The sequence below is a fragment of the Natronococcus sp. A-GB1 genome, from assembly GCF_029688845.1.
Taxonomy (GTDB): domain Archaea; phylum Halobacteriota; class Halobacteria; order Halobacteriales; family Natrialbaceae; genus Natronococcus.
In genome coordinates this window covers 1-112,085 of record NZ_JARUKW010000010.1, presented here as the reverse complement: position 1 = coordinate 112,085, position 112,085 = coordinate 1, and the positions used below count along the sequence as shown (strand labels likewise).

Here is a 112,085-nt window from a genome sequence, read left to right as displayed (position 1 = left end):
GCCGGAGTTATGCATCTCGCGAACGTCGTCGAACGTCTCGACCTCGCCCTCGTACTCCTCGTTGACGATCAGACACCACGTCGAGCGGCCGATGTTCGCGATTCCCTCCAGTTCGCGCTGGTCGAAGCCGGGGTCGTCTAGCATCTGTGGCGGCACCTCGAGCGGGGTTGCGCTCCCCGCGATCGTGTGTCCGTCGGGCTCGGAGCCGTACAGTTCACCGAACCCGTTCAGACCGCCGCCGCCGGGAACGTTGTCGACCTGGATGTCCTGATCCATCGCGTCGGTGAGCGATTCGACGATCCCGCGAGCGTAGACGTCGGTGCCACCGCCCTCGTCGTACGGCACGATGTATCGGATCGTTTCGGCGGGCTCCCAGTCCTCGTCGTCTCCCGCGTCGGGGTCGTCGTCCTGCAGACAGCCAGCCATCGATACCGCCGCTCCCGCACCAGCGATCCCGAGGAACCCTCGCCTGGTCGTTGCCTCCACCGTCAAACGTCGTTGAGTTGGTTTTTCGGACATATGTATCGACCACAGACCCTGGAATGCATTACACGACTCCGTGAGTCAGGGTCACACTACCATGATCAAACAGTACAGACATAAAGCTTTCTCTTGTGTTGGTGCTTGATCCACATATAGTGAAAAAATGAAGAGAAATGGTGTCGGATTTAATAGTGAATAGGCCGTCCGATCGTGGCTGCGGGCCACTCAGCCCGGCGAGTAACTGATTTATGGGTGGAGGCCGTCGTCGGATCCATGACCGTCGTTGCAGCGATCGATCGTTCCGACAGGGCCGGCGCCATCATCACCGAAGCACACCAACTCGGCGAGGCGTTCGGCGAACCGGTCGAGGTCGTCCACGTGCTCACCCGCGACGAGTTCGTCTCGCTCGAGCGGACGAACGTCAGCGAGACGGGAGAGACGGTACCGGTAGGAGACGTCGTCGAGATCGCCGAAGAGATCGCCGCGGAGGCGATCGAGGACGCCGGCGTCGAGGCGACCCCGGTCGGACTTCTCGGAGATCCGGCGGACGAGGTCGCCAGCTACGCCGACGAGGAGGGAGCGAGCTACCTGGTCGTCGCGGGGCGCAACCGTTCGCCGGTCGGCAAGGCGCTGTTCGGGAGCGTCGCTCAGTCGATCATGCTGGACGCCTCGACGCCGGTCGTCTCGCTTCGGGCCGAGTGAGCCGACGCGATCGACGCCGTAATACAAAATTTTTTGCGAGAGACCCACTAACGGGGAGGTATGGTTAGCTACAGTGCCTACGAAAGCATTACCCTCGACGTCGACGACGGAGTAGCGACGATCGAGTTTCACCGCCCCGAGGTCTACAACGCGCTCAACAACGAGGTCATGCTCGACCTCAGCCGCGCGTTCGACGAGATCCAGCTGAACCGCGACATCGACGTCGTCGTGATCACCGGCGAGGGCGAGGACGCGTTCTCCGCCGGTGCGGACATCTCCCAGTACGCCGGAACCGCCGACGAGCACGATCCGCTCCAGCGGGACCGCCAGGAGCTGTTCTACGAGATGTACCAGAAGCCCTACGACTGCCACGCGCCGGTAATCGCGAAGATCAACGGCTACTGCGTCGGCGGCGGACTGATCTTTGCGATGTACTGTGACCTTCGGATCGCCGTCGACGACGCGAAGTTCGGCGTTCCGACGGCGAACATCGGGCAGATTCCGACTGGAGGATCGACCTGGCGAGCCGTCGAACTCGTGGGCGAGGCGAAGGCGAAGGAACTCGTCTACACCGCGGGAATGATCGACGCCGACGAGGCAGAACGAATCGGACTCGTCAATCACGCCGTCCCGCGCGAGGAGCTAGACGAGACCGTCGACGAGATCGTCGAGGGGGTCCAGAACACCGGACGCGAGGCGGTCAAGAACTCCAAACGCGCGATCAACGGCGCGGTACGTTCGGGTGGCCTCGAGGCGGCACGCGAGCAGGAGGCCGAGATCTGGTGGGAGCAGTTCGCCACCGACGAGCGCCGCGAGCTGGTCGACGAGTTCAACGAGGGCCAATGACCGGGGGACCGCTTTCGGGCGTCTCGGTCGTCGAGATGACCGGTCACCGCGCGGGGCCGTTCTGCGGAGCGCTGCTCGCCGACATGGGCGCCGACGTCGTGAAGATCGAACGGCCGGGCGTCGGCGATCCGGCCCGATCCCAGGGGATCGGTCCCGACGGCAAGTCGGGGTACTTCATGGCGAACAACCGAAACAAGCGCTCGGTCACCCTCGATCTCAAGACCGACGCAGGAACGGAGGCCGCCCGTGAGCTGATCGCCAGTGCCGACGTCTTCGTCGAGAACTTCGGCTACGGCGTCACCGACAAGCTCGGCATCGGCTACGACGAGATCAGCGAACGCAATCCCGGAATCGTCTACGCGAGTATCAAGGGGTACGGCGAGACCGGTCCAAAGCGAGAGCAGCCCGGACTCGACCTCATCCTCCAGGCCGAAGGGGGCATCATGAGCGTCACCGGCCCCGAGGGCGGCGAGCCCGTCAAGGTCGGACAGGCGATCGGCGACCTCACCACGGGGATGTTCGCCGCGATGGGCGTTCTCGCGCGGCTCTACGAGCGCGACCGCACCGAGGAGTCCGGCTCGTTCGTCGGGAAGTTCGACGTCGGCCTGTTCGACTCGATCGTCACCCTGCTCAACGAGTACCTCACGGAGTACTCGATGGACGGCTCCGTTCCCGGCCCCCAGGGCGTGACCCACCAGACGCTCGTTCCCTACCAGCGCTTCGAGACCGCCGACGGCGCCATCGTCACCGGCGTCCCCAGCGACGACCGCTGGGACGACTTCGTCGATCTTGTCGGCGATGAGGAGCTCCGGCAGTACCCGACCAACGACGACCGTCAGGACGACGCCGAGCGCGTGACGGAACTGATCCAGGCGGCCCTCGAGCGGGAGTCCACCGAGCACTGGCTCGAGCAGCTGACGGCCGCGAACTTCCCCTGTGGCCCGATCAACGACGTGGCCGACGTCGTCGCGGACGAGCAGACGACCGCCCGAAACCTCGTCGTCGACCACGACGATCCCGACTGGGGCGAATGCCTGCTGCCGGGCCATCCGATCAACTACCCCGACTACGACACCGTCGTCCAATCGCCGGCGCCGCGACTCGGCGAGCACACCGAGGAGGTGTTCGACGAGGTCGCGAGCGACCAGACGACCCTCGAGCAGTGGAGCGAGGACGGCGCGTTCGGCGACTGACGCGCTCGGCCGTTTTGCCGATTCGGCGGAAGCGTCGGCTCGCGGTACGAAAGCCGAGAGGAGAAGATTTGGCGGTGCCGTTCTACTCGAGGTCCGGCCGCGAGAGCTCGGTCTCCTTCGAAGTGATGATCTCGAGCAGTGCGGGCGTGCCGGACTCGGTCTGTTCGATAGCACGTTCGATGGCCGGGCCGACCTCGTCGGGATCCTCGACGCGTTCGCCGTAGCCGCCAAGCGCCTCGCCGACGTCGGCGAAGTCGCCGGAAAAGGGCGTGTCGTAGGATGCCATCTCGTAGTTGTTCAGGTGGATCGTCAGGATCGGGATGTCCTCGCGGGCGGCCGTCTCGAAGTCCAGTCCGGTCATTCCGATCGCGCCGTCGCCCATGAGATTGATGCAGTGCTTGTCGGGGTGGAGCAGCTTCGCACCCAGCGCGAGTCCGAGCCCATAGCCGAGCTGGGTCGTTTTCCCCCAGCCGATGTACGACAGGGGCTCGGTCGACTCCCAGAACGGTGCCAGGAAGTCCCGCGGGTTGCCGGCGTCGTGGGTGATGATCGTGTCCTCGGCGTCGAGGACCTCCGTGAGCTCGTGGATCACGCGGTAGGGGTTGATCGGCGTCTCCTCCGACGTGAGCTTCGGCCGCCACTCGTCGAGCCACGCCTCGCGTGCGTCCTCGATCTCGCTGACGACGTCGTCGAAACGGTCGCGGGAGTCGCCGACCTGTGCGTCGACGGCGTCGACCAGCGCGTCGAGGGTCAGCTTGGCGTCGCCGACCAGCGAGTAGTCGGACTCGACGTCCTTGTCGATGTCCGTCGAGTCGAGCGTCGAGTGGATGATCGTCGGTCCGTCGGGGACCGTAACGCCGTAGGCGGTCTCGGTGAAGCTACAGCCGACGCCGAAGAGCACGTCGGTCTCTCGCATGAAGTGTGCGAGCTGTCCCGGTTCGCTCTTGCTGGCGGCGCCCAGCGACAGCTGGTGATCCTCCGGGAACGCGCTCTTGCCGTTGAGGCTGGTCGCGACGGGCGCCTCGAGCGTCTCGGCCAGCTCCCGTAGCTCGTCCCACGCCTCGGCGTAGTGGACGCCCTGACCGGCGAAGATGACGGGGTTCTCGGCCTCGAGCAGGACGTCCGCAATCTCGTCGACGCCGTCCGGGTCGGGACCGGACCGGTTCGACGACGTCGGCTGGTACTCGAAGTCCTCGGAGAGGTCGGTGTAGAAGACGTCCTTGGGAACCTCGACGACGGCCGGACGCGGACGACCGTTCCGGGCCGCGCTGAACGCGCGGCGCATCGTCTCGCCGACGGCGTCGGGATTCGTCAGCTGCTCACAGGACTTGCTGACGTGCTGGTAGTTGACCAGCGAGCTGAACTTGGGATCGACGTCGGTCTTGGCCTCGTCGTAGCCGGCGGGGATCGCGACGATCGGCGCCGACTCGCCGTAGGCCTGGGCGACGCCGCCGAAGGAGTTCTCCGTGCCGGGGCCGTGCTGGCACGCGAACGCGCCGACCCGCTCGCCGGAACTCAGTCGCCCGACGGCGTCGGCCATGTGAACGGCGGTCCGTTCCTGCCTGGTGATGATCGTTCGAATCCCTTCCTCTTCGGCCGCACCGGTATCGAAGAGTGGGTTGCTCGGAAACCCGAACAGATACTCTACTCCTTCCTCTTTCAGGGTGCGCGCGATCGCTTGATTGACATCCATAGTGTTTGCTCCGAGTAGGGCTACCTACTCCTACTCCCGAGCACTATCATAAATCCTTCGACGCCTGCGGTCGGTTTCGGCCGAATGCGGAGCTATCGCTCCAAGAACCCGCGGTCTCGCTCGAGACGGGGATCGGCTGCCGGCACGTCTCGCGGCTCGACAGCGCCACCGCTCCTCAATGGGGCCTAAGCCCCCTCATGCGGCCAGCTCAGCCCGACAGCGCTCCCTTCCGGCGAAGCTCTTCGATCTCCGCCTCCGAATACCCAAGCGCCTGGACGATGTCCTCGGTGTCCTCGCCGAGCAGCGGCGGCGCCTCGTCGAACCCGCTCTCGGACTCGGCGTAGTTCAGCGGGTGTTCGAGGATCGGGATCTCGCCGGCGGCGGGGTGAGAGAGGCTGTCGACCGCGCCGCGCGCGTTGACCTGTTCGTTGTCCAGCGCCTCGTCGACACTGTAGACCGGTCCGACCGGCAGACCGGCGTCGTCGGCGAGGCGTTCGACCCACTCGTCGGTCGAGCGCTCGGTGAGCGTCTCGGCGAGTTCCTCCTCGAGGGCGTCCATGTTCGCGACCCTGTCGGCGTTGGACTCGAAGCGGGGATCCGACGCGAGGTCCTCGCGGTCGATCTCCGCGCAGAACTGTTCCCACAGCTTCTGATTTCCGCAGGCGACGTTGAGGTAGCCGTCGGCGGTCGGATAGCTCTGGTAGGGTGCGAGCACCGGATCCTTCGTCCCCATCCTGGTCGGCTCGTCGCCGACGAACGCCTTCCCGGCCTGTTTGGTCAGCCACGGGAGCGCCGCGTCGAGCATCCCGAGTTCGACGCGTTCGCCCTCGCCGGTCCGCTCGCGTCGGTAGAGCGCGTTGACGATCCCGAACGCGGACCACATCGCGGTGATCAGATCGGTCTGCGGAAGCCCGACCTTGACGGGGTCACCACCCTCGGGGCCAGTAACGCTCATCATGCCGCTCATCCCCTGAATCAGTAAATCGTAGCCGGGACGGTCGCTCCAGGGCCCCGAGTCGCCGAACGCGGAGATCGAACAGTAGACGAGTTCGGGGTGGTTCTCGGAAAGCTCATCGTAGCCAAGGCCGAGCCGTTCTGCGGTCCCCGGCCTGAAGTTCTCGACGACGACGTCGGCCTCGTCGATCAGCTCCCGACAGATCTCGTACCCCTCCTCGGATTTGAGGTTGAGTTCGACGCTCTTCTTGTCGTAGTTGACCGTCCAGAAGTACGGTGACTCGCCGTGTTCGGACGCCGCCCGTCCCTCACCTTCGTAGTCGGAGATGTCGACGAACGGCGGCCCCGAGTGTCTGCTGTCGTCGCCGACCTCCGGCCGCTCGATCTTGATGACTTCCGCCCCCTGGTTCGCAAGCATCAGCGTCGCGAATCCGCCGGTCACGAACGTCGTCAGATCGACGACGGTGATGTCGTCGAGAATCCCACGGCTAGCTCTGGCTACCATACACCAAGGATGCGAGAATACCGTATTAAATCTTGTCGTTGGTTACCTGCCCTCACCGTACAACGTGATCAGGGTGATCACGATCCCCGCACCCACGAGCGCGAGTACACCGAGTGTTCCGAGGAGCACGGTCTCGCTCGCGTAGGTGAGCAGTGAGCCGGCGAGTGCGGCACCCGCCGCGCCGAAGCCGAACATCCCGAGGTAGGCGTAGCCGTAGGAGAGGCCGTGGACGTCGGCGGCCGCGTACTCGGCGATAACCACCTGGTAGATCGGCGCCGTCGCGTAGAGGAAAAACCCGAGCGCGGCACAGACGAGTAGGAACGGAGCGAGCCCCCAGCCGACGGAGGGGATGAAAACGAACGCGAGCACGCCGAGAGCGAACAGCGTCGAGAAGAACGCGTACTCCGTCCGAACGTGGTCGGTGACCCGGCCACCGGCGTACTGTCCCAGAATGCCGATCATCAGGATCCCCGTGTAGATATACTGTGCGGGCTCGGCCTCCTGGCCGAAGATTTCGTAGGTGCCGAACTGCGGCAGTCCCCCGATCATGTCGGGCAGGAACGTAAGCAGGCCACGGTAGTAGATTCCGTAGATCATGATCGCGGCGAACGTGAGCAGGAACCCGGTCGTGAGCAGTAGCCTCGAGTCGTCGACGATCGACTGGAGGTCCATCGGCGACCCGTCGTCGTCGGTGTCGTCCGTTCCGCCGTCGGCCGCGGTCGCGGCGTTCTCGTTGAACTCGATCAGCGAGCCGAACGCGACGACGGCCACGGCCGGGACGGTGAGTGCGACGACGACGAGCCGCCAGTCGAAAAAGAGGAGCAACGAGGCGGTCAACAGCGGGCCGAACGCGGTGCCGATGTTGCCGCCGACGCCGTGGTAAGCGAACACCGTGCCGCGATTTTTCGCACCGCGGCTGATCAGCGACAGACCGGCGGGGTGGTAGACGCTCGCGGCGACACCCCATATGACGATGGCTACCATCAACACGTAGACGTTCGGCGCGAGCGCGAGGAGGAAGAAGCCGCCACCCATTCCGACCACCGAGGCGACGATCAGTCGCCTCGATCCGTAGGTATCCGAGAGCAGACCGCTCGGGATCGCACCGACGCCGATGAGGCCGTAGCCGATACTGACGACAACGCCGAGGACGAACGGCGAGACGTCGAAGACGTCCAGCCAGATGACGATGAAGATGGGGATGCTCAGCTCGTAGGTATGAAAGATGCCGTGTGCGAGCATCGTAAACCCCGTAATCGAGCGATCGTTCTCATCCATCGCCGTTCACCACTTCCTTCCAGCGGGAGGACGAACCTGGCATGGCATAACGAAGCGTGTCGAATCTACTTAACCGATTCCCTGTCGCGTTCGCTCTCGAGCGGGGTGTGCTGGCGTAATCTGTCCCAGTTATTCGGATGGGCCTAAATGAGGCTCGGGACAGTTGTACGAGACTCGGAAGGCGGTTATTTTGGTATCAGTCCGCCAATGTAGCATCCGAGAGTCCGGGATGTACGCGAAGAACACCAGAACATGACGAATGAGGCCACATCACACGTCCGACTGCTGGCCCCGTGGATATCATTACGAAGGTACGAATGTAATTTCATGGGACGGCCTCGGTTTTGGATGATAATATATTGGGATTGTTGTCGGAAAACGGCCGAAACAGGAGTCTCTGTCACGGTGCGAAAGTCGCTGATCCCGCTCTGTAGGATCTAGAGGGAGACCGATCTGGAGGCCCGTCTCCGCAAGGAGTGGCATAATTTATAATGCCCGGGTTCCCAGGATCGAGTATGGCAAACAAACCCAAATCGGGGGCACGCACGACCGAGACCTCCATACGAGTCATCGATGCGCTCCGAGAGCTGGGAGAGGCGACGATCCACGAACTATCCGAACATCTCGGACTCGCCCCGAGCACCGTCCATCGTCACCTCGTCACGCTCCGCGAGCACAGCTACGTAGTGTGTACGGACGGGCGCTACCGGATCGGATTTCAGTTTCTCACCGTCGGCGGCCACGCCCAGCGAACGACGACCGCGTACCCGATGATCAAGCAGAAGGTCGACGCGCTGGCGGCGGAGACCGGAGAGCGCGCCCAGTTTATCGTCGAGGAACACGGCGAGCGGGTTTACCTGTACACCGAGGTCGGCCAGAGCGCGGTGCAGACCGGCGCCCACATCGGAAAGCGCGGCCCGCTCCACACGAGCGCCGCGGGAAAGGCGATCCTCGCGAACGTGCCAGCGGACCGTGTCGACGAGATCGTCGCGACCCACGGGTTACAGGGCGTGAGCGAGAACACCATCACGACGCGCGCGGAACTCGAGGAGGAGTGCGAACGAATCCGAGAGCGCGGGTACGCCTTCAACAGGCAGGAAACGACGGAGGGCGTTCACGCGGTCGGCGCGGCGGTAACGAATGCCGACGACGAGGTGATCGGTGCGCTGAGCGTCTCCGGACCCGCCCACCGCGTCAAGGGAGCACAGCTCACCGACGAGCTTCCGGAACGGGTGCTTGGCGCAGTCAACGAACTCGAGCTCCACATCGCTCACTCTATATAATCGTCAGTCACCGGTCTCACTGCTTGCCCGAACTCGTCGGTGTCTCCCGATTCTGCTCGGTCTCGACGGGGACGAGCCATGGCGGCGACTCCGCACCTTCGGTCGGTTCGAGGACGACCAAGTCGCCCGGCTCGAGAGCGGTCTCGAGGCGGGCGATGATACTCGCATCGCCGTCGAAAGAGGCAAGACCGAGCCGGTTCGGGGCGCTGACGCCGTCGGGCGTGACGTGAACCGCCGTCACCGCCTGTACGGTTCCGACGCCCGGATCACGGGTGCGTAGCCCGTCGGCGCCGCAGTCGAGACAGCGGCGTTTCTCGTAGAAGGTTCGTCGACTGCAGTTCGGACACTCGAGGACGCGCGTCATCCGCTCGCCTCCACGATCGTACAGACGCTGTTGTTCCCGAACCCGGCGACGTTGATCGCAAGTCCGTACCGCGGCGAATCGACCGCGCGGTCGTTGGGCACGTCCCCCCGAAGCTGCCAGACGAGTTCGACGAGTTGGGAGATCCCTGTGGCACCCAGCGGATGGCCCCGGGCTTTCAGCCCGCCACCCGGGTTGACCGTCAGGTCCCCGTCACCGTCGATATCGGTCCGCCCCTCACGGGTCAGCTTCCACGCCTCGCCCCGCTCGGCAAGCCCCAGTTCCTCCATCTCGAGCCACTCGAGGATGGTGAAGGCGTCGTGGATGCACGCGACATCGATCTCGTCGGGACCCGTTCCCGCTGCGTCGTACGCGGCTCGCCCGGCGGCCGCAGCGCTCTCGATCCGTAACGGGTCGACCCGATCCGCGACGGCGTGGACGCCGACGGCGCTCTCGCAGGCTGTCACCGACACGTCTGCGTTCGCCGCCGTGACGACCACCGCGGCGGCTCCGTCCGTCGTCGGGCAGCAGTCGTACAGGCGAAGCGGCGTCGCGACCTCCGGCGAGTCGAGGACGTCCGCGACCGTCACGTCGCTCTCGAACTGTGCGTACGGGTTCCGACGGGCGTTCGCGTGGTTCTTCACCGCAACCCGTGCGAGGTCGCGCCGGGTCGCATCGTAGCTCTCGAGGTACCGAGCGGCCGCGAGACCCGCGAACGAGGGAAGGGTGATCCCCTGGTCGTACTCCTGGCTGTGCGTGATCCGGCTGATGATCTCGGTCGCGACCGACGTCTCGGCGACCGACATCTTTTCGCCGCCGACGGCGAGTGCGACCTCGGCCCGCCCCGCTCGAACGGTGTCGACCGCGTCGAGCACCGCGCTCGCTCCGGTCGCGCTGGTGTTTTCGATCCGGCGTGCGGACGCCCGGCTGAGGCCGAGGCTGGCGGTCAACGCGTTCGCCAGTCCGGAGGTGTTGTTGAACGCTTCCGCGGCCATGTTGCCGACGTGGACCGAATCGACGGCGTCCGGTTCGACGTTGGCGTCGTCGAGCGCCCGTTCCGCGGCGGTCTCTAGCAACTCGGCGAGGGATCGATCGTCGGACCCGGTAAACCTCGTCATTCCGACGCCGGGGAGTCCGAAGTGAGCCGGCGATGCCTCTGGCCGACCCGAAATGGAGTGATGACTTACCATCTCACTGCGTGAGGTAACAAACCACACTGACTTATAGATGTCGTTGCAAACGCCCGAAAGCGGGACGAATACCCGCCAGCATCCCGATTCGGTGGCGTCGGCTTCCGGGGGGAGCATCGGCTTTCTCACCTCGTCCCCGGCGAATCCGCCTCGAGATCGAGTGGTTCGAGAGAGGGACGCTCTCTCGGCGTCGAGCGAGAGTAACGGTTTCACGGGCCTTGCGGAACGGATCGAACGATGTCGGCGAGGCGATTCGTCATTACGAGACGGCAAGCCATCTCGAGCGACTCCGGTCCGCTCAGCCATCGAAGACCTCGCCTTCCGTACCACTCCGAGGCGCTCGGCCTGCTCCGCCCGTAGATTACTCGTTCGCCCGGCTTCATCGTTCAGTCGGTCGAGACTGGGCCCGTGACGGGTGGCTCGAGCAGCGTAGCAGCCTCTCGGCAGGCGATCGGACGCGGCCTCATAATCGAATCTGCGCTCGCGGAAACTGTTCGTCTCGGTCGAGAGTCGTTTCCGTCGAGATTGGGGTTCTGCTGGTCCCAGAAAGGGTAGTCTTGCTCTTCTGTCACCTCCATCCGGCAGTAGAATTGTGTTTTTATAGCCATACTGTGGTGTGCAACACTCGAGTCAGTCACAACCGATCGTGACCGGTTGCTCCTTCGTTGGGTCTTTGCTCGAGGTGTTTAGGATCGGGTACCGGTGCTGAAATGGGGACGAGGGCCCGGTATCGGATCTAATTCGGGGCTGTTGTACACGAAGCAACGATCAGTTCTGCTTCGCGTTCCCGGACGAGCCGTCGTGATCGTATTCCGCCTCTTATCCAGTGTACTATAGTTAGTATATCAACTATTTGGGAATCTAACTAGATAGTAGAGTATTATAATAAATATTCCAACGTATTTCGTGTCGCTCTAATCGGTTCGAGCCCGCCAGTCCCTCCGAGGCGACCGAGCCCGCTCGTCGGAACTCCGACGGACCGTCGTCACTCTCCCCCTCGAGTGTCCGACAACTGGCACCGAACGCAGCGGTCGCCGGGAAAGCAAGCGCCGTTCTCGTACGGACAGTCCGATTCGTCGACGTCGACGGAGAGCTCGCGTTTCGCGTCCTCCCACGCAGCTTCCCAAACTTCGATCTCCATCTCCGCGGAGGTGAAGACGACGTTCTCGTCGCGGTCGAGGATCTTCGCGGCCGTCACCGACCGCTGGCGGTCCGTCACTACCTCGATCGCGTCGGCGTACGAGTCACACCGGATCGTCCTCGTTTCGTCGCCGTCGTCCAGCAGGCGAACGATCACGGAGCCGTCGGTCTCCTCCGTCGGTTCCAGTCCTCCGACCATACTGCCGGGGTCGGGTCGCCGACACAAAAGGATGCCCTCGAGTTTCGACGAATCCGACGTTCGTATTGGCGGACAGTATTACCCTCGCCCGAAGTGTGAGCAATCCAAAGAGCCATCCGATACTCCCTCGTCAGAGAGTGGTATGGTCACCGTTAGATCGGTCGCCCAGTGGGGGCTGGGCGTGCTCGTCGCGCTCTTTGCGCTCACCGCGCTCTCCGCGATAGAACTCTCACCGCTGTCGATACTACAGGGAGTACTCGCCGCCCTCCTGTTTCTCGGCGCTGCAGCGCTCATCGTTCCGCGAACGCGGGCCGAGATCGGCGGACGGACCGATCGGTCCCTCTCGTCGGGCGTCCTCGCCGTCCTCGTCGTGGTCGCGGTTCTGACGGGGATGCTCGTCACGCCGCTCGACGCCGACGACGATCCACCGGTCGACGCCGATGCCGAGGACCTCGAGGCCGCCGATACCGACGGCCAGGCGGACGACGGCGGGACGGAGGCCGACGAGACGGACGATCCGGACGACGAGGTGGAGTCCGACGACGGTGCAGCAGACGAAACCGATAGCGAACCGGGATCAGCGCAGGCGGACGCCGATGACGACGGTACCGAAGCGGAAGGCACCGACGACGGCTCGAGCGACGACACGGGAGCAGCTAGCACGGACGGCGACCCGGAGACCGAACGGACGACCGACGTCGAGGGCGAACTTGAGATTCACCACATCGACGTCGGTCAGGCGGACGCGACGCTTCTCGTGACGCCCGACGACGAAACGGTGCTGATCGACACCGGCGACTGGCGCCAGGACGGCTCGGAAGTCATCGCCTATCTCGAGTCCCAGAACGTCGATCGGATCGATCACCTCGTGGCGACCCACGCACACGCAGACCACATCGGCGGCCACGCTGCCGTGATCGAGCACTTCGAAACCGACGGTGACGGCGTCGGAGCCGCCTACGACTCGGGCGTCGCCCACGACTCCGCGACCTACGAGAACTACCTCGACGCGATCGAAGAACACCACGTCGACCTCTTCGAGGTCGAGGAGGGTGACGAACTGCCAATTGACGGGGTCGAGGCGACCGTGCTGAACCCGCCCGCAGGCGAATCCGACGACGACCTCCACTACAACAGCGTCTCGATCGCGTTCGAGTTCGGCGAGTTCGCCTACCTGACGACGGGCGACGCCGAGGCCGACGCCGAGCAGCGGATGGTCGAAGCACACGGCGGCGCGCTCGAGGCCGACGCGTACCAGGCCGGCCACCACGGCTCGTCGACGTCGTCCACCGGGCCGTTCATGAACGCGGTCGATCCGGAGATGGCCGTCATCTCGAGCGACTACGACAGCCAGTACGGTCACCCGCACGAAGAGGTGCTCGAGGAGTACGCCGACCGGGGGATCGAGACCTACTGGACGGGCGTCCACGGCGACGTCGTGGTGACGACCGACGGAACGGACGTGGGTGTCGAGACCGAACGGGAGTTCTCGACGGACGCGGCCGACCTCGTGACATCCTCCTCGCCGTAAACGACGAGGCTTCCCACGACAGTGGGATTCCGGCTATGCCGTAGGTTTCAGTCCAAGTAGGCCGCGAGCGTCATCTGCGAGGATTTCTCGCTCGTCTCGCGGTGGACTGTGGCGCTGTCACTGGCGCTCCCGTTCCGAGGCGAGTCATTGCGTTCCGGTTCCCAAGGAACACTCTCTCCCCACGGATCTACGCGACTTGCGATGTTCGCCGCCGCGTTGATATCTGCTTGGAACTCTGTTATGTGGCAGTCGTCGTGTGGACACACGAACTCCGCTTGCTGACTACGCCGACCGAGGCGGTCGCACGCGTGGCACGTCTGCGAGGTGTACGCCGCGTTGACGTACTCAACCCGAATCCCTGCTTCGGCCGCCTTGTCTTCGATGCGACCCTGAAGACGGGCGAATGCCCACGCGTGAAGCCGCCGATTCATGAACTTGCCGTAGTCGAGTCGTTCGAGGATATACGACAAGTCCTCGAGTACGATCACCGGATCCTCGAAAGACTCGGCGTACTCGACAGCACGCCAGGACACCTTCTCAACGATATCCGTGAGTGCGTTCTGGTAGTGGTCGAAGCGTTCGTCCACGCGCCAGTCGGCGGCGTCACGCTCTTGTAGACGTTTGAGCGTCGTGAACATCTCTTTGCGGAGGTGTCGGGCACGACTGCCACTCTCGAGCATCGGTTTCCGTGGTACATCGCGCTTGAGGGCACAGCCCGTAATCAGCGCGCTCTCGCCAATATCGAAACCGATGTACGTCTCGTCGCCGTCTGTCTCGGCTTCTTCGACCGAGTACGTGACGGTGGCGTGCAACACCCAACTGCTCCGGTTCTGCTGAAGTCGGATCTGCCCGGCCTTTGCATCCTCGCTAAGGATATCGTGCCAGAGAGATTCCTGTTCAGGGTTGATCCGAAGCGGAATCCAGAAGTTCGTTCCACGACCTGGCATGGGAACGTTCCAGCAAATCTCGTGGTGTCTGGATTCATCCCGGTCGAACTTCGCGGCCTGGTTCGTGAGCCGGAGTGGATGTTCGTCGTCAAGTTCGCGGGCGTTGTACGTTTTCCGGAGCTTCGGGACGTAGCTGCACAGTGCAGCCTTCGCCTGATACGGGAGGTCGAACGGTGTTACCACATCGGAGACGCCGTTCATCGTATCGGCACCGGAGTCGAACGCGTCGTGCAACGCCTCGCGGTAGGTGGAGAGAAGGCGACGGAGACGCACCGCTTTCCCCTGTGTCGGTGGGGCAAGCGTCGCCTCGAGCGTTTTCGCCACCTCCTCTGCCATACACACTTATACACATCCGCCACATTTATACATTACGGAGTTGTAGCGTGACGTGATGCAACGGAAGCAGATAACGATTCGAGAGGATCAAGTCGAATGGATCGACGAAAACCACATCAACCTATCCAGCCTCGTGAGAGGCTGCATCGACGAACGTATGGAATCCAGTTCCGCCGAGTAGCGGCGGCTGCAAAATCAAGTGACGCGATTCACGCCCGCCGTAAACGGCGGGATTCTCTCGCTGTTTAAAGATAGAAGAGCGACCGGACGAGCAGGCCAGCGTCGCCACACCACAGGTTGATACGGCTACGGCCGGTGTATCCGGGTAATGACCGCTGACGGCTCGTTCACCTGCGTCGTCGATCGCATCGTCGACGGGACGACGGCCGTCGTGCTCGTAGAGGATGACGGCGACGTCGTCGACCAGCTCGATCTCGACCTCGAGACGCTTCCGGAGGAGTGTCGACACGAAGGGGCGCTGTTCGACGCCGACGTCTCCGACGGGGCGCTCGTCGACCTCGAGTACCGACCCGAGCGCGAGCGAAAGCGACGAGAGCGGCTTCAGGAGAAGTTCGATCGGCTCTCGAAGCGACTCGACGAGCAGTAGTTTCCTCCGGTGTCGCGCGGTTCACGACGGAGTCGCAGGCGGATGAACGGGAAGTTTCGACTCGCTGTGAAGCGTCGAGCCAGTCCGGCCCGAGAGGATTCGCGTCAATGCTCTCGAGAACGGGGCGGTAGTTGACCGCCCGTATGCTCGATTCAGTCCGCGCTGTGGGCCGGAATGGATCCACACTCCGGACAGCCGGCGTGTTTCGTCGTTCTGTAGTCGAGCGCAGCGCTGCACCGGGTGCACTTGTAGTGGGTTTCAGTCATCGAGCGCAGGTAATCCGCTCGAGCGTATATGCCTTGTGTGACGTCTATAACGGTTAATCGGCAGATACGGGGCATCTCACCTCGCAGTCAGCCGGCACGTTCGTCGGCACCGACGTTCTCCCGGCTCTCGAACGAGTCGGGATCGGGCTCGATGTTGGCGAACTGGACCGCTCGCGTTCCGAGCGTCTCGACGCGCTGGCGAACGTCCTCGTCGACCAGTTCTCGGCCCTCGAACCGACTGTGAGCGTTCGGCACCGCTGCCTGGTGAGGTAACACCCAGGCGTCGAGCGCCCGGCAGACGACCCGCAGGTGGTCGAGCGCCCCGATGGGGAAGCTCCCGCCGGAGACCGCGAGCAGTCCAACCGTCTTGTTTTCGAACTCGTCGAACCCGCAGTAGTCGAGCGCGGTCTTCAGCACCGAGGAGTACGACCCATGATACATCGGCGTCCCCAGGAGGATGGCGTCGGCCTCCCGAACGCGCCGGGCGAGTTCCGACGCGTCGCCGGCCTCGTCGTCGTCGGCGTCGAACAGCGGAATCTCGAGTTCCCGGAGGTCGACCAGTTCGGTGCTCGCGCCGGCGGCTTCGGCGGCGTCTAAGGCGTGGCGCAGGGCTGGGCGGGTGTAGCTCTCCTCGCGGAGGCTGCCGGCGATGGCGACGACGCGGACCGTGTTCTCGTCCATAGGCCACGTTCGGAAGGGCGGGTTAAAATCGCTCTCCCGCACGCGGCGGCCCGGTCGGTCCGCTACTCGTTCGTCGCGACGGGGTCGTCGCTCGCGGCCTCGAGCAGGAGGATCGCGCCGCCGAGAAGGGCGACGTTCTTGCAGAAGTTGATCTTGTTCGCCTGGCGCTCCTCGCCCTCCATCGTCCAGAAATCGTGGATCCCCGGCGTCGTCCCGAGGAAGAAGACGATCACCGCGCCGGCGGACGCTCGAGGGAACTTCCAGAGAACGATCCCGAGGTTGGCGACGAACAGCATGCCGGTGACGAACGGAACGAGCAGGTCGGGAACGGGAACGCCCTTCTCGCGGGCGATCCCGACGCGTTTCTCGTTGCTCTGAAACCCATCGACGGCCATGTACATGAGCGTCGCTCCATACAGCAGCCGGCCCAGTCTCGAGGGTGGAGACGAGTCGGCCATCGCTCAGATCGCCTCCATTCGGCTGACGTTCGCACCGAGTCGCCCGACCGTCTCGTACTCCCCGCTTTCGTCGCGTCGCATGATCCGACCCTCGACGTCGTCGCGCTGATCGGGGACGTCGAAGAGTCCGGAGCCACAGAGCACGTCGCCGTCGTGGACCGTCCAGGTTTCGATGACCTCGTGGGGCTCGCCGGGGAACGGCACCCGCTCGAAGTCCCGTCCGAAGTTCGTCGACTCGAACAGTGCGACCTCGTGTTCGTCGTCGACCCAGGCCGGGGGCGCCTCCTCGCCGCCACAGAAGAACAGCCGACCGTCGTGGACGAAGACGCACCTGATGTAGGAGTAGTCGTTCCCGTCGTCGAGCCGGGTCCACGAGTCACCCGCGTCGGTCGTCCGGTACAGTCCGCCGACGCCGACCGCGTGACCCAGACCGAGGTTCTCGAGGTCGTGGTCCAGATACCCGGTCGTCGCGAGCCAGACGTCTTCCGAGATCGGCAGCACCTGGTGGACGTCGTCGATGATCGTCTCTCGACGGTCGAGCCAGGTCTGACCGCCGTCGTTGCTCAGGTGGATCCCACCAGCTTCGACGCCAGCGATAAGTCGTTCCGGGCGACCAGGGACGGCCTCGAGTGCGCGCAGTCGTGCGTAGTGGGGATCGATCGGCGACTCCCAGTGACCTCGGGAGGGAAGTTCGCGAAAGCCCTTCAGTTCCGACCACGTTTCGCCGTCGTCGACCGAGCGGTAGATGTAGGGATCGTTCGTCCCCGCATAGAGCGCCCCGTCGGCCGTCGCGAGGATCGACCACACCTCGCTCTCGCCGGCGTGCCAGAAGCGGTCGCCGAGGGGGACCTCGAGGTCCTCCCAGGTCCGGCCGCCGTCCCTCGAGCGGTACGCCCCCGTCGACGACGCGACGAAGGCGCCGTCGGCATGGTCCCACGATCTGACCGCCGTGACGACCCCGCAGTCGAGCACTTGCTCCGCCTCGTCCCGGTCGAAGGGGACCCCGGCGACCCGGTAGAGGCCGTCGTCCGTCCCGATCAGCAGCGCCATGTGTGTCACGTTACTTCCACACATAATAAAGTTTTACCAGCCTGTAAAACGCTAAGTGCTCGCGCCGACGATAGGGATCCGTCGTGACTACAACGGCCTCGCCCACACCGTTTGCGGTACACCTGACCTGACCCATGCCACCGACACACCCGACGAAGCGGCCGACCGATGCAGCGCATCTCGACGACCACCCGGAGCTGCCGACCGAGCTCCTCAACTTACCCTGGATCGACGTCCACAACCACGCCCACACGCTCTCGTGGGACGATCGCGAGCGGTACGCCCTCTCGGGCTGCGAGTCGATGGTGATGGTCGCCTCGGGCTACCACTGGACGCCGTACAAGCCGGTTAGGGCCGAGGATATCCGGTACCTCTGGGACGACGCGATCAACCGCCGCGCGGCGATCGAGCGGAACCACTTCTTCGAGGCGAACCTCGGACTGGGGATCCACACGGGCGTCCGCATCGAGAACCCCGACGAGGCGCTCGAGGCGATGGCCGACTACTGTGCACTCGAGGAGGTCGTCGCGATCGGGGAAACCGGCGTCACACCTACCCAGCACGTCAGTAGCTGGGACGTAGACGAACAGCGCGCGATCGTCCAGGCCCAGATGGAGCTCGCGGCCGACCACGACCTGCCTGTGCTCCTCCACACGCCGAACACCTCGAGCGATTCGGGCCGGTCCTACCGTTCGGAAATCGGAACGCCGGGCTACGAGAAGAACCCGGGGCTGGGCCAGGAGCCGGTGATCGACGCCGAGAACCCGGCGCTCGAGGCGGCGAAGATCGACGTCGAGGCGGCTCGAGACGCGGGTCTCGACGAGGAACGGGTCGTCGCCTCCCACGCCGACGGGAACAACACCGAGTACCTCATGGCGGAGACCGACTGCTATCTGAGCTACACTATCGGCCACTCGTGGCTGATCGGCGTCACCGCGGCGGACGTCGCCGACGCCATCGACGAGTACGGCCCCGAGCGGATCATGGTCGACACCGACTGTGCGAACGTCCTACGGACGGATCCGTTCGCGCTGAAGCGGGCCATCCTCGAGCTGTATCGCTACGGGATCGACGAGGCGGCGATTCGGCAGGTAGTGCTCGAGAATCCGCGCGACGTATTCGACATCGGGCAGTGATCCTCAAGGAGGGGATCGTCACCTGTTTCGCTTCGGCATCGTCGAGTGGCGCTTGACGGCGTGCATGTCCGACCGTTCGGACGGCGGCGGCGCCATCGTCGAGAGACGGGACGACTCGCTCGATCCGAGTCCGCCGCTCCCGTCGTCGCCCAGCCCGAGGAGCCCGTCGTCGCCTTCGTCGGCCTCCCTGGTGTCGGTTTCTTCCGCCTCGTTCCCGTCGTCCTCGTTGTCCGTGTTGTTCGCCATCACCTCCTCGAGTTGGTCCTGGACGTCGCCGATCTCGTCGCCGAACGTCTCGAGCGGCGAGCTCATCGCCTTCGTGAGGCGATCTCCGAGATCGGCGGCGGCCTCGCTGCTGCCTTCGTCGGCCATCAGCTCCCGATCGGAGGGGGCGTCCCGGTCGGTATCCTCCGGTATCGTCTCGTCCGTCTCCGACTGCGCCCGCTGGATCGCCTCGCGGATTCCGGCAGTGGCGTCCTCGAGCGCGTCCTCGTCCGATCGGTCGCCGAGTTTCGCGAGGCGCAGCAGTCGATGGAGATCCTCGACGCGTTCGGGCTCGCCCTTCGCGATCCCCTCGAAAACGGACTCGGCCTCCGACCCGTCCGGGAGCGTCCCGAGGCCGACGGCCTCGAGCAACGTCGTCGGCTCCGAGGACGCGACGAACTCGTCGGCTTCCCGTGCGACTTCGAGAAGGTCGCGTCCAGCTTCGTCCGCCGTCGCCTCCGGCGCCAGCAACGTTTCACTCTCGGTGCTCGCGTCGTCCAGAATCTCCGCCACTCGAGTGTCGTGTTCGTCGGTCATGGATCGATCCGTGCAGAACGCTCACAATCGGTCTAACCGCACTTCATCGTCCGTAACCGTCTCGACGTTTCGTTCGGCGAGCTCGTAGCTCTCCTCGTCAGAATCGCCCCACCCGAGCTTCGATCTGATGGCGTCCGTAACTCCCGGATCAGGGTTGACGTAAGCGCTCCCGTTTTCGACGGTCTCGATGATGCCGATTTCGTCACCCTCTGCGTTGACGACCCGTTTGCCTTCGTCGTCGTCCGTGAATCGAGCACACATACGGCAGTTCGTCAGCGAGTACCGAGTAAGAGCTGTCACCTCCATGTGCCGGGAACTCAACCCCCGGTCCTCGCCATCTCCGAAATCCGACTCGTCGTTCTGATCCGTACGTTCACCGACCGGTGGACTGGGAGACGCAGCCGGGCGAGAAATCGATCCCCTACGAGGTCGAGTTGTCGGGCTGTTGGGCGTCGTTCGATCTGATGTAGACCTCGAGGATACCGTTTTTGAACCACGCGTTTCGCATTTCCGACGAGGTCCAGGGAAGCTCCACCCGTCCGACGGTAGTGCCCGTCTTCTTGATGACGAGTTCGTTCGTCTCTGGATTGATTCCAGCCGTGAGATCCTCTTTGGTTGCTCCGGGAAGGTCTGCGACGACGACGAACTCCCCGTTGTCGAGACGAGTGTCGATCAAACACTCCGCAGACTCGGATTTCCGTGTCCCTTTCTGTTCCGAACCGTCTCGGTGCTGTTTTCGATTTACCCGGCTTCTCTGAGCCGGTGGGCGTGATCCGGGCGGCCCTCTCGAGGAACGCTTCGCCTCTTCTCCGACCACGTTCTCTAACCCCTCCGATAGCGATCGTAATCCCGCTTGAAGCGAACTCTCGATAGCTCTTGCAAGGGACGGATCGGTTCGTTGTCGATCGCGTCCGGATGCATCTCGGTCACTGTCCTCCCGCTCGTTTTCGTCCTTGTTGCTCATGGGGGGGTCACCTCTGTATCGCGATTATCTCGTACGTTATGTGATAGCCTCTAGCGGGATAAGCCTCCGTACCCGTCAGTTGCTACGTTTTCTTTTAGGCTACCTTCTGAGCGGTGAAGGCAGTGCACTGGCCTCGGAGAGGGCAACTCAGTCCTCGGTTCACATAACCCACACAAATCGATCCTCGAGAGGTGGTTCGCGGGACTGCTCACCACACCCTTCTCACGGCCGCTCGCACCGGTTCATACGGGTAGTGAAACAGGCAGCCACTCGACGACGAAAATCTACGGTACGGAGCCGCTCGTTCTTGGAGGGCGCTCGCGAGTCCCATGCTCGAGCGGCGCCGCAACGGTATCAGCTTTGACCGTACGGGACGGTGGCTCGATCCGAACTGAGACGCATCCCCACCCTTCCACGAATCCCGGGCAAGCACGAACTGCCGAAACCGTGCTGCCCTCTGGCGTTAGCTATCGAACGCGCAGGTGTTCGTCAGTTCGCCGAGCCCTTCGACGCCGATCGTGACCTCGTCGCCGTCCTCGAGCAGTACCGGCGGCTCCCGATAGACGCCGACTCCGGGCGGCGTCCCGGTGAATATCAGGTCGCCCGGCTCGAGCGTGAACGCCTGGCTGCAGAACGACACCAGCTCGTCGATGCCGAAGATGAGGTTCGCAGTGGTCGACTCCTGGAGGCGCTCGCCGTTGACCTCGGCCCGGATCTCGAGGTCGTGGGGGTCGTCGACCTCGTCGGCCGTGACGAGTTCGGGTCCGATCGGGGCGAAGCCGTCGAGGCTCTTGCCGCGAACCCACTGGCCGTCGCCGTGCTGGAGGTCCCGCGCCGAGACGTCGTTGCCCACGAGGTAGCCGGCGACGTGCTCGAGGGCCTCGTCCTCGTCGACGCACCGGGCTTTCTCCCCGATGACGGCGACGAGTTCGGCCTCGTAGTCGACCTTCTCGGTGAGGTCGGGATCCCAGCTGATCGTGCTCTCCGGACCGGTCACGGTCGTCGGGAACTTCGAGAAGAGAACGGGTTCGTCCGGGATCGGGTTGTCGCCCTCCTCCGCGTGATCTCGGTAGTTGAGCCCGACACAGACGACCTTCTGTGGATTTCCTACCGGCGCGTGTCGCACCAGGTTGTCGTGCTCGTAGACGCCGACTCCCGTCTCCGCGGCGTGCTCGACGGCCAGTTCGGCCTTCCGCTGCCACTTCCAGCCGGCCAGCAGGTCGGTACTTCGCTGGGGCAAGTCGATGCCGGCGGCGGCGCCCGCCTCGGCGAGGTTGACGACCGTCTCGTCGTCGATTCTGGCGCCACACCAGGGCTGTTCTCCGTCCGTCGTCGCGTACTGTCCGAGTCGCATTGTGGTGAATCGGTGTGGAGTTACTCGAGGTCGACGCCGGCCTCGTCGAGCAGCCGTTCGCCGGAGGCGACGAAGCGGCCGAACTCCTCCTCGACGAGCGGGTTGTGCAGTTCGCCGTCGCGCTTGACCGGTTCGCCGTCGACGAGCACCGTGTCGATATGAGACGGATCGGACTGGAAGACAACGGTCTGAACCGGGTCATGACACGGAGCAGTCATGAGGTCGTCCGTGCGGATCATGACGATGTCCGCCCGTTTGCCGGGCGTGAGCGAGCCGATCTCGTCCTCCATGCCGAGCGCCCGCGCCCCCTCGATGGTGGCCATCTCGAGGGTGTCTCGGGCCGTGGTCTGTACCTCGGTGACCTCCGAATCGCCCTCGAGGATCGCCTGGTTCTCGAACATCCGCTGGACCTGCAGGCCGATCCGCATCTGCGTCGCCATATCGCCGCTGATGTCCGAGCAGACGTCGACGCCCCACGCCGGCCGACCGCCGGCCTCGAGGACCTTCCCGGTGACGGGGATGCCGTGGCCCATCTGCATCTCGACCTCCGGCGTTGCCGAAAAGGAGACACCCTGCTCGATGGCGTAGTCGATATCCTCCTGGGCGAAGTGGTTCCCGTGGGCGACGTTGACGTCCGGCCCAAGCATATCCTCGATCGCGCCAAAGCCCTGGTAGTCGTCGCCGTAGACAGACGAGGGCCAGCACGCAGCGCCCATGTGAAGCGTGGCGATAACGTCGAGTTCACGGGCCAGCTCCAGGTCGCTGCGAGCGGCCTCGTCGGTACAGAAGTCCGGCCCCCGAAGCCCGAGCGCGAGGTCGAGCAGGTCGTCGTCGCTGATCTTCTCGTCGTGGAACTCGCGGATCTGCTCCTCGGGAAGGGTGACGTCGCTGTCGAACCACCACGTCGCCGCGTCGTCACCCGGCGGCCCGTATGTGTACACCGCGCGCAGTCCGGTGTCCTGCAGCGCGTCGACGGCCCGTTCAGCATGCTCGAGCGAGTTTGGGTACGACCAGTCCAGGGCCGTGGTCGTCCCCGTATAGAGCTTCTCGAAGGCGCCGAAGAGGCCCCCGAGGTACATGTCTTCGGGCTGGTAGAGGCCGGCGATGTTGCCGAGCATGTGATCGAAGTAGTCGCCCATGAGCGACCAGTCCCCGGCGATACCCCGTACCTGAGTCTGTGCGAGGTGGATGTGTGAGTCGACGAACCCCGGCAGGACGATGTGGTCGGAGGCGTCGATCTCCTCGGCGTTCGACGCGCTCAGCCCGCGTCCGATCTCGGCGATCTCGCCGTCCTCGATCAGCACGTCGCCCTCCTCGAGGTCGCCGATCTCGGGATCGAGCGAGACGACGGTGCCGTCCCGGATGAGTGTTTCTGTCATGCTCGGTCTGACAGACTGACCGCGAGAATAAAAGTTTACCGTCTGGTAAACTCCTATCGTCGGAGCAATCGAACTATATATCGTTCGAACGGAGTAATCGTATGAGCGAGTCCGACGGGAGCGCCTCCGGCAAGGAAACCGAGGAGGTGATCATGGAGGCGACGTTCCGTGCGCTACGCGAGCACGGGTACGCGGATCTCAGGATGCGCCACATCGGCGACGAGATGGAGCTGACCCGGCAGGTAATCCACTACCACTTCGAGGGGAAGTACGATCTCCTGTCCTCGTTTCTGGAGTACGTCATCGACCAATACGAGGGAAGTGTCGACGTCGACCGCGACACGGACCCGCGAACGGAGCTCGAGGCGCGGATCGATCAGTGTCTGTTCGGTCCCGAGTTCGAGGAGTTCACCCACTGGGACCGGATGAAGGTGTACCACGAGCTGTACACCTACGCACAGAACGACGAGCAACACCGGGAGATCTTCAACGAGCACTACGAGCGGATCCGCGGCAGCATCGTCGAAGTCGTCGAGGACGGCATCGAGCAGGGCGTCTTCCGCGACGTCGACGCCGAGCGGATGGGCCAGCTCGTCACCGACGCGATCCACGCCGCGCGCGGACGGCGGATCTCACTCGGTCACGACGACGCCCCCGACGAGGCGCGGCGGGCCATCCACGAGTTCGTCCTCGACCCGCTGTGTATCGACGCGGAGGGCAACCGATACTCCTGATCTGTCGCGCGCAGCGCCGACGACGTCGACTTCACGACCGGCGCACCGAGCGTCAGTCTTTCGATACTGTTATTCCGCCGTTGGATAACAAACGCGTATGCGACGACGGACGCTACTCGGGGGTGCCGGGACGACGCTCTCGATCGCGCTGGCCGGCTGTGGCGACGACGAAGCGTCTCCCGATCAGAGCGACAACTCCGGCGCCAACGATTCCGACGGCGACGACTCCGGCACCGACGACTCCGGTAACGAAAGCGACGAACCGACCGACGACGCCGACGACGAGCAGGTGTACGAGGATGACTCCATCGAGGGGGACGTAACTCTCTCCGGAGACGCGGGCGAATCGCTTTCGGCCCGGCGGCACACCTACACGTGGGCGGACGAACCGCCGACGGACTACTGTCACATCCACGTCGAACTCGAGAACGAGGGCGACGAGGAGCCGACCATCGACATGGAGGCGCGGATCTACGACGACGACGGTGGGGAGCTCTCGAGTACGCGCTACGCCGACGAGACGGCCCCCGAACCCGGGGAGGCGGAGGTCTACTCGTTCTCGCTCAGCAACTGCGAGGAAACCGCCGCGTACGAACTCGAGATCGGAGACGTCGAGACGGACGACGAGAGCGACGACGAGAACGGGGCGACGATCGACGACTTCGAGGAGTACGACCAGGGTCGTCTGGTCGGTCCGTGGACCCTCGACGGGGCCGGCGACGCCGACGTCTCCTCGAGCGCGGCCCTCCACGAGGGCTCGAGTCAGGGGCTTCGACAGGACGGCGACTCGAACGTCCGCTCGTTCCCCGGGCAGGGACTCCCGAACTACCCCGAGGACGGCCGCGAGGTCTCGGTGCTCGTGCGCCCCGAGTCGGGTGCCTCCCAACCCTGGATCCTCGTCGGGATGGAGGAGGACGTCTGGTCGACGCAGACACCCGGCTGGCGGCTCATCGTTGATCCAAGCGGCGAGATCCGGCTCGGGCGTGAGACCGGCAACGGCGTCGAAATCCTCGAAGAGGACTCGACGGTTCCGAACCTGGCGGGCGAGACCGTCGACTGTCGGTTCGTTTTCGACAGCTCCGAAGGCATCGAGTTCCGGATTCAGGATCTCGAGGGGGCGACGCTCGGATCGGTACAGACGAGCGAGACGGACGGTATCGACGACGAGATGAGTATCGGGTTCCGTTCGACGAGCGGGGCCGACTGGGACTGGCTGCGGCTCGTCGACGAGTAGCGATAACAGCGGGAGGTCTCTGCGGAGTCCTGGCGACCGCGATCTGCTCCTGCGGGATCGACGCCTCGAGTCGCTTCCGTCGCGCTCGAACCGTTTCCATCGAGACACCCACACGGGGAGCGGTTCTCGATCCGGCGGCGCTCTCGCCACCGTTTCACCGTGCATGACTCCGACGGCGAGGAAGAGCGACGACAGGAAGGAGATCCACGCAGCCGCCTTCCGTTCGCCGCTTCGAGACTGGTGTCGATGAGGAGGGCGAATCAGTCCTCGCGGTCCGCCTCGAGTTCGAACTGCTCGTTCTCGGCGACCTTGTTGAGCACGATGCTGGTGTTCGACTGTTTGATATCCGGGTCCGTAACGAGCGCCTTGATCTGATCGTTCATGTCGTCGGTATCCTTGAACTTCCCGATCGCGACGATGTCGTAGTCCCCGGTGACCTCGTAGACGGACATCATCTGCTGGTGGTCCCGGAGCGTCTCCGTGATCTCCGCGAGCGCGCTCCCCTCGGCTTTGAGCTGCATCACTGCGGTCACGTCGTAGCCGGCGGCGTCGTAGTCGACGATCGGCGTATAGCCCTCGATGACGCCCTCGTCCTCGAGGTCGGAGAGATGGTTCGAGACCGTCGTAACGGAGACGTCGAGCTCTTCGGCGAGGCTCCGGAGGCTGGCGCGGCCGTTCCCGAGCAGTTCGTTCACCAGATCGGTGTCCAGATGTTCGTAGGTCATTGGTTTGGATATTTTTCTCCTTATACTAGGGTGTTACGAAAACTGATTCGGCGAATTCCGGAAAGGATTCAGCCGAGTTTATAAGCTACAATTTGTACTTTCAGGAAAGTACTCGACAACGAGCATCGGCGAGTCGAGATACCTCGAGCGGATCGCGAGGGAAAACCCACAGTATTACGGCTCCAATTCGCCGATACCGGCAACTCGAGTCGTCTGACGAAGCTAACGGCGGTCCTCGAGGCCAGCCAACTAGTCACCTGGGAACGGCCACAGAAAGACTTCCCCGAGGGGAAGACTGGGTGCATGGGTGCAGGGTCGATACCACTGCATGTGTGAGCAAGCGACGGTATAATACAGTTGTTACGGTATTAGTTGAATAATAGCTATTGCTAGTATTATCTACTCATAGCGGTTTCGAGACGCTCGTGACCCGACGACTGTCTCGAGACACTTTCCGCTGCTGGCCGGTCGGGGCCAGCTTCACGGCCGCTTTCCGGGAGTTACAACACGTCCACGGCCGAGCCTCGACACGGAGAATGACCGACGACACCGACACACAGGACGGGACCCCCGAACCGGAACGACGCGTGGTCGCCGGCTGGCACGGCCGCTACTACGAGGACTTCGCGGTCGGCGACGTCTACAAACACCCCTTCGGCCGTACCGTCACCGAGACCGACAACGTCTGGTTCACCAACGTGACGATGAACCTCAACCCGATGCACTTCAACGAGGCGTACGCCGCCGGGACCGAGTTCGACGAGCGGCTCGTCGACGGGACGTTCGTCATCGCTCTCGCCGTCGGGATGAGTGTACTCGACGTCTCGGTGAACGCGACCGCCAATCTCGGGTACGATCGGATCCGTCACCACGCACCCGTCTACCACGGCGATACGATCTTCGCCGAGAGCGAGGTGCTCGAGAAACGCGAGAGCGACTCCCGGGACCACGTCGGGATCGTCACGACCGAGCTTCGGGCGTACAACCAGAACGGAACGAAGGTGCTGTCGCTCGAACGGACGCCGATGGTGCTCAAACGGGGGCACGCCGACCCGTCCGCCGCGCAGCCGCCCGGCTGGCCCGAGGGGATCGGCACCCAACCGGAGGACGCGTGAGCCGAGATCGTTCGTCGGCGGAGCCGAACCGGGACGGAAAGGCAGCGTTCGAGCGGCTGGCTGACGCAACCGCAGCCGCCGGAGCGGACGCCTTCGTCCACGTCGGAGACCGGTTCGATGACAACCTGCGGTACCTGACCCGCTTTGACGGGCCGGATCGGGACTACGCGTTCGTCCACGTCGCCGGGCGCGCCGTGCTGTGTGCGCCCCGGCTGTTCGCCGAACAGGCCGAGCGGGAGTTTCCGGAAACGGTCGCCCCGGCCGGCGAGTCCTCGGCCTCGAGCGCGGCCGGACGGGCGCTCGAGGTGCTCGACGACCGACTGGCATCACCGCTCGAGGACGTGCGCGTGCTCGCCCTCCCCTCGATACCCGCCGGAGCGACGCGGTCTCTCGCTGACGCCGTCGGCGAGGTCGTACTCGAGCCGATCGACCTCGGTCGGGCGCGCAAGACGAGCGCCGAGCGGGACCGACACGCATTCGTCCAGCGGGCGGCTCAGCAGGGGATGGCCAGGGCGGAGGCGGTGCTCGCGGCGGCGACCCCCGAGACCACCGAGGACGACGGGCACGGCGAACTCCGCTGGCGCGGCGATCCCCTTACCACGGAGCGGCTGCGCCGCGAGGTGAACGCGACCCTGGCGAGATCGGGAGTTCGTGACGCGGGAAACACGGTGATCGGTGCCGGGGAAACCTGCGCGGACCTCCATTTCACCGGCGAGGGTCGTATCAGCCCGGACGAGACGGTGCTGCTTGACCTCTCCCCGCGAGGTCCACAGGGGTACTACGCCGATCTCACGCGGACCTTCGTCGTCGGTGACGTCGGCGAGTGGGAGCGACGGGCCTACGAGGCGGTCGGCGAAGCCCAGGACGCGGCGTTCGACGCGCTCCGCGGCGGGGCCGGGATGCGCGCGGCCGACGTCCACGAGGCGGCGACCCGGACGCTCGCCGAGTACGGGTTCGAGTCCGGCGACGTCGACGTCGGCATGTACCACGGCACCGGCCACGGCGTCGGCGTCAGCCTCCACGAGGCGCCGTCGCTCTCGAGCGAGGATCCGCTCGAGGCCGGCCACGTCGTCACCGTCGAACCGGGAGTGTACGACCCGGACCGTGGCGGGGTGCGACTCGAGGACCTCATCGTCGTGACGGCCGACGGCTACGAGAACCTGACTGCCTACCCCTGCGAGATCGAGCCAAATCCGACCCGAACTGAGACGATTTCCGACCTCTCCAACTAAATACAACTCTACTTTCGCTGTTTAGGGCTTGTCTGCGCTTCGGACCGTAATCACAAAGACGTTCCGACACTGAACGTGAGAGTACGCCGATCCAATGAGTGAACAACCCGACGACGACCTCGAGGAACTGGGGATCGACATCTCGATCCGCGGCCCCGACGGGGAGGATCTGGAGTACGACGGCGTCTCGGCCGACGAGGAACTCGAGAGCGGCGTCGCGCCGGCCGGTGCCGACGAGGAGTGCTCGCTCGAGGCGGTGAGCAAACAGTCCACGCGGGACTACCCCGACGACTGGGATCGGCGCCGACAGGAGGTCTACCGGCGCGACGACTACCAGTGTGCCAACTGTCGGCGCCGCGGCGGCCCCCACGGCGACGTCGAACTCCACGCCCACCACATCGTCCCGAAGTCCCGCGGGGGGATCCACGAACTCTCGAATCTGATCACCGTGTGCGAGGCGTGTCACACCGCGGTTCACAACAGGGATGCGGTCGCGCCGACCGCGATCCCGCCCGAGGAGCGGGGGAAAACCGCCGGTGGCGAGCTCGCGGAAGCCGTCGACGAGATCAAGTCGGCGCGACGGCAGTACCGCTCGTGGAAGCGACTGTTCAACAAGTTCTTTTGAACTCTCAGCGGGCGACAAGCAAAGTAGCTCCGGGCGAGACACCCTCGTATGCCACGTGTCCGCGTCCTGAGCACCGGCGGAACAATCGCATCGACTGACGGCGACGGCGGCGCCACGCCCTCGAAGGACGGCGACGACCTCGTCGCGGCCGTCCCCGAACTCGAGGACGTCGCGACCCTCGAGATCGAATCCGTCTGCGACGAACTCAGTTTCCATCTCTCCGCGTCGAACGTCGCGTCGCTGGTCCGCGCGGTCGAACAGGCCGACGAGGACGGCGTCGACGGCGTCGTCGTCACTCACGGCACCGACACGATGGAGGAGTCGTCGTACTACCTCGATCTGGTGAGCGACGCCGACGTCCCAGTCGTCTTCACCGGCGCGCAGCGACCTGCCGATATGGCGGGCGCCGACGGCCCAGCGAACCTCCTGCAGGCGGTCCGCACCGCGGCCGACGAGCGGTTCACCGACGGGGCGTACATCGCGTTCGGCAACCTCGTCCACGCGGCCAGGTGGGTGACGAAGGCACGAGCCGGTCGCCCGGAGGCGTACGCCTCGCCCGACTCGGGACCGGTCGCGGAGCTCACGGCCGACGGAATCTCGCTGCGCCGCGACCCCCGAAGCGAGTCGGTCTCGCTGCCCACGACCGAGCTGACGGATCGAGTCGAGATGATCCCCAGCGGGCTGGCCGTCGACGCCCGCCAGCTCGAGCGCGCCGTCGAGGCTGGCGTCGACGGCCTCGTCCTGGCGGCGAGCGGCATCGGGAACACGACACCCGCGATCGGCGACGCCGTCGAGGATGCTGTCGAGGCGGGCGTCCCAATCGTCGTCGCGACGCGGTGTTTCGACGGCGCGGTGAGCGCTCGGTACGGCGGCCCGGGCGGCAGCCGAACCGTTCGCGAGCACGGGACGATCCCGGCCGGCGACCTACCGCCCTGGAAAGCCCGGATCAAGCTCGGGCTGGCGCTGTCGGCGTTCGACGACCTCGAGGCGGTTCGAGGGGCGTTCGAGGACCAGCTCGGCGTCCCGACGACGGAGTAGCGCTCGCTCGTCCGAACGCGTCACCCGCCGTGTTTTCGGTACCAGACTCGAGCGCCGACCGGCGACTCGCCGTCCTCGAGTTCCAGTCGCTTCTCGACCAGCTTCCCGAGAGCGGACGTGGCGAGGAACTCGACCGAGTCGCCCTCGTCACGTTGCACCTCGACGGCGTTTCCGTCCCGATTGCCGGTTCGCTCGACGGTGCCGACGGTCCATCGATCGACGTCGGTCGTCGGTTTCCGCGCGCGGATTCTGTCGTGACTCATGATCTTAGTAGTCGCCGAGGACGCCGAGCCGTCTCGCTCGACGGGTCGCGTACTGGAACACGACGTACCCCAGAACTAGGTAGCCGACCGCGACCCCGACGAGGAGCCCCACGTCGATCGGCGAGAACTCCCAGAGCCGGATCCCGTCGACCATCGCGCGCTGGAGGAGGGCGCTGCCGTGAGCGAGCGGGAGGAGCCGCATCCAGCCGAGGTCGAACGCGGGTGCGGAGATCAACACGATGAACCCGAACTGGAGGAGGTTGAGCCAGTTGCCGATCTGTTTGTAGAGCACGGTGACCCCACCCGCAGCGAGGCCGAGACCGAGCACCGAGACGATCGTGAGCGTCGCGACGACGACGATCGTCAGGAGGTTCAGCTCGAGCGTCGTTCCAGTGATGACGATCATCACGGCCAGGATCACCGTCGAGGTGAGGAAGGTCCGAACGATCTTCGCGACGCCCTTCAACAGCGCAACGGGCGCGAACCCGAACGGCGTCATCACGTGGCGCTCGAGGGTTCCCCACTGGACCTCGCTTCCGATGTCGTTCGAGATCGAGGAGTAGGCGCCGACCGAGAGCGTCCACAGGAAGTAGCCGACGACGATCCCCTCGATCGAGTCGGTGAGCGCCTGTCCGGCGACCATCTGGCCGCCGTAGAAGAGGACGCCGAAGAAAAACAGCGCGACGACGATCCCCCCGACCGCGTTGGCGGGGTAGCGGACGAAGAGCAGGAACTCCCGGTAGAGGACGGCTCGAGCCAGGTGGCGGTAGCCCGCCTTCCGCGACGTCTCGGCCACAGCGGCTTCCCGGGCCGTCATCGGTCGCCCCCCTCGAGTCCCCGCATGGTCCGCTCCTCACCCTCCGCGCTCGTCAGCTCGACGAACACGTCCTCGAGGTCCGGCTCGACGGTTCGCACCCGCTCGAGGGTCACCCCGGCAGCCCGGAGCCGGGCCATCAGTTCGTACAGCCCGTCGCTGTCCGTCGTGACGTCGATTCGTCCGCCAGTATCGAACGCTTCGACCTCGATCACGGCGAACCGATTTCGCAGCTCCGAGACGATCGAGCCGACGAGATCGGGACTCGAGATCCGAATACGATGACGGTCCGTTCCGCGAAGCAGCGCGTCGACGGTGTCGTCCGCGATGATCCGTCCGTTCGAGACGACGAGGACCCGGTCACAGACCGTCTCGACGACGTCCATGTCGTGGCTGCTGAGGACGACGGTGAGCCCCTCCTCCTCGACGAGACGCCGCAGCTCCCGCTGGAGGGTGCGCGAGCTCTCGACGTCCAGTCCCAGCGTCGGCTCGTCGAGGAAGATCACCTCCGCTCCCCCCGCGAGGACGGTCGCCAGCGACACCTTCTGTTTCATCCCCCGGGAGAGGTCGCGGACGGGGACGTCCGCCTTCTCGGCGAGCCCCAACTGGGCGAGCAGCCGCTCGTGTCGGCCCCGCACCGAGTCCGGATCGACGCCGCTGATCGTGGTGAAATAGCGCAGGTTCTCCCTGACGGTCAGCCGCCAGTAGTCGTTTCGCGCGCCCTCGAGCATCGCGTCGACGAACGCGTACGCCTCGCGAGGACGGTCGTAGACGTCGATCCCGCAGATCCGGACCGTCCCTTCGTCGGGAAACACCATTCCGAGGATCGACTTGATCAGCGTCGTCTTTCCGGCGCCGTTCGGCCCCAGCAGTCCGACGATCGATCCGGTCTCGATCTCGAGCGTGACGTCGTCGACGGCCGTGATCGCCCCCGCTCCCTCGCCGAACCGCTTGCACAGCCCGTCGACGGAGACGGCCGGAGGACGACGCGCCGGTAGCGGTCCGTCGGCGTCGTCGCCGACGCGGTCGATCGGCTCAGCGCTTGAGCCGGACCGTTCGGCCGAGCGTTCAAGAAGGGGTTCAGCGGCCGTCTCGCCAGTTCCCGCGCCTTCGTTCTGCCGACCCGCGAACCGGTCGCCCTCGCGCACTGTCACACGCCGTAGAGGCAGCGAAGCTACAAAAACTCGAGGCCTCCGCCGCGATCCGGGTCGGAGCTCACCCGCAACATCCGTTCGGCCGACCCGGGCGAGTCCGCGTCGCCGATCGAACGATCACGGCGAAGGAGAAAGCGTTTCGGCCCCTCGCCCCGGAGCGGTGAGTAGATGAGCCGAGAACGACGGGACCGGTCGGTCGACGTCATCAACGGAAAGCTGGTGTGGCCGTTGATCGTCCTCTCGGTTCCGATCGTCATCACCAATCTGCTGATGGTCGGCTACAACCTGGCCGACACGTTCTGGGTCGGTCGGCTCGGTCAGGCGGGCGTCTCCGCGCTGTCGTTTTCGTGGGCGATCATCTTTCTGGTGATCAGCTTCGGGATCGGCTTCAACGTCGCGGGGACCGTCCTCGTCGCCCAGAACAAGGGTGCCGGCAACGTCGAGCGGATCGCCAGGGTCGCCGGCCAGACCGTCACGTTCGTCTTCGCCCTCTCGGTGCTGATCGGAATCGTCGGCTTCCTGCTGACGCCGACGATGCTCCGGCTCGTCGGCGCCGAGCCGGGTACCCTCGAGTACGAGTACGCCCGCACCTACACCCGAACGGAGTTCGCCGGAATGCCCTTTATCTTCGCGTTCTTCGTCTTCCAGTCGCTGCTGCAGGGGTGGGGCGATACGCGCACGCCGCTGTACCTCATGACGTTCAGCGTCGCGCTCAACGTCGCCATCGACCCCTTCTTCATTCTGGGCTTTCAGGACAACGTCGTCTTCGCCTGGTTCGGCCTCGAGGCGCTCGAGTCACAGCTGTTCGCGCTTACGGGATTCGACGGCTGGGCCGTCCAGGGAGCGGCGTTCGCAACGATCCTCTCGCGGGGGCTCGCGGCCGCGATCGGCATCTGGCTGTTGCTCACGGGACGGGTCGGGATCGAACTCTCGGCTGGCGACTTCCGACCGGAGCTCGAGACCGTCAAACAGCTCGTGACGATCGGCCTTCCCGCGAGCGTCGAGGTCAGCACCAAGGCGTTCAGCGTGACGATCCTGACCGCGCTGGTCGCGCTGGCCGGCCCGACGGCGGTCGCCGGCTACGGCATCGGCACCCGCGTCACGTCGATGGTCGTGTTGCCGGCGCTCGGGCTCGCTCGAGGCGTCGAAACCGTCGTCGGGCAGAACCTCGGCGCCCAGCAGGTCGACCGCGCCAAGCGCGGGGTGTACGCCGCGGCCGGACTCATCGCCGGCTGTTTCCTCCTGTTCAGCGGGTTCGTCTACCTGCTCGCCGATCCGATCGTCAGCTTCTTCATCACCGGCTCGGGAGCGGCCGAGGTAACGGCCGTCGGCGCCGAGTACCTGCGGATCGTCTCGCTCTCCTTTGTCTTCCTGGGCGTCTTCTACATCGTACAGGGAGCGTTCCGTGGAAGCGGCAGCACCCGGACCGCGATGGGGTTCGCGATCGTCGGCTTCATCGTGCTCCGCCCACTGCTGGCCTACGGCCTCGCCGAACCGCTGGGAATGAGCGCGACCGGCGTCTTCATCGGGGACGCGCTGACGAACGTCGTCATCGTCGTCCTGGCCGGACTGTACCTCCTCCGGGGGACATGGACCGACAGCGTGGTCGAGACGGAGCCGGATCAAGAGCCCGAACCGGGCGCCGAGGAACGGCCGCCGACCGCAAACGGCGGATTCGAGGAGGACGACTGACGAGGCGGACAACGAGCGTTCGGCGGCAAACGACCGCTACCGGAGGAGCAGGCAGCTGAAAGCAGCAGTGTTTACTATCCCACTGAGTATCAGAATATATGTCTATTTTCACGGCAGTAAAAAAGCGTCTCTCGGGGAGCGCTGCCGTGGTCTACGAGTGTCGGAACTGCGGCACGGTGCTCGAGACGAACGAGTGGACCTGTTCGTGCTGTGGCTCCATCGAGATCGCGGAGTACGAGAGCGGGGAGTACGACGTTCCCTGAGCGACTCGAGCGCTACGGGCTCCGACGAGGAAGGGGCAGATCAACTCCCACAGCGGTCGTTCTCGCGAGGAGTCGACGATCAGGACGACGTCGACGGATCGTCCCGAAGCGGGGCCTGAAGCTCCTCGACGTCGACGATCACCACGTTGTTCGTCTCCTCGATAGCCGTGATCTCGCCGACGACGACGAGACTCGAGACCGGAGAGGGACCGACGACGATCGGATCCCCCTCCTCGAGGTCGCGGACCGACTGCTGGAAGTGGAGCTGCGCTCGGCAGAGGTCGGGGTGATGAACGTTCGTGAAATCGATCTCGTCGACCGTCGCGTCGACGCGGTCGTACTCGCTGGCGAGGGTGACGGTTTCGGCGTCGTCCAGCTGCCGGCGACCGAGGATTCGGTAGGCGGCGTCGGTCGGTTCGTATCCGCCCTTCGGCCCGGCGATCCCCTCGGCGAGTCCGATCGAGGTGAGCGTCCGCATCTGATTCCGGACCGTACCCGCGTTCCGACCGGTTTCGTCCGCGAGGGCGCGGGCGTTCACCGGTTCGCCGGTCGCCTGGTACTCGTTGATCAGCGTCGTTATCGTCAGCCGCTGACTGTTGCTCAGATCGATTTCGTCCATACTTGCACAAACGGTCGTTCAGTTATACGGATTGTGGTTATCAGTTCGCTAATACCGACGAAGTGGCTACAGTCGAAGAGCTGTGCTTGGTGAAAGAGAGACTACCGCTAGCAGGCCTTCAAACGGGGTCGACACCGTAATTCACGCTCTCTTTCCGCGAACCGTACTCCGCCGACCGTACGTGACCAGGTAGGCGGTCACTGAGGTGAGCAGCAACAGCGGTAGCGAGTACAGAACGAGCGTGAACGGATCCGGAGGCGAGACGATCGCCGCGATCGAAACCGCAAGCATCGCCAGAAGCAACGCCGTCGACAGGAACCTCGAGAACGTTTTGGAGTGCATACCGGGAACACTGCTGTTATTTCATTATATCCTTTGTGTCGGCGCGGATCCGGTTCGAGCTCCGGAGGGTATCGGGTCGAGTTTCCGCATCCCCTGCGTTCAACTGGCGTCGAGGAGACGGAGTCGCATGGAGGATCGATCACAGCCGTTGCTGACGAGGGACGCCCGCTCGGTCGGAAACTGGATCTCGATCGGCCATCCGACCGTCGCGGAGCTCTGCGCTCGAGGGTTCGATTTCGTCGTTATCGACACCGAACACACGGCTCTCGGCCTCGAGACCGTCGCGAACATGCTCCGGGCGATCGAGGCGCTCGACGAGGCGGTCGCGGCGATCGTTCGCGTTCCGGGGAACGATCGGACCCGAATCAAGCGCGTGCTCGACCTCGGCGTCGACGGACTGATGATACCGAGGATCGAGACGGCCGAAGAGGCCGAACGAGTCGTTGACGCGATGCGATACCCGCCGGAAGGGAGTCGCGGGGCGGCTCCCGCTCGAGCGTCCGACTACGGCCGAGCGTTCGGCGAGTACGTCGAGCGCGCGAACGGGGAGCTGACGACGATCGTCCAGATCGAGACCGAACGCGGCGTCGAGAACGCCACGGAGATCGTCTCGGTCGACGGCGTAGACGCGATTATCGTCGGCCACGGCGACCTCTCTGCGTCGCTGGACGTCTTCGGCCAGTGGGACCACGAACGGTTCCAGTCGGCACTCGAGTCGATCCTGGAGGCTGCCCACGGAGCCGGGAAGCCAGTTGGGATGCTCGCGACCGACGACGAGGAGATGCGGCGCTGGATCGACGCCGGCGTCGACTTCGCGATCGCCGGCGCGGACCTGTGCTACCTCGCGGAGGGGAGCGACGCCGCGCGCGAGACGTTCGAGTCGACGACCGCTGGCGACGGCTCGGACTGAGTCCAGGCAGAGAAACGGCCTCGCGGGAACGAATCCCGAGAGCCGCCGCTCTCGGCCCAACGACTATAGTCACCGCGGATCATGTCCTCCCATGGTCGAGGCACATCTTCGGGAACTCGACGGCGAGCAGATTCGGTACAACGACGACACCTGGGAGTTTACCGGAACGATCGACGTGAAACAGAACGGAAACCGGATCCACGCGGCCGCGAAAAAACCCGAACGGGTCCGCGGAAACACCGGCACCCTCAATTTCACGCTCGACGAACCACCGGCCTCGCTCAACCCAGGGAATCTCGGCGACCTCGGGTGTGAACTCGAGCAGGGAGCGGACGGTCCAGTCCTCGTCGTCGACCGAAACCACACGGTCGATCGCTACACGCTAGATAGTCTGAGCTACGATTGAGCGCGCGGTTTTGACGTCTCCACCGCTCGGGGTCGAACTCAGTCGATTCTGACGACCGGTTCGTCGTCGAACTCGATGCGGATCGTGTGTCCGGCGTACGGGAACTCGACCGTCCCGATCCGCACCGCTTCGCTCTCGGGATCCGCGAATATCGCCTCGAGCGCGTCGGGATCGACCGCGTCGAACAGCGGTGGGAGCGCCACCGGATCGACGTTCTCGAGCGTCGCGACCCCGACGACGATCCGTTCGTGTATCTCGGTACCAGCCTTGGTGAGTGTTTCAGTCATTGTTCTCTGGAACCATATTATTTCGTAAATACTTTCGGTTGATTATTTCTCGGTGTACCGGGAGACCCACTCCAGACGGTCCTCGATCGCCTGCTCTCCGGTCTCGGTGAGTTCGTAGTAGTTCGTCCGGCGATCGAGTTGCCCCTTCTCGACGAGGTCCTTGTTGACGACCGTATCGAGGTTCGGGTACAGCCGGCCGTGGTTGATGTCGGCGCTGTAGTACTGCTCGATCTCCGCTTTGATCTCCTGGCCCGACGGCCGTTCGGCACCCGCGATCACATAGAGGAGGTCTCGCTGGAATCCCGTGAGGTCGTCCATGCTATGAGAACGACTACAGGTGAGTAGTTTGTTATGTGCGTCTTAGAGACTGTTTGGGATAGTAAACGTTGTTTCCTTATGACGGCGGTACTACCGTCGCCCGCGAGCAAACGGGACAGCCCTCGTAACGTACTCACCGCTGTCGGCATCGCGGAGGAATTGCGTCGTTCGGCCCTCGAACGGAGATACTACCCGATCGAAAGGCGGAGCGTATTTCGGCCGTTCAGGGCCCACAGGTATCGGTATTGCCCTCCCTGAACGCCAGGTCTCGACAGCTCCGGTAGCCGGCAGCGTCCCGATAGCGGAGCAGCTAGCGACGACCACTCGACAGTACGGCGTAACTGTCGGCAAGTAGAACTACGAAAACGATCGTTCAAGGACGGCCCGGGGCGCCGCTACGGCTCAGTCACCGTTCTCCCTCGAGTCGTCTTCGGCCGTCCGGCGAGCCGTCTCGGTCAGGCGGTCAGATAGGCGACGAGCCTCCTCGGGGGTCAGCGTCGCGTCGACGTGGCCCGTGCCATGATCGCCCGCCATCGCGTCGACGCTCAGGACGACGTCGTCGCCGGATTGGCGAACCGAGACGTCGGCCCGATCGGGGTAGTCCCGCGGCGGACCGATCTCGAGGTCGTTCTCGCCGCGCGTGACGCCAAACTGGATCGCCTCCGGTCGCTCGAGGTCGAGAGTCTCCGTCTCGTCCGAGTCGGACGTCTCGTCGCGGTTGGAGTCGGTGACCATGCCGGAACGTAGACCGGCCGGCGACTTGGCTGTACTGCCGGTCGGCAACTCGTCGCGGCTCCGCGACCGGTCGTCGGCAATCGATGGGACGGGATCCTGGATGCAGACGCGGCGAACGGGGACGCGCTCGCGTCAGCCGCCACACCCGCATTCTTGAGAGAGATCGAGTGGCTCGTCATCCGACGGGAGGGGACCGCATCCCACAGGACCGTTCAGTCGACGGGGCCGAAATCCGTCTCGGCGACGTCCGCCCGGCAGAAGAGACACCCCCTGCCGAGAAGCTCGGCTTGTACCATCGAATCGACGACGACGTCCTCCCGACAGCTCGGACACACGAACTCGTACCGATCCGGATCGGATCCCATACTCGAAAGAGGGGAGGAGCGCACATATCGGGCGATCCACAGTACGGTGGGTAGTGATCCCACGCGTCGGTCGACCGAGCTTGATCCCCGTCTGGTCACGGACAAAAAAGGTCGCGACAGTCGCTCAGAACATCCCGTACGGGAGGACGTAGAGGACGACCGTCAGGAACGGGAACAGGGCGAGCAACATCACGGCCGCGTACCCGAACATCTCGCGAGCCTTGATGCGAGTGATGGCCAGCAGCGGGATCGCCCAGAACGGGTTCAGCAGGTTCGTGTGTGCCTCGCCGACGGCAAAGGCCATCGTCGCGTGCCCGAACTCGACGCCGAGCTGGTCGGCAGCCTCGAGGATCGAGGGACCCATAACGATCCACTGGCCCCCGCCGGAAGGGACGAACAGGTTGAGGACCGCCGCCGCCAGCCACGCGAAGATCGGGAACGTCTCGGGGGTCGAGAGCCCGATGATGAGTTCGGCGAGCGCACCGGCGAGACCCGAATCCGCCATCATTCCCTGGATCCCGGCGAAGAAGGGAAACAGCAAGATGATACCGGCGGCTGCCGACGACGCCTCGCCGAACTTGTCACGGTACGTGGAGGGATTCGTCCAGACCAGTATCCCGGCCATCAGGAACGCGAAGTTGATCGTGTTGAGGTCCCACAGTTCGATCCCCTCAGTGACGAGTACCCAGACGACGTACGCGACTCCGGTGAGCGCGAAGAGTCCGCCGAGAACGCGGCTGTTGTTGATGCGCTCGGCCGGGACCATCTCGTCGGACTGCGCAGACTCCACGACGTCTTCACCGCCGTCGCTCGCCGTCTCGTACAGTTCTTCTTCCGGAATGTACTCGGTGATACCTCGTGCTCGCTCTCCGGACGGCGTGATGAGGTAGAGGACGGTAACCGCAAAGAGGATCGAGAGCACCGTCAGCGTGATCGTGTAGGGATGAAGAATCGTCTCCGTCACCGGAACCGGCTCGGGGACCATGGCGAAGGCCGTCCCCTCGCCGACCTCCGTCTCATCGGTGAGCAACAGCGGCGCCGATCCGGACCACCCCCAGTGCCAGGTCAGACCCAGTCCCATGTACCCCGCGACACACAGCAGCGGATAGTGGACGTCGATCCCCTCCTCGTGGGCGACCTTTCCCATCTCGCGGGCGAAGATCGCGCCCAGAATGAGGCTGAACCCCCAGTGAATCCAGGCGACGGCCATCGAGAATCCGGCGACGAGCACGACCGCCTGTGCGGGGCTGTTGGGGAGTTGGGCGAGCCGGACGAGGAGCCTGTTGGCGGCCGGATGGTACGCGAGCACGAACCCGGTCATCAGAATTACGACCATCTGCATCGAGAAGTCGAGAAAGCCCCAGAATCCGCCGAACCAGAACTCGATCATATCGACCGGACCGACCGCCCCGCCACCGTTCGGCGGCTCGATCGTCCCGGTTTGATTCAACACGAGCCCGGCCGCGAAGACCAGATACGTGAGCAAGATTGCGAACAGGAACGGACTCGGCATCCACCGCTCGACGATACTCGAGAGCCCGTACCCGAACCGCTCGATAGCGGACCCCCCTGTGTCACTTTCGGACATACAGACTACGTGTACGCAACTCCGAGGATAAATAATATGGTTCGGATACCGTTTAGCCCGCTAACACGTACGCAGGCGATTCGTGTCGTCCGCTCGGTTCGCCAGTCGGCGATTCGTACGCGGACGCGACACGGTCGGACCGCCGATGCGCTTACCTTGGAGAAGTGCGAACAGCTATCGATGGAAGACCTGAGTTCGTACGAGGTCGGCGACACCGTCCACGACATTCGAGGTGAGGGGAACGAGTACGAAATCGTCGAGAAGGAGCTGTCCTCCGTCGGGAAGGTCAGCGCCGTCGTCGTCAAACCGGTCGGCGAAGACGACGCCGAAACGCGGGTCAGGATCCCACAGTCGGAGTGGAGCGACACGTGGACGGCGTGATCGGCAGGTCGACGGCGGCGTGTACTGCTGCCTCTCGAGCGAGATCCGACCCGTGCTCACGGAGCTTCGCTCCCGGTACGCGGGGGCGTCCGGCGAACGAATCGTTCGTCCGGAGACGACGGGATTCCGGTTCGACGCTCGGTCACGCCGATCGGGCCGCCTCGCCGACCGACAGGGTGAGGTGTTGCAAACCGCACTCGAGACGGGGCGCTTCCAGCGGCCGCGAGACGCTACCGTAGGTGGGGTCGCGGACGTCCTCGGTACTGACCGAGCGACGTCCGTGGAGTCCCGCGTGTCGACACGGCGGACGCTACGTCCAAGTATCGTCTGCAACCGCGACTGAGGGGGCTCTCCAGGTCGGACCCGATGGCCGCGGGAGCGACGATCCTACGAATCGGCGTACTGTTGTTCCCACTCCCGACGGTTGCGGATCGTCCGCTCGCCGTCGTCGGTGATCGCGTAGTAGTTCGTCCGTCGGTCGAGTTCGCCCTTCTCGACGAGCCCCTTGTTGACCAGGGTGTCGAGGTTCGGGTACAGCCGACCGTGGTTGATCTCGGCGCTGTAGTACTGTTCGATCTCCGATTTGATATCCTGGCCGGAGGGTTGGTCGGCGCCCGCGATCACGTACAGGAGGTCTCGCTGGAACCCGGTGAGGTCGTCCATCTCGTCGGAGAATTCAACGAATATGTATTTGATAGCTTTCCCGCCTCGCGTTGTATGTCCACGGGCTATGAAAGTGATCGCGGACCGGGTTTGACCGGCGACGCGGTATCAGGGGGAACGCGTCGACGCGGCGCTTCCGGCGGTCGACCGCGAGTCGTCGGGAACGCCGTAGCCGAACACGCTGGCGACCGCCGCGAGGACGGGAACGACCACGCGTCGAACCGGGGTCGGAACGTCCGCCGGCCGCATCTCGTGGCGAAACTCGTGGAGCAGCGCCGCACCCGCGAGCGGGTTGGCGGGCATCCCCTCAGCGTCGAGCCCGCCCTCGCGGTCGAGCGCGACCATCGACCGGAGGAACTCCTCGAATCGCAGCGCTGGCCGGTGTTCGGTCGTCATGCGGAGCTTGCCGTCGCCGACGTTCCAGAACGTGTGCGGCGTCCCGGCGGCGACCGTTGTTTCCTCGCCCGGTTCCAGCACGAACTCCTCGTCCTCGACGGCCAGTCCGAGCCTCCCCTCGTGGACGACGAACCGCTCCTGTTGGTCGGGGTGGCTGTGGAGCGGACGTTTCACGCCGGGGTCGAGGGTCGTTTCGATCCGCAACAGCTTCCCGTCGGTGTCCGCCGCGGTGTCCCGAAGGGCGAACCGCTCGCCAAAGCTGGTCTCGAGCGTCCGTTCCGCGCTGTCGTGATCAGGTATCTCCATCGGATCACACCTCAGTAAGTGGTGCAATACCAATGCGCATAGTACTTGGCCGGAAACGCTCGGACAGCAGTCGGCGATCGCAACCGCCCGACGTCGTCGCTCGCGGGGACGAAACGTCGCAGCGATTTCCGGCATCCGATTCCTTTTGCCGTCGATCTCTGTGGTATGGGGTATGCCGACACCAACGGAGCGGGTTCGTCGAGCCGAGCGCTCGAGCATCCGCGTCATGTTCGATCTCGCGGAGCGACACGACGGCGACCTCGTTCGCCTCGAGGTCGGGGAACCCGACTTCGACACCCCCGAACACGTCATCGACGCCGCGGCACGCGCCGCCCGGGAGGGAGCGACCCACTACACGTCCAACGCGGGCCTTCCCGAGTGCCGGCGTGCGATCAGCGACACGCTCTCCGGCGAGTTCGGCGTCGAACACGAGCCCGACGAGATCGTCGTCACCACCGGCGGGATGGAGGCGCTCCACCTCGCGGTGCTGGCGACCGTCTCGCCCGGAGAGGAGGTCCTCGTCCCCGGACCGACCTGGCCGAACTACGAGACCCAGGCGCTGCTGGCCGACGGAACGTTCCGCGAGGTCCCGCTGTCGGCCGCGTCGGGGTTCGCCCTCGAGGCCGACCGCGTGATCGAGGCGATGAGCGACGACACCGCGGCGGTCGTGCTCACCACCCCCTCGAACCCGACCGGTCGCGTGTTCGACCCCGAGGCGTGTCGGGCAGTCGTCGAGGCTGCGGCGGACCACGACGCCTACGTGATCGCCGACGAGGTGTACCTCGGACTTACGTACGACGGCGAGGCCGAGGGGATCGCGTCCTACACCGACCACCCCGAACACGTGCTGACGGTCGGCTCCTGCTCGAAGGCGTACGCAATGACCGGCTGGCGGCTGGGCTGGCTCGCGGGCGACGACCACCTGATCGACGAGGTCGTCAAGATCCGCGAGTCGACGACCGCCTGCGCCTCGAGCGTCGCCCAGCACGCCGCGATCGCCGCGCTCACGGGACCACAGAAGCCCTTCGAGGAGATGCACGAGGCGTTTCGCCGACGCCGGGACCTCGTCGTCGATCGGGTCGCCGAGATCGACGGCCTTTCGTGTCCGCGACCCGAGGGTGCGTTCTACGCCTTCCTCGATCCCGGAATCGACGACGACAGCCTCCCGATCGCCAACCACCTGCTGCGGGAACACGGCGTCGTGCTCGCCCCTGGAACCGGGTTCGGCGAGACGGCACCGGAACGACTCCGTCTCTCCTTCGCCAACTCCGAGGATCGGCTCCGGGAAGGGTTCGATCGGCTCGAGGAGGGGCTCCAAACCTATCGTACCAGCTGAAACTGTTTGCACACCGATTGCACAGCCTCGTGCGATCGGGTGGCACCGACGTTCAGTGGCTACTTATTACCCCATTCGCTCGCCGCCGTTTACGTTCAGCGTCTCGCCCGTGACGAACGTGGCGTCGCGAAGGTAGGCGACCGCCTCGGCGATATCCTCGGGCCGACCGTACCGATCGACGGGGATCGCCGCCAGCTCCTCGCGCTTTTCGTCGGGCGTTCGGTCGCTCGTCATGTCCGTCTCGACGTGGCCCGGCGCGACCGCGTTCACGCGAATCTCGGGAGCGAAATCCGACGCGTGGCTCCGGGTCAGCGAGAGCAGCGCTCCCTTCGAGGAGGCGTAGTGGCACTCGATCGCCGCACCCGTGTGGGCGAGAATCGAGGAGACCTTCGTCACCGACGGCTCGTCGGCCGACTCCCGGAGATAGGGAAGCGCTGCCTTCGTGACGTTGAACGCCGAGTTGACGTTGACGTCCATGATCCGATCGAAATCGTCGGGCTCGAGATCTTCGGTCCGGACGTGCTGGTCGATTCCGGCGTTGTTGACGACGTGATCTATCCCGCCGAACGCGTCGGCTGCGGCGTCGACCAACCGGGCTGCAGCATCGGAATCCGAGACGTCGGCTCCGACGACGATCGCTTCCTGGCCCCGGTCGCGGATCTCATCGGCAACCCGTTCGGCGGCGTCCTCGCTTGAGCGGTAGTTGACAGCGACGTCGTAGCCGTCGTCGGCGAACCGAAGCGCGATTGCCTTCCCGATACCTCTGGACGATCCGGTGACGACTGTGGCTGGCACGCCTCGAACTGTCGGTCGGGACGACTTGCCTGTTCCGACCGCCGCGGGCGGAGTCGTGATCACGTCCGCGAACTCGATCGTCACGGCCTGCGCGTTGAGCCCGGTTCGTCGTTGGAACACGAATCCTCCGGGTGAGCCTCCCGAGACGGAACGGACGCTGATACGCGATACGTCGGAAAGGAGATATTTGGGGAGATAGAAGGGACGCATCGTCGCGTAGCGAGTCTTCGGTATCGGCGGCAAAGTTACCTTACTAACTTAGGTGAGAGTCTAATATAAGAGTCTTAGATTTCTTACCAAGATTAAAGCGTTAAGCAGATTTCGAAGGAGGCTGAGTCGAGAGACACCGATCACGGGAGAACGGACGCCGGATACGATCGGAAGGCGACCGAAATCAACGGTCAGTCCCGTCGACGGTCAGTCTCCCGTCGCTCACCAGTCGAAGGTTTCGTGGACCCGCCGACCCTCCTCGTTCAGCACAGGTCCGACGACGTCGGTGACGTCCTCGAGAATCGTCGCCGCGCGAACCGGCGGCTCGTGGCCGGTGAACTCGCAGATCTCGTCGCCGCCGACGCTGTAGACGGCCCGATCGAACCCCGCACGGATCATCCCGCCGGCACACATCGGACACGGCTCCGTGCTGGTGTACATGACCGTCTCGGCTCGATCCTCGGGCTCGAGCTCCCGACACGCGCGGTAGGCGAGATGGAGCTCGGGGTGGCGGCGAACGTCGTCTTCGGTCACTACGCGGTTCGACTCGGACATGACGACTTCGTCGTCGCGGACGAGGACGCTGCCGAACGGTCGATCCCCTCGAGTGGCGGCCTCGCGGGCGAGTTCGAGCGCGTCGTGCATGTGAGCATCGTGGTCGAAGTCGTCGGCATCCATGGAGTCGCGTTCGCGCGGCGACGGCAAAAGGGATCGGCCTACTCGCTCGAGTCGTTCTCGAGGTACTCGATGAGTTCGATCCGTACGTCGCCGGGCGCGACGAAGAAGGCGATTCGCTTGTCGCCGTAGACCGCGGGCTCCATGACAATTTCGACGCCGTCGTCGGCCAGTCGCGCGAACGTCTCCTCGATGCCGTCCTCGACGACGTAGCCGAAGTGAAGGAAGCCGAGCGGCTGCTCCTCGACGAGCCCCGCGGCCTCGTAGGGCGCTTTATCGAAGAGGTAGACGCGCTTGTCGGCGATGCCGAGGACGACCGCGTCGACGGCGAACTGGTCGTCCGACTCCGCCGCTCGGCGACGCTCGAGGATCTCTGCGTCCAGGTGCTCGCGGTAGAACTCCGCGGCGGACTCCGGCTCCTCGACCTTGATCGCGACGTGGAAGAACGACTCGGGTTCCATGAGTGTCACTGTTCGGGCTTCCCGATTAAGTTACTGGCGGACGGATCGTCACGTCCTCGTCCGGGTCGAAGGATGGGTTTCGTCGATCGGGACTCTCCCGTGCTCGGGCAGCCGATCCGGCTATCGTTGCATCAGTGGCTCTCCCGACACGTACCGTGACGGTGCCTCGACGCGAGAACGGTTCGATCGCGAATCGGAAGGGCTGCTGTTGTTACTGCCGTAACGGCAGCCTCGTCACTACGGTCGCCTTCTCGGTCGGCTTAACACAATCAAGGCCATCGGAACCGGTAATGACGACGGATACTCGATCGAAGACGGCCGCGGTCTGTGAGAACTGTGGGAAGGCGGTCGCCGCCCGGCTCTCGGAGGACGGGGAGATCCGTCCCATCGGATCGCGTCGCGGCTGTTCCTGCGGCGGGACCTCGTTTCGAACGTTGTAAACTCTCCTCGAGCACCCGGACTCGAGATCGGCCGTCGTCGCGTTCGCGACCGGTTAGCGAACGACGACGACCGGCGTCGGCGAGCGACGGACGACGGTCTCCGCGACGCTGCCCAGCAGGATCCGCGAGACACCCTCGCGGCCGTGGCTGCCGATAACGATGGAGTCGTACTCGCCGTCGACCGCCTGGCCGACGATGACGTGGTTCGGTTCGCCGATGATCATCTCGGTCTCGATCTCGCGGTCGTGTGCCGACGCCGTTTCGCTGGCCTCGTCGAGGAATTTTCGTCCCCGCTCTTTGGCCTTTTCGGCGTTTGGAACCCTGTCTTCCGGTTCCTCGAACGACGCCCAGTAGCCTCTGGGTGCCGGAACGACGTACAGCGCGGTGATCTCGGCGTCCGGAAACGTCTCGAGGGCGTACTCAAGTGCCTGTTCGGACGGCTCCGAGCCGTCGTACGCGAGGAGGATGCGTTCGGTCATACGCGACAGTACGTCGGCTATTGGTATAAGAAAGGGTCGTTAGCCCCAGTCGCTGGGATTCGGCCCGAACAACGATACCGGTCGAACGGCCGCCAAGCAACGCACGTTCACGATCGGTCGTCTCCGAGGCGAACCTATTCGGGAGAAGCGGCTTCGACGAGCGGATGGACGGGCTACGTACAACGCGGACGAACGGATCCCACTACTATGACCACGACCACAACGATCGACCCCGAAGCCCCGCTCGGACGGCTCGTCGGCGACCATTCCGAGTTCGCGGCCGTCTTCGAATCGCTCGGTATCGACTACTGCTGTGGCGGCGACACCTCACTGCGGCGGGCCGGCGAGGAGAACGGCCTCGAGGTCGAGGCCGTCCTCGAGCGACTGGCAACGACCGATTCGACCGACGAACTCGCTCCGGCCGAGGCGTCGATCACCGAACTCGTCGACGACGTCGTCGAAACCCACCACGACTACCTGCGCGCCGAACTCCTATCCCTCGAGCGGACCGTCCGCAAGGTCGCCCGCGTCCACGGCGACGCCCATCCCGAACTCGAGGCGATCTTCGAGTAGGCCGCGAACAGTCCCGCCGGCCAGGGCTCTTCGGCCGAGGAGAATTCGTGGAGCGTCCCGACGCCCTGGCTCTCGAGGAACGTCGCCACCTCCTCATCGTCCATCTCGACGCCGTACGTTCCGCTGGACATACGGCAGGTTCCACCGACCGGATAATGAACGTGTGTTGACACTGAGAGCAAAGTCACGTCGGCTGACCGGACGGCGTTCGAAACCAGTTATCTCGAGTGAACGTCTTCCGACGGCGAGTGTAGGTTCGGGTTTCATTCCCGCGGTCGTTGTAAAGGGTTCCGCGGCCGCAGATTCCAGCGCGTAGCCGCGCCAGTATGTCCCCAATCCGTATCCTCTCCGACGTCCTCTCCTCGGTCGGCCTCCGCCTCGTCGAGGGGATCGAAACGTCGTTTCGTGGCCGGCTGTTCGTTCTCGGCGTCCTCGTCGGGATCGCCGGCGGGCTCGGCGCCGTCGCCTTCCAGTACCTGCTGATCGGGTTCACGGCACTGTTCTTCGCCGGGGCGACGTCGCAGGCGGCGCTGCTCGAGCGCGCCGCCGATCTCCCCTGGTACTATCGGATCCTCGCACCTGCCATCGGTGGTGCGTTCGTCGGGCTGATCGCCAGCTACAGCGGCGGCGGTCTAGTGAGAGGTGAGGGTGTGCCGGAAGTGATCGAGGCGATCGAGCGGAAGCGTGGACGGCTCCCGCTGAACATCGTTCCGGCGAAGGCAGTCGCGTCGGCGGTCTGTATCGGCTCCGGTGGCGCGACCGGTCGCGAGGGACCGATCGTCCAGATCGGCGGAACGATCGGCGCCGCCGTCGGCAACCGCCTCGACCTGCCCGATCCCCAGACGTCGGTGTTGCTGGCGGCCGGGGCCGGCGCAGGGCTGGGCGGGACGTTCAACGCCCCGATCGGCGGGATGATCTTCGCCTGGGAAGTCTTGCTCGGGCGCGTCACGAGGGAGAACGTCCCACCGATCGCGATCGCCGCAGTGGTCGGGACCGCGACGGCGAACGTTATCGTCGGCCTGCCGGATCCGATCTTCTCGGTCCCGCCGATCTCGGTGGAGAGTCCCTGGGAGGGCGCCGCGTACGTCGGTCTCGGCGTCGTCGGCGCGGCCGTGGCGCTCGCCTTCGCGAACTCCCTCTACGCCGTCGAGAACGGGTTCGAGCGGCTCCCTCTTCCCACCGGCCTGAAGCCGGCGCTGGGGGGACTCTGTCTCGGCGTCCTCGCGCTCTCGGTTCCGCAGGTCTACGGCGTCGGCTACCCGGTGATCCAGGACGCGCTCGTCGGTGCGTTCGCCCTCGAGGTCGTCGTCGCGCTCGGGGTTGCAAAGATCGTTGCAACGAGCCTCACACTCGGGAGCGGCGGTTCTGGCGGTATCTTCGCACCCGCGCTCTACGTCGGCGCGATGACCGGCACGGTCTACGGGACGCTACTGAACGAGACGGTTCCCGTACCCGTCGCCGAGCCGACGACCTACGCTGCCGTCGGTATGGGCGCTGTCTTCGCTGGCGCGTCACACGCACCACTGACGGCGATCGTCGTCGTGTACGAACTGACCGGCGACGTCCGGATCGTTCCGCCGCTCGTGATCGCCTGTCTCATCAGCACGGCACTGTCCCGGCGCGCGAGCGAGGGGAGCATCTACACGATCGGGCTCCTCGAGCGCGGCATCGAGGTCGACTCGAGGCGGTTGTTCTGAGCGAGGGCTACAGGTCCGGTGGATACTCGCCGGTCTTCCGGTACTCGGAGACGACCGCTATGAACGCGACCACGTGGAGGGCGACGACGATGACGATCATCGCGAGGTAAATCAGGTGGAGCGGATCGTCCGAGGGAACCCCATCTCTTCGTACGGTCGGAGGTTCGCTCGATCGTAGCCGTGGACGGCCACGAGCCAGAAGATGACGTACGTGCCGTGGCTCTGGTGCCACTTCGGGGCTTTCGGTTCGAGGTAGTCGTAGGCTCTGTTGTTGGACGTAAACGCCAGCACGATCGCGATGAGGACGGCCACGCTGGCACCGAACGCCCATGGACTCATGTCGACGAGATAGCCGATGACGTCCCAGTCGCGTGCCCAGAAGACGAACAGTACGTGGACGACCGACCAGATCGCAAACCAGATCCCCAGTTCCGATCGCCAGTTCACGGGGAAGTTCCCGGAAAACCGACGCCTGATCGACGGCCTGATACGGACCAGCGGGCCGATAACCAGTACGACAAACAGGATGAAAAAGGGAACGGCAGCGACGACTCGCTGGCCGCGGTATCCGATGCCCCACAGCAGAACCGCCACGACGATGCTGCCGATCGCTACGCCCAGATGATGGGTGAGCTCGTTGTTAGTATCAGATGTCATGACACCTCAATATCACGTGTCCGTTGCCGAACGGACACCGATCACTCAGATAAAACTGTTCCCGTCCCTCACGGTCGCGTGCAGAGTGGCATTCCGAATCCTCTCTCGGCAGACGTGGGCCTCACCTTCAGCGAGGGACGCCCACGACGTTAATCGCGGGAGCAGTCCCCACTACCAGCCCGAAGTAGGTGACAGCGCGACGTGAGATCCACGGTGGTATGGTTATGCCGAGTCAGTCAGACGACGCGGTCCTGAAGCCGGTCGAGGTACTTGGCGTTGTAGACGAGCGCGATCGAGTCACTCGTCGGCGTCGCGACGCAGGTCAGTCGCATGTCGTGGTTCTCCACTTCTTCCTCGGAGAGACTTCGCTGGACGTCCATCTCGAGTCCCCCCTCGAGCAGCACGGCGGTACAGTTCACGCAGCCGCCGGCCCGGCAGTGAAACGGCCAGTCGTGACCGGCCACCTCGGCCGCGTCGAGGACGTACTCGTCGCGCGACACCTCGAAGGTGCCGTGTGCCGTCTCGTCGAGACCGGCGTCCGCAGCGCGCTCGAGGAGGTTGTCGTCCTCGAGCGCCCACCCTCGTTCGTCGACGACCCGATAGTCGAGGTACTCGACGGTTGCGGCCTCGGTCCGAGGAGCACTGACTCCGATCACCGGCACGCCGGCAAAGCGGACGACCCGCTCGGTCGAACTCCCGAGGAGGTATCGCCGCAAGCCGGTCTCGCCGTGGGTCCCCATCACGACGCAGTCTGCGTCGTGCGTGGCCGCGACCGACAGAATCTCCTGGTCGACTCGACCGTCGGGAACCGAGACGTCGACGGTCTCCAGCGGCGACTCGCGCAGTCGCTCGAGCGCGTCGTCGACCGGTTCGAGGCCGAGTTCGTCGTCGCTCGAGAGGTCGATCGTCTCGGTTCCGTCGACGTCTCCCTCGTCACTGACGTGAACGACGTGGAGTCGGGCCCCCGTTTCGACTGCGAGGTCGACGGCGTGCTCGAGGGCGGTCGCCGCGCTGTGGCTCCCGTCGGTCGGTACCAGGACGCGTTCGAACTCGTCTTCGAGGGATGTCTCTTCGTGGACGGTCGCGACCGGGACGGGCGACTCCCGAAGCGTCTGCTCGGCGACGCTGCCCAGCAGGAATCGGCCGAGTCCGCCGCGACCGGTCGTCCCCATCGCAATCAGGTCCGCATCGCGCTCGTCGGCCGACGAGAGGATCTCTTCGTGAACGTCGCCGTCCCCCTCGCGGAGTTCGCGTGTCACCTCGAGACCTCGGTCCTGTGCTCGGTCGACCAGTTGGTCGACGGCCTGTTCGCCCTCGTCTTCGTCGTCGCCGCCGACGAGTCCTCGCTCCAGTACCGAGACGGCGTGGAGCGCCGCGTCGAAGCGCTCCGCGAGTCGGATCGCGTACGTTCCAGCGTCTTCTGCCACCGGACTTCCGTCGGTCGGTACGAGAATCGTGTCGTACATCGCACGGCCCCTACCATGCTCGTCCCAAAGAACCTCTAGGGGTGTCCCCACGGTTACTGCCACGTGTCGGTGTAACTGGAGCGCCTGCACCGCGTCCAAAGCTGAGGTTCGTGTCGAGGAGTCTGATTGACACCAAGACGCAACGCGTCCCGCGAACGCTGAAGAAACGCGCAATCCTCCGATCCCCATCCAAGAATCGTACGCTATCGAGCGTGGGAGGAGGTTAAGTACCGCGACGGCCCATGTCATGGTATGAAATGGCAATGCCGTCTGTACGGTCATTGGTGGAGCCACCCGTGGAACCACGAGGTCGTCCTCACACAGGATAGCGGACCGGTCTATCCGCTTCGGTGTGATCGCTGTGAGTCCGTCAAACTCCTGGACCGGAACGGAAACGGCCGGCAACCCACCGAGCGTGAACTATCGTTCCACGACGAAATCGAATCGCATCGGCGCTAACTGCGGTCCACTCGTTTCGGTCGGCCGCGGCCGTCACCGGACGATCAGGACAGGGACCGGTGCTCGTTTGACGACGGTCTCCGCGACGCTACCTAACAGGAACCGTTCCGCGCCGGTTCGACAGTGACTCCCCATGACGATCCGGTCGATATCGTGACCCTCGGCGTACTCGAGGATGACATCGTCGGGTTCGCCGAACTCGAGGACGGTCTCGACGCTTCGGTCGTGTTCGGCCGCGATCTCTCGCGCGTCGTCGAAGACCGCCTGGGCCTTCGATTCCGCTCTCTTGTGCCACTCGCGCCAGTACTCCGGCGACACCGATCCTGGCGGAGAGCCGTCGTCGAACGTCGGCCGCATCACGTCAAGGAGGCTGAGACCCGATCCGATCGGGTCCATGACGTGGCAGACAACGATATCGGCGTCCGGATAGTCGGTCAACGCCGTCTCGAGGGCTTTCATCGAGAGCGGCGACCCTTCCGTCGGGACGAGGACGGTCCGAGTCATACGTCCCATACCCCGCGTTCGAACAAGTAGCCACTGGGTGTTCGGACGAGTGGGAGACCCGTCGGTTGCGTTCTCGGTTCCCAGAACGGCCGAGGGCTCTTCATCTGTCGGGGTGTTTTACGGCGCGCTCGTCGCGACCGTATTCGTCTACAACGCAATGTTTCGGAATCCGTCCCTGCCGACTGCGCAGCCAAAGCGGGCGGCAGCGGCGATCGTCTGGCACGCGTTCCTGTTCGTACTTGCGCTGACGGGTTCCTTCGGGTAACGTCTCGACTCCCACCGCGGGCGAGGAGTCGGCACCCGATCGGAACGGTCAGGCGGTCAACACCGGACGATCCGCGGTTCGAACGATCCGCTCGGCGACGCTGCCGATCCGATCCGTTCGCGTGTGGCTCTGTCCCTGGTAACCGATCACGATCAGGTCGGCGTCGATCTTCGCCCCCTTCTTGCGAACCTCTTCCCACGGACGGCCGTGACAGACGTTCCAGCGACAGTCGATTCCGGAGCTGTCAGCTCGGTCGCTGATCTCCTCGAGCATGGCGGCGCCCTGGTCCTCGAGGTTGTCGACGATGAGTTCCGTGCTGCTCAGTGCGGGTTCGCCATACCGGTGCGTCTCGACGCAGTACATCGCGTGCAGATCGGCGCCGTATCTGTCCGCAAGGATCAGTGCGTGTTCGACCGCTCTGTTCGCCGGATCGCTTCCGTCGGTCGGAACGAGGATCGTATCGTACATTGGCGTGGAACTTCACGTCGAAGGCTGCCAAATAGCTAATACCGGGCGAGCTTACAGGTCGACGACGGAGCGGTCAGACCGTGAGCGTCGGTCGGTCGACGTACCTGACGACGCGTTCCGCAGTGCTGCCGATTTCGTCACTGGCACCGCGGCCGCGGTTACCGAACACGACCAGATCCGCGTCGATGGAGTCGGCGTACGCACCGATCTCCTCGTGCGGACGGCCCTGCCGGAGTTCGGTCGTCACGTCGACGCCGGCCCGCGTCGTGACGTCCTCGAGGACGTCGTCGGCCCGCTCTCGCAGGTCATCGACAAGGCGTTCCGTTCCGGACAACATCGAGTCGCCGTATCGGCTGGTGTCGACGACCGAAACGGCATACAGCGCGGCGTCGAACGTCGACGCGATATCGACCGCTGCGTCGACTGCACGGTTCGCCGGGTCGCTGCCGTCGGTCGCGACGAGAACTGTCTCGTACATACTGTAGGGGTCCCACCACCGATTCGACCAAATAAGTTGCCGTAGTACCGACGGCTCGAGTCGGTACGGCTCCATCCCGGCTACCGCCCGCTGGCAGCCGGCCGAGTGAGCCGAACGCTGACGATCCGTCTGTCGGCGACGTCCTCGACGGTGATCGTGACGTCGTCGCAGGCGATCCGATCGCCGTCCTCGGGGAGGTGTCCGGCTCGGTCGAGGACGAGTCCGGCTACGGTGTCGAACGTCGCCGCCTCGGGGAGGGAGAGATCGAGCGTTTCGTTGACCAACGCGACGGGGACGTCGCCGCGAACGATGACCGTCCGCTCGTCGACGAGGCGGATCGGGGCCGGTTCGCGGGGGCCGAGGATCTCACCGGTGATCACCTCGGTTGGATCCTCCGTGGTGACGATCCCCTCTGTCGTTCCGAACTCGTCGATGACGACGGCCAGATGGACCTGCGCACGCTGCATCTCCGCGAGCACCTCGTCGGCCGGCATGGTCTCGGGGACGTGTACCGTCGGCTGCATCACGTCCGCGAGCCCGAGCTCGTCCGGTTCGCGCGCGCCGTAGTCCCGCTCCCGGAGCAGGTCACACACGTGGACCGTCCCGACGACGGTGTCGAGACTCTCGTCGTACACCGGGAGGTGGGTGAACCCGCTGTGCGCACAGGTCTGGAGCGCAGTTTCGAGCGAGTCTGCAGTCGACACCGCCACGACGTCCGGACGGGGAACCATGATCGCGCTCACCGGCGTCTCGTCGAACCTGAACGTGCGGCGCAACCGGTCGCGTTCGTCGGGCTCGATGGCTCCGGCGCGCTCTCCCGCCTCGATCAGCTCCTGGAGGTCGCTGCGAGTGAGGTAGGCCGACTCGATCGACGTTTCGGCGCCGACGAACCCGTTGACGACGCGGGTCAGCTTGTCGAACAGAACGACGAACGGGTACAGCAGGTACTCCGCGTAGCGTATCGGCCGAGCGACGCGAAGTGCCCACGACTCGGTGTTTTCGACCGCGTACGATTTCGGCGCGCTCTCACTGAAGAGCAACACGAGCGACGTGATCCCGAACGTCGCGATCAGGACGGCCTGTCCCTCGGTGACGTAGAGCCCGAGCAACGCCGTCGCGACGCTTGACATGGCGACGTTCGCGACGTTGTTTCCAACCAGGATCGTGACGAGCAGCCGGTGTGGGTTTTCGCGGAGTTCCTTGACCACGGGTGCGTTCGGCGTGCCGCTCTCGACGAGGACGTCGAGCCGATGCTTCGGCAGCGCGAACATTGCGATTTCTGAGGACGAAAAGAACCCCGAGACCGCCATCAGCATCGCGATCGTAAGCACGCCAGCGGCGGTGACGAGCCACAGCGGTAGCTCGGGAACGGGAGTCGCCAACCCGATCGTCGCGACGGCCATGGCCACAGGCTCCGATCCCACTGGCGCGAACGTCACAGTTCGCTCGAGGGGTCCCGCAGTCTCCAGTCCCATCGGTTGCTGTACGAGACAACAGTAGAAAAAGCGGCGCGGCAGGGCGGTGTCGTACGCCGTCCCTACCGAATGAGGACGGGAATACCGTTCCTCAACGGATGAACTTGTCCGATCGTTCGTTCACACTGGCAGACACGTTCCTGTAGCCTCTATAAGCGAGTCCATGATATAGACGGCTGGTGTCCGAAATGACTGATACGTGGTACGGCCATACGATGGCAGCGGACGAGATCGCAGAGTTCCTGAACGAGCAAGCGACGGGCGTGCTCTGTCTCTCGAAGGACCGCCGGGCGTACGGCATCCCGATGTCGTTCGCGTACGACGCGGACGAAGAGCGAGCGATCATGGACCTCGGGTTCGCCGACGACAGCAAGAAACGCGAGTTCCTCGAGACGACCGACGAGGTCTGTCTCACCGTCTACGAGTGGGACGGACCGCACGACTGGACGAGCGTGGTTCTGAGTGGATCGTTCGAACCGCTCTCCGAGAGCGACGTCGACGACGACCTCGAGGCATGGTACTATCGCGTGGCGAAAGATATCGACGTCTCGGCCGGCGACGTCGATCTCGAGTGGTACGAACTCCAGGCGGCAGACCTGTCGGGCGTGGCTCTGCACGAGTGAGGACGTTCGGAGACCGTCGCTTCCGTACGAACGTGGTCGGATAGCCTAGAATTATTCCGTCGTTCGTCGTCAAGTCGTTCCGATGCGGTACCTCGAGATCGTAGTACCCGAGAAGCGACGAGAGACCGTCCTCGACGTTCTCGACGCTGAGGGGATCGAGTACGTCGTGACCGACGAAACGAGCGCCCGCGGCGCCGATACGGTCGTCAGGTTCCCGGTGCCGACCCGCGCAGTCGAGTCGGTCCTCGACCGACTGAACGAGGCGGGACTCGACGACGCACGGGTCGTCGTCATCAACGCCGAGACGGTCGTCTCCAAGGAGTTTGAGGAGTTGCTGGATCAGTACAGTCGGGGCGGACAACGGGGTGAACGGACCTCGAGACAGGTGCTTCGAACGAAGGCCGACGAGCTCACGCCCGCGTTTTCGATCTACGTCGTGATGTTGTTGATCAGCGCCGTCGTCGCGACGGCGGGGTTGCTCGCGGACTCGCCCGCGGTCGTCGTCGGTTCGATGGTCATCGCCCCCTTGCTCGGTCCCGCACTCGCTGCCAACGTCGGCATCGTCACCGGTGACGACGACCTTCGAACGACCGGCTTTCGCTACCAGGTCGTCGGCGTCGCCGTCGTCATCGCCGCGTCGATCGGGCTCGCGTCTCTCGCTCGGCTCGGCGGACTCGAGCCGGCGGGTATCGACATCGTGGTCGTCGCCGAACTCGAAGAGCGAGTGTCGCCGAACCTGCTCTCGCTCGCGGTCGCGCTCGGGGCTGGCGTCGCCGGCATCCTGAGTCTCACGCGGGGGTTCTCGGAGGCGATCGTCGGCGTGATGATCGCCGCGGCGCTCATCCCACCCGCAGCCGCCGTCGGTATCACTGCCGGCTGGGGGATGTACGGCGCGGCCGCGGGTGCGTTCGTCCTCGTCGTCGTCAACGTTCTCTCGATCAACGCCGCCGCGCTGGCCACGCTATGGATCGCTGGCTACCGACCACAGGGGCTGTTCGAGGTTTCCCCGACACGGAAGCCGACGATCAGATACGCGACGGTCTTCGGGGTCGCGTTGTTGGTGCTCGCGGCTCCACTCGCCGGCATCACGCTGCTGGAGTTCCAGACGACCCAGCTGAAATCGACCGCGGAGAACGAAGTCGAGTTGGTGCTCGAAGAACCGCAGTACGACGACCTCGAGCGCACGGATGTCGAGGTACTCCTCGACGACAACTATCCGATTCGGTCGATCGATCGCGTCGTCGTTACGATCAGCGGAGCCGAGCCGACACCGGCACCGGAGTTCAGCGAGCGGATCCACGAGCGCATCGAGCCACACGCGGACGATCCGCTCGTCGTCGAAGTCCAGTACGTCGTCGCCGAACAGCACGGCGAGGAACCGGAGGAGCGAGTGGTCGTTTCTACCGGGCCCTCCGATCGGTGACGCGTCGGCGCCGAGCGCGTTCGGTCACTGCCTCGGCCGAGACGTGCCAGCACTCTTCGTTCCGGTCGCCCTGGCGAGCACACAGTCGCTCCGTACTGCACCATCGACGACCCCCGAACGGTCGATCGCCGGGCCGCGGGACGGTCGCCTCCGTCGAACGGCCGACACCGCGGATCGACGACAGAGGCGGCATCGATCGCTACTCGTCCGCCGGCTCGAAGGCAGGTGGGAGTCCCTGGTGTTTGATCCCCCTCTGCTCGTCGACCCGGAACTCGTAGACAGCGACCGATCCCGAGAGTGCTGCCGACTCGAAGAGACCCGGTCGCCACGCGTCGTCTAGCACCCCCTCGAGGTCGTCCCACGACGACTCCGGAACGGCGGAGAGCCGTCCCGTCAGGAGGACGCTCTCCCAGTTGTACATCGTATCCACGGAAAAGGCGAGGAAGCTCGCGGCCTTGGCGGTCTCGGTCAGCGACTCCTTCCGGCTGCTCGAGCCGAGCAGGTAAGTGAAGTAAAGCCGGGAATCGCCGTCGTAACCGAACGACAGCGGTAGAAGGTACGGCGCCTCGTCGTCCGGGAGTCCAAGGACGCCCGCCTTCCGAGACGAGAGGAAGTTTCGGATCTCGGCATCGTCCATCTCGACCAGACCGTACTCCCGCAGTTCGTCGATTGACATACCGAATCGGTCGTCGGATAGCGACAAAAACCCCTCCCTTCATTTCCAGCCGGTGGGGATCTGTCGAACGGCTATCGGACGGACGCGGTTTCGTGTTCGACCGTATCGAGAACCGCCGAGACGAGGTCACAGCGGTAGTACCGAATCAAGCCCTCGCGTTCGTCGTAGTCGAGAAGCCCTGCGTCCCGGAGCATCGGCAAGTGGACGTGGAAGAGTTCGCCCTCCCACCCGGCGTCCCCGATGGAGCGGGACAGCTCGTCGGTCGTAATCCAGCTCTCGGCAGCTCCGTCGAGCGCCGCAACGATGTCGCGACGGCGTTCGTCGGCCAGCACTCGAAGGATCTCGTCCACCTCACACCGACGACGCACGACCCCGTCTTCGTCGCGAATTGGACACTCAGCCATAATCTGTTAGCAGCATTATGGGGCGCAGTAGATAAAGTACCACTCACCAGTTCCCAGGAGGTGGAAACATCGTATATCGCAGTCCATGGCGGTCGCAGCAACTTTCATCCAAAATATAGTTATCGGTATTCGGTTACATATGTACCTGCGTAATTCACCGTTTCGTACGAGAGACGCGAGCCACATCTGCGCACCGGTCCAGGCCTCGTCCGGACACGTTCGTCGTCGAGCCAACGAACCTGCTCCGACCGTCACCACGGTCGGTCCCGTTCGCGATATCGCCCTCGAGCAGCGACGTTCGAGCGGGGTAGATGGAACCGGGAACACCCATGTGACATCCTCCCTGCGGTGAACGGCGGGATTCTCTAAAAGATAGTCGTGCTGGGAGTGGAGGCCAGAGAGGCCGGGACGAGTCGAAAACCCCGCACGAAGCGACGTCGTCACCGCCACGACCGAGGATTCGATCCATGAACTCACGGCGACGATGCGCGATCGGGACGTCGGGAGCGTCGCCATTATCGCCGTCGACGACCCGAGCGAACCGCTCGCCGACGAGTACCAGAAGCTTACGGACGTCGTTCGAGTGCAGCGACCGCCTTGCGGCGGTCGGTCACTCCTTGAGGGCGGGGCCTTCTCGCAACGGCATTGTGCCCCGTGACCCCATGTATGGACGTGGCCTGGCTTCCTATTACGGTCCTGCCGTCGACGCAGGCGCGTTGTTTGCGCGTCCCGTTCCGGTCGACGACGAAGAGTGTCCCGCCGATTTACTTCCCGGTGTCCTCGCGCTCCATCCCCAGATGAGAAACGGGAGTTCAACCCGTTCGCGGTCGTCGTTCCCGAGTACAGAGTGCGACGGCACCGCCGTCGCACCACGGGAGCCAGTTTACTGGTGGCTCCTGCCGACCCCGATGTATGCGAGGACGACAGTATCGCAGCGTACGCCGCGCGTGTGCTTACCGCTGTGTTCACTGATTCTCACACGTGCTTCCTCCCCTCCCTGCTCGCGCCTCCGGGCGTCGTCAGAAATCGAAGATTTCTGACTGCCACTCAGAACGCGAAGCGTTCTGATGACGCTCGCAGAGGAAGGGGACCCCGCGCTGCCGTCAGCTGAGATCCGAGAGCGACGCCGCCCTTCCGGCCCCGTCAGTCCAACACGGTCGTCACTCGAAGCCGACGCTGCCTCGGGCCGTCGCAGTCGACGAACAGGATCGCCTGCCAGGTCCCGAGCGCGAGCTCGCCGTCGACGACCGGAACCGTGACGCTCTCGCCGAGCAGCGTCGCCCGAAGGTGGGCATCCGCGTTGTCGTCGATCGCGTCGTGGGCGTACCCCTCGCCGCGCGGGACGAGGCGCTCGAGTGCGTCCTCGAGGTCCGAGAGGAGTCGGTCCTCGCACTCGTTGACGATCACGCCGGCCGTTGTGTGCGGAACGTACGCGGTGCAGAGTCCGTCCTCGAGGTCCGCTGGGAGTGTGTCTTTGACGTCGGCGGTGACGTCGACGATGTCGACCCGCTCGTTCGTTCGAACGTCGATCTGCATGGGCGACTCGACGACCGACTCCGTGATAGGCCTGGCGCCGCGAACGGCCGCGCTCGAGCCCCGTCTCCCCCGGATGTTTACCGAGCGGGAACGAAAGACCCGCATGGTCGCATCGAACGGCGGCTGGGTCGCGCTGTTTTCCGGCGGAAAGGATTCCTCGTGGGCGCTGTACCAGGCGCTGGAGGCAGGTCGCGACGTTCGCCGGCTCGTCGTCGTTCTCCCTCCGGAAGGGAGTCACGCCTACCACGCCCCGGCGACGGCGGTCACACGGCTGGCTGTTCAGAGTGTCGGTATTCCAACAGTCGATGCGGGGCTCCCTTCGACCGATCTCGAACCGCCAGATCTCCGAGAGATTGGGCAATCGCCCGCAACGGACAGCATCGGGGAGCTCGAGCCGCTGGAAGCGGTGCTGGAACGGCTCGACGACGCGTTCGACGGCGGCCTCGAGGGCGTCGTCGCCGGCGTCGTCGAAAGCGAGTTCCAGGCCGACCGCCTGCGATCGCTCTGTGACGGACTCGGCTGTGACGTTCTCGCGCCGCTGTGGCGAGCGGAGCCGCGGGAGCTCGCGATTGAGATGATCGACGGCGGCCTCGAGATCGTGATCGTCGAGGTCTCCGCACCGGGGTTCGACGCGGATTGGCTCGGTCGACGGCTGGATCGGGACGCTCTGGCCGATCTGGAGGCCCTCCGTCGCAAGCAGGGGACCCACGTCCTGGGTGAGAACGGAGAGTTCGAGACGGTCGTCACCGACGGCCCGCATATGACACGACCCATCGCGCTCGAGTTCGAACGGGAGTGGGACGGGGAGTGGGGCCGACTACGGATCACCGACGCTCGGCTCGAGTGACGGCGTCCGGGTCGCTGACGGAACTCGTCCCGCCTGGCGGGACACCGGCCCGACTCGGCGACCGAGACGCGCTCGATCCGCCGGTATCAGGAGTCGGTTTGAACCTCCTTCCGTCCCGTCATCGTCTCGGGCTCGAGGCGGAAAAAGCGAAACCGAACCTCCTTCGGCGGTCGTTCGAAGACGTCGACGAGCGGGATCTCGACGGCCCACATCCCGTGGAGCGCGCCCGGATCGAACGGATCGTCGGAGATTTCCTCGAGTTCGCCGCTGGCGACGACGCTCCGCCAGCCGTCGTCGGTGTTCCGATGCGTGACGAACGAGACGGATCGGTCGACGAGCTCAGCCTTCCGGCCGTCCTTCGGCATCGAGAGTCGGTAGTAAAGCGCTGCCTCGTCCGGGTTGTACCCGTAGGAGACGGGGATCGAGACTGGAGGTTCGTCCGTCCCCGTCGCGAAGGAGATGACCCCGACCCCGCCTCGACCGAGGAACTCGCTCATCTCGTCGGCGCTCAGCTGAAGCCAGCGCAGTCCTTGCATATCGATACGGAGGATGGGGAGGGAAAAATACCCTGCTGTACGAAAACGGGACGTTCACTCGGGGGTGAACGAAACGGCCACCTCGGCTCGAGGACGGACACTTGCTGGAGCCCGCTCGCTCGAGTCGGCTTTCGGGCTACGGCTTTACCGATTCGCACGCCGTAGGGCGGCACATGGACGACAATTCGGTTCGAGTCGGCGTTCTGAGTTTCCACGACAGCAAGGAGTCGAAGGCGATCTGTAACGCCGTCGAGGAGCTCGGCCACGAACCCGTCTGGCTCCGCGAGAACAACATCCTCCTACGGTTTACTGACGATTCGTTCGTCCTCGAGCCGGACGTGGACGTAGTGATCAACCGCCTGCTGCTGTCGACGGCGACCCAGCCCGTCGAGGCCGTCGGGATCGCGAACGCGATCGCTCGCTTCCGGCCGATGGTGAACGATCCCGACGCCGCGGCGCTCGCCTCCCACAAGATCGCCGCTGCCGCGGCGATGGTCGCAGCGGGTGTGCCGATTCCGAAGACGGCGCTGGCGATGGGGACGACGACGGTCGGACGGATCGGCCCGACGTTCGGCGAGGAGTTCGTCTACAAGACGATCGTCGGAACCCACGGCGGCGGCGCGTGGAAGGTCCGCCAGAACGACCTGCTCACCGGAACCGTCGGGACGCGGCGCGCGTTCCTGCAGGAACTCGTTCGCGCGGACCGCGAACGAACGCGGGATCTCCGCGTCTACGTCGTCGACGGAACCGTCGTCGGCGCGATGTACCGCTACGCTGACGAGGAAGAGTGGCGGACGAACGTCGCACGCGGCGGATCCGTCGAGGACGCGACCGACGCGCTATCCGCCACCGTCGAAGACACCGCGACGACCGCGGCGTCCGCGGTCGGACTGGACTGCGCCGGCGTGGACCTCATCGAGAACGAGGACGGCTGGTACGTTCTCGAGGTCAACCCGACCGCCGGGTTCAGGGGACTGTTCCGCGCGACGGGACGGAGTCCGGCGCCCGTCATCGCGAAAGTCGCGGTCGAGCGCGTTGGAGGGGCGGTCGACGACGAGCTAGTCGAGCGGTTGCGGGCGACGCTCGACGATTCGGTTCCGTCGTGTGTCCCGAGCGAGGGCGAGCCGATCGGGAACGACGCACCGGTCGTCGGGCTCACCGAGCGCGTCGTCGTCAGCGGCACGACCGACACGAAGTCAGTGGCTGGCCGGGCCGAACCGGTCAACGCGCGAACTCGGATCGACCTGCAGCTCGCGGCCGCGATCGGCGCTGGTCCGATCCAGGTCGGAACCACCGACTCCGTCGAGAACGGCCGTCGTCGGCGACCCGTCGTCGACGTCGTCGTCGGCGTCGCCGGAACCGAACGAACCGTCGACGCGATCGTCGAGGACCGAGCCGGAGAACAGTATCCGATCCTGCTCGGTCGCGACGTGCTCGCCGAGTTCCGAATCGACGTCGCCAGCAGGTACGGCGGTCGAATCGACGAGTCGTTCGAGGAGTGAGAGGTTCCGCTTCGGGCACTTCTCGAAGCGGTGCCGTCGGACCGCGCTCTGCCGTCGCTACCGTTCGTCCTCGAGGATGCGCTCGTACACGTCCAGAATCGGACGGTACCGGTCGCGGTGACTGTCGGGGAGCTCCCGGACGACGTCGTAGCTGTCCTCCGAAACGACGATCGTTCGCGGAACCCCCTGCCAGTCCTCACGGTGGCCGAAGAGCTCCCGCTCGATCCCGTATCGGCCGTTCTCGTCGACGTAGGCGACACGAGTCACCGGGAGGTCGAATCGTACGTTCGGAATCGAAACCTCCTCGAGCGAGCGGGCGACGGCGGCGAACCGACACCCCGATCGCTCGGTATCGGCGTCCTCGAGCCGGCGGATCGTCTGCTCGTCGATCAGCGCGACGTCTCGGGCGGGGGCGCTACCGGCGGCACGTTTATTACCGTCTCTCGTTTTCGTATTCATGTTCTCTGAGATCCCGGAGGACACGAGGTCCGCTGTTGGCGCAGCGGGCCGGAAATCGTTCCCGACACACCTCGAGTAACTACCCACATCCTAGTGAGCCACCGTTATAAACCTGTGCCGTTCCTTTCAGACTACGGACTATCAGAAAAGCAACCCCCGTGTGGTAGTTCTGACAGTCATACTGTAACGTACCTGGTAGGAAGATTGAGGGTGGGGAAATCGGCGGTTCCGTGGACGGTTTCGGGCGGCCAGAGTCAGTCGTTGTTCGGTTCGTCCTGCCCGCCAATCCCGGCGGCGAAGACGAAGGTAACGAACCGAATCGAGTCTGCGCCCTCGAGACGGTGACGAGACCAACGAGACGTGAGACGTGGCGTGACCGTCGGAACCGGCGCTGCCGCCGCAGAGACGAACGACCGGGACCGAAACGACCCCTCGAAGGAACCGCTCGACGTTCCTTTCGACGCTCCGAAAACGCTCGTGTTGGCCGCCCTCAGTGACGACCGTTTCGGCCGGGAACCTCGAGCGCAGCGGTGAGGCGTTCGAACAGTCCGGGTCGATAGGCACCGACGCTCTCGGTCGTATCGTACTCGGACTCGAGCGTGCTCTCCCCGTCCTCGTCGAACGTCAGCACCGTCAGCTCCGAGCCCTCCGCTCGCTTCGCGACGTCGGTCTCGACGGTTCCCGAGGTCGTCACGACGACCGGGTGTGCGCCGACCGATTCCGCGAACGCACAGAACTCGTCGACGCTCTCGGCGTCGGGCGTCTCGTGGACGGTGACGATCCGTCGTTCGCCCATCAGCCCGTCCTCGGCGAGGACGTGAACGCGTCGGGACCCGCTGTCGTCGACGGTGGTGTCGACCTCGGTCTCGAAGCGACGCTCCTCCAACGCCTCCGCGGCCGTCCGACGGGCTGCCTTCTGACGGGCGAGCCACGTCTCGCCCTCGGGAGTGAGTGTGTACCGGTACAGGACCCGTTCGATCGTCTCCAGCGGGGGAAACATCGACGAGCACTCCCGGCACCGAAGTCGGTCGTCCGGCACGTCGAACGACTCGGTACACTCCTGGCAGCTGTAGCGGAGTTTCTTCTCGATGTCGACGGACTCGAGGTCCTGCTCGCAGTCAGGACAGCGGTAGCCGGTCTCGGACTCGAACTCCGATTCGGGACCCGCGTAGCCACAGACGTGCTCGAGCACGGTCGTCTCGATAGCCTGTGGATCCCCGCAGCCCGGACAGACGGTCGTGTACTGTAACCCCTCGGTCGTACACTCGGGGCAGACGTACACCTTCGAGACGAACTCGTCGGCCAGTACCCCTCGAGTGGCGAACCGCTCGAGGACGACGGTCGGATCGTCGTCGATCTCGTCGAGCAGGTCGGCGGCGGCCGAGTAGTTCACCGACCCGTCGTCGGAAATGTCGGGCTCGAAGGCGTCGTCCTCGAGCAGCGTATCGATCAGTCGAAGCTCCCCTGGTGAAACCATAATCCCGGTTCGAACTGGGAGGACAATTACCGTATAATTTCCCCTTGAGTGGCTACTAGTTTCTCGGTGAATGTCCGTTGTTCACAACTGGAGTCGAGAGGTGCGGGTTCGATACTCGTCTCGAGTAATAGCCGCTTTGCTCGTGAGAAACGAACCGTTTCTGTTACCCTCGAGACGGGGAAGATCGCTATTCGATCGATTGGGTTACTGTGCGAAGCCCCCATCTCGAGTGAGGGAGCGGTGACGACCGCCTGTGGCGGCACTGCTTCGAGAGGAGCGAACTGCGGCAAAGACCACACTCGTCTCCGTCAGGAAACGACCTCGACGTGCTCGGTAGCCGTTACGAAATGCGGTGGAGTTCCTGCTCCGGACGGACAGTCGGTCGGAAGGACTGCGTTCCGTGAGATTCATCGTCGAACCTGCGTTCGCGCCTCGTACTCGCCCCACCAGAGGGAAGGGGACACCGGGTTCGCGTCGCGTATCAGGTGTCGCTCGTGAAATACCATGTCTGAAGTTGTTCTCCAGAGCTGCCAAATCGTGTTTCGCGACGGGGCGTTCAAGCCGCGAGTTTCGTACGAACCAGCATGGAGAACTCCACGATGATCATGAACAGCGCGGCGAGCAGCGAGACCCAGAGAACGGTGGTCGGGAGGATATCGAGCAGTACGAGCGAAGCTGCGGCGGCAGCAGCGAGCAGGACACCCGTGACAACCTGAGTGGAACCCAGCGTTTCGAGCACGGTTACCATCCGCCACCATTCGGTAGCTGTGGCTTAGTGTTTGTCCCTGGCCGGTCCGAGCGCGTGCCAGTCACAGGTTCGCGCGGAAGCGTACCCCGAAAACCGCTGAGTCCGACGGATGGTCCCTCGGCACCTGCTCGCGAGCGGAGGAAGCTCCTGCTGTGGGGCGTATCACGCGAGTGGCACCGTCGACGGCAGTCTTGCTCGGCGGCGACTACTACACGGGTCGGACGCTCAGTCCCGACGGGGGACACGATGCGCTGGCGGGAACCGATCCACAACACATCACCGGCGGAACGCCTCGAGGACGAGGCGTCGAGCGCTCCGAGCACCCGTGTGCTCCCGGCAACCACCCACTCGGCGGTGAAACGCCGCCGTTCTTCTCGGGACGGGATCATCGGAACCGATCGCACCGAGTGGGTCTTTGAGAAGCCGACCGGCGAGCGGACCCGGACGAGTGTCGACGGGGAGCCGATCTCCCGAGACTCGATCGATCGATGCCGCGATCCGCCGGAACGGTCGGAGATGAACGCAAAACGAGCGGGTTCGAACGGTTCGGACGCCGATCGCACGGCGCTCGCTCGAGCGGGCGTCCGCTACTGCTGACGACTGTGAGTGGTGTTATCCCATTATCATAATATTTCCTATCTACTTCCCCGGAGAATAGGAGTGAGGGGTAGGGGAACTACACCGCCAGTGTACGTGTTCTTTCGGCCAAACCAGTTCCTACATATATTCCCAAGTGACTGGAGTCTGAAACAGTCGTAACGTCGTGTCCGACGGAGTGTGACCTGTACAGGTGCAGGAACTTCCATCGCGACAACCCCAAGACGATGACAAAATCATACGCGTCCGAACCGACAGCCCCCGAGGAACCGACCAGCACGACCGCGGTAGACGACAGATATCCGCTCTTCGCGCGAATTCCGCGGCGTGGCTTCATGATCGTAGGCGCCGCCACCGGGATGATGGAGTCGCTCGCGGGCTGTACCGACTGCTCAGCGACGACGAGCAGATCTCGGCGGCCGACGTCGACACGGAGGTCCCGCCGGGCGAGCACGACGACTACTACGCGTTCCTCTCGGGCGGTCACTCCGGCGACATCCGCGTCTACGGGGTCCCTCGATGCGCCAGCTCATGCGCATCCCCGTGTTCAACGTCGAGAGCACGCGAGGGTACGGGTTCGACGACGAAACCCACGAGATGCTCCAGGAGTCCGGCGGCTACACGTGGGGCGACATCCACCATCCCCGCGTCAGCCAGACCGACAACGAGTACGATGGTGAGTGGCTGTTCGTCAACGACAAGGCCAACGGCCGGATGGCCCGGATCACTACTCGAGCGTCGACTACCACCTCGAGGAGCGTGAGGAGACCCAGTATATTTCGACCCACGCCGGGGCGTCGGCGTTCGCCGACGAGCACGGCGGCGAGGTCAGCGCGTGGGAGGAGCTGGGAACCGCCGAGTGAGATCCTATGCCTCGAGCGGGACCCGTCGAGGGCGCGGGCTCGAGGTCCTCGGAACGGGACGAACGCGATCCACGGGCTACCGATAGGCCTCGAACTCCTGGCCGAAGATCGCGAAGTAGACGACGCCGATCATGCCGATGACCGTTGCGATCGTAAAGGAGAGTTCGGGGTCGACGAACTGCCAGAGGAATCCGCCCAGCGCACCGCTGGGGATCACGATCGCGCCGCGGATCAGGTAGTACGATCCCGTTACGCGGCCGCCGGCTCCCTGTTCGGCCGGGCCGACCACGAGCGCCTTGTGAGCGGGCAGGCCGGCAAAGCGCAGTCCCGAGAAGGCAAACAGCGCGATCAGGATCCACGTTTCGTCGATTCCGCCGACGTACTGGGGACCGAAGATCAGTAGAACTGGAAAGATCGCGTAGACCAAAAAGCCCAGCCCGACGACCGGTTTGAGGCCGACGTACTCGGCGATCTTCGCCGCCGGCGCCATCGTCAGCAGTGCAACCAGCATCTCGATACTCAGGAGGAGGCCGAAGAAGGCCGCGGGCGAGAGGTCGATCGTACCGACGACGGGAAGCGAGAGCGTCAGTCCGATCTCGAGCAGCTGGGTGATCACGAGGATGAAGAAGGCGTACACCATCCCGTTGGCGAACCGGACGAACGTGTCGGCGACCAGCAACGGTCGCAGCGGGCCGGGGAGCGCCCGCAGGTCGTCGGCGATCTGACCGACGCCCTCGAACTCCTTGCCCACCGAGTCCTCGTCGGCCTCGTACAGCAGGTGCTGGGCGATCGTCCCGAAAGCGGCGAAGACGATTCCGATGGCGAGCACCCAGAGGAAGCCGGGCATGAGCTCGTCGGCGACGAGGACGGCGACGATCAGCGGCGCGATCAGGAACGCGGTCCGACGGAACGTCTCCGTGCTGGCGAAGCCCTGCGCCAGTCGGCTCGGTTCGGTCGCCTGCTTGACGATGGCGTAGTGACCGCCGATCCCGAAGGACTTCCAGCACTGCGCGAGCAGGAGTCCGACGAACACCCACACCCATGGCTCGAGGACGACGGCGCCGAGGTCGATCGCGGGCACGTACGCGGAGCCGAGCCAGATCGCGAAGCCGAACGTCGAGAGGAAGCCGAAGACGGTCAGCGCGTACCGTGATCCCACTCGATCGGAGATGATTCCGCCGTAGTAGGGGTAGACGGCGCCGATTACGTTGCCCAACGTGGCGAACAGGCCGACGACGAACCCGCCCGCACCGAGGTAGACCAGATAATCCGGCAGGAACCGGTTTGTCATCTGGAACCCGAGACTGAACGCGAACATCGCCAGCGAGAGCACCAGCACGTCCCGCTGCAGCGAGAAGAACTGGCGAAACGGTCCGAAGAGGTCGGCGGTTTCGCGTTCCGTGCTCATCTACAGATCGTATTGAATAGCGTGGTAAATACATTTTACTATACTACTCGGTCGGTGTCGAGAGCGTCGACGATTCCGAATCGAGAGGAAGCTGTCCGGCGGCGACGGAGCTAAACGAGGAAGAAAGCGCCGACGCCGATCGCGCCGCCGGCGGCGATGAGGTACGCGGCGTGGACGCCCCGGACGAACAGCCAGTAGGTGACGATCGCCAGCAACACGGCGAACAGGTCGAGAACTGCTCCGGCGGCCGGGATCGGAACGGTCGGCTGCTCGACAAAAAACGACTCCTCGGCGAGGATGACCGTCGCGCCGAGGATCGCCCCGATGACGGCAGCATTGACGGCGGTCAGGGCGGTCTGGACGAGTTCGTTCTCGCGGACCCTCGCGAAGTAGGGAAAGAAGCCGATGATGAACGCGAAGGAGGGGCCGAACGCGCCGATCGTCGCCACGAGCGCGCCGATCACGGCGACGGCGACGACTCCACCGGAGACGTCGAGCATGAGCTTGTAGCCGACGAACGCCGTCGTCATCACGACCGGACCGGGCGAGAGCTGTCCAATCGCAATCCCATCGACGAACTCGCGTCCGGCCATCCAGCCGAACTCGCTGACCACGTAGGTCTCGATGAAGGGGATCAACACGAGCCCGCCGCCGTAGATGAACGAGCCGGTGTAGATCATGAACGCGAACAGCTGGACCCAGGGGTTGGCCCAGAGCGCGATCAACGCCCCCCAGATCGGGCTGGTCTCGAGCGCGCCGCGAACGGCGGGACCGAGAGCCTCGAGGACCCGATCGCGGAGGACGAACAGGAGCCCTGCGACGGCGCCGAGGATCGCCCACGGCGCCAGTCGGCGCGCGTTCGTCCGGACCCAGTCGGAGCGGTAGACCACGACCCCGACGAGTCCGGACGCGATGAACAGCAACACCGGGTTCGGACCGAGGACGGCCTGAACGACCGTGGTCGCGACGAGCAGGACGACGAGCAGGTAGTCGACGGTCCACGATTCACCCCGGACCTCGAACTCGGTATCCGTTCGCCCCTCCTCGAGGGCGCTTCGGGTCATCGAGTAGCAGGCGCCGACGATGAGGCCGATGACGACGGGGTTGATCCCGTAGAACACCGCCTCGACCGCGGGAACCTGCTGGTAGGCGAAGTAGAGCCACGAGAAGAAGACGACGAGGACGAACGTCGGCAGCATGAAGAAGAAGCCGGCGACGAGCGAGCCCTTCGTCCCGGCGTAGATCCAGCCCATGAAGATTCCGAGCTGGGTCGAGGCCGGTCCCGGAAGCATGTTACAGATCGCGAGCCCCTCCATGAACACCGACTGATCGGTCCACTCCTTGCTGTCCTCGCCGACGAGGTCGTCCTCCATCATCGCGATGTGGACCATCGGACCGCCGAAGCCGACGATCCCGATAAAGAGGTAGTATCTGGCGACCTCGAGGAGTTTGGCGGGGGTAGCGCGGCCGCGGTACTCCGTCTGCGCCGCGTCGGCCGTCGCGTCAGCCATCGCTCTCGGCGGTCATCGATCGCCGGCGGTCGGCCGTCTTGCGCTCGTGGATGGCACAATCTTCATGCCGATCGGGGTGTCATCTCGACGCATGAGATAACGTCACGATGTTCGGGTAAATATATTCCTATTTATAGGGTATACAGAATGTAGTACCAGTGCTGGCGGATCGGAGCCGAACGAACACGACGCAACCATGACGGACCGAAAGAACGCGATGTTGACGACCGAGGATCGTCGGTGGCTCACCGGGGAGAAGTCCTACGAGGGTGAGCACGCCAAACAGCAACGCTACCAGCGCCGACGCGACATCCGCAAGCGGGTCCACAACACGATTCTCGATTTCACGATCCTGTTCGAACACCTCGAGGAGGCCGAACGGGAGAAGCTCTTCGAGCGCCTCGCGGACGGCGACGAGGACGACGAGTTCACGGCGGGGCTCCGAGACGGGCTGGCCTTCATCCTGTACAACGCAGGGATCACGGAGGCGATGCTCGAAGAGCGCGCGGCCGGAACCGAGTCGACGGCGGAACAGCTCCTCCGGGAGGCCGTGTACGCGGCCGGGAGGCGAGACGAGATCCTCGTCGAGAACGTCGACCTCACGATCGACGCGACCCGTGCACCGATCGCGTCGATTATAGAGGAGTTGCGGGCGGGAAACGAGGTGTCGACCGCGGAGCTGTGTCTCCTGCTGGAGAGCGAGGCGGTCGACACCGAGGACGCCCGAAACTGTATCAGGGAGCTGGTTCTCGATGCGGAGTGAGCGACTGGGACGGCGGGCAGAGCTATCCGACCGATATCCGTACACGCTACGCGGGAAACGACCATGAGCATCAGAACTGAAGCGGACATGTTCGAGCGGGAGCTACAGAAGCTGTACCACGCGGAGCTGGAAATTCTCGATCTGAACGGCGACCTCGCGGAGGCGGCCGCCAGCGAGGAGATCAAGAAGCTGTTCGCCGGCCACAGGGAGGATACGGTCGCACAGATCACCCGGATCGAGGAGATCTTCGAGCTGACCGAGCTTCCCCTCGAGGAGCGCGGCAGTCCGATCATGGAGGGGTTGCTCGCGGAGAAAGACGAGTTCGTCAACGAGGTCGAGAGCGACGAGCTGCGCGATCTCGACGCGATCGGGGTCGGCACGATCAACGAGCGGATCGAGATCACGCTGCTCGATCGGCTGGTTCTGCTGGCCGAGAGCCTCGATCACCCCGAAGCGGTGGTGAGTCGACTCGAGCAGAATCGATCCGAAGCCGAATCCGCGCTGCGGAAGATGCAGGAGTTCCGGGAGCGAAGGCGGAGGAGCTGAGACGGACGTGCCAGCGGTAATAAACCGTCGCCAACGGCCGTACATCCGGTACTGATCGACAGTATGTCTACAACTCCATTTGTGAATTGAACGATGGAATAGTCACCCGCAATCGGGGTCGGAAGCTCGGATCACACTGTTGCAGTGGCAGGTGCCGGTTATCAGTGTCTCGAACCGAAAGAGCGGTGCATGAGCGTCGTCGCCGAGTTCACGATCCCCGCCGACGGCTTCGCGCTGGAACGCACGTTCGAGACCGTGCCCGACGCGACGGTCGAGATCGAACGGCTCGCGACCCACAGCCGCGAGTGGGTGATGCCGTTCCTGTGGGTGACGAGCGACGACCTCGAGGCCGTAGAGCGCGCCCTCGAGACCGACCCCGACGTCGAGGAGGTCCGAACGCTCAACGTCGCCGACGACGTCGGCTACTTCAACGTCCGCTGGAGCGAGGAGGTCCAGCGACTGATCGACGAGGTCGTCGACCAGCACGGGATCGTACAGGAGGCGGAAGCGAAGGACGGACGCTGGTACCTCAAGTTGAAGTTCGTCAGCGAGAGCGTTCTCGAGGAGTTTCAGGCATACTTTCGCCGGCAGAATCGCACGTTCGAACTCCAGCGACTGCGTCGGGCGACGGACAACCTCGTCAGGAACACCCTCACCGTCCCGACCCCGAGCGGGCTATCCGACGCGGAGTGAGTCGTCGAGCCCATATAAACACTCTCGAGCTCAATGCAGAGTAGGTTTCGACCAGGGCTGTCTTGAGCCTGATAAATGAACGATCGTTCCGGCCGCGATTCGGCGGCCGATTCGGACGCCGACGCGGAGACGACGCGGAAAGTCGCAGCGATCTGTACCACCTGTGGGAAAGCCTACGCCTCCGAGCAGCGAGCCGACGGAACTATCCGGCCGATCGGACAGCGAACGGGGTGTAAGTGCGGCGAAACGTCGTTCGAGGTCGTCGACTCGACGGAGGCCACCGCCGACGACTGAGCAGTAGGTTCGGACCAGCCGAGGTGGGCGGTTCCGACGGGATTGCCTCGAGCAACGTGACTGAAGCGCTCTCGAGTGAGTGCAGTGACGAGCGACGCGGGAGGGCGCCCGTCTCGACCGAGACGGGCGAGTGCCGTTGGTGTGGCTCGCCCGAAACCGGGCGGTGTGAGTGGTGAGCTACCGAGAGTTCGCCGCGAATTCCGGCATGGAACCGGGCTTCGAGGGCGACAGCGACGGTCCGGTAGTCGTCGCACGAGGGTTACCGATTACCCCAGTCGGGCCGTCCGCGCGGCGGAGCGAGAACACCGATTCCGATAGCGGGGTCGCACGATCGGTTCTCGGCACCGTGACGTTCCCGGCTCCGAAAGTGATAGCAGTCCCCGGGCTCGAGCCGTACCTCCTCGCCGTCGGCTATCGCGACCAGGGTCCCCTCGAGCATGTAGCCGATCTGTTCGTTGTCGTGTTCGTGGACCGGGAGGGTCGCTCCCGGATCGATGCGCCAGTACTTCACGCTCGCCTCTCGTCCCGTCGCGAGGTCCGCGAGGTAGACCCCGTCATCGACTTCCTCGAAACCCGCGTCGCCAGTGTTCACCTTTTCCATGATATCACGCCCCACGACACATATCCACACTCCTCATTATAAAGGTTGACCAGAAAGGTTTATCAGTGAATTCGTGAATACTGTGACTGCATGGCAGACAATAACACGCTCAAACTGTTCCACCTCCCGTTCTCGTTCGTGTTACCACAGCGGGTGGCGGTCGAACGGGGGTACTTCGAGGACGAGGGGCTCGATGTCGACCTGATCGAGCGCGACCGCGGGTCCGTCGAGATCAAGTACATCCCCGCGGAGGAAACGCTGACAGGCGACTACGAGATCGACCTCTACCCAGTCTGCAAGTGGGAGAGCCTGAAGCGAACGTGGGGGATGGGCGACGGCGAGGTCGTCGCGAACGGTACCTTCGCCGACCAGCCCTACACCGTGTTCACCCGACCGGAGACGCCGATCGAGTCGCCGGCCGATCTGGCCGGCGTCGAGGTCGCCGTCAACCGCAGAACCGGCCAGGAGTACACCGCGATGCGGGCCCTCGAGGAGCACGTCGCCCCCGAGGACGTCTCGCTCGTCCATTACGGGATGCCGACGGATCGACTGCGGGCGCTACGGGACGGCGAGGTCGACGCCGTCACGCTGCTGGATCCCCAGTCCACGTTGGCCGAGCAGCTGGGGTTCGAGCCCGTCCTCGAGTTCGAGAACCACATGGGGATCGTCGGCGGCGACGGCGTCGACTCCGACCTGCTCGAGGCGTACGTCGCGGCCTACGGCCGCGCCGTCCGCGATATCAACGAAGAGCCGGAGGCGTTCCGCGAGGAGTACCTCGAGATGCTCGAGAAGGACGCCCGCGTCGCGCCCGATCTTTTCGAGGACGTCGACATGGACGCCCTTCGAGAGCGGGTAACGGTCCCACGTTACGAGGTCCCGGAGCTCGCCGATCGGGAGGATCTCGGCGCCCAGCTCGAGTGGATGAAAGAGCGCGAACTGATCGACGACGAGGCCGAAATCGACGCCATCGTCGCCTCGCTGGGGTGATCGAGATGTCGGAATCAACTGCCGTCGACATCGAGAGCCAGCAGGCCGAACTCGACGCTTACCACGACGAGCCGGGCGACCGACCAGTCTTGCGGGCTCGCTTCGAGCACAACGGGAGCCCGCGATACATGCTGTACACGATCAAACGGCTCGGGCTCGATCACGAGCACGGTTTCCACCTCGACGTACAACTCGTTTCGGACTCGCTCGAGGGTGGCGTCGAGACCGTCGAGGCCAAACTGCAAGAGGGCGACGCCGACCTCATCGACATCGACTACATCTCGACGGCCCGCGAGCGTGCCGGTGGGGCGCCGATCGTGGCGATCCACCCGTACGGACGGACCGTCGGCGGGCTCGTCACCCCCGAGGACTCACCGATCGAGGACCTGACCGACCTCCGAGGCCGTCGGATCGGCGTCGTTCGCCGCCTCGACAAGAACTGGATCCTCGTGCGGGCCGCCTGTCGGGAACGTCACGGGTTCGATCCCGACGAGGAAGCGACCCCCGTCGAGGCGGGCTCGAAGGTCGAGCTCACCCGAATGCTCCAGGACGGCGAGGTCGAGGGTATCCTCCAGTTCTGGCCGATCGTCCCCGAGATCACCGAGACGGGACCCTATCGTGAGGTGCTCCCAATGTCCGAGCTCGTCCAGGATCTCTCCGAGACCGACCGGAAGCTGCCGATCTCGACGTTCCTGACCAGCGAACAGTACCTCTCGGAGAACCCCGACGCGGTGCAGGGGTTCAAGCGCGCCTACCGGGACGCCGTCGGCCGACTGACGAGCGACGACGAGCTCTGGGCGGACATCGGCGAGCGCCTGATGTACGAGGACGACTCCGAGATCGTCCGGGCCGTCCGGGACGGCTGGCGGGACATGGTCGTCGCCGACTGGGACGAGGAGACGATCGACGGGATGGATCGGCTGTTCGACCACTTACTCGAGGTCGCGGGCGCCGACGCGCTCGGCGTCGATCACGTGCCCGACGAGATGTTCCGTCTGGAGGTGTGACGGATGGAGTCGCTCACCTTCCAGCTCAACTGGGAACCGAACGGGTTCCAGGCACCGTACTTCCTCGCCCGCGAGCGCGGGTTCTACGAGGAGGAGGGCGTCGACATCGCCTTCCTCGAGGGACACGGCTCGCCGTTCGCCGCCGAGCAGGCCGCCAAGGGAGAGGCAGATATCGCCCTCGCCGGCGCCAGCGCCGTCCTCTCGGTACAGAGCCAGGGGCACGATCCGCTCGCCGTCGCGGCGGTGACCGCGAAAACGCCAGCGGCGATCTATACGCTCCGGGACGTCTTCAGCGAACCGCTCGAGGAGCCCGAACAGCTGGTCGGTCGCACCGTCGCTCCGTCCGCGACGAAGACCAGGATTCTGACCGCCCAGCTCCTCGAGGACGTTGGCATCCGCGAGGAGGTCGACCTGCTCGAGGTCGATCCCCACACCCACCACCGCGTCCAGCACCAGGTGCTCGACGGCAGCGTCGACGCGGCCGTCGGTGTCGTCACTAACGGGTACGAACTCGAGGACGAACACGACCGGGTCGCCGACGAGCTGCCGATCGGGAACCACCTGCCCGTCTACGGGATGATGCTGGTCACGAACCCCGCCTTCGCCGCCGAGGAATCCGAAACCGTGAGCGCGTTCCTCCGGGCGACCACCCGCGGCTGGGCCGAGGCGACGGCCGACCCGGAGGCCGCGATCGACGCCCTGGTCGCCCGGAACGCGACCCTCGAGCGACGCCGGCGGATCGAACGCGAGAAGTTCGAGACGGCCGCGCGGGACCTCCAGTTCAGTCCGCACGTCGAGGAGGCTGGGTGGGGGAACCACGACGGGGAGCGCTGGCGACGCCTCGCGAGCGCGCTCGCCGAGACCGATCTCCTCGAGGGCGAGATCGATCCCGACGTCGCGTGGACGAACGACTACCTCGACGACGAAGCTCCGATCGTCCGGGAGTACGCCCAACGGGTGGGGCGGTGACGATGCGAGCCGTCGATCACATCAACGTCGACGTCGACGACCTCGAGGCGACGTACCCGTTCTACCGGGACGTACTCGGGCTGTCGGTTCGACGTCCGCCGGAAGACTTCGAGGGCGAACACGCCATGTTCGCGGTCGGCGACACCGTCGTCACGCTCGCCGAGACGGGACGAGCCGACGGCTGGAACCGTTCGGATCTCGAGCACCCGCTGGACAAGGCCCACCTCGCGTTCGAAACCGATCGGGCGAGCTACGACGAGTTCGTCGACGATCTGGACGGTCAGTTTCCCAATCAGGGTCCCTACGACTGGGGCGAGTTCGAAGGGTTCTACTTCCTGGATCCGGACGGGAACCTGCTCGAGGTAGTTACGTACGAATCCCCGGCGGACGGACGCAGTCGGGAGCTGCTCACACACGACGACGTGACGTGAGTACTAGCTTCGGGACGGGATCACCAAGGTGACGCGAACACCGACCGCGACTCGGACCTCCAAGGTAACGCGGACACCGACCGCGACCGGGACCTCCAAGAGGGTCGGTTTCGACCGGGTCCGTATGACCGACGACCGCAGCCGCTGGAACGAGAAGTACGGCGATCCCGAGTTCGAACTGCCCGAGGATCCGATCCCCGAACTCGAGCGCTGGATCGAAACGCTGCCGAACGGTCGTGCCCTCGACGTCGCGACCGGAACCGGGCGAAACGCGCTCTACCTGGCCGAGCGAGGGTACGAGGTCGACGCGGTCGACGTCTCCGACGAAGCCCTCGAGCTGGCACGGAAGCGAGCCGCGGAGCGGGGCGTCGACGTCGACTGGATCCGTGCAGATCTCGAGGAGTTCGATCCCGAACCCCGCACCTACGACGTGATCAGCGTGAGCTTCTTCGCCGCCCTCGAGTATCTCCCCGAGCTGAAGGAGGCGCTCACGCCGGACGGTGTACTGGTGTACGAACACCACCTGCGTTCGGCAGACGACGTCGAGATCGGCCCCTCGAGCAAACGCCACCGGTACCGTTCGAACGATCTCCTCCGCGCGTGTCTCGACCTGACGATACTTCACTACGAGGAGCGCGTGCGAACCGTCACCGACGGAACCGCTGCGGTCGTGACCCTGATCGCGCGAAACTCGAGCGGCGGGACCCAATCGTATCCGAATCTCGCCGAAGCGGGCGAGACGTCGTAGCGAACCGTCGCCTCAAGCCGCCGGTATCGCCACAGGAGACACCGCCGGGAAACTACGCACGACGACATGTGTTCCGTAGTCCGCTATCGGAGCCAGGTGTCTTAGATTTATAGAACACATTCATAGACAAGTGTCTTAGATGTTTGTCTTAGACTACTGCCTTAGGTTCGAGTGTGGTCAGGTTCGTAGTGGAGCTACTCGGGTGAGCTACGGAGGCAGGACCGAAATCGAAGCGGCGTTCGGTTACGTCGATCCGCGAAGATCGCCCCCGCCCGAGGACGTACAGCAGGAGCTAACCCATTTCCTCATTCCCAGAGCTAAGTATCTAAGTGCCTTAGAGTAGAATCTTAGATTAGATTCGCAAGTTGGTTCGAAAGGTACGTGACTCACCTGTCATTCATAGATTAGTTGTCTGACGTACTTTCATATCTGAGCGGTGAGTTCCAGGAAGTATGCTCTCGTATACCGTTTACTCCGAGGCGGGGGGTGTCGGGAAATCGTCGCTGGCGGCGAATCTCGCCGTCGCGCACGCTCGAGCGGGACTCGACGTACTCGTCGTTCCCCTCGACCCACAGGACGGCGACCTCAGTCGGCTGCTCGGCGTCGACGAGGAACGCGCGGATCGAGACGTCGACAACCTCGTTCGTCACCTCGTCGACAGCGGAAAGGGGTCGTTCGACGGACTGATCCGATCGGCAGAGGGCGTCGACATCGTCCCGGAGCACAACATGCTCTCGGATCTGTCGAACCACCTCGCGCGCGAGAAACGGAAAGCCGAGGAGCTCGGCGACGCGTACAACATCTACGCACAGCTCCAGCGGGTACTCCAAGAGGGTGGGGTCGCCGAGAAGTACGACGTACTGATCTGTGATCCGCCCGCAACCGAGTCCGACCACCTCTACAACGCGATCTACGCGACCCGAAACCTCGTGCTCCCGGTCGAGCCGAGTGCGAAGGGACGAGCCTCCGTCGATGGCCTCGAGGAACTCGCGAGCAATTTCGCCGACCAGATGGGAATTGAGGTCGGCGTCCTGGCGGCTGTTCCGAACGGATTCAAGCGGACGAACGACCAGACAGCGCTGATCGAGGAGATCGAGTTCCCCACTCCGGAGGTGCTCCCCGACCGAACCTCCCTGATGGAGGGCTGTTGGAAGGAGCAGTGCTCCGCGTTCGAGTTCGTTCGCGAACACCGCGACCGTCGTCGTGACTACGAACTCGAGACGCTGGCACAGTTCGATCGTCTCGCTCGCTATCTCGAGGACCAGGCCGGAATCGACGCGCCGAACCCGCCGGAGCCGGGCGCGCTCGAGGAGGTGCCGACGGCATGAGCGGATTCAAAAGCGGCGCGAGCAGCGACGATCCGTTCGGCGGCGAGGACGAGAGCGACGAAGAGGGCGAGTCAGCCAGTACGAAATCCGACGCCGAACGATCATCCGCCCAGTCGGCGGGTGGGTCGGACACCGGTCTTCAGAACCGAGAATCAACAGAAGGCGACTCAAGCGTCGGTGAGTCGGCTGGTGGCTCGTCGGTCGGTGGATTGCCGTGGATTTACAGACGCGATAGCATCTCCGACGACCGACCGAAGACGGTCCAGCTACACCTTCAGGAGTCGACGCTCGACCGCCAGCGCGAGACCCGCCGAACTCTCGAGGGGGAACTCGGCGAGTCCGTCAAGAAGGCCGACCTCCGAGAGGCCGCCCTTCTCGTCGGAATGACTCGCGTCGACGAGGTCGCCGACGTACTACGCGGCTGGGGCTACGACTTCGAGTAACCGCTCTCGGACCGAGACCGGATCGGAGTTCGATGGAGTAGCAGTCGGAGCAGTGATCCGAGCCGAGAACCAATATATCGTATATCGCGATACACACATTGAACTTCTGACGTTGGGCTATTTCACAAGACAGAGAGTAAAACGTCGAAGACAGCAGTATTCTAACACCAAAACTGGCTGGAATTATGGTCGATGCGAATATCACCACTACCAGTCGGTAGTTCAGAAAAGAAAACCGGGAAAACGGCGACTACACAGTGATGTCGCCACTAATGAAGAGGAAAACCTGGAACCGAAAACGTCAGTCAGGGGGATCTCATCCGATGTAATCCTTCGCAATTGTCAGGAACAGATCCGCCGTCACGAGTGGTCATATCGGAACGCGGACTCAGCCCGTAGCTCCAACTTCACCAGTAGATCGCTGAGTCGCCACACATTGTATAGCGTACAGGAAGTTGAAGAACCGGTGCTCGTGGTTCATCGGCGTGGTACGGACACGGATGATCACTACGGTTCCGAATTGACCGATTACTTGTTTACCACTCGTTTGTTATAAATAAGGTATGCTAACGGACCCATTAGAAGATGAATAAGGGCAGTCATTCCTAAAAATAGTTCGTTGGAACCGGTTGCTAAATTGTAGAATGTACCGATTCCAACAAGAATGTATGCTGCGTCGAATGCCCAAATTATCGACTGATAAAATAATCGTTGTGGAGCCTTTGCTCCGTACTAACCGATCAAGAGAGTAGCAGAACATCATTCGAGTTGAGAACCATTATAGACTAATGAAATAAGCGGAAGCTAGTGAACTTGTCTGAACTTGTTCGGGAAATCGTCGCGCTCTCGCTACGGACCGTCACCGAAAGGGGTTTTATTGCTGAGCAGCAGTCAATCCCAGAACATTAGTCAGACACACCTCGTTTCCGGTGAAATAGACCTACGCGAAGGCCAGTTATCGAGGGTACCAGAAACCAACGGTTGGGCGGACTTTCACCGGAACCCCGGTGTGCCGGCGGGCGGATGCTGTCGTCGACGGAGACACCATCCTTCCGGTGAAAAGTTGGATAGGGTGGTTAAATTGGAAACAAGTGCGCTGTAGCCGGGGATTTCAGAACCAAGAATCAACAGAAGTGCGGTCGGTCGAATCGGACTTGTACGACGGGCGAAGGCACACCGAATTTCCGGTGGAAGAACACACCATGTTTCCGGTGAATCAGGCCGTTTTCTTTCCGCAAACGGGTGGTTCCATCAGGATCGATCGGAACGGTCGTTCGGGTACTACTCAACGGTGTCCTCGAGGACATTTTTGACCACTTTGGGATCCTCGAGGAGTGTGTGTTCGGTATAGCTCCCCTCCGCGCTCCCCCCGCTGTGGCGGGTCTGCTCGAGGATATCGAGGAAGGCGTGTTCCTTCAGGAGGTCGCGGACGCGGCGAAGCGAGAGCGCATCGGTTCCCTCCTGCCGACAGATCTGTTCGTAGACGTCGTAGATGCGGGTGGTTCTGAATCCGCTGTTTTCGACACCTTCGTCCTCGCGTTGCTGGTCGAGCGAGAGCACCGTCAGCGCCTGCAGGACGTACCGGGAGTGAGGAGTCGAACCGCGGATGAGTTCGCGGAATCGATCGACCTCCGCGCGTTCCCGAGCCTGAACGACGAACTCCTCTCGAACGGTCTCCGTGCCTCGAGTTTGGGCGATTTCGCCGGCGTACCGGAGAATGTCGATCGCCTTGCGGGCGTCGCCGTGCTCGCGGGCCGCCAGCGCGGCGGCCCGTGGAATTACCGCGTCTTCTAGCACCCCCTTTCGGAACGCATCGCTCCTGGCGGTCATGATCTTGTTGAGCTGACTCGCGTTGTACGGGGGAAAGACGAACTCCCGCTCGCAGAGACTCGATTTGACCCGCTCGTCCATCCGATCTTTGTACTTGATCTTGTTACTGATCCCCATGACACCGATCTTGCAGTCCCTGACCTTTCCCGCCTCGCCGGCCCGAGAGAGCTGCATCAGGATCGCGTCATCCTCGAGTTTGTCGATCTCGTCGAGGATGATGAGCGCAACGTCGTACTCCTCGTTGAGCAGACGCCAGAGTCGTTTGTAGTAGGTTGCGGTGCTGATCCCCTTGTCAGGAATGTAGATATCGGTCTCCTCGGTGTTGACCGAACTCGCGATCGTCTGGACGGCCTGGGTCTCGGTGGTATCTTGCGCGCAATCGACGTACGCGAAGACTGCGTTGATATCTTCTTCTTTCGCGGTTTCGACGAGTCGCCTGGAGATGTACTTCGCACAGAGGGACTTTCCGGTCCCGGTCTTTCCGTAGATGAGGACGTTGCTCGGACTCTGACCGAAGATCGCCGGGTTGACCGCGTTAGCGAGATGGCTGATCTCCTCGTCTCGACCGACGATACGACCCTCGTCCGGAAGATGACTGATCTCGAGGAGTTCCTTGTTGACGAAGATCGGATCCTCCCGGACGAACAGGTCATCGGACTCGGGCATTGATTCAGACACCGTGTTTCCGGTGAATCGACTTGAGGGTTTCGGCGAGCGGGATCGGCCGGCCGCACACACACACCACGTTTCCGGTGAAATCGGCTCCGAAGGAGGGTGGGGTGGAGGGGAAACGGGGGTTTTCCAGGAGCCTATACCCAACTCACCCGGCAGATAACTCGAGACGCGGTTAGTTTCCAGCTGCCGATTTGGACGCGAGAGACAACAGATTCGGCTGGAGAGGGCAATTCACTCGGTGACTCTAGTCACCTTTATTAGAACGTGATCTACTTAGTGAACTTTACGTACTAACAGATAATAAAACTACTAGGTGAACAGTCCAGAGGTGGAGGATATCGAACTAGAAAAGTCTGACAGCTGTCGTCAAATCTGTCCGTACCCCCCTTCCTCTCGAGCCGATTTCACCGGAAACGTGGTGTGTGTGTGCGATCGACTTCTCGGCCTTCGGCTGTCTCCTTTTGGGCCTCTCTATCCGATCCGTGGTTTGTAACACCTCTCCGACTGTTTCTCCTAGTAGTCTCCCACTCTCTCAGCACCCCTTCGTTGGAAATACTCTCTCGGCACCTCTTTGTTGAAAACCGTCTTCGTACTCGCTATAATGCTCAACTCGCCCTCACAAAGGCCGTCCCTGTCAGGACGGCTCCTGCTGAGACCGTCCCTACCAGAGCTGGAGTCTTTCCGACATCGCGCCTTTCGATGCTGCAAGTTTACCGCAAGTTATGACAAACCGAACCCGAGCGGCGGTAAACCGATCAGTTCAGTCACGGGTTCGCTTCGACGAGTTCCGCCTCGCCGTAGGTCTCGTCAACGCTCGTGACCCGGACTGTCGCCTCGATCGCCGCGATATCCGCCTCGAGAAAGAGCACGAACCCGTCCTCGGTCTTACAGACGAGAGTCCCGTCGGCTTTCTCGTCGACGATGTCGACGGTCACCTCGTCGCCAGGTTCGGGTTTTCCGCCGAGAGGTTCCCCGCATCGCCAACATTCCGCGTCGTACTCCGCGGATCCTTCCGGGGCGTTGCTCGCTCCGCATCGAGGTGCGTCGCACTTGATGAACGAATCGTGTCGTCCCGGCTGATATCGTCCCACACCGCCATCGTCGCTGCCGTCTCTCAAAAGCGTGCCGCTCGTCCGTTTTCGAATCTCGACCGAAGTCGGACTCGAAGCAGCGAATTCGGCCGTGTTCGGATCTTTTGCCGCTGACCTCGTTCTTATTATTCGCTATCGTAGACGCGTCACAGCTTGGCCTGTCGTTCCCAGATCGGCTGCATGTCGTGGCGGGTTCGACGGTAGTGTTCGTACAGTTCGTCGTACGTTTCCGCGATGTCACCGTCAGGCTCGTAACGCCGTTCCGTTTCTCCAAGTTGGGAACCGGCCTGCTCGAGAGACGGTTCGATTCCGAGTCCGACCGCGAGCAGCGTCGCCGCCCCCTTCGCAGCGGGGTACTCCGTCTCGGGAACGAGCAACTCGATTCCGAGACAGTCCGCGAGGAGGTCACACCAGAACGCCGACCGACTCCCTCCGCCGGTGAGATACACTCGAGTCGGCGTCGTGGGAAGATGTTCGATACAATCCCGGACTGCCAGACTGAGCCCCTCGTAGACGCTGCGGACGACGTGTGCCCGCGTGTGCTCCGACGTCAGTCCGACGAATCCGGCTCGAGCGTTCGGATCGGTGAACGGCCCCCGCTCGCCGGTCGTGCTGAGATACGGGAGAAACAGTACTCCTCCCGACCCTGCCGCCGCAGACGTGGCGATCGGTTCAAGGGCCTCGATCCTCTCTTTCTCGAGCAGCTCCTCGCACACCCACTCGAGGCTCGGCGTCCCTGCGTTCGAGCCGATCGCCGTCGTCCAGCGATCGTCGATTCCGAACGCCATCCCGATCCCGCGGTCGTCGGCTCCCGGACCCTCGGTAATCGTCTGGGCAAACAGTGACGTCCCGAGCGAAACCGCCCCGTCGCCCGGCGCGACTGCACCGGCGCCGACCGCCGAAGCGACGACGTCGATCGCTCCGGCCACCACCGGCGTTCCTTCGGGGAGTCCCGTCCCCGAGGCGGCGTCGCTCGTTACCGTCCCGACTACGTCAGTCCCGGTACGAACGTCCGGAATGAGGTCACTTTGCTCCGGAATCCCAGCGCGCTTGAACACCGCCGGCTCGAACTCACCCGTTTTGCGATCGAGAAACGGCACCGTCGCCTCGGTATAATCGGTCGCTCGAGTTCCGGTCAGGTTGTAGCTGAGCCAGTCCTTGCACGAGAACGCGGTCGTCGCTCGCTCAAGCGCTTTCGGCTCGTGCTCGGCGAGCCACGTCAAAATCGGGAGGCACATTCCCGGATACACGGGTGAGCCACACGTCTCGACCAGTGCGTCCATCGTTCCGTCCGCTGTCCAGTTCTCGAGGATCGGTGCCGCCCGACTGTCCGACCACAGGACGGCGTTCCGAACAGGCTTTCCGCTCGTATCGATCAGCCAGCAGCCGTCACCCTGGCCCGTAATACCGACGCCAGCGATCTCGACGTGTTCGTCCAGCCTCGCGACCACTCGCGCGATTGCTTCCCTGGTGCGGTCCCAGACTGTCCCCATACCCAGTTCGGCCTGACGGGTGTCCGGACGGTCGACGGACTGCGTTTCCATCGCGGTCGCGAGAGCTAATCCGCTTGTATCGTACGCAACAGCCGTGATAGCGGTCGTCCCGGCGTCTATCCCGACGAGTGCTTTCATGCGAACGGCGACGGGCGCGTGTCTTATCAAGGCGTACGATGAGCAAAACCGGTTAATTTTTCGGACTTCTTTTCAGATCGTTTCGCTACGATCACTCCCAGCGTTTAACCTTCTCGGGTCACTCTCTCTACTCGACTGATGAAACGCCCGACCCGTCAGAAACAACGTGACGAGCAGACGAAGAACAACACGACTGAACAGGAGGGCGTTCGGGCGTGTCCGGAGTGCGATTCGACGGCACTCGTCCGGAGTTCGGACGGAAGCGAGGTCAGCTGTGAGGACTGCGGGCTCATTCTCGAGGAGGGCGGCATCGACCACGGACCCGAGTGGCGGGCGTTCAACCAGTCGGAACGGGACAGCAAGTCCCGAGTCGGGGCGCCGACGACCCAGACGATGCATGACAAGGGGTTGACCACGACGATCGACTGGAAGAACAAGGACGCCTACGGCCGATCGCTCTCCTCGGAGAAGCGTAATCAGATGAGCCGGCTCCGGAAGTGGCAGGAACGCATCCGAACGAAAGACGCCGGCGAACGGAACCTGCAGTTCGCCCTTTCCGAAACCGACCGGATGGCATCCGCGCTGGGGGTTCCTCGCTCGGTTCGGGAGGTAGCCAGCGTCCTCTACCGGCGCGCGCTCGACGAGGACCTCATCCGGGGTCGATCGATCGAGGGCGTCGCCACGAGTACCCTGTACGCCGCCTGTCGAATGGAAGGCATTCCGCGCTCGCTAGACGAGGTCGCAGCCGTCTCACGGGTCGATCGCATGGAGATCGGCCGAACGTACCGCTACATCTCCCAGGAGCTCGGCCTCGAGATGGAGCCCGTCGATCCGAAGAAGTACGTCCCGCGGTTCTGCTCGGAGCTGGACCTTCCCGAGGAGGTCCAGCTCAAGGCCAACGAGATCATCAACACGACGGCCGAACAGGGGATGCTGTCGGGTAAATCGCCAACCGGGTACGCCGCAGCCGCGATTTACGCGAGCGCGCTCCTCTGTAACGAGAAGAAGACCCAACGGGAGGTCGCCGACGTCGCCCAGGTGACCGAGGTCACGATCCGGAACCGGTACCAAGAACAGATCAGCGCGATGGGTATTCACGACTAGGGACGACGATCATCACGTCGTCGATGGACTCGGCGACCTCAGCTCTCTGTCAATATTTGAGCAAACCCAAGAGCCCAGGATCTCGTTATTCGTCGAGTCCCTCGAGCCCCTTGAGTCCCCAATGTTCCTCGAGCCTTTTGGAGACCGCTTCGATACTTCACCTTTCCCGCGCACGCGGGAGATTTTGGCCTGCCCTGCCGAACGATCTCCTTGCAGAGCGATCGACGACGACGGGAACTCCCGGAACATCGGGGTAGCTGGGGACTCAAACCGCGATGAGCGTGACGCCGACAACTGCCAGTACGGCCGCGACGAGTCGAATTCGGAAGTAGCGCTCTCCGAGGAGGATCCCGCCGAGAACGACGGCGATAATTGCCTGCGTGTTGATCACGGGCGAAGCGATGCTCGCCGGCAATAGGGCGAACGCCAGCGTCGTGAGGTGCTCTCCGAGCGCGACCATTGCTCCTCCGATAGCTAACTTGGGGAGATCTGCCCGGATCTCGCTCGGTGGGTTTCGGATCGCACTCGGAAGGAGAACGACAGCAACTCCGGATAGCAACAGCGGAACCCAGAGCGTCTCCGGGATAGCGAGTTCCTGCAACGAAACGCGCTTCCCGAGATCACTGACCGCGTAACACATCGCGCTCACCAGCGCGAGCTGTGCGGGCCGCGATCGCGCAGCCTTGACGAACGGCCGGAAGAATCCGCCGGGATCGTAGTTCGCCACGTACACTGCGAGCGTCGCAACCACGACTCCCGTGACCTGCAACGGTGTCAGCAGCTGCCCGAGAAACAGGATCTCGAGCGGAAGGACGAACATCGGGACGATCTTGTTGATCGGTGTCACGTACGAGACGTCCCCCTGTGCGATCGCTCGCAGAAAGAGGACGAACGCGGCGGCAGTCGACACGATCGTCAGGACGACCACGCCGACCTCGAGAAGGCCGAACCCACCGAACGCCACTGCGGAGCGATCGGTTCGCGTGAGCGAGACCGGAAGATACCACGCGATAGCGAAGGTGTTGATGAGGACCGTCAGCGCGGCGGGCGGATATCCCGAGAACGAACGCTTCAACACGTAAATGTAAAATCCCCAGACGAAAGCGGCGACGATCGCAAACCCGAGTCCGGCGTCCATCGTCCAGACGGAGGAATGCCCGTGGTATCAGTCGTTCGATTGGTCACCGATAGTTTCAATTCTGTCCCTCTGTCGGTGCGTGGTTTGCTAGCCTCCGTCTGATGCCCGTCTCGCTAACAAGTTTTATTTTATGACTGTAATATTTTTATTACTGTACTTCCTATAGACTACCGATGACGGAAGACAACAACACGCGTCGACGGTTTCTCGCACTGTCGGGATCGGCGACGCTCGCGGGAATCGCCGGGTGCACGAATCGATTCAGTTCGGAAGCGTCCGAGGAAAACGGCAGCGGGTCGTCGAACGAATCGACGTCCGATACGACCGGTCAGGGAGAGACGAACAGCTACGAACCGCCGGCGCTGACGGTCGAGACGGAGTACAACAGTCGCGAGGAGTTCGGCCAGCCCGGGGAGGCGTTCGACGACTTCGAAGAGCTCGACGTCTGGGAGACGGTTCAGGGTTCCGCGGAGGCCGACGAGGACGTCGCGTTCGAGGGCTCCCAGAGTCTCAAACTCACCGCCGAGGACGGCGAGAACGTCATCGTCGAACGGAGCATCGAGACGACTGACCTGACCGACCGGGAGTTTTCGCTCGCTATCCGGACGTCTACTCCCCGAAACGTCGCGGTCGACATTCGTCTCGTCGACATTTACGGAGGGTACGCCCACCACCAGCTTCGGAGCGTCACCTACCGAACGCCGGATATCGGCTGGTTCCGAACGAACCCCGGCGTCTTCGAGGAGAGTACGACTCCACTCGAGCGCGACGTCGTCGACGAGGTCCAGATTATCGTCTACAACACCGACGAGGCGGAGGTGTGGGTCGATGATCTTCGCATCCACGACAAGCCCGAGAAGGGGTACGTCGTGCTCTGCTGGGACGACGGCTTCGACGACTACTACGACGTGGCGAGTCCGCTCCACGACGAATACGGCGTCAACGCGGTGCAGGCCGCGGTTCGCCAGTGGACGAGAGGACAGCGCGACGGGATCATGACCGCCGAACAGCTCCGCGAGCGCCAGGAAGCCGGCGACCAGATCGTCGCTCACGGGACTCACACCCACCTCGCGCAGATGGACGAGGAGTCGCTTCGGGACAGCCTTCGACGAGACAAGAACTGGGCGGTCCAGAACGAGTTTCAAGGCGGCCACTATCTCGTCTACCCGCACAACAGCTTCGATCAGACGGTTCTGGACGTCGTCTCGGAGTACTACTACGCCGGCGGGTTCAACCAGGCCGGTGACGCTAACCTCACCGGCGTCCACGGCTTCGATCCGCTCGTCCTGCCGCGAACGATCGGTCACGATCTCGGCGTCGCAACGCGGTGTGTCGACCTCGCTGCACGGCACCGTCAGTGTGCGATCTTGAACTTCCACGCGTTCGATCTGGACAACACGATCGACGTCGACGAGTACGAGACGCTGCTCGAGCACATCGATAGCAAAGGCGACGCGCTCGAGGTTATCGACTTCGACGACCTCTGGACGATGCGACGCAACGGTCACTGATCGAAGACCCTTCGGGTGGATTTCACTAGTGGTACGCTTTAACATGACTCGAGACGTACCGACGCTTGGAATGAGCCCCGACCAAGATTCCCCGATCGCCGACAGCGAACTTCGGAACAAAGAGGAGACGGAGATTCCGATCGGCGAACCCCGAGAGCCCGAGAACCGAGGCCACAACATGTGGCGGTGTCGGGAGTGTGGCGAGATGGGACGATTCAGCGAGAGTCTTCCCGACGCGTGTCCCGAGTGCGAAAGCCCGAAAGAAGACCTGTACTACTGGGAGGAGGACTAGAACTTCAACCGCCGGATCTCGTCCCTTGCCGAGCGAGTATCACGATGCCGAAGATTGATCTTGTGTTGTAGTCCGTCGTGAGGGACCGAACCCGTCGTTTGTTCCGACAGTACCCTCCCGGCGTGTCCGTGTCAGCTTCTCGGTCAAGTACCTGTACGAAAACTACACTCCCTCCATATCCTCTCCGATCTGAAGTGCAAGAATTCACACCACTGCGCGCCCGTGAACCGGGAGATTTTGGGGTGCGTGGCTACGCGGAGTGATTGACTACGAACGCTACAGTGATCTTCATTCTCAGTCAAGTCCGCAAGTTCTCGAAGAGCTTGCTGAAGCGTTCAACGGCTGGTACAACTCCGATGGCGGCAACAACCCACCGGGCTACAGGAACCATGGCAATCGACACCCCCACTCCACCGTGACGTGGAAGCAAAAGGGCATCAAACACGATGACAAGCACAACCGTGTTCGCCTCTCGAAAGGGTTCAACCTGAAAGAGAGCCGGTCTGACTTCATCCACGCGGAGTACGAAACCCGCCCCGACATAGAACTCGAGAATATCCAGCAGGTGCGTGCCGTCTGGAACGGCGACCGCTGGGAACTGCACCTCGTCTGCAAGAAGGAAATTCCCGTTGAGGACGCACCCGGCGAAAAGATGGCTGGTATCGACCTTGGCATCAGCAACTACTTGCCATTGACTACGAGGACGGTCCCTCGGAGCTGTATCCGGGGAACATGTTGAAAGAGGACAAGCACTACTTCACCCGCGAGGAGTACCAGAGCGAAGGCGAGAGTGGGCCGTCGAAGCGTGCGCGCAAGGCTCGTCGGAACCTCTCCCGTCGCAAAGACCACTTCCTCCACACGCTCTCGAAACACATCGTGCAACGGTGTGTCGAAGAAAGCGTGGGGAAGATAGCAGTTGGCGACCTATCTGTGAAGACGAGAACGGCGACTCGCGGAACTGGGTTGCTTCGGGGAACAAGAAGTTGCACGGATGGGAGTTCGACCGATTCGCTCGTCTGCTCGAATACAAAGCCGAGGAACACGGTATCCTCGTTGACCGTGTAGACGAGGAGAACACAAGCAAAACGTGTTCGTGTTGCGGGCAAATTCGGGATAGCAACCGCGTGGAGCGCGGTCTGTGCGCCTGTTCATCGTGTGAAACGATAATGAACGCAGACGTGAATGGTGCGGTGAACATCCGGCGAAAGATAACTCAGAGTCCCCCGACAGGGGATGAGTAACGGCTGGTTGGCACAGCCCGGAGCCTTCCTGTTCGACCGCGAGAGCGGACGGTTCACACTGAGAGAACGGGGAGACTGCAAACCGTAATATCCCAACGCTTGGGATTCCTCTGCCTGAAGGCGGAGGAGGATGTCAAGCGGTGAACGGCGAGGTTTCCCACCTTTTGTACACGCAGCCGTCACGGCTCACACTGTGCTCAAACACGTTTCCTATACGAATGCTCTTGGGGCAAAGATGAACACTGAACCGAGCCAACGGTCTTAGCGTGCTTTTCGCCCAGTAACGAATTGTTCTCGAGTCATTGATCGAGTACAGTTACGGTGGCAGAGCTCCCCGCTTGGGCGACCGACGTAGATTTGTATACTTGGCCACGGTGTATAGGCTTGCGTCTGGTCACGAGGCTCACCCGTGCCGTCTGTTATTCCTATATTCGGCAGCTAGAACGTACCAGCCGTTCGTTCCAGCAAACTCGGCTCTCCGGGAGCATGCCTTCGAAATGATATGGCACTATGAAGTTTATATCCACACCGAACCAACATCGTCTATATTGTATATCTTAGTTGTCCAGGCTGAGACAACCAAATACACGATAGCTTTTAGTGAGTGTCACGAGTAGCGAACCGTACGAAAATGATACTCTTAGAATCACCACGACCCGGAGGAAACGGGCTACTCGAGGCGATTTCACGTGAGTAGCGAGCAAATCCGGTGGTCGCACAAATCGCTCGAGGAACTCCGCGAGTTCTGGAACACCGAAATTGAACTCGAGCTGCAACGGGCAGGCCACGATCTCGAGGACAGACCCACCTACCGGGACCTACTCGACGTCGGCTACGGCGGACTCACTTACACGCTTCGAGAGCACCACGAGATGACTCTCTCGGAGTTTCTCGAGTCTGTAGGCTATGTTGAGGAGTCTGAAGAGGGGTATCCGTGGGGTATCGACGACGAAACCACTACTGAGGAACTCGAGTCGTTTATCCGGACGCTCGAGCGCCGACAAGGCCTTGCTGACACTACAGTCGCGACGAAACGCTCACGACTCGCGACCTATGCACAACTCTACGACGAACTCCACAACCAGGCCAACCTCGTGGATCGCGTCGTCGATACTACCGAACGAGCTGCCGAGATTCGACGCGTCCTCACGGTGTTCGACGAACTCGACACCGATCTTGGGACTGACGCGTCGAAGCAGCGGTACCTAAGTGACGTCAACCAGTTCTACAGCCATCTCGAGCGTCGAGCGATCGCGGCGTTCAATCCGGCCTCGAGAATCAGCGAGGAGTACAACTGGACTCGCGAGGAGAGAGATAACCAGCCACTCTCGAGCGAGGACGTCCGGCGACTATACGGAGCTGTCGAGAGTTCTGAGGAGGAACTGCTCGTGCTCGCGCTGTGTGCGTGGGGCCTTCGACGGAACGAGGTCGCATCGTTGCACGTTTCTCAGGTGGTCCTCAAGGGCGAAGATCCACATATCTACTTTGAGGAACGAAAGAACGGCCCGGGGACGGTCGCGTTAGTCTACGGTCGCGAGCAACTGGCGGATAGAATCGACATGCTCGGCGCTCGAGATGAGGGGTGGAACGGGTATCTGTTCCCTTCGACGGCGTCCTCGAGTGGCCATATCGTCGGTGAGACAGTCCAATTGCGGTTTCAGCGGCTTGCAAATCGTGCCGGCGTCACTGTCCGTGGCGAGACGCCGACCTCGAAAATGGGTCGACGGTTCTGGTATACGACGTACATGGATGCCCAGAAACAGCTACTCGAGAACCTTGACGTGATCGCGGGCGACCAGGGGAGCTCCGACGCGAGCGTTGTCCTGGAAAACTATCTCTCGGAAGCCGAGCGCCGGAAGTATCGCCGGGAGTTTATGCACGAGCGATTAGTGGATGTATTTGATACAGACTCGTGAATAGATTTCACGTTGATCTACACAGCTTTCTCTCGCTGTTTCTTTTTTCTACTCTACCCAGAGTCCCTTTAGTCGCTCCTCTCTGTTACTATCCTCAGACGGCACTGTCTAGTTTAGCATCTCCGCTGGCGTTTGTCCGTTAAGTGATTGATGCGGTCGTTGTGTGTTATAATTGTGTGAGAACTGTTCAAGCCAGCCTCTGACGCTTGCCCGACTGCCCACCCACGAGTTACGGAAACTGTCGACTCGAATTTTGAGGTTATGAAACCACTTTTCAACGAGGTTTCGGTCGGTATGGTCCACTTGACTACTCAATCCCAATCGAGAGAGCAGTCCGTTAGCCAAATCGATCGACGAGAAACTCAGCCTTTGAGAGATCGTGTTCCTCGCGAAGCCATGCAGAAATGAAGCCGCCGGATCAGTACCATGCCGAGTAAATAACGCGACATCGAGGATCAATTTTGACTCAATGTCTATTGCAGCACATAAATAAGATTATCTCCAGTAATCCTGACAGCGATCTCGTCAACAGCGACCTGCTTCGACTCAGGTGGGTCGCGTTCGCTGTCAGCCAGCCGATGACCCCAGTTCCAGGCCGCCCTATGAGAGCGCTCAACGCCTAATTCCGCGAGAACCGCTGTTGTCTCTCGACCCGAACAACCAGTCAGGTGCAGGCGGACGGCGAACGCCCTGTCCGCTCGTTCTTCCAAGATCTTTTAAACTTCTGTCATAACCCTCTCTGAACAGGTCTGCAAGTGTCATAGCTAAATTAACTCTACGACCTGCTCTTTTCTCAAACCGCGCTAACTAGACGGTGCCCATTCGCACTATATATCGCACGTCTCGTTCAACCCCTCCAGTAACTGGTAGAAGGCTCGTGCCAGAGACAGTGGTTGAATTGCCCGATGTATGGGTGTGCTCTCACTGCTAGTGAGTTAGAAGTCTACGAGGGTTCTTGTGGATGAACACAAATCATGTTCTGGGTCGCTTCTACTTCGGTGCCAGCATACTCGAAACAGATACGGACATCCGACTGGTGGTTGAGAAGTGAGGCTAATGCCTCTCCGTCGACCCACTCGTAGAGGGGTGGCAGTTCGTCAACAGACTTCTCCTGAACACTTGCCACGGCATCTGTGAATGCCACGATAATCTCCTTCTCTCCAATCTGATAGCAATGGCTAGATTGCTGTTGTTCCATATACCCCTCTAAGGGTTGTAGAGCAATGCCATTTGAGGACGATTCTCATGGTGGGGGAATGTAGAACTCTCAGCCTTGTTGCAATCCTCACGCGGTGATAGGTTTAGTGGCTGTGCTGAATACAGAGCGCGCATGTCGCACCGGAGATGAACTGGAGTGGCGTCCGTTTCGGGACGGTATAATTGCACGTGCGTGCGTGCTCTGTGCAGATCACTCGACCGATTCGGGACAACTACTTACACTTCTCGTACTCGCGCTTCTTGCGCTTGTGGGCGGGTTTTTTATTTGGGGGTTCTATAGTAGCCACTGAAAGTCAGTGCGCACCCGATCGCACGACGGCTATGCGATCGATGTGCAAACAGTTTCAGTTGTTACTATAGTGGCACCTCCGCACACGGCGCGTCGATCGCCTGGATGTTACCCTCGAACAGCGTCTCGTCGTCGTGATCGCGTCACAGGTCACCTCGAGGTCCTCGATGCGTGGGTCTTTTTGGCTCCGGCGTGCACGGTGCGTCCTCGGCGACGACCTCTTGGTCGTCAAGCACGAGGTCGCCGAAGTTGACGACGAGGTTCGTCGGGTTGAGGTCGCCCGGCAGGATGAACGTCGCGGTTGTCCTGAACGGTCGCCGTGAACGTCTGCGTGGACTCCTCGCCGTCAGCGTCGAGGAAGGTAACTTCCGCGGTCAGCTCCGCCCCGTCGGCGATGTTTATCGTGGTGACGGCAATCTCGTCACGGGTCACTCTGAAATCCATGAGCGCGGGTTGTGGCTCATCAGGATCGCACTCGTAGAACGTTGCCGTTTGTTGCCGTAGCTATTCGATTCGAAGGGTATACCAGACGGTATACGTATGAAGCAGCCTAAATTCTACTGTGCCCAGACCTCGTTGGCGAATCGTGTTTGTGGGAGTTGTTCTCGGACTGGGGGCCCTCGCTGCGGTGGGTGTCTTCGTAATCGATGTAGAATCCGCAGCACCCAAACCGGCATCTTTCGACGATACAGTTTCGATGGGTCTTGCTGCGGACGACGAGTACGGACTCGAGGAAGGTGTCGAACTGCCGAAGGCACAGGTGTTCTACTCGCAATACGAGTACGTCGTCGGTTACTACGGCGTGGAGCGGTTCGTCGAGACACAGCGACAGGACGGCCACACACAACGGTTCGGTCATCCTCAGACGGTCTACGTTACGGACTACTCGAGCGTGGACCTCGAGTTGACTACTGACGGCTACCCGACAGCCGATAGTGATCCAGCCTGGACCGACGGGGAAGACGCATGGTTCGTTCACGGAAGCGACGCCAGAACGCCGAGTGGAGAGACGCCGCTCCCGTTCTCGGAGCGCGACGATGCAACCGCGTTCGCCGACGCCCACGGTGGAACGGTGCTCACGTGGAATGACCTGCTCGACGAGCGATTCGAAATAGACGATGCGAGCGTCGTTCGGGATCGGGTTGAGGGCCAACACCAGGACGCCGACGAGCGCGTCGACTCCGCGGCAGAACTCCGCGAACGGCCCGTTTCGACAGTGGTCGGCGACGATACGGAGACGATTCAGGAAGCGATCGAGCAGGCTCCCGAAAACACCACGATCGTGATTCCCGAGGGCGAGTACGAAGAGACACTCGAGGTTGAGCGACCGCTGACGCTTCGTGGTGACGGAAACGTTACTGTCCGTGGTGACGGCACCGGCTCGGTCATCACAACGACTGCGGATCGGACCGCAGTCGTCGGATTGGCCGTTACCGGTTCGGGGTCACAAGGAGCACAGCGAGGCGGTGATGCGGAGTTGCCCGGAACCGAGAACGAAACCGGCGACTGGGACGAAACGTTCGAGCGAAACTACGCGAGCGGCGATGCCGGAATCGCCGTTCACACCGCAAACCAATCGCTGATCGAAGACGTCACCGTCGATTCGTCAGTGACGGGTGTGCTCCTTCGCCGCAGCGGCGAGTCTGTCGTCCGAAACGTCACCGTTCACAGCCCGGCGGACTGGTCGGACGGACACGCGGGAATCCTCGCGTTTCGTACGCCAGGCGTGATCGAACACACGACAGTGTATGACGGCAGAGACGCGGTGTACTCCCACCACTCCCACGGCCTCGTCGTTCGCGATAACGAACTCGAGGGGAACCGGCTGGGGATCCATCTCATGCATACGTCGGATGCGCTTCTCGGAAACAACCAGCTCAGAGAGCAATCCAACACGGGGGTTTACATCATGACCGGGCCGGAACGCAACGCGATTGTCAACAACGACATCCGGGATACGGAGCAAGCGCTCTCACCTGGCGGGAGCGACTCGTACGTCGCGGGAAACGTTCTCGAAGGAAATAACGTCGGGTTACAGATCTCCGCGACGAACTCGATCTACGAACGCAACGTCATTGCGGGCAACGAGGTCGGGGCCGACGTACAGGTACTGTTGCCGACAAACCAGGTGCTCGAGAACGATTTCGTCGAGAACGAGCGACACGCGACGGCAAGTTCCGGTCCACTTCGAGTCTGGACCGACGATGGAAGCGGTAACTACTGGCAGGGGGCAGTCGGTTTCGGCGACGGCGAGACGATCGACCGAGCGTACTCGCCGACCGATCCAGTCGATCAGCGGTTGCACCGAGTCGACGGCACACCAACACTCGCACAGGCACCTGCCCTCGAGGCACTCGCCGGCCTCGAAGGCACTGTTCCCGGAATGCGGACCGGGAGCATCGTCGATCTAGCGCCGACCTGTGAGCCGAACAACCCCGAGCTACTCGAGCGAACCGCGTGGCAAGACCGAGCGTGGCCCTGCGACAGCGCAGCCTAACGAACTCATGACACGACAAACCCCAGTATTGGAGATTACGTCAGCGGACTACAACTACGGCACCGTCGAAGTGTTAGATGATATCACGACTACCTTCGGTGAGGGAACGATAACTGCACTGATCGGACCGAACGGCTCCGGAAAGACCACCCTCCTTCGCGTCCTCGCTGGCCTGCTTGAGCCGACCAACGGAGCGGTTCGCTACCGTGGTACCGATGCAACCCGCCGAATCGGCTATCTTCCACAACAGCCGGCCTTCCGACCAGGTTTTACCGTCCTCGAGACGTTGCAGTTTTACTCGTCGCTGGTCGGAGCCGGAGAGGCCGACGCGAGGAAACGACTCGAGCAAGTCGGCCTCGAGGATGCAGCCGAGCGACCCGTCGAGGCGCTTTCCGGAGGAATGACCCGGTTAGTCGGGATCGCCCAGGCAACGATCGGGGATCCGCCGGTTATCGTGCTCGACGAACCGGCGAGCGGGCTCGATCCCGGAATGAGCAAACACGTCTTCGAGATCGCGACTGACCTCGCCAGTGCAGGAACGGCGGTCCTGTTGAGCTCTCACGACCTCGAGTTGGTCGACCGAACTGCGGACGAAGTTTTGATACTCGACGACGGACGTGTCGTCCGTCACGGCCCGCCGGGGTCGATTCGAGCGGAACTCGGAGTCGAGTCGCTGCGTGCGGTATACGAAAATTCGGTTGCTGCGGAAGAAGGTACCGTTCGGGTACAGGGGGTGAGTTCGTAGTATGGAACACGAATCCGCACAGCCAGCCAGCGAGCAGTCACCGTCGACGAGCCACCTCCTGGGAACTGTCATCGGTCGAGAGCTCCGGACAGTGGTTCGAACCCGAACCTTCTATCTGCTCACGGCCGCACTTGCGGCCGTCGTCGTGGGAATCACCTGGATCGGTGGTGGCTACGCGGCAGGATACCTTCCGACGGCCGTCGATCTCTTGACTCCCCTCGAGTTGCTCGTCCCGATCGTCGCCGTTGCCTTCGGCTACCGGGCGATCCTCGCCGACGAACAGCGGGGAGAACTCGACGTTCTCGAGACGTATCCGATCTCGCCACGCGAACTCGTTCTCGGGGTGTACGCGGGCCGCGCCGCTGGGTTGGTAGCGGCGATCGCCGTTCCGATGGTACTTGCTGCGGTCGCTATCGCGGTCACCGATACCGACGTACTCGCGATTTACGCGACACACACCGGCGCCGACTCGCCGCTGTTGTTCGCTCGGTTCTTCGTGCTGACCGTCCTGTTCGGTCTCGTCGTCCTCGCTATCGCGCTCGCGATCTCCTCGCTTGTCAGCGGAACTCGGAGCGCGCTTGGGATGTCGATCGTAGCGCTCGTCGCCCTGCTCTTCGGATTCGATCTGGCAATCGTCTACGGACTTACCGAGGGACTGATCGGTGACGACAGTCTCCTCTACTCACTTGCGATGAGTCCATTGAGTGCCTACCGCGGTCTCGTTCTCGAGACAACGGTCGCCGTCGCGTCGGGAACCGGACCGCAGGTCGCCTCACCCGTTGTGAGTCTCTTCGGGTTCGCCGCCTGGACCGTGGGGTCCCTTGCCGTCGCCATCTGGAGTGTCGGTCGTTAACGCCTTCTACAGAGATACAGCAAGAGTGCCTCGGGGTCGTACGAGAATCTCCGATTTTCGTAATGACGAGACGCCTTTGACGTCTCGAACCACTTGACCCCGAGGGCGAATCGTGTAAACTATATTACTAATACCGCCGTATCGAGTGATACAGTTGCGACGTGGGTTACAGACCGTAATCCGAAGCAACTGCGCGCAGTTGTGAGGAATGCGACACCTCTCAAAACCCACGTCTTCGGCGTAGTGAGACGGGTGTTGTCGGGTCGTGGTGGAGCGACCGACCCTCACGGACGTACCGAACGTTCGGGTGTTAATTCCAGCCGACCCTTTTCGGGAAGGTCGAGGGGAATTAAATTCGCCTGCGGTGGCAGTGTGGACCAAAACGGTGAAGCCTCGGGGCTTGTGCCCGAGGTACTTCACACCGTTCGCCGTCCGTTGTGCCACACGATACACCTACACAGGAAACGACCACAGGACAGAGCGAGCAGGGAGTTTGCAGTAGTCCTTACATCAAAGACATGACGAGCTCGCCGGTCACATCCTCGTGTTCGTACAGATCACCGCCGTACTCGGCCTGGAAGTCGTCGGCTTCGGAAGCGTCGGTGAAGCCGATCATTGACGCCCCCATTGCTCCCTCGACGTCGCTGTCGACGACCAACATGAGGCCCTCGACGTCAGCGAATGCCTCGTCCTCGAGATGGTTACTGATCTCCAACGCGTCCTCGCCCTCCTCGACCGCGTAGTCGACGCTCGAGTAATCGGTGAGATAGCTTACGTCCGGATCGTGGCCGGCATCCTCCTGCTCGAACGTGAACGTGTACGTACACAGTGAACTGCAGAACTGTGCCGGTCGATCCTCGCCGACGATGTCGTTGGGATCGGGGTAGTGGGTCTGTCCAACCGGTCCGGGATGCTGGCCGATCGCCATCGTACAGTGATCGCAGTCCTGGTCGTCGTCAATCGTAACGGGATCGGGAAGATCGTCGCTATCGTCATCGAAACAGCCGGCTATCGCGGCGACGCCGAGACTGGCGCTCCCAGCGAGAAACGTTCGTCGTGTCAAACAGCGCTCGTGGGAAGATATCGGAGCTAGTCGGTCGTCCATACTAGCTATTGTGACCAGCCTGGTAAGTCGAATTTGGTTCAGTTATCGAATGAGCACCGCGAATTAGATGATTGCACCAGATCGCTCTTCAGAACCCGAATACTAGCATCGCACGATGAATCGACGCGATCTTCTCACCAGTAGTGCGGTCGTCGGGCTGGCGCCCGTCGCGGGTTGTCTAACCGGACTCGTAGACGACGAACCATCCGGTGAGGTGGTGTTGGATCCGCCAGAAGAGAGCACGCAGGGAGAGCCCTCGTATCCAACCTACGGTGAGTCTTTCCCGACGTTCGAGCTCTCTGACCCCCTGCTAGAAACGTCCGTCGACGTCGATGGTATTGACGAGGAGTGTCTCGTCTGCACGACGTTCTTTGCGACCTGCCCCGCCGAATGTGTACCACTTATGCACGCGATTTCGACGGTTCAGGCCAACAGCCTCGAGAGCGGACTCGGCGACGACGTCCGATTTCTCGCGATCACGTTCGATCCCGAGCGAGACACTGCAGACGAACTTTCGGATCACGCCGAGATGGTAGACGTCGATCTCGAGGCGGGCAACTGGCACTATCTACGTCCCCAAGACGACGACGAAGCGAAAACAGTCGTCGAGGACGAACTCGGCATCCCCTTCGAACGCGAGGAATTGGGTGACGACTACGATTTCGCTCACATAACCGTCACCTTCCTCGTCAACCCGGATGGGTACGTCGAACGAAGCTACCGCGGTGAGAACCCTTCGACGGAACAGATCACCGACGATCTGGAAACGGTAATAGACGACCGAGAGTAACAGATGCGAACCCTCCACCAGGGACCCGTCTTAGAGACCTGTTACGATCCAGGGCTGGATCCGACTGCCGTTGAACCGGTCAGTCTCGTCGTATTCGGTCTGATCGGATTACTCGGTGGTGCACACTGTCTCGGAATGTGTGGGCCACTCGTAACGACCTACTCTGACAGAATGCGGGCCAAAGACGGCCATCATAGAGAACGTAACGAACTGACAGTCAGAGAGGTCAGACAGCATGCTCTGTTTAACCTCGGCAGAGCCAGCAGCTATGCGATTATAGGTGGAGTGTTCGGTCTTGCAGGGACAGTCGTATTCGTTTCCCCCCAGGCAGTGACAGCCGTTGCGACGGACGTTCATGCAGTCGCCGGCATCGGTGTGGGGACGCTCATCGTCGCAATGGGGATCAACTATCTAATCGGTCGGGGTTTCGTCGGCGGGTCGATCAGCGTTCCGCTTGTGGGAGCAACGCTCGGACGTCTCCACCAGACGCTGCTCGCAAACGTCGACTCGTGGGTCGGTAACAGCAGAATCGCCGGACTCGGCGCGGTTCACGGGTTGTTGCCATGTCCGTTGCTCTATCCAGCCTTTCTGTACGCGTTTATCCGGGGATCGCCTGTCGAGGGATTTCTCTCGCTGGCTGTACTTGGACTCGGAACGGTCCCCTCGCTGTTCGTCTACGGGACGCTTTTCCAATCACTGAGTATCGAGACGCGAACGAAACTCCACCGTGTTCTGGGGGCTGCCTTCGTGTTGCTTGGCTACATTCCGATCCAACATGGGCTCGCAACGCTCGGTATCGGCCTCCCGCCGATTCCGCTCCCACACTATCAGCCACTTTGAGAATCGTCCGAGCGGGGGTTGATCCAACTACGGTAATCGGTCCTCTCTGTACATCCGCGCGATGTCCTCTCCTACCTCTGAGAGTGCGACTGTATCATCTTCGTCAAGGTCGTCGTATTGCCCGATATACTTGCGGGCGTCATCCATATCTACGTAGACACGTGGATCGAGACCCATTGGGTCGTCAGTACGGTGTTCGTCGTGTTCAAGTACGTAGACGGCGTCGAACCCGTCAACGAGAGATTTCGTTTCAAAATCAGTCACCCATGCACCGACGATGTCGCTCTCTGGTGCACCGAACTGGTCCGGAACTCCGTAGTAGGCGAACAAACAGCCTGGGCTACAGAACATCATCCCATCTCCGTTTTCGTGGGCGAGCTGAGCGTTTCGGTCGGAGTAGTCAGTCACGGCCATCGAACAGACACCACACAGATGCGAACTCGAGAACGCTTTCGGCTCGTCGACCGGATGGTCGACGAGAAACTCGGACTCCGAGGTATCAGGATCCGGAACATCCGAATTAGCGTTGTCATCTGTATCGGAGCAGCCTGCCAACATACCGGTGATACCGATAGTGGCAAGCACTCGCCGTCGATGCCAGGAACCCAAAGCACGGATTGTCATGGCGTAGTTTCACAGTCGCCTGCTGCAAAGTCGATCTGGTACACGAAACGAAATGCGCTCGGTCGCTTCGATGGCCGTACCAGATCGTCTATTGTACTACACCGACCAGATAGAGATACGAGATGGCTCTCTCCCACAAACTTTTGATCTCGGTCCTCGCTGGTATCTGTCTTCTCGGGGTCGCTGGGATTTTCATAGCAGATATCGGATCGACATCGCCTGATCCGGTACCGTTCGAGGACACCGTTGCTACGGGTGTCATCCTCGAGAACGAACCTGATGAGGACCGAATCGACGTTCCGAAAGCGCAGGTGTTCTATTCTCAGTACGAGTACGTCGTCGGCTATCAGGGGATCGAGCGATTTGTCGACGCTAGCCAGCAAATGGGGCATGAAGACCGCTTTGGCTATCCGACTGGAGTCTATGTGACTGACTATAGCGGGAAAGCGTTCGAACTCACGACCGACGGCCACCTAGCCGCGAACGGAACGGAGAGCTGGACCGATGCGGAGTCTGCGTGGTTCGTTGTCGGAAGTGAGGCGAGAACACCAGCTGGGGAAACCGTCGTGCCCTTCTCGAGACAGGAAGACGCAGAGGCGTTTACGACCGAACACGGTGGCACCGTAGTGAGCTGGGAACGGCTTCTCGATCACTCGTTCGAGATCGATGACGCTGATGTCGTCCGGGATCGAGTCGACGAACGTCACGCACGTGGTGACGAGCTGGTTTCGGATGCAACACAAGCCCGCGATAGACCAACAGAAGTCGTCGTTGGTCAGGATGTAGCAACCATCCAGGAGGGTATCGATACCGCATCCAGGGGAGCGACAGTGTTCGTCCCATCTGGAACCTACAACGTCTCCGACGCTATCGACGTCGACCGGCCGGTCACTGTCGCTGGAGAAGAGGGGACGACGGTTCAGGGGGACGGCAACGGAACCGTCATCCGAATCGAAGACGATCGAGCTGCGGTAACGGATCTCCAAATTTCCGGTGTCGGTGATGTAGCGGAGGCTGACACTGAAGACAGGAATCTGGATGATAGCGAAGACGTCCTCGAGATGGCCTACGGCCAGGGAGATGCAGGTATCGAGGTCAACGGCTCTGAAAGAACCGTCGTCGAAAATGTCTCGATCGAAACGCCAGCGAACGGAGTCCTGCTTCGGGATAGTCCGGAAGCCGTCGTTCGGAACGTTACTGTTGACGGCAGCGATCACTGGGACGACGGCTACATGGGAGTTATGACAATGCGATCTCCAGGCGGTGTGATCGAAGACTCGCACTTTCGCGACGGTCGTGACGGGATCTACACCCATCGATCGCACGAACTGATCTATCGGAACAATACATTAGAGGGGAACCGAATCGGTGTCCATTTGATGTATACCTCGGATGCATTGATCGCCGACAACCAGATCTTGAGTGCAGAATCGACCGGAATCGATGTGATGACAGATCCAGAGCATAATGCCGTCGTCGGGAACGAGATACGGGATACGTCGCAGGGACTCTTGATGGGAGGATCGCAGTCGTACATCGCCCAGAACGTCATCACTGATACAGAGGTCGGCATGACAACTGCAGCAGGGAACTCGATATATGAACGAAACGTCATCTCGGGGAACGTAGAGGGCGTTCAGGCGAACCAGTTGCTGCCAACCAATCAGGTGACCAACAACGACTTCATCGGCAACTATCGGCATGCAACTGCACGACTCGGAGTACTTCGTGTTTGGACAGCCGACGGACAGGGTAACTACTGGGAGGGAGCAGTTGGCTCGAGCGATGGGTCGAGTCTCGAGCGGTCATACTCGCCGACCCACCCCGTCGACGAGCGACTTCATCGCGTCGATGGGACGCCGACACTCACACGGTCGCCTGCCCTTGACACACTTACCACGTTTGAGGGGGCTGTTTCCGGTATGCGTGCGGAAAGCATCGTTGATACGGCACCACGCTGTGAACCTACGAATCCAGAACTGCTCGCTCAGATCGAGCAAAATTCCTCGAAGTATGATTTGTGCGAACCATCGCTATCAGATCGCGGCTAGGACCGCCCAAACCAGAAGCGCGTGCCAAATGATCGCGGCGGCGGCTCGCTGGAAGTCGCTTGCCGGAAGTGGCGGGTTCCGAAACATCGCGTCGTAGACGAACGGCGTGGCGAGCACAAACGCGGCGGCTAGCCCGTACTCCATTGGGACCGGCGTCAGCGCGCCGATGAGCCCTCCACCGACGAGAGCGATGGCGATGGCCAGCAGGATCCAGTCGTAGCGGTGCACAGTTGCTCACCTTAACCATACGAACTCAGGAGAAATAGGTCTTACACGGCTCCACAGGACAGTTCAGCACAAATTCAAGCCGTTCGGAACGGTCGCCGCTTTCCTCTAAGTGAACAAGAAAAGCCACGGATCACCCGACCCATGGTCGTTTACAGGCAGCCGAAACGAATGCCAGGGAACCGTCCGGAAATCAAGGATTTCGGTGGTCACGAGAATCTCCGATTCTCGAAGCACTTGATCCGGTCGATGAAGCCGATAACTCGTGATCCAACGATCGAGGTCCAGCACCCCGAACAAAGAGGTGTGTCGGCACTCCTCACATCTGGCTTAACGTCCAAAAACACGGACGATCAGATGCTTCGCCGTCGCTGCCGAGTAGGTCAGGGAGCGACCGAATCCGAGCCTGCGGAGACTGCGTCCCCTCTGGATTTCGAGTACTCTGACCGTCGGCTATTCTTAGTACCGGTGGGCAGTTTGTATCAGTTTGAAGATGGAGATCACAGTCTGGAATAGACATGACTCAAACCATTGTTAATATAGAGTAGGACTGGGTGTAGGGGCTGGTGCATGAGCGTTCAGATTGCTGGCAACGCCAGCACGCCGTTCAGCGAACATCCTGACTTCTCGACCCAAGAACTGTTCACTGATGTCGTACTCGAGAGAGTCTCCTTGTCTGTACGCAACCTTGAGGGACAGGTCGACCGGAAAGGCACATATGCAACGTGTTATACCGAACTAGTTTCTTCGCTTGACGAAGGCGGCGTAACGACGAGTGTGTTGGCGTTCAGTTTCCGGTGTACACCGCGAAACCGTTGTGACAGCGATTGATGGGTCACTTCGAGAGCGTCAGCAACTTTCTCAAGTGTTGCCCCTCGCAGCGTTTCAAAGTAGCCGACTTTCCAAGCGGCGACGAGAGCGGCTTGTTGTTTGTCAGTCAGCCCGTACTGTCCTCCTGTCATCAGTTTGGTCTCACGGTAGAGGCGCCGTAACGTGAACGCAGTGGCGTTCTCGGAGCAGAACGATTCGAACTCTGATAATTGTGCGCGCCCCTCAAATTGGATCCGAACTTCCCGCTCGGGGGATCACTGGAGGCTTCAAGCACCACAACGTTGCTCTCCACGTAGTGGTAGATCCGCTCAACGTCTGCGTATAACCAGTCCACCCGATAGAGCGCCTGGCCGTTGTACGAATCGATCCGTACCACGTCTTCGAGCGAGGGATTACGCTCAGCGAGTCGCTCGAACGCCGCCAGATTTGGAGCCCCAACCCAGACGTACGACGTGATCGTCTCGGAACACATTGGTCTCGAACAGAACCTCCACAAAGACAGGGCCATTTCCATTACTAATGGGGCTCTGTATACCTCTCTGTGCGTCGAGTAGCCGGAGTCGGTTATCACAGTGACGACCTCGGGCGCTTCACCGACAGTCAGAAAGCCGTCCACCCGCCGTCGACTGGGATGTTGGCTCCCGTGATGTAGGATGCCTCATCGGAGGCCAGGAACGCGGCCATCGGGGCGATCTCCTCGGGCTGGCCGTGACGGTCCATCGGCGTCTTCTGTTCGAGAAAGTTGTAGAAGCGCTCGTCCTCGAGCAAGTCCTCGGTCATCGGCGTCTCGACGAAGCCCGGACAGATACTGTTGACCCGGACGCCCTGATTGGCGTAGTCGATCGCCACCTGCTGGGTGAAGTTGACGACGCCCCCCTTCGCGGCCGAGTAGGAAGCTGCGCCTTTCCCACCCACCAAGCCGTAGATCGAGCCGAGGTTGATGATGCAGCCATCGGACTCCTTGAGGTGGGGCAGCGCGGCCTTCGTGCCGTGCACCACGCCGTCGAGGTTCGTCTCAACCACAGTCTTCCACTCCTCGAGGTCCATCTCCTCGACGGAGGTCACGCTCGCGACCCCGGCGTTGTTCACCATGACGTCGAGGCCGCCGTGGGCCTCGACCGTCTCCTCGACCAGCGACTCGACCTGGTCGTAGTCGGTGACGTCGCAGTGATTGAACTGGCAACCGATCTCTTCGGCGGCCGACTCGCCGTTGTCCTCGTCGACGTCGGCGATAACGACGGTCGCTCCCTCGTCGACGAATCGGGCGGCGATAGCTTTCCCGATACCGACGGCGCCGCCGGTCACGATCGCGATCTGATTGTCGAGCATCGCCCACTCCCTACACCGACGCCGGATAAATGGGTTCGTGTCTGTCGGACGGGTAACTGGTTTCTGGGGGTATTAAGAGTCGGATCGTGGTAGCGGCCGGCGCATGACTGTCCAGATCGCTGGCGTGGCCAGCACCGAGTTCGGCGAGCATCCCGACTCGTCGACCCGTGAACTGTTCACCGACGCCGCGCTCGAGGCGCTCGCTGACGCCTCGCTGACGCCAGGCGACGTCGATGAACTGTACGCCGGCAACTTCATCGGCGACCTCATCGACGACCAGGCCCACGTCGGGGCGATGGCAGCTGACTACCTCGGAGCGCGCCAGGCGGCCTCCATGCGGACCGAGAGCGCCTGTGCTTCCGCGAGTTCGGCCGCCAGGTCGGGCGCGCAGGCAATCATGGCCGGCGACGCCGACGTCGCGCTCGTCGGCGGCGTCGAGAGGATGTACGCGGCCGGTATCCAGGAGGTTACGGACGCATTGGCAAACGCCGCGGACAACGAGTACGAGAACAAGGCCGGCCTCACGTTCCCCGGCATCTACGCGCTGATGGCTCAGGTCTATCTGGACGAATTCGACGTCAGCCAGGAGGATCTCGCGGAAGTCGCGGTCAAGAACTACGAGAACGGCGTCACGAACCCCTTGGCTCAGCGCCAGGAGGAAACCTCCGTCGAGCGCGTGCTCGACTCGCCGCCGGTCGCGACCCCGCTGAACTTGGGCGACTGCTGTCCGATCACTGACGGCGCGAGCGCGGCCGTCCTTGTCAGCAACTCCTTCACCGAGGAACACGGCATCGAGACCGAGGTGTCGTTCGAAGGCAGCGGCCAGTCGACCGACTCGCTGGCGCTCCAGGACCGTCCCGATCTCGCGCGGACCCGGGCCGCTGAGCGAGCAGCCGACCAGGCCTACGACAGCGCCGGGATCGCGCCCGAGGATGTCGACGTCGTCGAACTCCACGACTGCTTCACGATCGCGGAGGTCCTCGCAGTCGAGTCGCTCGGCTTCTTCGAGCGCGGCGAGGGTGTCCGCGGCGCGGTCGAGGGTGAAACGGCCGTCAACGGCCGGATTCCGGTTAACACCTCCGGCGGACTGTTGGCGAAGGGCCACCCGGTTGGCGCGACCGGCGTCGCCCAGCTCGTCGAGATCACGAAACAGCTCGAGGGGCGCCACCCAAACCAGGTCGACGACTCGACGATCGGACTCACGCACACGGTCGGCGGTAGCGGGGCGAGTTGTGTCGTCAACGTCCTGCGGGCGGGGGGTGAGTGAGTATGCAGCGGTGGTTCATCGACTTCGCCGAGCGCATCGACGACGGCGACCCGATCTACCTCGCCTGTGAGGAGTGTGGGCAGGCCGCTCTACCGCCGCGGACGGTCTGTCCGGAGTGCTCGAGTCGGGCACTCGAGGAACGTTCCCTCTCGGAGACGGCGACCGTAACCGCGGCGACGACGATCTACAGTTCGACACCGCGGTACGCCGACGAGACGCCGTACACGATCGTCGTCGCGACGTTCGAGGAGGGCGTCCGACTCACGGGGCAGCTCCGCGGCGCCGACGAGGTCGAACGCGGCGACGACGTACTCCTTGATGCCGAATCCGACGGTGACGGTCACTGGCTCGTCACGTTCACCCCGTCAACCTGAACGATCGGGCGACCGCACTGACCGGTGACAGCCATTCGACTGTGGTGGCGGCCGGTCGGAAACCGGTGGTCGGATCGACGACTCTCGACGAGGCCGGATCGACGAGCGGGCACCGACGTACCCGGTCGTCAAATGAGCCGCTAAACTGAATATTATTTACGACGCCGACGACACCCCATTCGTGGCAGAGACCCAATACAGCGAACGCGCACACCCGGAGATCGAACCCGCGGTCGAGTGGCACGCGCATTCGCTCGAGGAGACCTACGAGGAACTCGAGACCTCCGAAGCGGGCCTCGATTCTGAAGAGGCTGCCGACCGTCTCGACCGATACGGCCCGAACGAGGTCGAAACCGAAGCCGGTGCATCGGCGCTTCGGATCTTCCTCGAGCAGTATACCTCGGTATTGATCTGGGTGTTGATCGTCGCCGCGGCCGTGATGGCGGGGATCGGCGAGCTGATCGACGCGGGCGTCATCGCCGGCATCGTGGTGTTGATCACCCTGTTCGGGTTCGTCCAGGACTACCGCGCCGAACAGAGCATTCAGGCGCTCGAGGAGATGTCGACGACGTACGCGATGGCCAGACGCGACGGCGAAAAGACCGAGATCGACGCCACTCGCGTCGTTCCGGGCGATATCGTTTTCGTCGAATCCGGCGATGTCGTCCCCGCCGACGCACGGGTGATCGAGTCGTCGAACCTCCGGGTCGACGAGTCGGCGCTCACGGGCGAGAGCGTCAGTGTCGCAAAGACGCCGGAGACGATCTCCGAAGACGTCACGATCGCCGAGCGCGAGAACGTCCTCCACAAGGACACCGTCGTCGAGCGTGGCTCGGGAATCGCCGTCGTCGTCGAAACCGGCTCAGAGACGGAGATCGGCCAGATCGCGACCGCAATCGAAGAGGCCGAAGAACGCGATACGCCGTTTCAGGCCGAACTCGACCGACTCGGCAAGATCATCGCCGCAGCCGTCATCGGCATCGTGACGGTGATCGGCATCACGGAACTGGTGATCGGCGACACCGAGCCGGTCCAGGTGTTCATGACCGCGGTCGCCGTCGCCGTCTCCGCCGTTCCCGAAGGACTTCCGGCCGTCGTCACCCTCTCGCTCGCCCTCGGCGCCCGACGGATGGCCGACCAGAACGCGCTCGTCCGTCGGCTCCCGATCGTCGAGGCGCTCGGTTCCGTCGACGTCATCTGTACCGACAAGACTGGGACGCTGACCGAAGAGGAGATGACGGTTACTCGACTGGCAGCGAACCGCGAGATCTACGAGGTCACCGGCACCGGCTACGACACCGACGGGGAGATTCGCCACGACGATGAACCAGTCGACGCCGAGCGCGTCGGCGAACTGCTTCGCTGTGGCATGCTGTGTAACAACGTCGAACTCGGCCGGCGTGAAGACCGCGACGACGAGTCGGCGTCCGGAGACGGCGAACTGGCGTATCTCGGTGATCCAACCGAGATCTCACTGTTCGTCGCCGCCCGGAAGGCTGGCTTCGACCACGAAGAGATCCGCGAGCGCTACCCCCGCGTCGGCGAGGTTGAGTTCACCTCGGATCGCAAGCGAATGACCACCCTCCACGAGACGCCCGACGGCGACCACGTCGCCTACACGAAAGGCGCGCCCGAGGTCGTCCTCGAGCGGTGCACCCGCGAGTACGTCGACGGCGAGTTCGTCGAACTCACCGAGGAGCGACGGGCGGAACTCGAGCGTCGCAACGAGTCGTTCGCCGAGGACGCCCTGCGCGTGATGGGCTTTGCGTTCCGGCCAGACGCACCCGAGACGGTGAGCGAAGACGACGAACAGGGTCTGGTCTTTCTCGGTCTCCAGGGGATGCTCGATCCACCCCGGCCTGAGGTGGCGGGCGCGCTCAAGGGCTGTCTGAACGCGGGAATCGACGTGGTCATGATTACGGGTGACAACGCGACCACCGCACGAGCGGTCGGCCGCGAGATCGGCCTCGAGTCGGCCCGGGTGGTGACCGGCCTCGAGCTCGAGGAGATGAGCGACGAGGAACTCGCCGACGTCGTCGAGGAGGTCGACGTCTTCGCACGAACGTCGCCGGAACACAAGACACGGATCCTCAAGATGCTCCAGGAGAAGGGCCACACAGTAGCGATGACCGGCGACGGTGTCAACGACGCACCGGCGATCAAGAACGCCGACGTGGGCGTCGCAATGGGAATTCGCGGGACAGACGTCACCGAGCAGGCCTCGGACATCGTCCTGCTCGACGATAATTTCGCGACGATCCGTGACGCCGTTCGCCAAGGACGGCGGATCTTCGACAACGTCCGCAAGTTCGTCAACTACTTCCTCTCGGCCAACGGCGCACACGTCCTGCTGTTGTTCTCCGGGATCATGTCCGGTGCGGGGCTGGTGATGACGCCGATCATGTTCCTGTGGATCAACGTGGTCACGGACGGTATCCCCGCGTTGACGCTGGGCGTCGATCCCGAAGCCGACGACGTCATGGAGCGGCCGCCGCGGCCCCCAGGTGAGGGCGTTATCACCGAACGGATCATGTCATCGATCGGTGGGATCGCTATCCTGATCACGGCCACGTTACTGCCGCTGTTTTACTATTATAACCAGGTCGTTGGCGATCTGGTGTTGGCCCAGACGATGGTGTTCACCGCCTTCGTGTTCATGGCGATCGCCCGTATCGGGGCGATCAGGACACGATACGGCCTTGGGTTGTTCTCGAACAACCGGTGGCTGGTGCTCGCGATCGCGATAACCTTGACGCTCCAGTTGCTCGTGCTCTATACGCCGCTGAGTATCCTCTTCGGCGTCACGCCGCTGGCGCTTGGCCACTGGCTCCAGATCGGCCTCGTCGTCGCGGTCTTCTCGATCCTGATGGCCGGCTTCGTCGCGCTTCAGGATCGGCACTTCGACCGGTACTGACCGCTGGTCTTTGCCGGTCGGTCGCTTCTCGAACGCCTTTTTCGAGCGACGTGCCGCTCACTTCGAGCACGAAATCCGTGGAAGGGGATCAAAGCCCGGGCGGATACTCGCCGGTTTTCCGATACTCGGAGACGACTGTGGTGAACGCGACCACGTGGAGAAGGACCACCACGACGATCATCGGAGATAGAGCAGGTGGTACGGATCGTCCGAGGGGAACCCTATCTTCTCGTACGGACGGAGGTACGCCCGGTCGTAGCCATGGACGGCCACGATCCAGAAGATGACGTACGTGCCGTGGCTCTGAGGCTACTTCGGGGCTTTCGATCCGAGGTAGTCGTAGGCCCTGTTGTTGGACGTAAACGCCAGAACGATTCCTCGACCGCGAGGGAACCAGCTTGGCACCCCGGCGACGAAGATAGACCGTCGATCCACGAACAGGTCCTCGAGTTCGACGTGAAAGAGAAGCCGCGACGGCGATACTGAACCGTCGTGTCACCGGATGACCATCACTGGAACCGGTGCCCGTTTGACGACAGTCTCCGCGACGCTCCCCAACAGGAACCGCTCCGCGCCGGTTCGACAGTGACTGCCCATTACGATCCGGTCGACGTCCTGGTTCTCGAGTACGCCGAGAACCAGGACGTCGGGTTCGCCAAACTCGAGAACGGTCTCGACGCTCCGGTTGTGCGCGTCGGCGGTTTCGAGCGCGTCGTCGAATGTCGCCTGAGCCTTCGATTCCGCTTTCTCGTGCCACTCGCGCCAGTACTCCGGCGGAACTGATCCCGGAGGGGAGCCGTCGTCGAACGTCGGCCGCATGACGTCGATGAGACCGAAACCCGAGCCGATCGGGTCCATGGACGTGACAGACGACGACGTCGGCGTCCGGGTAGTCGGTCAGCGCCGTCTCGAGTGCCTTCATCGAGAGCGGTGATCCTTCCGTCGGAACGAGGACGGTCCGCGTTATGTCTCCCGTACCTCGCGTTTGAGCAAATAGCCACCGGGTGTTCGTGTAAACGGAGCTACCCGTTCGGTTCAGTTCGAGGTAGCGATGTACGGTCGTTCGAAGCGACCTCGAATAAGTATCTGTACTCGTTAGTTGACCGGTCGATCGGTCCGGGATCCGTCTCATCCATACTATTCACTCAGCGAACAAGTGGTGAACGAAACGGTATAGAATGAACCTGTTTTGAGTCCCTCATTTTTCCGTCGAAGCGGTACGAGTATCATTATAAAAGCTTATTGTTCGCTTAACAGTCCAAGACGAGACGGGTAGCGAGCGTATTCACCGCGACAAGTCGAAATCGTCCGCCTCGAGAAGGCCCCTATACTACTGTTTTCCGAGATGAAAAAGGTGATTCCATGACGTTCGTCGTTCCGTTTGATGGATCCGGACTGGCAGATGCCGCGCTTGTCGGGCAGTCGAGTACGGTCGCGCGCTCAACGAGGACGTAACGGCCGTCACCGTCGTCCCCAAAACGTTACGCGCAAATAAAGGGTAGGATCGGCGAAGCCGACTCGTTCGTCCTCAAAGCCATCGTCCGGTCCCTTCGCGACCAGGTGCAGACGCTCACACCGGACACATCGTTCGAGCACGAATGGATCCGGGAGTTCCCCCGGAAGCACAGATCGCAGAGCAGATTGAGCGACTAACCAGGTCGTACGATCCGAGCGTCGTCTTCCTCGGGAGCGGTAACGTCGGACGCGTCGTGACGCCGATGACCGGCGTCGGCGTTCACATCGCCGACGAAGACGCCTACGACGTGTTCATCGTTCGGCAGTCCGGACCGCCGACGTTACGGCCCGAGCGTTCGAACCGTCAGCACGGGGACGCTCGCGTTGGGTACCACGCGCTGGGAGACGCTCCCGACGACGAGTCGCTCGAGGTTCGACTTGCTCTCGGTTCCCATCACCAACAGGTCGATGTCCTCGGCCTCCGTGTACTCGAGAATCACCTCGTGTGCGCTTCCGGAGGCGACGGATCGGGTGGCCTCGAGCCCGCGGTCGCCGGCGCGGTTGGCGACGGCGGCCGTCGTCTCCTTACCGTGTTCCTCGAACCTGCCTCGGATTTCGTCGTCCCCCGACGCAACGTCGACGGCGTAGAGCGCGTGCAGTTGCGCGTCGCAGGCGTCGGCGATGTCGAGGGCGTGTTCCGTCGCGGCCGCCGTGCCCGACCAGCCGTCGGTCGCGAGACACACGTCGTCGATGCCACCCTTCACTCCGTTGCGCGCGACGGTCGCGCTAACCGAGAGCACCGGCCGTCGCGCGTCCCGGATTACCTCGAGCGCGACGCTTCCGAGGACGACCTGCTTCAGCCCGGTTCGGCCGTGTGTACCGACGACGATGAGATCGACGTCGGCCTCCTCGGCGTATCGACGGATCTCGGTGGCCGGTCGCCCGTTCCGGACGACCGTCTCGGCCGCACAGCCAGCGTTCCGGGCCTCGCTCGCGACCGCCTCCGCGTCGGCCTCGCGTCGCTCACGATTCGTCCCGTCGCCGCGGCTCGATTTGACGACCGAGACGGCGTGGACCGTCGCGTTCAGAGTTCGTGCGAGCGAGATACCGACGGCTGCCGCGTCGCTCGCGACCTCGCTACCGTCGGTTGCGAGCAGAACATCGTCGTACATAGCTGCCCGTACGATAACCATCGTCTTGGTTCTGTGGAAATATGATTCGAGTGAAGCGCTTCGACTCACCCTACCAAGGAAGTCGCTCACGCCGTTTGCCGACTACTGCGAGTCGCCCCTCGTCGTGTTCGCCGGCGAAGAAGACGCTCGCTGCCAACCGTCCCGACCGGACTCCCACGACGACGACGACTGCGTCATCGAACTCGAGAGCCCCGCTTCGAACGCTCGGGACAACACGATACTTTGCGGTTCGGCACGAGATCACTGTATGGCGGATGCACTCGACTCGGCGCAACGAGACCGGTATTCGAGACAGCTTCTGATCGATTCGATCGGGGAAGCCGAACAACGGACGCTACTGACGGCCCGCGTTCTCGTCGTCGGAGCCGGCGGTCTGGGTTCGCCGGTGCTCCAGTACCTGGCGGCCTCGGGGATCGGCACGCTCGGGATCATCGACGACGGAACGGTCAAACGATCCAACCTGCAGCGACAGGTCATCCACGGCGTCGACGACGTCGGCGACCCGAAAGTCGACAGCGCAGCCGAGGCTATCGAAGCGCTCAATCCCGACGTCACGGTCGAGAAACATCCGATTCGAGCAGACACGGATGTCATCGAGTCGCTTCTCGAGCGGTACGACGTCGTCGTCGACGCAGTGGATAACTTCCCGGCTCGATTCCTCGTCAACGACGCCGCTCAACTCGCCGACGTTCCGTTTATCCACGGAGCGGTATACAAATACGAAGGGCAGATGATAGCGTTCCTTCCCGGGGGCCCCTGTTACCGGTGTTTACTCCCTTCCGCGCCGGACCCCGACGTAGCTCCCTCCGGCGAGCCAATGGGGATCTTCCCGACGGTTCCAGGCACGATCGGCTGTCTACAGGCGACGGAGGTGCTCAAGTACCTCCTCGACGTCGGAGAGGTACTCGACGATCAGTTGCTACGGTACGACGCGACAGACGCGACGGTTACCCGAACCCCGCTCGAGCGCGACCCCGAGTGTCCCGTCTGTGGACCCGACGGAATCGAGTCGCTCGACGGCGTCGATTACAGCGGCTGCTGCCGAATCGAGGGAAAGTCACGGTGAACCACAACCACCAGACGAATTATCGGCGTCTCATTTCGACGGTTCGAGAGCGTTCGTTCACGCACTCCGTGTCGAGGCCAGGTGTGACGAGAACTGACACGGACGTCCGATACGCATTTTAGCTCTGACAACGGTCGCTGGCCGGAAACTCCGATCCCGACTGGAAACGGACTCGACGTTCGTACTCGTGGGCGTAGACGAGAGCGACTCGCGCATCTTTACGATCGACAGGGACACTGGCGTTCTCGAGGAGGCATTCGGAGAGACGCAAATCGGACCTGATCGTAAATTGCTATTTCAGCTGTCTGTACTCGGGGAGAACGTTCATTATCCAACCCGTGAGATCACAGATATGCGTGAAAGCGGCGGTGCCGCAATGGCGATGTTCGTTGCTCTAGCCGTGTTCGTCCTGGCTCGTCTCCGGCGAATCGGGACCGTTTGTGGGAGGTCAGCATCCTCATCAGTCACGGTTATGCCACTTCAGGAGACGGATCTGTCCGAGTCAGCGCGGGTGCTCGCTGCCGCGTTTGCAACTGAAGTGCCTTGTTGAACGCAAGACAGCGTCGGGATGGGGTTGATCATACACGGTT

Annotated in this window: 114 protein-coding genes and 5 pseudogenes (1 of these 119 running past the window's edge); 57 read left to right on the top strand and 62 right to left on the bottom strand. The window is 62.9% G+C overall.

All coding sequences use genetic code 11. The annotated features are described in order from the left end of the window. Positions 1-453, bottom strand: partial view of a tripartite tricarboxylate transporter substrate-binding protein gene (locus QA600_RS13085; protein WP_345782029.1) — the start only. The gene continues 552 nt to the left of window position 1, outside the view; only the first 453 of its 1,005 coding nucleotides appear in the window; the start codon lies at positions 451-453; its stop codon lies beyond the left edge, outside the window. Between the two features lie 303 nt (positions 454-756). Between QA600_RS13085 and QA600_RS13080 the strand changes: the two genes are divergently transcribed. The 3 genes from QA600_RS13080 to QA600_RS13070 are packed head-to-tail and all read left to right on the top strand — an operon-like array spanning position 757 to position 3,224. Continuing rightward, positions 757-1,185, top strand: coding sequence for a universal stress protein (locus QA600_RS13080; protein WP_278292385.1), 429 nt, complete (start codon positions 757-759; stop codon positions 1,183-1,185). A gap of 60 nt (positions 1,186-1,245) precedes the next feature. Beyond that, positions 1,246-2,031 carry an enoyl-CoA hydratase/isomerase family protein gene (locus QA600_RS13075; protein ID WP_278292384.1) on the top strand — a complete coding sequence of 262 codons (786 nt, stop codon included), beginning with the start codon at positions 1,246-1,248 and terminating at the stop codon, positions 2,029-2,031. Further along, positions 2,028-3,224, top strand: coding sequence for a CoA transferase (locus QA600_RS13070; protein WP_278292383.1), 1,197 nt, complete (start codon positions 2,028-2,030; stop codon positions 3,222-3,224). The genes QA600_RS13075 and QA600_RS13070 overlap by 4 nt, the downstream gene beginning before the upstream one ends. Before the next feature lie 82 nt (positions 3,225-3,306). Here the strand turns inward: QA600_RS13070 and QA600_RS13065 are convergent, their stop codons facing one another. The 3 genes from QA600_RS13065 to QA600_RS13055 form a co-directional block, all read right to left on the bottom strand. Continuing rightward, positions 3,307-4,917 carry a thiamine pyrophosphate-requiring protein gene (locus QA600_RS13065; protein ID WP_278292382.1) on the bottom strand — a complete coding sequence of 537 codons (1,611 nt, stop codon included), beginning with the start codon at positions 4,915-4,917 and terminating at the stop codon, positions 3,307-3,309. A 208-nt stretch (positions 4,918-5,125) separates the two neighbouring features. Further along, complete coding sequence (locus QA600_RS13060; protein ID WP_278292381.1) at positions 5,126-6,376, bottom strand: CaiB/BaiF CoA-transferase family protein; 1,251 nt, start codon at positions 6,374-6,376, stop codon at positions 5,126-5,128. Positions 6,377-6,418: 42 nt separating this feature from the next. Further along, complete coding sequence (locus tag QA600_RS13055) at positions 6,419-7,654, bottom strand: MFS transporter (RefSeq protein WP_278292380.1); 1,236 nt, start codon at positions 7,652-7,654, stop codon at positions 6,419-6,421. Positions 7,655-8,169: 515 nt separating this feature from the next. Here QA600_RS13055 and QA600_RS13050 point away from each other — a divergent pair. Continuing rightward, positions 8,170-8,937 carry an IclR family transcriptional regulator gene (locus QA600_RS13050; protein ID WP_278292379.1) on the top strand — a complete coding sequence of 256 codons (768 nt, stop codon included), beginning with the start codon at positions 8,170-8,172 and terminating at the stop codon, positions 8,935-8,937. Between the two features lie 16 nt (positions 8,938-8,953). On the opposite strand, the gene QA600_RS13045 is transcribed toward QA600_RS13050, so the two are convergent. The 3 genes from QA600_RS13045 to QA600_RS13035 form a co-directional block, all read right to left on the bottom strand. Beyond that, entirely contained in the window at positions 8,954-9,301 is a 348-nt protein-coding gene (locus QA600_RS13045) for a hypothetical protein (protein ID WP_278292378.1), read from the bottom strand. After that, positions 9,298-10,416 carry a thiolase family protein gene (locus QA600_RS13040; RefSeq protein WP_278292377.1) on the bottom strand — a complete coding sequence of 373 codons (1,119 nt, stop codon included), beginning with the start codon at positions 10,414-10,416 and terminating at the stop codon, positions 9,298-9,300. The genes QA600_RS13045 and QA600_RS13040 overlap by 4 nt, the downstream gene beginning before the upstream one ends. Before the next feature lie 1,057 nt (positions 10,417-11,473). Then, complete coding sequence (locus QA600_RS13035; RefSeq protein WP_278292376.1) at positions 11,474-11,827, bottom strand: hypothetical protein; 354 nt, start codon at positions 11,825-11,827, stop codon at positions 11,474-11,476. Positions 11,828-12,218: 391 nt separating this feature from the next. On the opposite strand from QA600_RS13035, the gene QA600_RS13030 reads away from it, so the two are divergent. Further along, positions 12,219-13,358, top strand: a complete 1,140-nt coding sequence (locus QA600_RS13030; protein ID WP_278292443.1) for an MBL fold metallo-hydrolase — start codon at positions 12,219-12,221, stop codon at positions 13,356-13,358. 47 nt (positions 13,359-13,405) lie between these two features. Here QA600_RS13030 and QA600_RS13025 read toward each other — a convergent pair whose 3' ends face one another. Next, on the bottom strand, positions 13,406-14,641 hold the full coding sequence (locus QA600_RS13025) for a transposase (protein ID WP_278292375.1): 1,236 nt from the start codon (positions 14,639-14,641) through the stop codon (positions 13,406-13,408). A 328-nt stretch (positions 14,642-14,969) separates the two neighbouring features. Between QA600_RS13025 and QA600_RS13020 the strand changes: the two genes are divergently transcribed. Further along, the gene (locus tag QA600_RS13020) at positions 14,970-15,248 is read left to right on the top strand and encodes a DUF3006 family protein (protein WP_278292374.1); all 279 of its coding nucleotides are present in this window, start codon (positions 14,970-14,972) and stop codon (positions 15,246-15,248) included. A 353-nt stretch (positions 15,249-15,601) separates the two neighbouring features. Here the strand turns inward: QA600_RS13020 and QA600_RS13015 are convergent, their stop codons facing one another. From QA600_RS13015 to QA600_RS13005, 3 genes are all read right to left on the bottom strand, one after another. Further along, positions 15,602-16,195 carry an NAD(P)H-dependent oxidoreductase gene (locus QA600_RS13015; protein ID WP_278292373.1) on the bottom strand — a complete coding sequence of 198 codons (594 nt, stop codon included), beginning with the start codon at positions 16,193-16,195 and terminating at the stop codon, positions 15,602-15,604. Between the two features lie 62 nt (positions 16,196-16,257). Next, positions 16,258-16,653: a DoxX family protein gene (locus tag QA600_RS13010; RefSeq protein WP_278292372.1), complete on the bottom strand. Its 396-nt coding sequence runs from the start codon at positions 16,651-16,653 to the stop codon at positions 16,258-16,260. Between the two features lie 3 nt (positions 16,654-16,656). Continuing rightward, positions 16,657-17,703: a sialidase family protein gene (locus QA600_RS13005; protein ID WP_278292371.1), complete on the bottom strand. Its 1,047-nt coding sequence runs from the start codon at positions 17,701-17,703 to the stop codon at positions 16,657-16,659. A 134-nt stretch (positions 17,704-17,837) separates the two neighbouring features. Between QA600_RS13005 and QA600_RS13000 the strand changes: the two genes are divergently transcribed. Next, a complete protein-coding gene (locus tag QA600_RS13000) occupies positions 17,838-18,839 on the top strand; it encodes a TatD family hydrolase (RefSeq protein ID WP_278292370.1) in 1,002 nt (333 codons plus the stop codon). 18 nt (positions 18,840-18,857) lie between these two features. Here the strand turns inward: QA600_RS13000 and QA600_RS12995 are convergent, their stop codons facing one another. From QA600_RS12995 to QA600_RS12975, 5 genes are all read right to left on the bottom strand, one after another. After that, on the bottom strand, positions 18,858-19,640 hold the full coding sequence (locus QA600_RS12995) for a hypothetical protein (protein WP_278292369.1): 783 nt from the start codon (positions 19,638-19,640) through the stop codon (positions 18,858-18,860). 21 nt (positions 19,641-19,661) lie between these two features. Then, the gene (locus QA600_RS12990; RefSeq protein WP_278292368.1) at positions 19,662-19,901 is read right to left on the bottom strand and encodes a PRC-barrel domain containing protein; all 240 of its coding nucleotides are present in this window, start codon (positions 19,899-19,901) and stop codon (positions 19,662-19,664) included. 160 nt (positions 19,902-20,061) lie between these two features. Beyond that, complete coding sequence (gene gvpH / locus QA600_RS12985; protein WP_278292367.1) at positions 20,062-20,604, bottom strand: gas vesicle protein GvpH; 543 nt, start codon at positions 20,602-20,604, stop codon at positions 20,062-20,064. A gap of 463 nt (positions 20,605-21,067) precedes the next feature. Then, a complete protein-coding gene (locus tag QA600_RS12980) occupies positions 21,068-21,958 on the bottom strand; it encodes a fumarylacetoacetate hydrolase family protein (RefSeq protein WP_278292366.1) in 891 nt (296 codons plus the stop codon). A 20-nt stretch (positions 21,959-21,978) separates the two neighbouring features. Further along, entirely contained in the window at positions 21,979-23,337 is a 1,359-nt protein-coding gene (locus tag QA600_RS12975) for an amidohydrolase family protein (RefSeq protein ID WP_278292365.1), read from the bottom strand. 101 nt (positions 23,338-23,438) lie between these two features. Here QA600_RS12975 and QA600_RS12970 point away from each other — a divergent pair, with 101 nt between their 5' ends. Both QA600_RS12970 and QA600_RS12965 read left to right on the top strand, forming a co-directional pair. Further along, positions 23,439-24,071 carry a TetR/AcrR family transcriptional regulator gene (locus tag QA600_RS12970; protein ID WP_278292364.1) on the top strand — a complete coding sequence of 211 codons (633 nt, stop codon included), beginning with the start codon at positions 23,439-23,441 and terminating at the stop codon, positions 24,069-24,071. Positions 24,072-24,168: 97 nt separating this feature from the next. Continuing rightward, complete coding sequence (locus tag QA600_RS12965; RefSeq protein ID WP_278292363.1) at positions 24,169-25,305, top strand: hypothetical protein; 1,137 nt, start codon at positions 24,169-24,171, stop codon at positions 25,303-25,305. A gap of 260 nt (positions 25,306-25,565) precedes the next feature. Here QA600_RS12965 and lrp read toward each other — a convergent pair whose 3' ends face one another. Beyond that, positions 25,566-26,030 carry an HTH-type transcriptional regulator Lrp gene (gene lrp / locus QA600_RS12960; RefSeq protein WP_005557383.1) on the bottom strand — a complete coding sequence of 155 codons (465 nt, stop codon included), beginning with the start codon at positions 26,028-26,030 and terminating at the stop codon, positions 25,566-25,568. 536 nt (positions 26,031-26,566) lie between these two features. On the opposite strand from lrp, the gene QA600_RS12955 reads away from it, so the two are divergent. The 4 genes from QA600_RS12955 (at position 26,567) to QA600_RS12940 (ending at position 30,040) form a co-directional block, all read left to right on the top strand. Beyond that, the gene (locus tag QA600_RS12955; RefSeq protein ID WP_278292362.1) at positions 26,567-27,145 is read left to right on the top strand and encodes a MaoC family dehydratase; all 579 of its coding nucleotides are present in this window, start codon (positions 26,567-26,569) and stop codon (positions 27,143-27,145) included. Further along, the gene (locus tag QA600_RS12950; RefSeq protein ID WP_278292361.1) at positions 27,142-28,377 is read left to right on the top strand and encodes a Xaa-Pro peptidase family protein; all 1,236 of its coding nucleotides are present in this window, start codon (positions 27,142-27,144) and stop codon (positions 28,375-28,377) included. Before QA600_RS12955 ends, QA600_RS12950 begins: the two co-directional genes overlap by 4 nt. Before the next feature lie 94 nt (positions 28,378-28,471). Further along, positions 28,472-29,002: an HNH endonuclease gene (locus tag QA600_RS12945; protein WP_278292360.1), complete on the top strand. Its 531-nt coding sequence runs from the start codon at positions 28,472-28,474 to the stop codon at positions 29,000-29,002. 48 nt (positions 29,003-29,050) lie between these two features. Further along, entirely contained in the window at positions 29,051-30,040 is a 990-nt protein-coding gene (locus QA600_RS12940) for an asparaginase (protein ID WP_278292359.1), read from the top strand. 20 nt (positions 30,041-30,060) lie between these two features. On the opposite strand, the gene QA600_RS12935 is transcribed toward QA600_RS12940, so the two are convergent. Genes QA600_RS12935 through QA600_RS12925 form a run of 3 tightly spaced genes read right to left on the bottom strand, consistent with a single transcriptional unit; the run spans position 30,061 to position 32,148 of the window. Continuing rightward, on the bottom strand, positions 30,061-30,303 hold the full coding sequence (locus QA600_RS12935) for a hypothetical protein (RefSeq protein WP_278292358.1): 243 nt from the start codon (positions 30,301-30,303) through the stop codon (positions 30,061-30,063). 4 nt (positions 30,304-30,307) lie between these two features. Further along, positions 30,308-31,120 (bottom strand): ABC transporter permease, encoded by an 813-nt coding sequence (locus QA600_RS12930; protein ID WP_278292357.1) that lies wholly within the window; start codon positions 31,118-31,120, stop codon positions 30,308-30,310. Further along, positions 31,117-32,148: an ABC transporter ATP-binding protein gene (locus QA600_RS12925; RefSeq protein ID WP_278292442.1), complete on the bottom strand. Its 1,032-nt coding sequence runs from the start codon at positions 32,146-32,148 to the stop codon at positions 31,117-31,119. The genes QA600_RS12930 and QA600_RS12925 overlap by 4 nt, the downstream gene beginning before the upstream one ends. Before the next feature lie 291 nt (positions 32,149-32,439). Here QA600_RS12925 and QA600_RS12920 point away from each other — a divergent pair, with 291 nt between their 5' ends. Both QA600_RS12920 and QA600_RS12915 read left to right on the top strand, forming a co-directional pair. Next, a complete protein-coding gene (locus QA600_RS12920) occupies positions 32,440-33,963 on the top strand; it encodes an MATE family efflux transporter (RefSeq protein WP_278292356.1) in 1,524 nt (507 codons plus the stop codon). Positions 33,964-34,061: 98 nt separating this feature from the next. Further along, complete coding sequence (locus QA600_RS12915) at positions 34,062-34,226, top strand: hypothetical protein (RefSeq protein ID WP_278292355.1); 165 nt, start codon at positions 34,062-34,064, stop codon at positions 34,224-34,226. 79 nt (positions 34,227-34,305) lie between these two features. Here QA600_RS12915 and QA600_RS12910 read toward each other — a convergent pair whose 3' ends face one another. Then, entirely contained in the window at positions 34,306-34,845 is a 540-nt protein-coding gene (locus QA600_RS12910; RefSeq protein ID WP_278292354.1) for a TrmB family transcriptional regulator, read from the bottom strand. 141 nt (positions 34,846-34,986) lie between these two features. Then, on the bottom strand, positions 34,987-35,187 hold the full coding sequence (locus QA600_RS12905) for a hypothetical protein (RefSeq protein ID WP_278292353.1): 201 nt from the start codon (positions 35,185-35,187) through the stop codon (positions 34,987-34,989). A gap of 127 nt (positions 35,188-35,314) precedes the next feature. On the opposite strand from QA600_RS12905, the gene QA600_RS12900 reads away from it, so the two are divergent. Together QA600_RS12900 and QA600_RS12895 are read left to right on the top strand one after the other, a co-directional pair. Then, complete coding sequence (locus tag QA600_RS12900) at positions 35,315-36,097, top strand: aldolase/citrate lyase family protein (protein ID WP_278292352.1); 783 nt, start codon at positions 35,315-35,317, stop codon at positions 36,095-36,097. Between the two features lie 91 nt (positions 36,098-36,188). Next, positions 36,189-36,503, top strand: a complete 315-nt coding sequence (locus QA600_RS12895; RefSeq protein ID WP_005557360.1) for a hypothetical protein — start codon at positions 36,189-36,191, stop codon at positions 36,501-36,503. Between the two features lie 38 nt (positions 36,504-36,541). Here the strand turns inward: QA600_RS12895 and QA600_RS12890 are convergent, their stop codons facing one another. The 5 genes from QA600_RS12890 to QA600_RS12870 all read right to left on the bottom strand — a co-directional run bounded on the left by QA600_RS12890 (position 36,542) and on the right by QA600_RS12870 (position 39,796). Further along, positions 36,542-36,790 (bottom strand): HalOD1 output domain-containing protein, encoded by a 249-nt coding sequence (locus QA600_RS12890; RefSeq protein ID WP_278292350.1) that lies wholly within the window; start codon positions 36,788-36,790, stop codon positions 36,542-36,544. 42 nt (positions 36,791-36,832) lie between these two features. Beyond that, complete coding sequence (locus QA600_RS12885) at positions 36,833-37,108, bottom strand: helix-turn-helix transcriptional regulator (RefSeq protein ID WP_278292349.1); 276 nt, start codon at positions 37,106-37,108, stop codon at positions 36,833-36,835. 402 nt (positions 37,109-37,510) lie between these two features. Then, positions 37,511-37,843, bottom strand: a complete 333-nt coding sequence (locus tag QA600_RS12880) for a hypothetical protein (protein ID WP_278292348.1) — start codon at positions 37,841-37,843, stop codon at positions 37,511-37,513. A gap of 212 nt (positions 37,844-38,055) precedes the next feature. Next, a complete protein-coding gene (locus tag QA600_RS12875) occupies positions 38,056-38,208 on the bottom strand; it encodes a hypothetical protein (protein ID WP_278292347.1) in 153 nt (50 codons plus the stop codon). A 124-nt stretch (positions 38,209-38,332) separates the two neighbouring features. After that, positions 38,333-39,796, bottom strand: coding sequence for a TIGR00366 family protein (locus tag QA600_RS12870; protein ID WP_278292346.1), 1,464 nt, complete (start codon positions 39,794-39,796; stop codon positions 38,333-38,335). Between the two features lie 180 nt (positions 39,797-39,976). Here QA600_RS12870 and QA600_RS12865 point away from each other — a divergent pair, with 180 nt between their 5' ends. After that, complete coding sequence (locus tag QA600_RS12865; protein WP_278292345.1) at positions 39,977-40,177, top strand: hypothetical protein; 201 nt, start codon at positions 39,977-39,979, stop codon at positions 40,175-40,177. Between the two features lie 387 nt (positions 40,178-40,564). Here QA600_RS12865 and QA600_RS12860 read toward each other — a convergent pair whose 3' ends face one another. Together QA600_RS12860 and QA600_RS12855 are read right to left on the bottom strand one after the other, a co-directional pair. After that, positions 40,565-40,840 (bottom strand): PadR family transcriptional regulator, encoded by a 276-nt coding sequence (locus QA600_RS12860; protein WP_005557350.1) that lies wholly within the window; start codon positions 40,838-40,840, stop codon positions 40,565-40,567. Between the two features lie 108 nt (positions 40,841-40,948). Then, entirely contained in the window at positions 40,949-41,542 is a 594-nt protein-coding gene (locus QA600_RS12855; RefSeq protein WP_278292344.1) for a cupin domain-containing protein, read from the bottom strand. Between the two features lie 172 nt (positions 41,543-41,714). On the opposite strand from QA600_RS12855, the gene QA600_RS12850 reads away from it, so the two are divergent. Beyond that, on the top strand, positions 41,715-42,878 hold the full coding sequence (locus QA600_RS12850) for an aminotransferase class I/II-fold pyridoxal phosphate-dependent enzyme (RefSeq protein ID WP_278292343.1): 1,164 nt from the start codon (positions 41,715-41,717) through the stop codon (positions 42,876-42,878). Positions 42,879-42,944: 66 nt separating this feature from the next. Here QA600_RS12850 and QA600_RS12845 read toward each other — a convergent pair whose 3' ends face one another. The 3 genes from QA600_RS12845 to QA600_RS12835 form a co-directional block, all read right to left on the bottom strand. Further along, positions 42,945-43,793 carry a glucose 1-dehydrogenase gene (locus QA600_RS12845; RefSeq protein WP_278292342.1) on the bottom strand — a complete coding sequence of 283 codons (849 nt, stop codon included), beginning with the start codon at positions 43,791-43,793 and terminating at the stop codon, positions 42,945-42,947. A gap of 312 nt (positions 43,794-44,105) precedes the next feature. Further along, complete coding sequence (locus QA600_RS12840) at positions 44,106-44,561, bottom strand: nucleoside deaminase (protein WP_278292341.1); 456 nt, start codon at positions 44,559-44,561, stop codon at positions 44,106-44,108. A gap of 38 nt (positions 44,562-44,599) precedes the next feature. Beyond that, a complete protein-coding gene (locus tag QA600_RS12835) occupies positions 44,600-45,019 on the bottom strand; it encodes a VOC family protein (protein WP_278292340.1) in 420 nt (139 codons plus the stop codon). A gap of 290 nt (positions 45,020-45,309) precedes the next feature. Here QA600_RS12835 and QA600_RS12830 point away from each other — a divergent pair, with 290 nt between their 5' ends. Continuing rightward, positions 45,310-45,459 carry a hypothetical protein gene (locus QA600_RS12830; protein WP_005557342.1) on the top strand — a complete coding sequence of 50 codons (150 nt, stop codon included), beginning with the start codon at positions 45,310-45,312 and terminating at the stop codon, positions 45,457-45,459. A 53-nt stretch (positions 45,460-45,512) separates the two neighbouring features. On the opposite strand, the gene QA600_RS12825 is transcribed toward QA600_RS12830, so the two are convergent. Continuing rightward, positions 45,513-45,938 carry a universal stress protein gene (locus QA600_RS12825; RefSeq protein WP_278292339.1) on the bottom strand — a complete coding sequence of 142 codons (426 nt, stop codon included), beginning with the start codon at positions 45,936-45,938 and terminating at the stop codon, positions 45,513-45,515. A 207-nt stretch (positions 45,939-46,145) separates the two neighbouring features. Here QA600_RS12825 and QA600_RS12820 point away from each other — a divergent pair, with 207 nt between their 5' ends. Both QA600_RS12820 and QA600_RS12815 read left to right on the top strand, forming a co-directional pair. Beyond that, positions 46,146-46,511 carry a DUF542 domain-containing protein gene (locus QA600_RS12820; protein ID WP_278292338.1) on the top strand — a complete coding sequence of 122 codons (366 nt, stop codon included), beginning with the start codon at positions 46,146-46,148 and terminating at the stop codon, positions 46,509-46,511. 326 nt (positions 46,512-46,837) lie between these two features. Next, positions 46,838-48,208: a chloride channel protein gene (locus QA600_RS12815; protein WP_278292337.1), complete on the top strand. Its 1,371-nt coding sequence runs from the start codon at positions 46,838-46,840 to the stop codon at positions 48,206-48,208. 111 nt (positions 48,209-48,319) lie between these two features. On the opposite strand, the gene QA600_RS12810 is transcribed toward QA600_RS12815, so the two are convergent. The 3 genes from QA600_RS12810 to QA600_RS12800 form a co-directional block, all read right to left on the bottom strand. Next, on the bottom strand, positions 48,320-48,865 hold the full coding sequence (locus QA600_RS12810) for a hypothetical protein (RefSeq protein WP_278292336.1): 546 nt from the start codon (positions 48,863-48,865) through the stop codon (positions 48,320-48,322). 236 nt (positions 48,866-49,101) lie between these two features. Continuing rightward, positions 49,102-50,331, bottom strand: coding sequence for a ferredoxin Fer (gene fer / locus QA600_RS12805; protein WP_278292335.1), 1,230 nt, complete (start codon positions 50,329-50,331; stop codon positions 49,102-49,104). A gap of 492 nt (positions 50,332-50,823) precedes the next feature. Then, entirely contained in the window at positions 50,824-51,294 is a 471-nt protein-coding gene (locus tag QA600_RS12800; protein WP_278292334.1) for a universal stress protein, read from the bottom strand. Between the two features lie 49 nt (positions 51,295-51,343). On the opposite strand from QA600_RS12800, the gene QA600_RS12795 reads away from it, so the two are divergent. Beyond that, positions 51,344-51,559: a hypothetical protein gene (locus tag QA600_RS12795; RefSeq protein ID WP_278292333.1), complete on the top strand. Its 216-nt coding sequence runs from the start codon at positions 51,344-51,346 to the stop codon at positions 51,557-51,559. A gap of 48 nt (positions 51,560-51,607) precedes the next feature. Here QA600_RS12795 and QA600_RS12790 read toward each other — a convergent pair whose 3' ends face one another. From QA600_RS12790 to QA600_RS12780, 3 genes are all read right to left on the bottom strand, one after another. Further along, positions 51,608-52,027 carry a universal stress protein gene (locus QA600_RS12790; protein WP_278292332.1) on the bottom strand — a complete coding sequence of 140 codons (420 nt, stop codon included), beginning with the start codon at positions 52,025-52,027 and terminating at the stop codon, positions 51,608-51,610. A 73-nt stretch (positions 52,028-52,100) separates the two neighbouring features. Continuing rightward, positions 52,101-52,505 carry a universal stress protein gene (locus QA600_RS12785; protein ID WP_278292330.1) on the bottom strand — a complete coding sequence of 135 codons (405 nt, stop codon included), beginning with the start codon at positions 52,503-52,505 and terminating at the stop codon, positions 52,101-52,103. A gap of 80 nt (positions 52,506-52,585) precedes the next feature. Beyond that, positions 52,586-53,980 (bottom strand): hemolysin family protein, encoded by a 1,395-nt coding sequence (locus QA600_RS12780; RefSeq protein WP_278292329.1) that lies wholly within the window; start codon positions 53,978-53,980, stop codon positions 52,586-52,588. A gap of 188 nt (positions 53,981-54,168) precedes the next feature. On the opposite strand from QA600_RS12780, the gene QA600_RS12775 reads away from it, so the two are divergent. Beyond that, positions 54,169-54,603 carry a pyridoxamine 5'-phosphate oxidase family protein gene (locus tag QA600_RS12775; protein WP_278292328.1) on the top strand — a complete coding sequence of 145 codons (435 nt, stop codon included), beginning with the start codon at positions 54,169-54,171 and terminating at the stop codon, positions 54,601-54,603. A gap of 82 nt (positions 54,604-54,685) precedes the next feature. After that, positions 54,686-56,026: a TIGR00341 family protein gene (locus QA600_RS12770; protein WP_278292327.1), complete on the top strand. Its 1,341-nt coding sequence runs from the start codon at positions 54,686-54,688 to the stop codon at positions 56,024-56,026. 199 nt (positions 56,027-56,225) lie between these two features. Here the strand turns inward: QA600_RS12770 and QA600_RS12765 are convergent, their stop codons facing one another. From QA600_RS12765 to QA600_RS12755, 3 genes are all read right to left on the bottom strand, one after another. After that, the gene (locus QA600_RS12765; protein WP_278292326.1) at positions 56,226-56,702 is read right to left on the bottom strand and encodes a pyridoxamine 5'-phosphate oxidase family protein; all 477 of its coding nucleotides are present in this window, start codon (positions 56,700-56,702) and stop codon (positions 56,226-56,228) included. A 71-nt stretch (positions 56,703-56,773) separates the two neighbouring features. Beyond that, positions 56,774-57,052 carry an ArsR family transcriptional regulator gene (locus tag QA600_RS12760; RefSeq protein WP_278292325.1) on the bottom strand — a complete coding sequence of 93 codons (279 nt, stop codon included), beginning with the start codon at positions 57,050-57,052 and terminating at the stop codon, positions 56,774-56,776. Positions 57,053-58,249: 1,197 nt separating this feature from the next. Then, positions 58,250-58,642, bottom strand: coding sequence for a secondary thiamine-phosphate synthase enzyme YjbQ (locus QA600_RS12755; protein ID WP_278292324.1), 393 nt, complete (start codon positions 58,640-58,642; stop codon positions 58,250-58,252). A 103-nt stretch (positions 58,643-58,745) separates the two neighbouring features. Here QA600_RS12755 and QA600_RS12750 point away from each other — a divergent pair, with 103 nt between their 5' ends. Then, the gene (locus tag QA600_RS12750) at positions 58,746-59,489 is read left to right on the top strand and encodes a diphthine--ammonia ligase (RefSeq protein WP_278292441.1); all 744 of its coding nucleotides are present in this window, start codon (positions 58,746-58,748) and stop codon (positions 59,487-59,489) included. An 86-nt stretch (positions 59,490-59,575) separates the two neighbouring features. Here QA600_RS12750 and QA600_RS12745 read toward each other — a convergent pair whose 3' ends face one another. Next, complete coding sequence (locus QA600_RS12745) at positions 59,576-60,025, bottom strand: pyridoxamine 5'-phosphate oxidase family protein (RefSeq protein ID WP_278292323.1); 450 nt, start codon at positions 60,023-60,025, stop codon at positions 59,576-59,578. Positions 60,026-60,198: 173 nt separating this feature from the next. Here QA600_RS12745 and QA600_RS12740 point away from each other — a divergent pair, with 173 nt between their 5' ends. Beyond that, the gene (locus QA600_RS12740) at positions 60,199-61,527 is read left to right on the top strand and encodes a RimK family alpha-L-glutamate ligase (protein ID WP_278292322.1); all 1,329 of its coding nucleotides are present in this window, start codon (positions 60,199-60,201) and stop codon (positions 61,525-61,527) included. Positions 61,528-61,584: 57 nt separating this feature from the next. Here QA600_RS12740 and QA600_RS12735 read toward each other — a convergent pair whose 3' ends face one another. The 3 genes from QA600_RS12735 to QA600_RS12725 form a co-directional block, all read right to left on the bottom strand. Further along, a complete protein-coding gene (locus QA600_RS12735; protein ID WP_278292321.1) occupies positions 61,585-61,986 on the bottom strand; it encodes a hypothetical protein in 402 nt (133 codons plus the stop codon). A 490-nt stretch (positions 61,987-62,476) separates the two neighbouring features. Beyond that, on the bottom strand, positions 62,477-63,463 hold the full coding sequence (locus QA600_RS12730; protein WP_278292320.1) for a hypothetical protein: 987 nt from the start codon (positions 63,461-63,463) through the stop codon (positions 62,477-62,479). Positions 63,464-64,019: 556 nt separating this feature from the next. Beyond that, complete coding sequence (locus tag QA600_RS12725; protein WP_278292319.1) at positions 64,020-64,202, bottom strand: hypothetical protein; 183 nt, start codon at positions 64,200-64,202, stop codon at positions 64,020-64,022. Between the two features lie 255 nt (positions 64,203-64,457). Between QA600_RS12725 and QA600_RS12720 the strand changes: the two genes are divergently transcribed. From QA600_RS12720 to QA600_RS12710, 3 genes and pseudogenes are all read left to right on the top strand, one after another. Then, complete coding sequence (locus QA600_RS12720) at positions 64,458-64,808, top strand: hypothetical protein (RefSeq protein ID WP_278292318.1); 351 nt, start codon at positions 64,458-64,460, stop codon at positions 64,806-64,808. 227 nt (positions 64,809-65,035) lie between these two features. Next, a pseudogene (locus QA600_RS12715) lies at positions 65,036-65,534 on the top strand (TAT-dependent nitrous-oxide reductase); the annotation flags it as partial. Next, a complete protein-coding gene (locus tag QA600_RS12710; protein ID WP_278292445.1) occupies positions 65,489-65,671 on the top strand; it encodes a hypothetical protein in 183 nt (60 codons plus the stop codon). The pseudogene QA600_RS12715 and the gene QA600_RS12710, both read left to right, overlap by 46 nt. A gap of 76 nt (positions 65,672-65,747) precedes the next feature. Here QA600_RS12710 and QA600_RS12705 read toward each other — a convergent pair whose 3' ends face one another. Beyond that, entirely contained in the window at positions 65,748-67,079 is a 1,332-nt protein-coding gene (locus QA600_RS12705; RefSeq protein WP_278292317.1) for an MFS transporter, read from the bottom strand. Between the two features lie 110 nt (positions 67,080-67,189). Next, positions 67,190-68,590, bottom strand: coding sequence for a chromate efflux transporter (gene chrA, locus QA600_RS12700; RefSeq protein WP_278292316.1), 1,401 nt, complete (start codon positions 68,588-68,590; stop codon positions 67,190-67,192). Between the two features lie 196 nt (positions 68,591-68,786). Between chrA and QA600_RS12695 the strand changes: the two genes are divergently transcribed. The 4 genes from QA600_RS12695 to QA600_RS12680 all read left to right on the top strand — a co-directional run bounded on the left by QA600_RS12695 (position 68,787) and on the right by QA600_RS12680 (position 70,886). After that, complete coding sequence (locus QA600_RS12695) at positions 68,787-69,353, top strand: hypothetical protein (protein WP_278292315.1); 567 nt, start codon at positions 68,787-68,789, stop codon at positions 69,351-69,353. Positions 69,354-69,416: 63 nt separating this feature from the next. Further along, positions 69,417-69,899, top strand: coding sequence for a DUF892 family protein (locus QA600_RS12690; protein WP_278292314.1), 483 nt, complete (start codon positions 69,417-69,419; stop codon positions 69,897-69,899). 189 nt (positions 69,900-70,088) lie between these two features. After that, positions 70,089-70,592 (top strand): bacterio-opsin activator domain-containing protein, encoded by a 504-nt coding sequence (locus QA600_RS12685; protein WP_278292313.1) that lies wholly within the window; start codon positions 70,089-70,091, stop codon positions 70,590-70,592. A 75-nt stretch (positions 70,593-70,667) separates the two neighbouring features. Then, the gene (locus QA600_RS12680; protein ID WP_278292312.1) at positions 70,668-70,886 is read left to right on the top strand and encodes a hypothetical protein; all 219 of its coding nucleotides are present in this window, start codon (positions 70,668-70,670) and stop codon (positions 70,884-70,886) included. A gap of 259 nt (positions 70,887-71,145) precedes the next feature. Here QA600_RS12680 and QA600_RS12675 read toward each other — a convergent pair whose 3' ends face one another. Next, entirely contained in the window at positions 71,146-71,487 is a 342-nt protein-coding gene (locus tag QA600_RS12675; RefSeq protein ID WP_278292311.1) for a cupin domain-containing protein, read from the bottom strand. Positions 71,488-71,577: 90 nt separating this feature from the next. Here QA600_RS12675 and QA600_RS12670 point away from each other — a divergent pair, with 90 nt between their 5' ends. The 7 genes from QA600_RS12670 (at position 71,578) to QA600_RS12640 (ending at position 77,400) form a co-directional block, all read left to right on the top strand. Then, a complete protein-coding gene (locus QA600_RS12670) occupies positions 71,578-72,474 on the top strand; it encodes an ABC transporter substrate-binding protein (RefSeq protein ID WP_278292310.1) in 897 nt (298 codons plus the stop codon). Between the two features lie 5 nt (positions 72,475-72,479). Continuing rightward, positions 72,480-73,481, top strand: coding sequence for an ABC transporter substrate-binding protein (locus tag QA600_RS12665; protein ID WP_278292309.1), 1,002 nt, complete (start codon positions 72,480-72,482; stop codon positions 73,479-73,481). Between the two features lie 3 nt (positions 73,482-73,484). Next, the gene (locus QA600_RS12660; RefSeq protein WP_278292308.1) at positions 73,485-74,450 is read left to right on the top strand and encodes an ABC transporter substrate-binding protein; all 966 of its coding nucleotides are present in this window, start codon (positions 73,485-73,487) and stop codon (positions 74,448-74,450) included. 2 nt (positions 74,451-74,452) lie between these two features. Further along, a complete protein-coding gene (locus QA600_RS12655; protein ID WP_278292307.1) occupies positions 74,453-74,881 on the top strand; it encodes a VOC family protein in 429 nt (142 codons plus the stop codon). 124 nt (positions 74,882-75,005) lie between these two features. Continuing rightward, the gene (locus tag QA600_RS12650) at positions 75,006-75,629 is read left to right on the top strand and encodes a class I SAM-dependent methyltransferase (RefSeq protein ID WP_278292306.1); all 624 of its coding nucleotides are present in this window, start codon (positions 75,006-75,008) and stop codon (positions 75,627-75,629) included. A 452-nt stretch (positions 75,630-76,081) separates the two neighbouring features. Further along, the gene (locus QA600_RS12645; RefSeq protein WP_278292305.1) at positions 76,082-76,957 is read left to right on the top strand and encodes a ParA family protein; all 876 of its coding nucleotides are present in this window, start codon (positions 76,082-76,084) and stop codon (positions 76,955-76,957) included. Continuing rightward, positions 76,954-77,400 carry a hypothetical protein gene (locus QA600_RS12640; protein WP_278292304.1) on the top strand — a complete coding sequence of 149 codons (447 nt, stop codon included), beginning with the start codon at positions 76,954-76,956 and terminating at the stop codon, positions 77,398-77,400. Before QA600_RS12645 ends, QA600_RS12640 begins: the two co-directional genes overlap by 4 nt. Positions 77,401-78,681: 1,281 nt before the next feature. On the opposite strand, the gene QA600_RS12635 is transcribed toward QA600_RS12640, so the two are convergent. The 3 genes from QA600_RS12635 to QA600_RS12625 all read right to left on the bottom strand — a co-directional run bounded on the left by QA600_RS12635 (position 78,682) and on the right by QA600_RS12625 (position 82,627). Next, positions 78,682-79,896 carry an orc1/cdc6 family replication initiation protein gene (locus tag QA600_RS12635; protein WP_278292303.1) on the bottom strand — a complete coding sequence of 405 codons (1,215 nt, stop codon included), beginning with the start codon at positions 79,894-79,896 and terminating at the stop codon, positions 78,682-78,684. Between the two features lie 773 nt (positions 79,897-80,669). Next, on the bottom strand, positions 80,670-80,996 hold the full coding sequence (locus tag QA600_RS12630; protein ID WP_049891944.1) for a TRAM domain-containing protein: 327 nt from the start codon (positions 80,994-80,996) through the stop codon (positions 80,670-80,672). 146 nt (positions 80,997-81,142) lie between these two features. Continuing rightward, positions 81,143-82,627 carry an FGGY-family carbohydrate kinase gene (locus QA600_RS12625; RefSeq protein WP_278292302.1) on the bottom strand — a complete coding sequence of 495 codons (1,485 nt, stop codon included), beginning with the start codon at positions 82,625-82,627 and terminating at the stop codon, positions 81,143-81,145. Positions 82,628-82,765: 138 nt separating this feature from the next. Between QA600_RS12625 and QA600_RS12620 the strand changes: the two genes are divergently transcribed. Further along, on the top strand, positions 82,766-83,731 hold the full coding sequence (locus QA600_RS12620; RefSeq protein WP_005557253.1) for a transcription initiation factor IIB: 966 nt from the start codon (positions 82,766-82,768) through the stop codon (positions 83,729-83,731). A 265-nt stretch (positions 83,732-83,996) separates the two neighbouring features. On the opposite strand, the gene QA600_RS12615 is transcribed toward QA600_RS12620, so the two are convergent. After that, the gene (locus QA600_RS12615) at positions 83,997-84,869 is read right to left on the bottom strand and encodes a DMT family transporter (protein ID WP_278292301.1); all 873 of its coding nucleotides are present in this window, start codon (positions 84,867-84,869) and stop codon (positions 83,997-83,999) included. Between the two features lie 173 nt (positions 84,870-85,042). Between QA600_RS12615 and QA600_RS12610 the strand changes: the two genes are divergently transcribed. The 4 genes and pseudogenes from QA600_RS12610 (at position 85,043) to QA600_RS12595 (ending at position 89,829) form a co-directional block, all read left to right on the top strand. Beyond that, positions 85,043-86,380: a polysaccharide deacetylase family protein gene (locus QA600_RS12610; protein WP_278292300.1), complete on the top strand. Its 1,338-nt coding sequence runs from the start codon at positions 85,043-85,045 to the stop codon at positions 86,378-86,380. Between the two features lie 70 nt (positions 86,381-86,450). Then, positions 86,451-86,672, top strand: a complete 222-nt coding sequence (locus QA600_RS12605; RefSeq protein ID WP_278292299.1) for a hypothetical protein — start codon at positions 86,451-86,453, stop codon at positions 86,670-86,672. 259 nt (positions 86,673-86,931) lie between these two features. Then, positions 86,932-88,001: pseudogene (locus QA600_RS12600) on the top strand (transposase); the annotation flags it as partial. 601 nt (positions 88,002-88,602) lie between these two features. Then, the gene (locus tag QA600_RS12595) at positions 88,603-89,829 is read left to right on the top strand and encodes a tyrosine-type recombinase/integrase (protein WP_278292298.1); all 1,227 of its coding nucleotides are present in this window, start codon (positions 88,603-88,605) and stop codon (positions 89,827-89,829) included. A 108-nt stretch (positions 89,830-89,937) separates the two neighbouring features. On the opposite strand, the pseudogene QA600_RS12590 reads toward QA600_RS12595, so the two are convergent. Beyond that, positions 89,938-90,591: pseudogene (locus tag QA600_RS12590) on the bottom strand (IS6 family transposase). Positions 90,592-90,772: 181 nt separating this feature from the next. Continuing rightward, positions 90,773-91,027 carry a HalOD1 output domain-containing protein gene (locus QA600_RS12585; protein WP_278292297.1) on the bottom strand — a complete coding sequence of 85 codons (255 nt, stop codon included), beginning with the start codon at positions 91,025-91,027 and terminating at the stop codon, positions 90,773-90,775. Between the two features lie 1,006 nt (positions 91,028-92,033). Between QA600_RS12585 and QA600_RS12580 the strand changes: the two genes are divergently transcribed. From QA600_RS12580 to QA600_RS12570, 3 genes are read left to right on the top strand one after another with little or no spacing between them, the layout of a single operon-like run. Next, a complete protein-coding gene (locus QA600_RS12580; protein ID WP_278292296.1) occupies positions 92,034-93,833 on the top strand; it encodes a NosD domain-containing protein in 1,800 nt (599 codons plus the stop codon). A gap of 7 nt (positions 93,834-93,840) precedes the next feature. Beyond that, positions 93,841-94,578 (top strand): ABC transporter ATP-binding protein, encoded by a 738-nt coding sequence (locus QA600_RS12575; protein WP_278292295.1) that lies wholly within the window; start codon positions 93,841-93,843, stop codon positions 94,576-94,578. 1 nt (position 94,579) lies between these two features. Beyond that, positions 94,580-95,431 (top strand): ABC transporter permease subunit, encoded by an 852-nt coding sequence (locus QA600_RS12570; RefSeq protein ID WP_278292294.1) that lies wholly within the window; start codon positions 94,580-94,582, stop codon positions 95,429-95,431. Positions 95,432-95,936: 505 nt separating this feature from the next. On the opposite strand, the gene QA600_RS12565 is transcribed toward QA600_RS12570, so the two are convergent. Further along, positions 95,937-96,536 carry a nitrous oxide reductase accessory protein NosL gene (locus QA600_RS12565; protein ID WP_278292293.1) on the bottom strand — a complete coding sequence of 200 codons (600 nt, stop codon included), beginning with the start codon at positions 96,534-96,536 and terminating at the stop codon, positions 95,937-95,939. A 115-nt stretch (positions 96,537-96,651) separates the two neighbouring features. Between QA600_RS12565 and QA600_RS12560 the strand changes: the two genes are divergently transcribed. Both QA600_RS12560 and QA600_RS12555 read left to right on the top strand, forming a co-directional pair. Next, entirely contained in the window at positions 96,652-97,326 is a 675-nt protein-coding gene (locus QA600_RS12560) for an SCO family protein (protein ID WP_278292292.1), read from the top strand. A 3-nt stretch (positions 97,327-97,329) separates the two neighbouring features. Then, positions 97,330-98,166 carry a sulfite exporter TauE/SafE family protein gene (locus tag QA600_RS12555; protein ID WP_278292291.1) on the top strand — a complete coding sequence of 279 codons (837 nt, stop codon included), beginning with the start codon at positions 97,330-97,332 and terminating at the stop codon, positions 98,164-98,166. 27 nt (positions 98,167-98,193) lie between these two features. On the opposite strand, the gene QA600_RS12550 is transcribed toward QA600_RS12555, so the two are convergent. Then, on the bottom strand, positions 98,194-98,790 hold the full coding sequence (locus tag QA600_RS12550; protein WP_278292289.1) for a nitrous oxide reductase accessory protein NosL: 597 nt from the start codon (positions 98,788-98,790) through the stop codon (positions 98,194-98,196). Positions 98,791-98,912: 122 nt separating this feature from the next. Between QA600_RS12550 and QA600_RS12545 the strand changes: the two genes are divergently transcribed. Next, a complete protein-coding gene (locus tag QA600_RS12545) occupies positions 98,913-100,841 on the top strand; it encodes a NosD domain-containing protein (RefSeq protein ID WP_278292288.1) in 1,929 nt (642 codons plus the stop codon). Here the strand turns inward: QA600_RS12545 and QA600_RS12540 are convergent. Beyond that, positions 100,827-101,069 (bottom strand): hypothetical protein, encoded by a 243-nt coding sequence (locus tag QA600_RS12540; RefSeq protein ID WP_278292287.1) that lies wholly within the window; start codon positions 101,067-101,069, stop codon positions 100,827-100,829. The two genes, QA600_RS12545 and QA600_RS12540, sit on opposite strands and share 15 nt — an antisense overlap. Before the next feature lie 1,428 nt (positions 101,070-102,497). Beyond that, positions 102,498-103,226, bottom strand: a complete 729-nt coding sequence (locus QA600_RS12535) for an SDR family NAD(P)-dependent oxidoreductase (RefSeq protein ID WP_278292286.1) — start codon at positions 103,224-103,226, stop codon at positions 102,498-102,500. Between the two features lie 103 nt (positions 103,227-103,329). Between QA600_RS12535 and QA600_RS12530 the strand changes: the two genes are divergently transcribed. From QA600_RS12530 to QA600_RS12520, 3 genes are all read left to right on the top strand, one after another. Beyond that, positions 103,330-104,493 carry a thiolase domain-containing protein gene (locus QA600_RS12530; protein ID WP_278292285.1) on the top strand — a complete coding sequence of 388 codons (1,164 nt, stop codon included), beginning with the start codon at positions 103,330-103,332 and terminating at the stop codon, positions 104,491-104,493. A 2-nt stretch (positions 104,494-104,495) separates the two neighbouring features. Then, the gene (locus QA600_RS12525) at positions 104,496-104,867 is read left to right on the top strand and encodes an OB-fold domain-containing protein (RefSeq protein WP_278292284.1); all 372 of its coding nucleotides are present in this window, start codon (positions 104,496-104,498) and stop codon (positions 104,865-104,867) included. A 181-nt stretch (positions 104,868-105,048) separates the two neighbouring features. After that, entirely contained in the window at positions 105,049-107,781 is a 2,733-nt protein-coding gene (locus QA600_RS12520) for a cation-transporting P-type ATPase (protein ID WP_278292283.1), read from the top strand. Positions 107,782-107,869: 88 nt separating this feature from the next. Here the strand turns inward: QA600_RS12520 and QA600_RS22810 are convergent. Next, positions 107,870-108,156: pseudogene (locus QA600_RS22810) on the bottom strand (hypothetical protein); the annotation flags it as partial. Positions 108,157-108,276: 120 nt separating this feature from the next. After that, entirely contained in the window at positions 108,277-108,639 is a 363-nt protein-coding gene (locus QA600_RS12515) for a universal stress protein (RefSeq protein ID WP_278292282.1), read from the bottom strand. A gap of 504 nt (positions 108,640-109,143) precedes the next feature. Here QA600_RS12515 and QA600_RS12510 point away from each other — a divergent pair. Next, positions 109,144-109,580, top strand: a pseudogene (locus tag QA600_RS12510) (universal stress protein); the annotation flags it as partial. Here QA600_RS12510 and QA600_RS12505 read toward each other — a convergent pair. Further along, positions 109,578-110,408, bottom strand: a complete 831-nt coding sequence (locus QA600_RS12505; RefSeq protein WP_278292281.1) for a universal stress protein — start codon at positions 110,406-110,408, stop codon at positions 109,578-109,580. The pseudogene QA600_RS12510 and the gene QA600_RS12505 overlap by 3 nt on opposite strands. A 268-nt stretch (positions 110,409-110,676) precedes the next feature. Between QA600_RS12505 and QA600_RS12500 the strand changes: the two genes are divergently transcribed. Continuing rightward, the gene (locus QA600_RS12500; RefSeq protein WP_278292280.1) at positions 110,677-111,495 is read left to right on the top strand and encodes a ThiF family adenylyltransferase; all 819 of its coding nucleotides are present in this window, start codon (positions 110,677-110,679) and stop codon (positions 111,493-111,495) included. Positions 111,496-112,085: the final 590 nt, after the last annotated feature.

Bases quoted from the DNA above. Each gene is read 5' to 3' on its own strand.
- QA600_RS13080 (WP_278292385.1), top strand. From the start codon at position 757: ATGACCGTCGTTGCAGCGATCGATCGTTCCGACAGGGCCGGCGCCATC.
- QA600_RS13075 (WP_278292384.1), top strand. From the start codon at position 1,246: ATGGTTAGCTACAGTGCCTACGAAAGCATTACCCTCGACGTCGACGAC.
- QA600_RS13070 (WP_278292383.1), top strand. From the start codon at position 2,028: ATGACCGGGGGACCGCTTTCGGGCGTCTCGGTCGTCGAGATGACCGGT.
- QA600_RS13065 (WP_278292382.1), bottom strand. From the start codon at position 4,917: ATGGATGTCAATCAAGCGATCGCGCGCACCCTGAAAGAGGAAGGAGTA.
- QA600_RS13060 (WP_278292381.1), bottom strand. From the start codon at position 6,376: ATGGTAGCCAGAGCTAGCCGTGGGATTCTCGACGACATCACCGTCGTC.
- QA600_RS13055 (WP_278292380.1), bottom strand. From the start codon at position 7,654: ATGGATGAGAACGATCGCTCGATTACGGGGTTTACGATGCTCGCACAC.
- QA600_RS13050 (WP_278292379.1), top strand. From the start codon at position 8,170: ATGGCAAACAAACCCAAATCGGGGGCACGCACGACCGAGACCTCCATA.
- QA600_RS13045 (WP_278292378.1), bottom strand. From the start codon at position 9,301: ATGACGCGCGTCCTCGAGTGTCCGAACTGCAGTCGACGAACCTTCTAC.
- QA600_RS13040 (WP_278292377.1), bottom strand. From the start codon at position 10,416: ATGACGAGGTTTACCGGGTCCGACGATCGATCCCTCGCCGAGTTGCTA.
- QA600_RS13035 (WP_278292376.1), bottom strand. From the start codon at position 11,827: ATGGTCGGAGGACTGGAACCGACGGAGGAGACCGACGGCTCCGTGATC.
- QA600_RS13030 (WP_278292443.1), top strand. From the start codon at position 12,219: ATGCTCGTCACGCCGCTCGACGCCGACGACGATCCACCGGTCGACGCC.
- QA600_RS13025 (WP_278292375.1), bottom strand. From the start codon at position 14,641: ATGGCAGAGGAGGTGGCGAAAACGCTCGAGGCGACGCTTGCCCCACCG.
- QA600_RS13020 (WP_278292374.1), top strand. From the start codon at position 14,970: ATGACCGCTGACGGCTCGTTCACCTGCGTCGTCGATCGCATCGTCGAC.
- QA600_RS13015 (WP_278292373.1), bottom strand. From the start codon at position 16,195: ATGGACGAGAACACGGTCCGCGTCGTCGCCATCGCCGGCAGCCTCCGC.
- QA600_RS13010 (WP_278292372.1), bottom strand. From the start codon at position 16,653: ATGGCCGACTCGTCTCCACCCTCGAGACTGGGCCGGCTGCTGTATGGA.
- QA600_RS13005 (WP_278292371.1), bottom strand. From the start codon at position 17,703: ATGGCGCTGCTGATCGGGACGGACGACGGCCTCTACCGGGTCGCCGGG.
- QA600_RS13000 (WP_278292370.1), top strand. From the start codon at position 17,838: ATGCCACCGACACACCCGACGAAGCGGCCGACCGATGCAGCGCATCTC.
- QA600_RS12995 (WP_278292369.1), bottom strand. From the start codon at position 19,640: ATGACCGACGAACACGACACTCGAGTGGCGGAGATTCTGGACGACGCG.
- QA600_RS12990 (WP_278292368.1), bottom strand. From the start codon at position 19,901: ATGTGTGCTCGATTCACGGACGACGACGAAGGCAAACGGGTCGTCAAC.
- gvpH (WP_278292367.1), bottom strand. From the start codon at position 20,604: ATGAGCAACAAGGACGAAAACGAGCGGGAGGACAGTGACCGAGATGCA.
- QA600_RS12980 (WP_278292366.1), bottom strand. From the start codon at position 21,958: ATGCGACTCGGACAGTACGCGACGACGGACGGAGAACAGCCCTGGTGT.
- QA600_RS12975 (WP_278292365.1), bottom strand. From the start codon at position 23,337: ATGACAGAAACACTCATCCGGGACGGCACCGTCGTCTCGCTCGATCCC.
- QA600_RS12970 (WP_278292364.1), top strand. From the start codon at position 23,439: ATGAGCGAGTCCGACGGGAGCGCCTCCGGCAAGGAAACCGAGGAGGTG.
- QA600_RS12965 (WP_278292363.1), top strand. From the start codon at position 24,169: ATGCGACGACGGACGCTACTCGGGGGTGCCGGGACGACGCTCTCGATC.
- lrp (WP_005557383.1), bottom strand. From the start codon at position 26,030: ATGACCTACGAACATCTGGACACCGATCTGGTGAACGAACTGCTCGGG.
- QA600_RS12955 (WP_278292362.1), top strand. From the start codon at position 26,567: ATGACCGACGACACCGACACACAGGACGGGACCCCCGAACCGGAACGA.
- QA600_RS12945 (WP_278292360.1), top strand. From the start codon at position 28,472: ATGAGTGAACAACCCGACGACGACCTCGAGGAACTGGGGATCGACATC.
- QA600_RS12940 (WP_278292359.1), top strand. From the start codon at position 29,051: ATGCCACGTGTCCGCGTCCTGAGCACCGGCGGAACAATCGCATCGACT.
- QA600_RS12935 (WP_278292358.1), bottom strand. From the start codon at position 30,303: ATGAGTCACGACAGAATCCGCGCGCGGAAACCGACGACCGACGTCGAT.
- QA600_RS12930 (WP_278292357.1), bottom strand. From the start codon at position 31,120: ATGACGGCCCGGGAAGCCGCTGTGGCCGAGACGTCGCGGAAGGCGGGC.
- QA600_RS12920 (WP_278292356.1), top strand. From the start codon at position 32,440: ATGAGCCGAGAACGACGGGACCGGTCGGTCGACGTCATCAACGGAAAG.
- QA600_RS12915 (WP_278292355.1), top strand. From the start codon at position 34,062: ATGTCTATTTTCACGGCAGTAAAAAAGCGTCTCTCGGGGAGCGCTGCC.
- QA600_RS12910 (WP_278292354.1), bottom strand. From the start codon at position 34,845: ATGGACGAAATCGATCTGAGCAACAGTCAGCGGCTGACGATAACGACG.
- QA600_RS12905 (WP_278292353.1), bottom strand. From the start codon at position 35,187: ATGCACTCCAAAACGTTCTCGAGGTTCCTGTCGACGGCGTTGCTTCTG.
- QA600_RS12900 (WP_278292352.1), top strand. From the start codon at position 35,315: ATGGAGGATCGATCACAGCCGTTGCTGACGAGGGACGCCCGCTCGGTC.
- QA600_RS12895 (WP_005557360.1), top strand. From the start codon at position 36,189: ATGGTCGAGGCACATCTTCGGGAACTCGACGGCGAGCAGATTCGGTAC.
- QA600_RS12890 (WP_278292350.1), bottom strand. From the start codon at position 36,790: ATGACTGAAACACTCACCAAGGCTGGTACCGAGATACACGAACGGATC.
- QA600_RS12885 (WP_278292349.1), bottom strand. From the start codon at position 37,108: ATGGACGACCTCACGGGATTCCAGCGAGACCTCCTCTATGTGATCGCG.
- QA600_RS12880 (WP_278292348.1), bottom strand. From the start codon at position 37,843: ATGGTCACCGACTCCAACCGCGACGAGACGTCCGACTCGGACGAGACG.
- QA600_RS12875 (WP_278292347.1), bottom strand. From the start codon at position 38,208: ATGGGATCCGATCCGGATCGGTACGAGTTCGTGTGTCCGAGCTGTCGG.
- QA600_RS12870 (WP_278292346.1), bottom strand. From the start codon at position 39,796: ATGTCCGAAAGTGACACAGGGGGGTCCGCTATCGAGCGGTTCGGGTAC.
- QA600_RS12865 (WP_278292345.1), top strand. From the start codon at position 39,977: ATGGAAGACCTGAGTTCGTACGAGGTCGGCGACACCGTCCACGACATT.
- QA600_RS12860 (WP_005557350.1), bottom strand. From the start codon at position 40,840: ATGGACGACCTCACCGGGTTCCAGCGAGACCTCCTGTACGTGATCGCG.
- QA600_RS12855 (WP_278292344.1), bottom strand. From the start codon at position 41,542: ATGGAGATACCTGATCACGACAGCGCGGAACGGACGCTCGAGACCAGC.
- QA600_RS12850 (WP_278292343.1), top strand. From the start codon at position 41,715: ATGCCGACACCAACGGAGCGGGTTCGTCGAGCCGAGCGCTCGAGCATC.
- QA600_RS12840 (WP_278292341.1), bottom strand. From the start codon at position 44,561: ATGGATGCCGACGACTTCGACCACGATGCTCACATGCACGACGCGCTC.
- QA600_RS12835 (WP_278292340.1), bottom strand. From the start codon at position 45,019: ATGGAACCCGAGTCGTTCTTCCACGTCGCGATCAAGGTCGAGGAGCCG.
- QA600_RS12830 (WP_005557342.1), top strand. From the start codon at position 45,310: ATGACGACGGATACTCGATCGAAGACGGCCGCGGTCTGTGAGAACTGT.
- QA600_RS12825 (WP_278292339.1), bottom strand. From the start codon at position 45,938: ATGACCGAACGCATCCTCCTCGCGTACGACGGCTCGGAGCCGTCCGAA.
- QA600_RS12820 (WP_278292338.1), top strand. From the start codon at position 46,146: ATGACCACGACCACAACGATCGACCCCGAAGCCCCGCTCGGACGGCTC.
- QA600_RS12815 (WP_278292337.1), top strand. From the start codon at position 46,838: ATGTCCCCAATCCGTATCCTCTCCGACGTCCTCTCCTCGGTCGGCCTC.
- QA600_RS12810 (WP_278292336.1), bottom strand. From the start codon at position 48,865: ATGACATCTGATACTAACAACGAGCTCACCCATCATCTGGGCGTAGCG.
- fer (WP_278292335.1), bottom strand. From the start codon at position 50,331: ATGTACGACACGATTCTCGTACCGACCGACGGAAGTCCGGTGGCAGAA.
- QA600_RS12800 (WP_278292334.1), bottom strand. From the start codon at position 51,294: ATGACTCGGACCGTCCTCGTCCCGACGGAAGGGTCGCCGCTCTCGATG.
- QA600_RS12790 (WP_278292332.1), bottom strand. From the start codon at position 52,027: ATGTACGATACGATCCTCGTTCCGACCGACGGAAGCGATCCGGCGAAC.
- QA600_RS12785 (WP_278292330.1), bottom strand. From the start codon at position 52,505: ATGTACGAGACAGTTCTCGTCGCGACCGACGGCAGCGACCCGGCGAAC.
- QA600_RS12780 (WP_278292329.1), bottom strand. From the start codon at position 53,980: ATGGGACTGGAGACTGCGGGACCCCTCGAGCGAACTGTGACGTTCGCG.
- QA600_RS12775 (WP_278292328.1), top strand. From the start codon at position 54,169: ATGACTGATACGTGGTACGGCCATACGATGGCAGCGGACGAGATCGCA.
- QA600_RS12770 (WP_278292327.1), top strand. From the start codon at position 54,686: ATGCGGTACCTCGAGATCGTAGTACCCGAGAAGCGACGAGAGACCGTC.
- QA600_RS12765 (WP_278292326.1), bottom strand. From the start codon at position 56,702: ATGTCAATCGACGAACTGCGGGAGTACGGTCTGGTCGAGATGGACGAT.
- QA600_RS12755 (WP_278292324.1), bottom strand. From the start codon at position 58,642: ATGCAGATCGACGTTCGAACGAACGAGCGGGTCGACATCGTCGACGTC.
- QA600_RS12750 (WP_278292441.1), top strand. From the start codon at position 58,746: ATGGTCGCATCGAACGGCGGCTGGGTCGCGCTGTTTTCCGGCGGAAAG.
- QA600_RS12745 (WP_278292323.1), bottom strand. From the start codon at position 60,025: ATGCAAGGACTGCGCTGGCTTCAGCTGAGCGCCGACGAGATGAGCGAG.
- QA600_RS12740 (WP_278292322.1), top strand. From the start codon at position 60,199: ATGGACGACAATTCGGTTCGAGTCGGCGTTCTGAGTTTCCACGACAGC.
- QA600_RS12735 (WP_278292321.1), bottom strand. From the start codon at position 61,986: ATGAATACGAAAACGAGAGACGGTAATAAACGTGCCGCCGGTAGCGCC.
- QA600_RS12730 (WP_278292320.1), bottom strand. From the start codon at position 63,463: ATGGTTTCACCAGGGGAGCTTCGACTGATCGATACGCTGCTCGAGGAC.
- QA600_RS12720 (WP_278292318.1), top strand. From the start codon at position 64,458: ATGCGCTGGCGGGAACCGATCCACAACACATCACCGGCGGAACGCCTC.
- QA600_RS12705 (WP_278292317.1), bottom strand. From the start codon at position 67,079: ATGAGCACGGAACGCGAAACCGCCGACCTCTTCGGACCGTTTCGCCAG.
- chrA (WP_278292316.1), bottom strand. From the start codon at position 68,590: ATGGCTGACGCGACGGCCGACGCGGCGCAGACGGAGTACCGCGGCCGC.
- QA600_RS12695 (WP_278292315.1), top strand. From the start codon at position 68,787: ATGACGGACCGAAAGAACGCGATGTTGACGACCGAGGATCGTCGGTGG.
- QA600_RS12690 (WP_278292314.1), top strand. From the start codon at position 69,417: ATGAGCATCAGAACTGAAGCGGACATGTTCGAGCGGGAGCTACAGAAG.
- QA600_RS12685 (WP_278292313.1), top strand. From the start codon at position 70,089: ATGAGCGTCGTCGCCGAGTTCACGATCCCCGCCGACGGCTTCGCGCTG.
- QA600_RS12680 (WP_278292312.1), top strand. From the start codon at position 70,668: ATGAACGATCGTTCCGGCCGCGATTCGGCGGCCGATTCGGACGCCGAC.
- QA600_RS12675 (WP_278292311.1), bottom strand. From the start codon at position 71,487: ATGGAAAAGGTGAACACTGGCGACGCGGGTTTCGAGGAAGTCGATGAC.
- QA600_RS12670 (WP_278292310.1), top strand. From the start codon at position 71,578: ATGGCAGACAATAACACGCTCAAACTGTTCCACCTCCCGTTCTCGTTC.
- QA600_RS12665 (WP_278292309.1), top strand. From the start codon at position 72,480: ATGTCGGAATCAACTGCCGTCGACATCGAGAGCCAGCAGGCCGAACTC.
- QA600_RS12660 (WP_278292308.1), top strand. From the start codon at position 73,485: ATGGAGTCGCTCACCTTCCAGCTCAACTGGGAACCGAACGGGTTCCAG.
- QA600_RS12655 (WP_278292307.1), top strand. From the start codon at position 74,453: ATGCGAGCCGTCGATCACATCAACGTCGACGTCGACGACCTCGAGGCG.
- QA600_RS12650 (WP_278292306.1), top strand. From the start codon at position 75,006: ATGACCGACGACCGCAGCCGCTGGAACGAGAAGTACGGCGATCCCGAG.
- QA600_RS12645 (WP_278292305.1), top strand. From the start codon at position 76,082: ATGCTCTCGTATACCGTTTACTCCGAGGCGGGGGGTGTCGGGAAATCG.
- QA600_RS12640 (WP_278292304.1), top strand. From the start codon at position 76,954: ATGAGCGGATTCAAAAGCGGCGCGAGCAGCGACGATCCGTTCGGCGGC.
- QA600_RS12635 (WP_278292303.1), bottom strand. From the start codon at position 79,896: ATGCCCGAGTCCGATGACCTGTTCGTCCGGGAGGATCCGATCTTCGTC.
- QA600_RS12625 (WP_278292302.1), bottom strand. From the start codon at position 82,627: ATGAAAGCACTCGTCGGGATAGACGCCGGGACGACCGCTATCACGGCT.
- QA600_RS12620 (WP_005557253.1), top strand. From the start codon at position 82,766: ATGAAACGCCCGACCCGTCAGAAACAACGTGACGAGCAGACGAAGAAC.
- QA600_RS12615 (WP_278292301.1), bottom strand. From the start codon at position 84,869: ATGGACGCCGGACTCGGGTTTGCGATCGTCGCCGCTTTCGTCTGGGGA.
- QA600_RS12610 (WP_278292300.1), top strand. From the start codon at position 85,043: ATGACGGAAGACAACAACACGCGTCGACGGTTTCTCGCACTGTCGGGA.
- QA600_RS12605 (WP_278292299.1), top strand. From the start codon at position 86,451: ATGAGCCCCGACCAAGATTCCCCGATCGCCGACAGCGAACTTCGGAAC.
- QA600_RS12585 (WP_278292297.1), bottom strand. From the start codon at position 91,027: ATGGAACAACAGCAATCTAGCCATTGCTATCAGATTGGAGAGAAGGAG.
- QA600_RS12580 (WP_278292296.1), top strand. From the start codon at position 92,034: ATGGGTCTTGCTGCGGACGACGAGTACGGACTCGAGGAAGGTGTCGAA.
- QA600_RS12575 (WP_278292295.1), top strand. From the start codon at position 93,841: ATGACACGACAAACCCCAGTATTGGAGATTACGTCAGCGGACTACAAC.
- QA600_RS12570 (WP_278292294.1), top strand. From the start codon at position 94,580: ATGGAACACGAATCCGCACAGCCAGCCAGCGAGCAGTCACCGTCGACG.
- QA600_RS12565 (WP_278292293.1), bottom strand. From the start codon at position 96,536: ATGGACGACCGACTAGCTCCGATATCTTCCCACGAGCGCTGTTTGACA.
- QA600_RS12560 (WP_278292292.1), top strand. From the start codon at position 96,652: ATGAATCGACGCGATCTTCTCACCAGTAGTGCGGTCGTCGGGCTGGCG.
- QA600_RS12555 (WP_278292291.1), top strand. From the start codon at position 97,330: ATGCGAACCCTCCACCAGGGACCCGTCTTAGAGACCTGTTACGATCCA.
- QA600_RS12550 (WP_278292289.1), bottom strand. From the start codon at position 98,790: ATGACAATCCGTGCTTTGGGTTCCTGGCATCGACGGCGAGTGCTTGCC.
- QA600_RS12545 (WP_278292288.1), top strand. From the start codon at position 98,913: ATGGCTCTCTCCCACAAACTTTTGATCTCGGTCCTCGCTGGTATCTGT.
- QA600_RS12535 (WP_278292286.1), bottom strand. From the start codon at position 103,226: ATGCTCGACAATCAGATCGCGATCGTGACCGGCGGCGCCGTCGGTATC.
- QA600_RS12530 (WP_278292285.1), top strand. From the start codon at position 103,330: ATGACTGTCCAGATCGCTGGCGTGGCCAGCACCGAGTTCGGCGAGCAT.
- QA600_RS12525 (WP_278292284.1), top strand. From the start codon at position 104,496: ATGCAGCGGTGGTTCATCGACTTCGCCGAGCGCATCGACGACGGCGAC.
- QA600_RS12515 (WP_278292282.1), bottom strand. From the start codon at position 108,639: ATGGACCCGATCGGCTCGGGTTTCGGTCTCATCGACGTCATGCGGCCG.
- QA600_RS12505 (WP_278292281.1), bottom strand. From the start codon at position 110,408: ATGTACGACGATGTTCTGCTCGCAACCGACGGTAGCGAGGTCGCGAGC.
- QA600_RS12500 (WP_278292280.1), top strand. From the start codon at position 110,677: ATGGCGGATGCACTCGACTCGGCGCAACGAGACCGGTATTCGAGACAG.